The organism is Pedococcus soli (assembly GCF_054782575.1).
On record NZ_BAAGSF010000004.1, the window covers coordinates 959,653 to 1,070,801 of the forward strand.

Sequence of the window (111,149 nt, forward strand, 5' to 3'; positions counted from 1 at the left end):
GCAGCTGGCTGCGCTGGGCCGAGGAGGAGGGCGTGGACCCGGCGCGACTGGTCGGGTTCCACGGTGTCCCGGCCCGGGGGATCGCCGAGAAGCTGCTGCCCGCCGACCGCGTGGACGCCGCCGTGGACCGGATCGAGGCGATCGAGACGGCCGACACCGACGGCATCACCGTCCTGCCCGGGACGCTCGACGCGCTCGCGACCCTCACGGGTGCGGACCTGTGCGCCATCGCCACCTCGTGCACCCGGCCGCTGGCCGACGCCCGCATCGCGGCGACCGGTCTGCCGGCCCCGAGGGTGGTCGTCACGGCCAGCGACGTGCGGCAGGGGAAGCCCCACCCCGATCCGTTCCTCCTGGCCGCCCGGCTCCTCGGTGTCGACCCGCGTGACTGCCTCGTGGTCGAGGACGCCCCCGGCGGTCTGGAGGCGGCCCGGGCGGCCGGCTGCGCCACCCTGGCCGTCACCACGACCACGGCGCCCGCCGACCTCATCGCCGATGCCGTCGTCGGGACGCTGGCCGACGCGAGGTTCGCCGTGGTCGAGGGACGCGTTCGGGTGACGGGCGTCGTTACCGACGCGTAGTTTGGCCGGCATGGACGCTGACGTCATCGTGGTCGGGGCCGGACTGGCCGGGCTCGTCGCCACCGCAGAGCTCGCCGATGCCGGTCGGCGGGTCGTGGTGGTCGACCAGGAGAGTGCGGTCAACCTCGGCGGGCAGGCGTTCTGGTCGTTCGGCGGGTTGTTCTTCGTGGACAGCCCGGAGCAGCGCCGGATGGGGATCAAGGACTCCACCGACCTCGCGCTGCAGGACTGGATGGGTTCGGCGGGGTTCGACCGGCTCGAGGACCAGGACCGCTGGCCGGTGCGGTGGGCCGAGGCCTACGTCGACTTCGCCGCGGGGGAGAAGCGCTCGTGGCTGCACCAGCAGGGGATGCGGTGGTTCCCCGTGGTCGGCTGGGCCGAGCGCGGTGACGGCACCGCCACGGGCCACGGCAACTCGGTCCCGCGGTTCCACATCACGTGGGGGACCGGCCCCGGGGTCGTCGAGCCGTTCGAGCGGAGGGTACGTGAGCACGTCGCCAGCGGGCGCGTGCAGCTGCGTCCCCGCCACCGGGTCGACGAGCTGGTCACGCACGACGGCGCCGTGACGGGGGTCCGGGGCACCCTGCTCGCCGACGACGGCGCGGAGCGCGGACGCCCCACCTCGCGCGAGTCCGTGGGCGGGTTCGCCCTCTCGGCGCAGGCGGTCGTCGTCACCAGCGGGGGCATCGGCGCCAACCACGACCTCGTCCGCGCCAACTGGCCCGAACGGCTCGGCGAACCCCCGGCCCACATGCTCACGGGGGTCCCGGCCTACGTCGACGGGCGGATGCTGGCCATCACGGAGGCGGCCGGCGGGCGCCTGGTCAACCGCGACCGCATGTGGCACTACGTCGAGGGCATCGAGAACTTCGACCCCATCTGGCCGGACCACGCGATCCGCATCCTCCCCGGGCCGAGCTCGTTGTGGTTCGACGGCAACGGTGACCGGCTGCCGGCACCGCTGTTCCCCGGGTTCGACACGTTGGGGACGCTCGCGCACCTGCGGCAGACCGGGCACGACCACAGCTGGTTCATCCTCACGGCGCGGATCATCGGCAAGGAGTTCGCGCTCTCGGGCTCGGAGCAGAACCCCGACCTCACGGGGAAGTCGGTGAAGGACGTCCTCGGCAGGGCGCGCGCCGACATGCCCGCACCCGTTCGGGCGTTCCTCGACCGGGGTGCCGACTTCGTCACTGCCGACACGATCGGCGAGCTCGTCGCCAGGATGAACGCCCTCACCCCCCACGCCCCCCTCGACGCCGCTCACATCGAGCGCCAGGTCGTCGCCCGCGACCGCCAGGTCGACAACGACTTCAGCAAGGACGCGCAGCTCACCGCCATCCACGGAGCGCGGAACTACCGTGGGGACAAGCTGATCCGCACCGCCGCCCCGCACAGGATCCTCGACCCGAAGGCCGGCCCGCTCATCGCGGTCCGCCTCAACATCCTCACCCGCAAGACCCTGGGCGGCCTCGAGACCGACCTCTCGGCGCGGGTCCTGTCCGCGTCGGGTGAGCCCGTGCCGGGGCTGTATGCCGCCGGCGAGGTCGCCGGGTTCGGTGGCGGGGGGATGCACGGTTACCGGGCGCTCGAGGGCACCTTCCTGGGTGGATGCATCTTCTCGGGCCGCGTCGCCGGTCGCGCCGCGGCGGCCGCCGTCAGCTGACCCCGTCGCCGTCGCCCCACCCCGCGGGTCGACGTGAGCCCTCCGGGGAACCGGGCGCCCACATCGACCCGGTCGAACGGATGGGCTTGAGCCGGAACCGGGGGCGCAGGCACGGTGCCCCGCGCTAGCCTCCCGGCGACACAGGGTGAGGGGGCTGGGCGTGGGAGTGCTGTTGCGGGTGCTGGGGCTGCAGGCCCTGGCCGTTCTGGTCGGGACCATGCCCGCGCGCACGGCGCGGGTCCTCACGCTGGTGATGCTCGTCGGGGCCAACCTGTTCCCGCTCGTGGCCCTGCTCACGGGCGCCTGGGGAGCCGGTGACGTGCTGGTCACCTACTGGCTGGAGAACGTGGCCGTGGGGATCTGGCAGGTCGTCAAGCTCCTGACGGCCCAGGGGACCGACGTGGTCGCCGGGTCCGGTGCCGGCCAGGCGCTGACCGACCCGCGCACGATCACGGCCCACGTCAACGGCCGCCCGGTCCAGCTGGCCGGGAGCGTCGCCCGGGTCTTCGTGGCCGGGTTCTTCGTCCTGCACTACGGCCTGTTCACGGTCGTGCACGGCGTCTTCACGTTCGTGCTGGCCCACCGCAGCGGCATCAGTGGCAGCATCCGCAGCTTCACCCTCGTCTTCCTCGTGCTGTTCCTGAGCCACGGTCTGTCGACCGCGATCCACTGGTTCGCCCGGGGTGAGCGCAGGGCGAACGGGCTGATGGCGACCATGAAGCAGCCCTATGGCCGGGTCTTCGTGCTGCACCTCGCCGTCATCGGCAGCTTCTTCCTGGTCATGGGCCCGCTCTCCACCGATGGGTCGGTGTCCCTGGTCCCGGGCAGCCCGCTCGACACCGCGGCCGCGGGACCATCCGTGCTGTCGGGCGTCCTGCTCATCGCCCTCAAGACCGCGCTCGATGCCGGGCTGCACCTGCGCGCGCACCGGCAGGACCCCGTCTCCGCGCCCGCTCCCGTGGCGGCGATGACGCCGCCGTCGGCCACCTGAGGCAGACTCCACCGCATGACCGACGACGTGGCCGGAGCCGCAGGCCCGCCACAGCGGTTGCTCGACGACCGGGACTTCCGTCGGTACTGGCTGGCGCGCATCGTCTCCCTCAGCGGGTCGCTCATCACGGTCGTCGTCATGCCGGTGCTCGTCTACCGGCTCACGGGTTCGGCTGCCCTGACCGCCCTCACGGCGACGCTGGATGCGTTGCCCTACCTGCTGATCGGTTTGTTCGCCGGCGCCCTCAGCGACCGCTGGAACCGTCAGCGCGTCATGGTCGCCGCCGACCTCGCCAACGTCGTGGTGATCGGCTCGGTCCCGGTGGCGCACTTCCTCGACGTCCTCACCGTCCCGCACGTGCTCGTGGCGGGGTTCGTGGCGCAGTGCCTCTTCACGTTCTTCGACGGTGCCAACTTCGGTGCCCTGCCGGTCCTGGTCGGTCGCGAGCGGGTGGGCGACGCGAACGCCGCGATTTGGGGGATCGGTGGCGTCCTCGACCTGGCTGTCCCGGCCGGCGTGGGGCTGGCGCTGGCGGTGGTCCACCCGTCGACGCTCCTCGTCGTCGACGCCATCACGTTCGCCGTCTCGGCCCTGCTGGTGCGATCCATCCGGCGGGCCCTGTCCTCGGCACGCGAGCACCTCGACCCGTTGCGGCCCGCCGTGGTCCTGCGCGACGTGCGCGAGGGGGTGCGGTTCCTCTGGCACCACGAGGGCGTGCGGTCGCAGACCGTCGTCGGCATGCTCCAGTCGATCGGCGGCGCCGGGTTCGTCGCGCTGTTCGTGCCGTGGGCCGACCAGGTGCTCCACATCGGCACCTCGGGGTGGCGGTTCGGCCTCGTCTTCGCCGTGTGGGGGCTCGGCGGCATCCTCGCCTCTGCCCTCGTCCCGCCGCTCCTGAGGCGGCACCGGGTCGCGCGGGTGACGCTCGGCGCCATACCGGTGTCGGCGGTGGCGGGGATCGCGACCGCGCTCGCCCCGAACTGGGTGCTGGCCTGCGTCGGGATGGTGGTCTGGGGAGTCGCCTACCAGCTGGTGCTCATCACCTCGATGACCTACCGCATGCAGGTGACCCCCGAGCACCTCCTCGGCCGCGTCAACACCGCCGGCCGGATGCTGTCGTGGGGTGTGGGGTGGACCATCGGGTCGATCGCCGGTGGTGCGCTGGCGGCTGCGACGGCCGTGCAGCCGGCGATGGTGACGCTCGTGTCCGTGGGGGTGCTGGCGGCGGGGTTCGCGTGGCTGTCGCCGTTGCGTCAGATCGCCGCGGGCTCGCGCGTCGTCGACGGCACGCCGACCTGAGCGAGCAGCCGGGTCACCAGCGCGACGAGGGCCAGGCCCACCGCGACGATGGCGAGGGTGAGGCCTGACATCGCCAGCCAGTTGGACTGGAAGGCCTGTGGCACCAGGCGACTCGGCACGGCGACGACGCCGATGAAGGCGCCCCACAGCCCGGCGTAGGTCCCGATCATGTTGCCCGCGTGCGCACGGATGTTGCCGCGGCGTGCGTTCCACAGGCCCAGCGACAGGGTGACGATCGTGAACGCGCTCAAGCCGTGGATCCACGAGAAGCTGCCGGGCCGCAGCTGCTGGATCCAGAACGAGCTGAATGCCGTGAAGTACATGCAGGACAGCCACGTCCACCCCAGGACCCGGTGCGGACGGTCGCCCCTGCGGCGCCGGACCAGCTGGGCGGCGCCGACCACCAGGGCGAACGTGGCGGCGACCGCGTGGACGGCGATCAGGGCGTTCCACGAGTGCTCCGTCGGCATGTCCAGCCCTCCCCTTGGATAGTGACGCTATCCACGGTATGGCGTGGACGTGCCCAGCACAAGCCCATGGGTCAGTCGGCGGTCGCCGCTTTGCTGGGTGGCGGGGGAGGCGAACCGCGAACCGCGAACCCCCCGGCCGGGCGCCGGCTAGAGGTACTGGCCGGTCGGACCGTCGCCACCGGGCAGGCCGGGGAGGTCGGGGTGACCTCCGTCGGGGTGCGGTTGCTGGCCGGGCGGCAGGGCGCGACGCATCTGGGCGAGCTGCTGCTGGGCCGCCATCTGCTGGGCGAACAAGGCGGTCTGGATCCCGTGGAACAACCCCTCGAGCCACCCCACCAGCTGGGCCTGGGCGATCCGCAGCTCGGCATCGGTGGGGGCGTGGCCCTCCTCGAACGGCAGCGCGATCCGCTCCAGCTCGTCGATCAGCTCCGGGGCGAGGCCGTCCTCGAGCTCCTTGATGGAGCGGCGGTGGATCTCGGCGAGCCGGACGCGGCCCGCCTCGTCGAGCGGCGCGTTGCGCACCTCCTCGAGGAGCTGCTTGATCATCGAGCCGATCCGCATGACCTTGGCGGGCTGCTCGACGAGGTCGGCGGGGTTGGTCGGGCCGTCCTCGTCACCCTCGTGCGGGTGCACGCCCATCCCGTCCTGGGTCACGACGACGACGCGTTGCTGGTCGCCACCCTGGGTGGTGGGGTCGCCGGAGCCGGTCGACGGGTCGTCTGGGGTGGTGGGGGTCAGTGGGCTCATGCCTCCCATCCTGCCCCAGGAGCGACTGTGGTCCACCGTGGGTGCGAGCCCCCCGACCCGGCACCCACGGTGGACCGGTCTCAGTCGGCGCGCCGGCTCATCGTCGGCGCCCGGCGGATCGCGGCGGCCGACAGCAGGGCCGCCAGCAGGGGGACACCGACCACCACGACGACCAGCGGGAGCCACGGGACGACGATGATCGGGGGCCCCTTGATCTCCGTCCCGGTGAGCGGGTCCCAGCTCTGGCTCGTCAACGGGTAGGTCAACGCGATGCCCGGGACGAGGCCGACGGCGATGCCGACCACGGCGCCGGTGAACGCCACCACCCCCGCCTGGGCGGCGGCCAACCGGCGACGGGTCCGCCGGGTGGCGCCGATCGCGGCGAACGTCCCGAGGTCGGCCCGCTGCTCGGCCAGCGACAGGGCCGTGGAGATGAGCGTGACGATGAGCAGCAGCAGGGCGAACCCACCGAACAGCGCCGCCATCACGACGCGGTCGTCGCGCTGGAAACCGCGCTCGACGTACGCCTCGCCCTCGTCCCCGACCGCCTCGGCGAGGGCCGTCTGGTCGGCCCGGCTGATCGCGCCGTCGGGATCACGCAGCATGAGCGACTGGCTGACGCTGGGCCACTTCCGCTGCGCCACGGTCTCGGAGCTCACGAGCGCGGCCACGGAGAACCCCGAGAAGGGCAGTGCCGCACGAGCTGCCGGGAGGGAGGTGGTGGTCGTCGCCGCGAGCGTCTGGACGCCGGTGTTGTTGTCGACCGTCGACGTCCCGGTGGCCACCGTGACCTTGCCGTCCCGGATGAGCGAACCGTCGGTGAGCACCATGCCGCCGCTGCGGAGCACCTCGCGCTCGGACGCGCCGAGGAAGTCGGCCGTCGCGATCGCCGACACGGGGAGGGCGCCGATCTGCGCCATCGACATGCTGCCGACCTGGTTGCAGGTCTTCGGGTCGGGCAACGGGTTGCCCGAGCTGTCGAACTGCGCCCCGTTGAGGGCCTCGGTCGGGGTGCAGCCCGCAGGGACGACCACGACGAACGGCATGGGGTCCCCGTCCTTGACGACGCCCGACCAAGCCACCACCTGCAGCGGCGTCGCCTCGAGGTGGGGCGTGACGCGGTGCACGATCGCCGTGGCCTCGGTCGCGATGGCGTCGCTGGAGACCGTCGTCGGGCCGGACGTCATCTCGGCGGGGTAGTAGGAGAAGATCCCCTCCCCGGCGGTGGTCCGCGGGACGTACTGCCGGCGCTGCTGCTCGGTGTCGCTGGCCAGTCCGATGCTGAACATCGTCAGGGCGATCGTGCCGGCCACGATGGCGGCGACGGTGGGGACCGAGCGGGTGCGGTGCCGGGCGGCGTCCCGCGTCGCCATACGGGGTGCGACCGGGAGCCGTGACGCCGCTCGCCCGGCAGCCACGAGCAGGAGCGGCACGAGGAGCAGGGCGCCGAGCACCAGGGCGAGCCCCGTCGAGATGATCGGGATCTCCCGCTGCTCGGTGCGGACCGCCCACAGCAGCCCGACCCCACCGGCGACCGCGACCACGAGCCCGACGACGGGCAGCACCCGGTTGAGCCGGGGTGAGACGCTCTGCCCCCGCATGACACCGACGATGTCGAGGCGCCCGAGGCGTGCCGCAGGGATCATCGCGGCGACGAGCGCGCTGAGGACCGAGCAGGCCACGATGAAGGCGACGGCGAGGACCGGGAGGTCGAAGTACCGGTGCGACGTCCACGGTCGCTGGTGCACCCAGACCAGCAGCGCGACCCGCATCACGACCGCGGCGAGGGCGGCCGCGGCCACCGCGCTCGCCGCCCCGAGGACGAGGGCCTGGGCGAGGACCTTGCGGCGCAGCTGGCGGGTCTCCGCACCGTTGCTCGCGGCGAGCGCGAGCGTGCGCCGCTGCCGGGAGGCGCTGACCGCGAACGCCGGGGCGACCAGCAGCGTCGTCACGACGAACAGCATCAGGGCGCCCACGGCCACGAGCTGGCGAAGCTGCTGGGCGGCGAAGTCGTTCTGCTGGCGCAGCTCGGCGGGCAGCTGGGCCGCGGTGGGCGGGTGGCGCATCACGTCGGCGCTGGCGACCCTCAGGCCGTAGCCGTTGAGGGTCTTCACCTCGTCGTAGGTGACGGGGGTGTCGCGCACGACGAGCCACTGCCAGCTGTACAGGGAGTCCTGGGCGATGGGTTCGTTGGTGACGACGTCCGGCATGCTGCCGTAGCCGTCGAACGCGCTCGCGGTGCCGACGACGGTGACCTGGTGCTCCTTGCCCTGGCTCGTCAGCGTCACCTCGCCGGAGGACGGCATGCCCCTGCTGATGCCGTAGGGGGTGGCGACCACCTCGGCCGCGCTGGTCGCCCAGCGGCCGGTGAGCAGCCGGGCCTTCTCGCCCCACGGGCGCGAGGTGTCGAGCACCATGACGTTGGCGGCGCGGGACCGGTCCCCGATCGGGTGGCGGACCGTGGTGGTGCCGATCCGCTCGATGGTGCCGCCGGTGAGTCGCTGCACCGCGGCGAGGTTCGCGGCGGCCCCCGAGCTCTGCTCGGGGTCGAAGCCGGGGATGGCCTTGGCCGACCGGGACGCCTCGCCGAAGCTCATGGCCGAGTCGGGGTCGGCGCCCTGGGCGAGGGACTGCCCCTCCGGGCCGCTGACGAGGGCCTGCGCCGTGCCCAGGGTCAGCGGGATCTTGTCGGCGCCGGAGACCGTCTCCGAGGCGGCGAGGGTCGCGAGGCCGACGAGCAGGCCGGTCGGCAGTGCCACCATGACGAAGACGAGGACGCTGCGGCCCTTGTAGCGGCGTGCGTCGCGCCAGGCCATGCGCAGGGCCACGCGCCACGAGGCGCGCCAGCGGGCCAGCCGGGAGCCGGACGGGCCCGAGTCGGTGCGCCGTTCCGAGGCGGAGGCCTCGGACCGGGGTGCAGAGGGTTCGGTGAGGGTGGTCATCGTCGCGCCTCAGACGGCCGGGTCGAGCAGGGCCTCGGCCGTCTGTGCCGAGCCGGTGCTGTCGACGACGACCCCGTCGCGCAGGAACACGACGCGGTCGGCCCAGGCGGCGTGCCGCGCCTCGTGGGTGACGAGCAACCCGGCGGCGCCGGCGTCGCAGCGCTCGCGCAGGACGCGGAGCACCCCCTCACCGGTGTGCGAGTCGAGGGCGCCGGTGGGCTCGTCGGCGAGCACCAGCCGACGGTCGCCGACCAGCGCACGCGAGATGGCCACGCGCTGCTGCTGCCCGCCGGACATCTTGTCGGGGTACCGGTCGGCGAGCTCGTCGACGCCCACCAGCTCGAGGGCGTGCCTGGCCAGGCGACGGGCCTTCCCGACCCGGAACCCGTCCAGCTCGAGGGGCAGGGCGACGTTCTCGATCGCGGTCAGGGACGGGATGAGGTTGAAGTCCTGGAAGACGAATCCCACGCGACGGCGCCGCAGCTTCGCGAGCGCATCGCCCTTGAGGGTGCCGATGCTCTGCCCCTCGATGAGCACCTGCCCGCTCGTCGCGGCATCGAGGCCACCGGCGAGGTTGAGCAGCGTGGACTTGCCGGAGCCGCTGGGCCCCATGACGGCCACGAGCTCGCCCGCGTGCACGTCGAGGCTGACCCCGGCGAGCGCCCGGACGGCGGTGGAGTCGGTGCCGTGGACGCGGGTGACGTTGTCCAGGCGGAGGATCGGGTCGTTCCCTGCGGTGGTGTTCACTGTGCCCCCCTGAGCGTGGTGGAGATGGTGTCGTGCACGGCCGGCGGTGCACCGGCGTCGCCGGTCCCCTCCCCGTCGGTCGTCGGTATGGCGCGAGCCTTGCGGCGTGGGCGGCTCGCCTCGCGGATGAGCCGGGCCTCGACGTGGTCCAGCCAGCGGACCTCGGCCTCCCCGGCGTAGATGAGGTTCTCGAGGACCAGGAGCCAGGCGAGGTCGACGCTGCCGTTGTCCTCGTCGGACTCGAGGTGGGTGGTGGCCCGCTGCTTGAGCCGGGTGAGGTCCTGCAGGTGCCGCAGGGTCGCCGTGCGCTGCGTCTGGACGACGCGGTCGACGTCGACGCCGTCCACCGTGACGGCCAGGGCGAGCTTGATGACGAGCTCGTCCCGCGGGGTGGTCTCCCGGTCCACCGGCGACACCCACCACTGGGCGACCTCGGCCCGACCGGTCCGGGTCAGCCGGTAGCTGATCCGGCCGTCCTCGTCGGCGCCCGCGGCCTCGACCAGGCCGTCGCGCTCCAGCCGGGCGAGGGTCGTGTAGACCTGCCCGACGTTGAGCGGCCAGGTCCCCCCGGTCCTGGCCTCGAACTCCGACCGGAGCTGGGCACCGTACATCGGCTCCTGTGCGAGCAGGGCCAACAGCCCCTGGCGAACCGACACCGGCGCCCCTCCCCTCGATCCCCTCCGGGTCGCCCCGGTTCCTGTCCCCTACATACCCGGTATTGCTACTGGTGGGAGTAGGTATACCGAGTATCAGGCCACGCCGTCAAGCATCAGGCGTGGACGACGCCTGCGGTCGAGCCGGACACCTCGCTCGAGGGCTGGGCAGTGCCGAGCGGGAGGTGGTGGGGCGCTGCCGGGCGACGGAGCAGGCGCTGGCTGGCGAGGGAGAGGAGCAGCGCACCCGCCGCTGCGGACACGGTCACGGCGAACGCCGCCGTGTGTCCGTGGTCGTCGGCGAGGCGACCTGCGAGCGCCGACCCGACGGCATACCCGAGGCCGGTCGCCGCGGCGAGCAGGGTCATCGCCGTGCCGACCTTGGCCGCGGGAGCGCTGCGCTCGCCCATGGTGAAGTTGCTGATCATGTAGGGCGCCACGACGAAGCCGAGGACCAGCACCACGAGGACCAGGGAGCGGAGCGAGTCGACCGCGAGGAGCGGCAGCGAGAGGACGAGCAGGCCCCCGGCAGCGACGAGCATGCGCAGGGGGAAGCCGAACCGTTCGGGCACCCCGGCGATCGCCAGCCCGGCGGCGACGCTGCCGACGCCCAGCACCGCGTGGACGAGGCCGGCGATCCCGGCGTGCCCGACAGAGGTGGCCAGGACGCTCGTCCCCGTCTGCACCGAGCCGAAGAACGCCCCTATCAGCCCCTGGGCGAGCATGAGAACCACCAGCGTGGCGCTCAGGACCCGGACCCGCGGCTGGCCGGTGCGACGCGGCGCACGGGCGAGCTCGGCGGTCGGGTGCACGGCGAACGCGCACCCGAAGACCACGAGCAGGACGGCCGCGACGACCAGGCCGGCGCCGGGGTCGGCGACGAGCACGAGCAGGCCCAGCAGGGTCGGCCCGAGGACGAAGGTGGCCTCGTCGGCGGCGCCCTCGTAGGAGAAGGCCGCCTCGACCAGGCGCGGCTGCCTGGCCCCGCTGTTCCGGGTGATGGGGCGCCACCGCACCCGGGCGAGCGGGCCGATCTGGGGCAGGAACGCACCGCTGAGGCCGGCCGTCGCCGCGAGGACGCCGCCCGTGGCGTCGCGGTGGGCCAGCACGACGAGGGCGAGCAGCCCGAGTCCGCCGAGCACGGACTGCACCAGCACGACCGGCCGCTGGCCGATGCGGTCGGACAGGACGGCGGCGACGGGTGAGCAGAGGGCGTTGGCCACGGCCAGCGCGCCGGCGGCGAGGCCCCCCGCGGCATACGAACCGGTCGTGCCGGACACGAGCAGGAGGGCGCCCATCTGGCTCATGGCCAGGGGAAGTCGTCCGACGAACGCGATGACGACGTAGAGGGGTCCGGCGAGGCGGAGCAGGTGGCGGTAGGAGGCGATCGGTGACACGGGGTTCTCGTCCTGGTTCTCTGGCCGCCGGTGCCGGGGCACGGCGGACGGGCGTGCGCCGAACCCACCTCCGAGGCGCACAGGAACCCTGAACATTCCGGGCGACTACCGCAGGCGGACCTCAGGTCGACCGCACCGGACAGGCCAAGTCTACCGGCGAGCGGGACCTGCCCGGGACGTCAGCCGCCGAGCAGCACCGCGGCGAGGGCGACGGCTCCCGGGAGTGCCTGTACGAGCAGGATCCGGCGGCTCGCGGTGGCTGCGCCGTAGAGCCCGGCGACGACGACGCAGACGAGGAAGAACACGCGGAAGGTGAACCGGTGGTCGGCCGGTCCGACGAGCCCCCAGAGGAGGCCGGCGGCGAGGAACCCGTTGTAGAGCCCCTGGTTGGCGGCGAGCGCCCTGGTGGACTCGGCGAACTCCTGGGTCAGCCCGAAGGCGGCCCGTCCCCGCGGGGTCGTCCACAGCACCATCTCGAGGACGACGATGTAGACGTGGATGGCCGCCACGAGGGCGACGAGGACGACGGCGACGGTGCTCACCCCCGCAGCGTGGCAGGTCCGCCCGCCCGCTGTCAGGAGGACACCGTCAGGACGGCGCTGTCCGGACGGCACCATCAGGAGGCACCGTCAGGAGGCACCGTCAGGAGGCCACCGTCAGGGGGTGAGGAGGATCTTGCCGATGTGGCCGCTCTCCTCGAGCTCGCGGTGGGCGGACGGCGCGTCGGCGAGGGCGTGCCGCGAGTGGATGACGGGACGGACCCGGCCGGACTCGATGAGCGGCCAGACGTGCTCACGGACCGCCGCGACGATGGTGGCCTTCTCGTCAGCAGGACGGGCCCGCAACGAGGTCGCGATGACGGCGGCGCGCTTGCGCAGCATCAGGCCGAGGTCGAGCTCCGCCTTCGTGCCACCCTGGAGCCCGATCACGACGAGGCGACCGTTGGTGGCGAGGGCCTCGACGTTGCGGGCGAGGTACTTGGCCCCCATGTTGTCGAGGATGACGTCGGCGCCGGCGCCACCGGTGGCCGCGCGCACCTCCTCGACGAAGTCCTGCTCGCGGTAGTTGACAAGGACCTCGGCGCCGAGCTCGCGGCAGGCTTCCAGCTTCGCGGCCGAACCGGCCGTGACGATGACCCTGGCACCGACCTCCCGGGCCAGCTGGATTGCCATGGTGCCGATGCCGGAGGACCCCCCGTGGACGAGCAGGGTCTGCCCGGGCAGCAGGTTGGCGGTCATGAAGACGTTGCTCCACACCGTGTTGACGACCTCGGGCAGTGCCGCGGCGTCCTCGAGGGAGACGCCTGCCGGCACCGGGAGCAGCTGGCCGGACGGGACGCACACCAGCTCGGCGTACCCACCCCCGGACAGCAGGGCGCACACCTCGTCACCGACGGCCCAGCCCGTGACGTCCTCACCGACGGCGTCGACCGTGCCGCTGACCTCCAGGCCGGGGTAGGCGGAGGCGCCGGGCGGCGGGTCGTAGTGGCCCATCCGCTGCATCACGTCGGCGCGGTTCACGCCGGCGGCCGCGACCCGGACGCGCACCTCGCCGGCAGCGGGCTGGGGGTCGGGGACCTCGGCGAGGACGAGGGCGTCCGCGTCGCCGGGAGTGGGGAGGGTGATGGCCTTCATGGCTCGAGCCTAGGCCGGACGACGGCGGCTGCCCGGTCGAGGTCCTCGGGGGTGTCGACGTCGAGCGCGCTGGGGTCCTCCAGCGGCACCGCGACCGACCGCAGTCCGTCGAGCAGGCGCATCAGGGGGGTGCCCGCCGCGGGCGTGGGGACCGCTGCCCGCAGGGCCGAGGTCCGGTATGCCGCGAGCAACGGTTGCAGCCGCCCGTCGCCGTCACGACCGACCACCGCCTCGAGCTCCGGTTCGGCCCCGAGGGCTGCGGCGAGTCCGGGGGCCGGCCCCGCGGCATACGGCATGTCGCCACCCAGCACGACGACGAGGTCGGTGGCGACGTGGGGGAGGGCGGCGGCGAGCCCGGCGACGGGGCCGCCACCGGGCGGCGTCTCGCGGCACCAGGCGACGACCCTGTGGGTGGATCTGGCGCTGCCCACGCAGATGACCCGCCAGTCGGGAGGCAGCCCGTCCAGGACGTGGTCGAGCACGGTCGTCCCGCCGAGGACGGCCTGGGTCTTGTCGCCACCGAAGCGTGCGCCGGCGCCACCGCAGAGGACGACGGCGGTCAGCGGGGTGGGGGCGGCAGTGGGGTCGGTCACCGGCTCATTGTGGGTCCACCGGCCGGTGCGCGGCTCGTCCACCGCCCGGTGGACGCGCTCGGGGTGCCCCTGCGGCCAGACTGGTCGCATGGAGAACAGCCGGGGGAACCGCAACCAGACCTACCTCAACATCGCCTGGGCACTGACGCTCGTGCTCGTCATCTGGGCGATCGTCGTGGGGAACACCGACGTCCCGTCGTGGACGGTCGCGATCCCGGCCGTCGTCACCGGCTTCTGGTGGGCGTTCGGCCCGGGCGTCGTCGGGGGCGAGGTGCCCGAGGGCCGCAACCGGGAACGCAACCGCGGCCGCTAGCGGGTCCCGGGCGACTGCCGGGGACCACCGTCCGAGCAGGCTGGGGGCGGCCGGGGGCGGCTGGAGAAGACTGGGGCCGTGGCCAGGGCCGGCGCGTCGGTCAGCCTGCGGCGTTGGGCTTGCGGGCCGGGCAGACGTTCGTCGCCACGTACTCGAAGTGCCACCACTCGTTGTCGTAGGCCCGGCAGACGCCGTACTCCGCGCCGTGCTCCTCGAGCCAGGCTGCGACGTTCTCGGGCCGCACGTCCACGGCATACCCCTTGACGTGGGCCGAGGCCAGGGGTGGCAGGACCCACTTGGTCGCCTCGGCGCGTGAGCCGTACTTCGTGACCGCACGGTCGAAGAGCACCTGCTGGTAGCGCTCGCTGCGCCACGCCGACTTGATCTGGGGCGACAGCCCGGCTGCCCGCGCCCCGGCGAACGCCGACGTGAAGGCCTTGGCGGCGGCGGGCTGCATGTTCGTGGTGCCGGGGACCGGTGCCGACAGGGCGATGCTCTTGGTGGGGGCGGGGATCCGGTCCGTGACCACCGGGGCGAATCCCTCTGCAGAGACGTCCTGCGCCGTGGTGGCGGGGGCCGGTGCGGTGGCCCGGGGCGGAGCCGACGTCGCGCCGGACGCGTGGACCGGAGCGGGGGTGTCGCCACGGGTGACCGCGTACGCGGCGGCGCCGGAGACGGCCACCAGCGTGAGGAGGACGACGACGGTCCGACGCAGCCGGGCGCGACGACGCTCGGACATGGGTCTGCTCCCCGCCACCGAACTCACCCCCTCGTCAGCTCCACTATCCCTCGGGCCGAGTGTGCCAGCAGGAGAGCCGAACTCAGCGGACCCCGCCGATCCGTGCCGTCAGCGTCGCGGCCACCCGGCCCACCGCGGCCACGAGGCGCGCGCGCTCCTCCGCGTCGACCTCGTCCCGCGGGAAGGTCAGGGCGACCCCCGCCACGGGGTGGCCGGTGTGGTCGAGCACGGCCCTCGCGACCGAGGACAGGCCGGCGCTGACGGAGTCGTCCTCGACGGCGTACCCGCGGGTGCGGACGGTGGTGAGCTCACGCCGCAGCTCGCTCACCGTCGTGGGCCCGTGGCCGTCGCGCTGGACGAGGGCGTCACGGTGCGGGAAGAGCGCGCGGACCTGCGCGGCGGGCAGCTCGGCCAGCATGGCGAGGCCGCTCGCGGTGAGCGGTGCGGGGAGCCGCACCCCCACGTCCGTGACGAGCAGGGGGCGTCCTGGTGCACGCTCCTCGATGACGTAGAGGACGTCACGGCCGTGCAGCACGGCGAGGTGCGCGTTGTGGGTGGTGGTGTCGACGAGCCGGCCGAGCAGGGGACGGGCGATGCGCTGCAACGGCGCCTGTCGCTGGTAGGCGGACCCGAGCTCGAACGCCGCGACGCCCAGCCCGTACCGGCGCTCCTCCTCGAGGTGCGTGACGAAGCCGTGGTCCCGCAGCACCGCGAGCAGGTGGTAGGTGGTGGACCTGGGCAGTCCGAGCTCACGGGCGATCGCCCCGGCGGGGAGCGGTTCGGTATGGCGCGCCAGCAGGGTGAGGAGCTCGAGGGTGTGCCGGGCGGCGGGGGCGTTGGCCACGCGTCACGCGCCCCAGCGGTACCGGCGTTCGGGGCGACCGGCGGAGCCGTACCGCAAGGAGACCTCGGCCTGGCCGATGCTGCAGAAGTACTCGAGGTAGCGGCGCGCGCTGACCCGGCTCACGCCGACGAGCTCGGCCGCCTCGGTCGCGGACAGGTTGCCGTCAGCGTCGCGCAGGGCCTCCTCGACGAGCGTCGCCGTCTGCGGGCTCATCCCCTTGGGCAGCGCTGCGGCGGGTGCGCTCCCGCCGCGGGACAGCACCCGGTCGATGTCCTCCTGGCCGCGCACCTGGGCGGCGGCGAGCGCATCACGCTGCGCCGCATACCTTTCCAGTCGTTCCCGGAGGTCCTCGAAGCCGAAGGGCTTGAGCACGTAGTCGACCACGCCCTGGCGCAGGGCGCCCCGGACGGAGTCGGCCTCCTTCGCCGCGGTGATGACCATGACGTCGCAGTCGTGCCCGGCGCTGCGCAGCTCGGCGAGCACGTCGAGGCCGAAGGTGTCGGGCAGGTAGAGGTCGAGCAGCACGAGGTCGGGCGTGAGCCGGGCCGCCGCGGCGACGGCATCCGCGCCGGTGTGGCAGGTACCCACGACCTCGAATCCCTCGACGCGGGAGACGAATCCGGTGTGGACGCGGGCCACCATGAAGTCGTCGTCGACGACCAGGACCCGGATCACCGGTGCGCCTCTGCGCGGGTGTCCTCGTGGTCCTCGGCCGGGTTGCCGGTTCCCGCTGGGGCGACCGGGGTGATGCCGAGGTGGGCGACGAACATCGCACCGCCGCCCTCGCTCGTCCCGAGCTGCACCTCACCGCCACGACGCTGGCAGACGAGCCGGGTCAGGGCGAGGCCGATGCCGCGGTCGCCCGACGTGGCTGCCTTGGTGGTGAAGCCGTTGGCGAAGACCTCCTGTGCGACCTCGGGCGGGATGCCGGGGCCGGAGTCGCTCACGACGACCTGGACGCTCGAGGCATCCTGTCGGATCTCGACCTCCACCCACTGGCCCGGGCCTCCGCCGCTCACGGCGTCGATGGCGTTGTCGACGAGGTTGCCGACCACCGTCGCGACGTCCGCGGAGTCGTCGGCCTCGAGCCGGTCGAGCGAGGTCTCCTCGGACACCCGGAGGTCGGCCCGCCGCTCGGACGCCAGGGACGCCTTGGCCATGAGGAGCGCGGAGACGGCGGGGTCGCGGACGCGGCTGTTGACGAGCAGGTCGAGGGACTGGCGGCGTTCGGTCACGGCGTCGACGTAGCGCACGACCTCGTCGTACTCGCCGAGCTGGATCAGCCCGCTGATGGTGTGCAGCTGGTTGGCGAACTCGTGGGTCTGCGCCCGCAGCAGCTGGGTGGTGCTGCGGAACGACCCCAGCTCGCGCTCGAGGTCGGCCAGGGCGGTCCGGTCCCGCAACGTCGTCACCGTCCCAAGGTGCCGGCCGTCGCGGGTGACGCGCATGCGGTTCATGACCAGCACGCGGCCGCGCCGGATCACGACCTCGTCGCGCGGGTCCTCGTCGCCGCCGTCCCCGCCGCCGTCCCCGCTGCGGTCGCCGTCGGGGCCGGTGCCCGTGAGGACGTCGAGGAGGCGCCCCTCGACGCGCAGGTCCCGCAGGCTCATCCCCGCCGCGTGCTCGGGCAGGTCGAGGAGGCGCCGGGCCACGTCGTTGACCAAGGTGATCCGGTCGTGCGGGTCGAGCGCCAGCACACCCTCGGCGATCCCGTACAGGAGCGCCTCACGGTGCTCGGCCAGGCCGGTGATCTCGTGCGGTTCGAGGCCGAGCGTCTGTCGTTTGATGCGGCGGGCGAGCAGCCACGACCCGGCCACGCCGAGGAGCAGGGCGATGCCGAGGTAGGTGAGCAGGTAGGACGAGGCGCCGCGCAGGCGTTCCCAGATCGACGGGAAGTCCTCGGCGATCATCACGGTGCCGAGGTGCTCCCCGTAGTGGCCCTCGGCCACGCTGAGGACCGGCACCTGGCTGACGAGCATGCGGTCGCCGTCGATGTCCATGGTCCCGGACCAGCTCGCCCCGACACCGACAGAACGGGCTCCGAGCGGCAGCGGCCGGGTCTCGAGCGACGGGTCGGTGGAGACCCGCACCTTCTCGTCCTCGTCGGCGATGGTCACGGCCGTGACCCGGGACTGGGTGACCGTCTGGAGGGCGAGCGTGGCCAGGCCGGTGCGCTGCTCGGGGAGGCTGAGGTTGAACAGGACGAGAGGGTTGGTGGCCAGCTGCTCGGCGAGGGCCGACACCCGGCGCCCCTCCACGCGGTTGAACGTCGCCTGGGACTGGGCCAGGGACACCGCGCCGACACTGACCAGGACGACCGCGATGATGCCCAGCTGGAGGAAGAGCAGCTGCCCGGCCAACGTCCGTCGGCGCAGTGCACGCATGACCACTATGAACTCAACCTTCTCTGGTGACACAAGGGCGACGTAGGACGTACCGGACGAGCACGATCATCCCGCTCGACCCCTTCCACGCGAAAGAGGCCTCAACGATGAGAGCTCGATACACCGGTCTGGTTGCCGCGGCAGCCATGGCCTCCACCCTGCTCGTCTCCGCCTGCGGCGCCACCGCCAAGCAGGGCGACGACACCGCAGCCGGCGCCACCGGTGCGGCCGACGGCAAGCCGGCCAGCGGCCTACAGCTCATGGTCCCGAACTCCCCCGGCGGCGGTTACGACACCACGGCCCGCACGGCGGCCAAGGTCCTGGAGTCCGACAAGATCACCAACTCGGTGCAGGTGTTCAACCTCCCGGGTGCCGGTGGCACGGTGGGCCTGCAGCGCGTGGTCAACGAGAAGGGCAACGGCAAGCTGGCCATGCAGATGGGCCTGGGTGTCGTGGGCGCGGCCTACACGCAGAAGTCGAAGGCGACCCTGAACGACACCACGCCGATCGCCAAGCTGATCGAGGAGGCCGGCGCCATCGTCGTGCCGAAGGACTCGCCCTACAAGGACATCAACCAGCTGGTGGCCGCCTGGAAGGCCGACCCCAAGAAGCTCGCCGTGGGTGGCGGCTCCTCGCCGGGCGGTCCCGACCACCTGCTCCCGATGCAGCTGGCGAAGGCGGTCGGCATCGACCCCAAGTCCGTCAGCTACGTGTCCTACGACGGTGGCGGCGAGCTCCTGCCCGCCCTGCTGGGCAACAAGATCGCCTTCGGTGCCAGTGGTTTCGGTGAGTTCCTCGACCAGGTCGAGGCCGGAGAGGTGCGGGTGCTCGCGGTGACCAGCGAGCAGCCGATCGACGCCCTCAAGGACGTCAAGACGCTCAAGGACCAGGGCATCGACCTCGTCTTCACGAACTGGCGCGGCATCGTGGCGCCCCCCGGCATCTCCGACGCCGACAAGCAGGTCTGGATCAACGCCCTGACGAAGATGCACGGCTCGAAGGCCTGGAAGGACGAGGAGGCCAAGCGCGGCTGGACCGACGCGTTCGAGACCGGCGACGAGTTCGGCACCTTCCTCAAGGAGCAGGACACCCAGGTCGCCGACATCCTCAAGGAACTGGGCCTCGCATGAGCCAGCAGCACCCCGAGACGACGGTCGACACCAGCGCTGCCGGCGCTGTCGACGGCACGGGACACGGGACGAAGGACCGCGCGCAGTACGGACTGTGCGCCGGCCTCGGCCTGCTCGGTGCCTACGTCCTGTTCGACGCCAGCCGCATCGGCGCCGTGGCGAGCAGCAACGACCCGGTGGGCCCCAAGCCCATGCCGATCCTGCTCGGGGTGCTGCTGATCATCGTCGCCGTCCTGTATGCCGTGGACGTCGCCCGCGGGGGCGCCGGTGAGGCGGAGGAGGGTGAGGACATCGACCTGGAGACCAGCGTCGACTGGCGCACCATCGGCCTGCTCATCGGCGCCTTCGCGGTCAACGCCGTGCTCATCGAGCCGCTGGGCTGGGTGATCAGCGGGGCCCTGCTCTTCTGGGGCTCCGCGTTCGCGCTCGGCAACCGCCACCACGTCCGCGGTCTCGCGGCCGGGGTGGCGCTCTCGCTCATCACCTTCTACGCCTTCGCGATCGGCCTCGGCGTCAACCTGCCCGCGGGCATCCTGCAGGGAATCCTCTGATGGACAACATCAACAGCCTCATCGGGGGCTTCGGCGACGTCCTGTCGCCGATGAACCTCCTCATCGCCCTGCTCGGCGTCACCGTCGGCACGGCCGTCGGCGTGCTGCCCGGCATCGGACCGGCCATGACGGTCGCGCTCCTCCTGCCGATCACCTACGGCCTCGAGCCGGTCCAGGGACTGATCCTGTTCGCGGGCATCTTCTACGGCGGCATGTACGGCGGGTCGACCACCTCGATCCTGCTCAACACCCCGGGAGAGTCCTCGTCGGTCGTCACCGCCATCGAGGGCAACAAGATGGCCAAGGCGGGCCGGGCCGCCCAGGCGCTCGCCACCTCGGCCATCGGCTCCTTCGTCGCCGGCACCATCGGCACGCTCGGCATCGTCTTCCTCATGCCGCAGGTCGTGAAGTTCGCGATCAGCCTCGGCGCGCCGGAGTACCTCGCGATCATCCTGCTCACCTTCACCGGTGTGACCGCGGTGCTCGGCGCCTCACGGATCCGTGGGATGGCGGCTCTGCTCGTCGGCCTGACGATCGGCGTCGTCGGCATCGACTTCGTCACCGGACAGCAGCGCCTCACCGGTGGCCTGCCGCAGCTGGCGGACGGCATCGACGTGGTCGTGGTGGCCGTCGGCATCTTCGCGGTCGGCGAGGCCCTGTGGGTCGCCGCCCACCTGCGCCGCAAGGCCGGCTCGGTCATCCCCGTCGGGCGTCCCTGGATGGGCCGCGACGACTGGCGCCGCTCTTGGAAGCCGTGGCTGCGCGGCACCGCTCTCGGCTTCCCGTTCGGCGCACTCCCCGCGGGTGGTGCGGAGATCCCGACCCTGCTCTCCTACACCGCGGAGAAGAAGCTCACCAAGCACCCGGAGGAGTTCGGGCACGGGGCCATCGAGGGCGTCGCCGGACCCGAGGCAGCCAACAACGCCTCCGCCGCGGGCACGCTCGTGCCGATGCTCGCGCTGGGCCTGCCGACCAACGCCACCGCGGCGATCATGCTCGCGGCGCTGCAGGGCTGGGGCATCGAGCCCGGACCGCTGCTCCTCACCAAGGAGCCGGCCCTCGTCTGGGCCCTCATCGCCAGCCTCTTCGTCGGCAACCTCATGCTGCTGCTGCTCAACCTGCCGCTGGCACCGGCGTGGGCGAAGCTGCTCCAGATCCCTCGTCCCTACCTCTACGCCGGCATCCTCTTCTTCGCCTCCATGGGTGCGTATGCCGTCAACTCCCAGCCGTTCGACCTGTGGCTGCTGCTCGTGCTGGGCCTGATCGGGTTCGCGATGCGGCGCTTCGGTCTCCCGGTCCTGCCGCTCATCGTCGGCGTCATCCTGGGGCCGCTCGTCGAGCGCCAGGGGCGTCGCGCCCTGCAGCTCACGGGTGGCGACCTCTCCGGTCTCATCGGTGGTCCGGTCGCGTGGTTCTGCTACGCGCTCATCGTCATCGCGATCGCCTGGCCGTTGGTCAGCCTGGTCCGCGGTCGCCGTGGCCGTCGAGGCCCCGGAGGCGGCGACGCCGGGGGCGACGGGCCCGAACCGCTCACCAATGCCCGCGCCGGACACAGCTTCAACTCCTCGGAGGCCTGACATGACTGTTCTCGTGGGCTTCGTGCCCAACGCCCTCGGCGAGGCGGCGCTCACCGCGTCCGTCGCCGAGGCCCGTCGCCGCGGCGAGCGGCTGCTCGTCGTCAACATGTCCCGCGACGACGTCCTGGTGGACGCCCGCCGCGCCGGCCAGGACCAGCTCGACCGGGTCCGCCGTGACCTCGACGAGCTGGACCTCGAGTTCGAGGTGCGCCAGATCGCCGAGGGTGGCGACGCGGCCGAGGTGCTGCTCGACGTGTCGGAGCAGGAGGAGGTGTCGGTCATCGTCATCGGCCTGCGCCACCGCACCCCGGTCGGCAAGCTGCTCCTGGGCTCGGCGGCACAGCGGATCCTGCTCGACGCGCACTGCCCCGTCCTCGCGGTCAAGGCAGGCTGAGCCCGTGAGCGACCAGACGACCGACCAGACCGGCATTGCGACGGCCGACCTCTACGACGAGCACGGCGAGGCCCTCCAGTCCTGCTCGGTGCAGCTGCGCCACTACGGCGGCCGGACCGTGTTCCACGGCACCATCAGCACGATCCGGTGCCACCGCGACAACGCGCTGGTCAAGGCGACGCTGAACGAGCCCGGTGAGGGCAAGGTGCTGGTGGTCGACGGGGGTGCGTCGCTGGAGTCGGCCCTCATGGGTGACCTCATCGCCGCGGCCGCAGTGGCCAACGGCTGGGCCGGGGTCGTCATCCACGGCGCCGTCCGTGACGTGGTGGCCCTCCGTGGGCTGCCGATGGGGACACTGGCCCTCGGCTCGAACCCCCGCAAGAGCGCCAAGGACGGTGTCGGGGAGCGCGACGTGGTCGTGAGCTTCGGTGGTGTCGACTTCGTGCCGGGTCAGACCCTGTGGGCCGACGAGGACGGCATCCTCGCCACGAGGGCCTGACCGGACGGGTCCCGACTCCGGACCTCCGCGGCGACGGTGGTGCGAGCCGGGTGCGGGCGCCCACCCCTCATGGGCGCCCGACCCCCTCGGACGGGGCGGGGTGCGAACCCCTCCCCGCCTCACGGACGGACCTGCGGCCACGAGGGCCAGTCCTCCGCGAGTCGTGAGTCGGCCACCTCGCCGACGGCGGTCACCGGGACCTGTCGCACGCTCCAGCCGGCTCCGCGGTCGGTGCTCACGTGCAGCGTGCCGTGCGTCCACGTGCTCGCGGCCAGGGGCGGGTCGGAGCCCTCCCAGCCGACCGGCACGACGTAGTAGGCGAGGGTGTCTGCCGTGCTCACGTCGCACATGACCACCCGGACCGGCTCCCTGGTGGCCAGGACGTGCCGGCCTCGGGACCCGTCCGGTTCGACCCAGCGCGCCTCGTAGCTGAAGTCCACGCCGTTGGGGTCGGTGAACGTGTCGGCATACCCCCACAGGACCGAGCCGCGGTCGGCGGACCAGTGCTGGTTGTCCACGTCCAGCGGCGCCACCGTCCGCCTCGCCAGGTCCACGACGCAGAGCAGGCCCCCGAGGCAGCGCGTCGTCGTGAGGCCGGGACGGGGACGGACGAAGGCGTGGGAGCGCAGGTCCGTGAGGTCGACGGGATCCGGCAGGCGCGGGTCGAGGACCTGCGCCCGCCCGTCGGCGCCCTCGAGGTAGAACCGCCCGTCGGACAGGAAGTCCAGCCGCACGTAGCCGTTCGAGGGCAGGACCCACGTCCGCGTGAGGTCGTGGGTGACGACCTGCACGGCACTCCCGCACCGCCCGCTGGTGGCCGGGCTGGTGCCGTTGCACCGGGTCCACAGCTCGGCCGTCACGGACGGTTCGCCGGGTGCCTCGGTCTCGAGGACCAGCGAGCCGCGGGGGTTGCGGAAGATGTCCGCGACCTGCTGGTCGTGGACGCTCGGGGCGGCGGGCAGCGTGGTGGGACGTCCCGGTCCGAAGGTCGAGAGGGCCACGGCGACGGCGACGACCAGCGACAGCACTCCCACGAAGGAGCGCCGCGCCCGCCGGCGACGTGCGGCGACTTCCACCAGGTCGTCGAAAACCGGGGGTTCGAGGCGCTGCTCGAGCTGGAGGGTCAGGCTCCGGATGTCAGGCATGCTCGTGCTCCTCCACCTCGGTGAGCAGCAGCGACAGCTGCTCCCTGGCCCGGGACAGCCGTGACTTCACGGTGCCCTCGGGGATGTCGAGCTCCCTGGCGACCTGCAGGACGGAGCGGTCCGCGACGTAGTGCAGGACGGCGACGGTGCGCAGGTCCGGGGCGAGGGTGGCCAGGGCGGCGACGAGGGCGACATGGTCGGGACCGAGCTCCAGGGCCATGGCGGGGCCGGGCACCTGTCCGCCCCGTCGTTGCACGATCGCCAGGTGGCGCCAGCGGTTGCGCAGCTGGTTGAGGGCCACCGTCCGCAGCCACGCCTCCGGGTTGTCCAGCCTGGCGAAGCGCCGTCCGAGGCCGATGGCCCGGACGAACGCCTCCTGGACCGCGTCCTCCGCCTCGGCCTGGTCGCCGCTCAGGGCGAGCATCTGCACGACGAGGCGGCGGTACGACGCGGCATACACGCGTCGGACGGCGTCCTGACTGTCCATCGCCCACCTCGGCTCTGCTCCTGATGCTGACACCTGGACGACACCTGGGCGACCCCTTTGGTTCGCGTGACCCGCGGCGCCCCCCGTTCGGTCGGTCGTGGCACCAGGCAGCTACGTCTCGCATCCGAGACGGTATGCCGCCCGCAGGACTCCTGTGGGGGCCCTGCCTCCGCTGTGATGGGGGGATGACCACCACTGCACCCCTCTCCGGCGCCGAGTCCTCCGTCGCCACGGTCACCGTCGGGATCGACGCGCTGTCCTTCGAGGACGTCGTCGCCGTCGCCCGCCACGACGCCCCGGTCGAGCTCTCGCCCCAGTCGCTGGAGGAGGTCCGTCGGACCCGTGCCGTGATCGAGGCCCTGGCCGACGACACCCAGGCGCACTACGGTGTCTCGACCGGCTTCGGCGCGCTGGCCACCCGGCACATCCCGGTCGAGCTCCGTGCCCAGCTCCAGCGCTCCCTGGTCCGCTCGCACGCCGCCGGCTCCGGTGCCGAGGTCGAGCGCGAGGTCGTGCGGGCCCTGATGCTGCTGCGCATCTCGACGCTGGCCACCGGACGCACCGGCATCCGCGAGGAGACGCTGACGACCTACGTCGCGATGCTCAACGCCGGCATCACCCCGGTGGTCCACGAGTACGGCTCGCTCGGCTGCTCCGGCGACCTCGCTCCGCTGTCCCACTGCGCGCTCGCCCTCATGGGGGAGGGCGTGGTCCGCGACGCGGACGGCGAGAAGATGCCCACGGCGGAAGCCTTCGCCGCGGCCGGGATCACCCCGGTCGAGCTGCGCGAGAAGGAGGGGCTGGCCCTCATCAACGGCACCGACGGCATGCTCGGGATGCTCGTCCTCGCGATCACCGACCTGCGGATGCTGCTCAAGGTCGCCGACGTCACCGCTGCGATGAGCGTCGAGGGCCAGCTCGGCACCGACGACGTCTTCGCCGCCGACCTGCACGCCCTGCGCCCCCAGCGCGGCCAGGCGCTGTCGGCCTCGAACCTGCGCAAGGTCATGCAGGACAGCGGGATCCGCGACAGCCACCGCGACCCCGAGGCCTGCACCCGGGTCCAGGACGCCTACTCCCTGCGCTGCTCGCCACAGGTCGCCGGCGGCGTCCGCGACACCGTCGAGCACGCCGCCACGGTGGCCGGGTTCGAGCTGGCGTCGGCCGTCGACAACCCGGTCGTCACCCCTGACGGCAGGGTCGAGTCCAACGGCAACTTCCACGGGGCACCGGTCGCCTACGTGCTCGACTTCCTCGCCATCGTCGCGGCCGACCTCGCCTCCATCTCCGAGCGACGGACCGACCGCTTCCTCGACGTCTCGCGCAACCATGGGCTGCACGCGTTCCTCGCCGACGACCCCGGCGTCGACAGCGGCTACATGATCGCGCAGTACACCCAGGCCGCGATCGTCTCGGAGATGAAGAGGCTGGCCGCCCCCGCCTCGGTCGACTCGATCCCCAGCAGCGCCATGCAGGAGGACCACGTGTCGATGGGCTGGTCCGCGGCCCGCAAGCTGCGTCGCTCGGTCGACGGCCTCACCCGCGTCCTGGCCGTCGAGCTGCTCACCGCGGCGCGGGCCCTCGACCTGCGGGCCCCGCTGACGCCGGCTCCAGCCACGGCTGCCGTCGTCGCCGCCCTGCGTGCGGCCGGCGCCCCTGCCCCGGGCACCGACCGGTTCCTCGCCCCCGAGATCGAGACCGCGTTCCAGCTCGTCGCCAGCGGCGAGGCCCTGGCCGCGGCCGAGGCCGTCACCGGCCCGCTCAGCTGACCCCACGCCATACCCCGCCTGCCCCACCAGCCCGCCCCACCAGCCCGCCCCACCAGCCCCGAACTGCACCGAAGGAGAACGACATGGAAGGCGCTCGTCCCGTCCGCTCACCGCGCGGCACCCAGCTGACCCACGCCACCCACTGGGGCGCCGAGGCGCCGTTGCGGATGCTCATGAACAACCTCGACCCCGAGAACGCCGAGCGTCCCGACGACCTGGTCGTCTACGGCGGCACCGGCCGTGCGGCCCGTGACTGGAAGTCGTTCGACGCGATGGTCCGGACCCTGTCGACGCTCAAGCAGGACGAGACCATGCTCGTGCAGAGCGGCCGTCCCGTCGGGGTCATGCAGACCCACGAGTGGGCGCCGCGCGTCCTCATCGCCAACTCCAACCTCGTCGGCGACTGGGCCACCTGGCCCGAGTTCCGCCGGCTCGAGCACCTCGGGCTGACGATGTACGGCCAGATGACGGCCGGGTCGTGGATCTACATCGGCACCCAGGGCATCGTCCAGGGGACGTACGAGACGTTCGGGGCGATCGCCGAGAAGCGTTTCGGGGGAACGCTCGCCGGCACGCTGACGCTGACCGCCGGGTGCGGCGGCATGGGCGGCGCCCAGCCACTGGCCGTCACGATGAACGAGGGCGCCTGCCTCATCGTCGACGTCGACGAGTCCCGGCTGCGCCGCCGGGTCGAGCACCGCTACCTCGACGAGGTCGCCGACTCGCTCGACGAGGCGATCGACAAGGCCGTCGCCGCCAAGAACGAGCGTCGCGCCTGGTCCGTCGGCGTCGTGGGCAACGCCGCGGAGGTGTTCCCCGAGCTGCTGCGCCGCGGGGTGCCGATCGACATCGTCACCGACCAGACCTCGGCGCACGACCCGTTGTCCTACCTGCCCGAGGGCATCGAGCTCGGCGACTGGCACGAGTACGCGGACAAGAAGCCCGAGGAGTTCACCGACCGCGCCCGCGAGTCGATGGCCAGGCACGTGCAGGCGATGGTCGAGTTCCAGGACGCCGGCGCCGAGGTCTTCGACTACGGCAACAGCATCCGCGACGAGGCCCGGCAGGGCGGCTACGACCGCGCGTTCGAGTTCCCCGGGTTCGTCCCGGCCTACATCCGCCCGCTGTTCTGCGAGGGGAAGGGCCCGTTCCGCTGGGCCGCGCTCTCGGGCGACCCCAAGGACATCGCGGCGACCGACAAGGCCGTCCTCGACCTGTTCCCCGACAACGAGCGGCTGCACAAGTGGATCCGCGGCGCCCAGGACCGGATCGCGTTCCAGGGCCTGCCCGCCCGCATCTGCTGGCTCGGCCAGGGCGAGCGCGACAAGGCCGGGCTCGCGTTCAACGAGCTCGTCCGCACCGGTGAGGTCAGCGCGCCTCTGGTCATCGGCCGCGACCACCTCGACACGGGTTCGGTGGCCAGCCCCTACCGCGAGACCGAGTCCATGCTCGACGGCTCCGACGCGATCGCCGACTGGCCCCTGCTCAACGCCCTCGTCAACACCTCCTCGGGTGCGAGCTGGGTCTCGATCCACCACGGTGGTGGCGTCGGCATCGGTCGTTCGCTGCACGCCGGCCAGGTCTCGCTCGCCGACGGCACCGAGCTGGCCGCGCAGAAGCTCGCCCGCGTGCTGACGAACGACCCCGCCATGGGCGTCATCCGGCACGTCGACGCCGGGTACGACATCGCCGAGCGCACCGCTGCCGAGCAGGGCGTCCGCATCCCCATGCGCGAGGGCTGACCAGCCCGTCCACGACCTACGTCAGGCGACGTATGCCGCGTGGTGACCACGCGGCATACGCTCGCTGGACGGGGGTGAGGGCACTGGGACGACAGGCACGGTTCGAGGCGGTCCGCCGGCCTGCCCCGGCACCGGTGGTCGCGGCCCTCGTCGGGGCCGTCCTCGCGCTCGGCGCCTGCACGGGCTCGACGTCGAAGGCCGCCGGTGCGGTGACGTCCGGGCCGAGCGTGGCGGTGGCCGGCAAGGGCAGCTCGACCTATGGCACCTCGACGGTCGAACCCCCGACCCCCTCTGCGCCGGTGCCCACGGTGGGCGACCCGGCGACGACCTTCACGTTCGCCGTCATCCCCGACACCCAGCCCGAGGTCAAGGCCGACGACCCGCGGACGGACACCCGGATCGCGTGGCTCGTGCAGCACCGCGACCAGCTCAACCTCCAGTGGGTCCTGCACAGCGGCGACGTCCAGGACTGGGACACCCCGGACCACCAGCAGTGGGTCAGCATGAGCACACGGTTCAAGGCGCTGGGGGCTGCCGGGATCCCGTTCATCGCCTCGCCCGGCAACCACGACACCGCGGCGGTCTGCGAGGGCGGTTCGGCCTGCCCCGGTGCCGACACCGCCGCGACCGTCCGCGACACGACCCTGTGGAACCAGTACTACCCGCCGAGCTATTTCGGCTTCACCGGACTGGCCGAGCCGGGGAAGTCGGACAACGGCTACCGCACGTTCCGCGCGGGCGGGGTGGACTGGCTCGTGCTCAGCCTCGAGCTCTGGCCGCGACCCGAGATCGTGCAGTGGGCCACGGGGGTCGTGGCCGCGCACCCGAAGGACAACGTCATCGTGCTGACCCACATGTTCCTCGAGGGCGACGGGTCGATCTCGCAGACCAACGGCGGGTACGGCGCGACCAGTCCCCAGCAGCTCTGGGACGCGCTCAAGCCGTACCCGAACGTCGTCATGACCTTCTCGGGCCACACCGGCCAGGTCGTGAGCGAGACGACCCCGGCCGCCGACGGCCACCCGGTCGCGATGTTCCTGCAGGCCATGCACGCCCCCGACACCAACCCGGTGCGCCTCGTCACGGTCGACACCGCCACCGGGACGGTCACGACGCAGGTGCGGGCCAGCTACGACCGGTCCAGGCCACCGGGGCAGCGCGACGTCGAGGAGGTCTACCCCTACTCGCGCACCCTCAGCGGTATGCGGTTCGTCCGCCCCTGAGGGGGCACCGGGACCGGATCGGTCAGCCGGCTGGCTCGGTGACGTCGGCCACCTGCGCGCCCAGGGCCTCGACGATGTCGTCCGCCTGCGCGGTGGCCGCCACCCCGTGGGCCCCCGCACCGATCGACACGAGCCGGCCGGCCACCGTCGCGTCGGCGACGACCGGCCAGGCGGTGGTCGAGCCGAACGGCGTGATGGTGCCGCGCTCGTAGCCGGTGACGTCCTTGGCCGTGGCGGCATCGGGCATCGACATCCGGTTGACACCGAGCAGCGCCCGCAGCTTGGGCCACGAGATCTCGCGCCCGCCCGGCACGAGCACGAAGAGGTAGTCGTCCTCGGCCCGGCGCACGACCAGCGTCTTGATGATGTCGTGCGGTTCGACGCCGCGGGCGGCAGCGGCCTCCTCGAGGGACCCGACCCGCCCGTGCCTGGTCAGGGTGTGCTCGATCCCGCTGTCGGCCAGCGCCTGGGCCGCGCGCTGGGCACCGTCGTCACTCATGGAGCCAGCCTAGGTCTCCTGCCGCCGGGGCGGGGGTGCCATGCTGGGGCGGTGAACGAGCGCAACGTCCTCGGTGGCGACCTGGAGCCCTGCGGCACCGAGCCCATGACCGGCTTCTTCCGGGACGGGTGCTGTCGCACCGGCGCCGAGGACCTCGGCAGCCACACCATCTGCGCGGTGGCGACCGCGGAGTTCCTCGAGCACCAGCGCGGTATCGGCAACGACCTGTCCAACCCGATGCCCGAGTACGGCTTCCCCGGCCTGGTGCCGGGGGACCGCTGGTGCGTCACGGCCCTGAACTGGGCCCGGGCCTTCAGCGACGGTGTGGGTGCTCCCGTGGTCCTCGCCTCCACCCACGAGTCGGTGCTGACCCTGGTGCCGCTCGGGGTGCTGCAGCAGCACGCGGTCGACGTGCCCTCCGACATCAGCTCGCTCGAGCCGTAGAAGTCTCCCATCCGAGACACATTGCCGGTGTCGCCCCGGTCGGCGCCGGCCCGTGGGGTGTGGAATGGTCAGGTCGTCGGTCCGAGGCCGACCAGCCAGCCGAGCACCGGAGTCGAGAGGGCAGCGTGAGCTTCGAGTCGATGTGGGCCGACCTGCAGCCCGTCGGGCGCAGTGCGGCCTCCGGTGGCTACCGCCGCTTCGCCTGGACGCGCGAGGACCACGACCTTCGCGAGTGGTTCGCCGCGGAGGCGACCCGCCGTGGACTCGACCTCACCGAGGACCGGATGGGCAACCAGTGGGCCTGGTGGGGCGACCCCGACCAGGCGGTCCGCGACGGCGACAAGGGTGTCGTCACCGGCTCCCACCTCGACAGCGTTCCCGACGGCGGTGCCTTCGACGGTCCACTCGGTGTGGTGAGCGCCTTTGCCGCCGTGGATGCGTTGCAGGGCAACGGGTTCGCCCCGCGCCGCCCCATCGGCATCGTCAACTTCGTCGACGAGGAGGGTGCGCGCTTCGGTGTCGCGTGCGCCGGCTCCCGCGTCATCACCGGGGCCATGACGGCCCGCCGGGCCCGTGGCCTCACCGACGCCGACGGCACCTCGATGGCCGACGCGCTCGCCGCCGCCGGGCGCGACCCGCACCAGATCGGCCGCGACGACGAGACGGTCGGCAGGATCGGGGCGTTCGTCGAGCTGCACGTCGAGCAGGGGCGAGGGCTCATCGACCTCGGCCAGCCGGTGGCCGTCGGCACGGACATCTGGCCGCACGGCCGCTGGCGGCTCGACTTCCCCGGCGAGGCCAACCACGCCGGGACCACGCGCCTCGAGGACCGCCAGGACGCGATGCTGGGGTTCGCCGGGGCCGTCCTCGCCGCCCGCGAGGCCGCGATCAACCACGGGTGCGTGGCGACGGTGGGCAAGGTCGCCGTCGTCCCGGGCGGCGTCAACGCCGTTCCCAGTGCGGTCACCGGCTGGCTCGACGCGCGCGGCGCCAAGCCCCGCGCCGTCCGCCGTGCGGTCGCCGACGTGCAGGGCATGGTCGAGCAGGCCGGCGGCCACGTGACGGAGGAGTCCTGGACGCCGTCGACGCCGTTCGACCCGTCCCTCTCGGCGCGGATCGCGACCAGGCTCGGCGGCATACCGGCGCTCGGCACCGGTGCCGGGCACGATGCCGGCATCCTCGCGAACGCCGGGGTGCCCACGGCGATGCTCTTCGTCCGCAACCCCACGGGCATCTCCCACTCGCCCGCGGAGCACGCCGAGACCTCCGACTGCCTCGAGGGCGTCGCCGCCCTCACCGCCGTCCTCGAGGACCTCGCCGGGGAGGCCGGATGACGACCTACTGGGCCGAGCACGCCTGGCTCCCCACGGGACTGGCGACCGACGTGCGGTTCGAGGTGGTGGAGGGGCGGTTCGTCGCCGTCCACCGCAAGGCGCGCCCCGCCCCGGGGGACGAGCGGCTCCACGGCGTCGTCCTCCCCGGGCTGGCGAACGCGCACAGCCACGCGTTCCACCGCGCGCTGCGCGGCCGCACGCACGTCGACGGCGGCAACTTCTGGACGTGGCGCGACCAGATGTATGCCGTGACGCGGCACCTCACGCCGGACACGTACTTCGCCCTCGCCAGGGCGGTCTTCGCCGAGATGGCGCTGGCCGGCATCACGGCTGTCGGCGAGTTCCACTACCTGCACCACGCACCGGGCGGCAAGCGGTACGACGACCCCAACGCCATGGGTCACGCCCTGGTCTCCGCCGCCCAGGAGGTGGGGATCAGGCTCACGTTGCTCGACACCTGCTACCTCGCCGGGGGGCTGACGGGTGACGGGCACCTGCCCCTCGACGACGTCCAGGTGCGCTTCTCCGACGGTGACGTCGACGCGTGGGCCGCCCGGGTCGCGGCCCTCGAGCCGGGCCTGACCACCCGCATCGGGGCGGCGGTGCACTCGGTGCGAGCCATCCCGCGCGACCAGCTCGAACCCATGGCGCAGGTGACCCGGGGACGCATCGTGCACGCGCACGTCAGCGAGCAGCCGGCCGAGAACCTCGCCACCCAGATGTTCTACGGCGCCACCCCCACCGCGCTGCTCGCCGAGGCGGGTCTGGTCAACGAACGCTTCTCCGCGGTCCACGCGACCCACCTCACCGACGAGGACGTTCGCCTCCTCGGCGACGGGCGGGCGACGGCCTGCTTCTGCCCGACGACCGAGCGCGACCTCGCCGACGGGATCGGCCCCGCCCGCACGCTCGCGGACCACGGGGTGCGGTTGTCCCTCGGGTCCGACCAGCACGCGGTGATCGACCCGTTCGAGGAGCTCCGCGGCCTGGAGATGCACGAGCGGCTCACGAGCAACGAGCGTGGCCGGTTCACCGGGGACGAGCTCCTGCGAGCCGCCGGCGTCGACGGGTACCGCAGCCTCGGCTGGAACGACATCGGCGACATCGCCGAGGGGCAGGTCGCCGACTTCGTCCTCGTGCGCACCGACACCGTCAACACGGTGGGATCCAAGGCGGCCCAGATCCTCTACAGCGCAACGCGATCCGACGTCGACCTCGTCGTCGTGGGGGGCCGCGCCGTCGTGCGCGACGGCGCCCACGAGCTCGGGGACGTCGCAGGCCTCCTCTCGAAGGCGCTCGCCGACGTCAGGGAGCACCGGTGAGCAGCACCGTCGTCACCGGGATCGGTGAGCTCCTCACGTGCGACGGGATGGACGGGCCGGTCGGCGGTCGCCTGGGGCTGCGGCACGGAGCGGCCGTGGTCGTGGAGGACGGACTGGTCGCGTGGCTCGGCACTGCGACCGACGCCCCGGCCGCGGACCACCGGGTCGACGTCGGTGGGCGCGCGGTCATCCCGGGGTTCGTCGACTCGCACGCGCACCTCGTCTTCGCCGGGGACCGCGGCGAGGAGTTCGCAGCGCGGATGGCGGGGACGCCCTACGACGGCGGTGGCATCGGTGTCTCCGTCCGGGCGACCCGGGCCGCCACCGATGACGAGCTGAGGGCCCTGGTGGCCGCCCGGTTCGCCGAGATGCGGGCCCAGGGAACGACCACCGTCGAGGTCAAGAGCGGCTACGGCCTCACGGTGGAGGACGAGGTCCGCGCCCTGCGCATCGCCTCGGAGTTCACGACCGAGACGACGTTCCTGGGGGCGCACGTGGTGCCCGCCGAGTACGCCGCCGACCGCGCGGCATACCTCGAGCTCGTCACCGGGCCGATGCTCACGGCGGCGGCACCGCACGCGCGGTGGGTCGACGTGTTCTGCGAGCCGCACTCGGCCCACGCCTTCACCGCGGAGGAGGCGCGCGCCGTCCTGCTCGCCGGGCGGGAGGCCGGGCTGGGGCTGCGCGTCCACGGCAACCAGCTGGGTCCGGGCCCGGGTGTCCAGCTCGCCGTCGAGCTCGGCGCCGCCAGCGTCGACCACTGCACCCACCTGTCCGACGACGACGTCACCGCCCTCGCCGACGCGGCGGGCACCACGGTGGCGACGCTCCTGCCCGGCGTGGAGTTCTCGACCCGGTCGCCCTACCCGGACGCCGCCGGCCTGCTGCGTGCCGGTGTCGACATCGCCCTCGCCACGGACTGCAACCCGGGCACCTGCTACTCGTCGTCGATGCCGTTCGTCATCGCCCTGGCCGTCCGAGAGATGGGCCTCACCCCCGGTGAGGCCGTGTATGCCGCGACCGCCGGCTCGGCGAAGTCGTTGCGCCGCAGCGACATCGGACGGATCGTCGTTGGTGGGAGGGCCGACATCACCGTGCTCGACGCCCCCTCGCACGTGCACCTGTCCTACCGCGCCGGCGTGCCCATCGCGCGGGTGCTGGACCTCTCCGGCGCGTCCACGGGGGTGGCGGGATGAGCGGGCCCGAGCCCGCCCCCGAGCTCGTCGAGGTCGCGCACGCCTGCTTCGACTTCGCCCGGCACGGCGACACCCCGCGCCTGCTCGCCTACGTCGCGGCCGGGGTGCCGGTCGACCTCACGGACGCGAGCGGCAACACGCTCCTGATGCTCGCCGCCTACCACGGTCACGCCGATGCCGTGCTCGGCCTCGCGGCGGCCGGCGCCGACGTCGACCGGACCAACGACCGCGGTCAGACGCCGCTGGCCGGGGCGGTCTTCAAGGGTGAGGACGAGGTGGTGCAGGCCCTGCTGGAGCACGGCGCCGATCCCGACCTCGGGACGCCGAGCGCCAGGGCCACGGCGGCGATGTTCGGTCGCGAGGACCTTCTCGCGCAGTGACCGCCAGCCGACCTCGGGAGGCCAACCGCTCCAGGTCGCCAGCCGGTCCCGGTCGCCAGCCGGTCTACGACGCCAGTCGGTCACGTCGACGGGCGGCAGGGGCGACGCCGTCGGCACCGTTGACCTCGGCCCACACGGCGTCGAGCGACAGGCCGAGGACGTCCGCGATCGCCGCGATGGTCGGGAACGCCGGTGTGGCGACGCGTCCCGACTCGATCTTGCGCAGCGTCTCCGGCGAGAGGTGGGCGTCGAGAGCCGTCTCGAGCATCGGGCGGTCTCCTCGGGCCCGACGCAGCAGGGCGCCGAGACGCTGCCCGCGTTCGACCTCGGCGGGGGTGAGTGGCAACCTGACCATGGTCGGATACTAATACCGGGATACCCTTACCGGGATAGTTATTGGATGTTCCGGAAAGGCCGCGCATGATCGAGATCCTCAGCCCCACCCAGCTCGTCCGGGCCAGGGAACCCGGTGCCCTCGTCGCGGACATCCTGCAGACCCTGAGGTCGCGCAGCGCGGTCGGGACCAACCTGCTCGACATCGACCGGTGGGCCAAGGCGATGATCCTCGAGGCCGGCGCGGTGTCCTGCTACGTCGACTACGCACCGTCCTTCGGACGCGGTCCCTTCGGCCACCACATCTGCACCTCGGTGAACGACGCGGTGCTGCACGGCCTCCCGCGCGACCTCGTGCTGGCGGACGGCGACCTCGTCTCGCTCGACCTCGCCGTGTCGCTGGGCGGGATCGTCGCGGACTCGGCGATCAGCTTCGTCGTCGGTGACTCCCAGCCGGCCGAGAGCCTGGCGCTCATCGACGCGACCGAGCGGGCCCTCGCGGCCGGGATCGCCGTCGCCGGCCCGGGCGCCCGGATCGGGGACCTCTCCCACGCGATCGGCTCGAGCCTCCGGGCGTCCGGCTACTCGGTCAACACGCAGTTCGGCGGCCACGGGGTGGGTTCGACGATGCACCAGGACCCGCACGTCGCGAACGCCGGTCGGCCCGGACGTGGCTACACCCTGCGCCCCGGGCTGCTGCTGGCACTCGAGCCGTGGGTGATGGCCGACACCGACGAGCTGGTCACGGATGCCGACGGGTGGACGCTGAAGAGCGCCACCGGCTGCCGGACCGCGCACAGCGAGCACACCATCGCGATCACCGAGCACGGCGCCGAGATCCTCACGCTGCCGCGGGTGGCCAACTGAGGGACGTCTGACGCGGCGCTGGTCGTGTCGCCGGTCGCGGGGTCCGGACGCCTGTCAGGCCTCGCCGTCCTGCATGGCCTGGGGGAGGTGGCCGGCCGACTTCTCGTAGTACTGGGCGGCCTTGCGGGTCATCGCGACCTTGGCGGCGCCGGCCGCCAGCCCGGTGAGGGCGGCGAACGCGACCGCGTCCTTCCACGGCGTGCGCGGGTCGCGGGGGTCCAGCGTCGAGTCCTTGCCGGCCTTCTTCCAGATGGTCGTCACCAGCTTGTTCGCGACGATCCCGGCCAGCACCGCGGATCCCGTTCCCATGATTCTCCACACCATCGGGCCCATGTCGTCCTCCAGTCGTCGTGCAGGTCGCAGATCTCTGCGCTGTCGTCCTGTCCAGCCTTGCACAGGGTGGAGTAGCCTGCAGACGTCACGACAGGGGAGCGCGCAAGCGCTGAGAGTGCGGCCCACCGCAGACCCTCACACCTGATCCGGTTCGCACCGGCGTAGGGAGTCGAGTTCTCACGCACCTGTCGGCCGTCGTGCCTCTTCGGTGCGCTGGTCGGCAGGGGCAACCCCCTCGGAATCCAACGGATCCTCGGGAGGCACGACCATGAGCACCACCAACACCCCCGCCGGCTCGCCCGGCACCAGCACCACCAGCACGGCCACCACCAGCACGCCCGACGCCAGCACCGGCTCCACTGGCACCGGCGCCACGACCCCCGCCCGCCGCGGCAGTATCCGTGCGAGCGGCTCCCTGTTCGGGTGGCGCACGGTCGACCTGCTGACCGTCGCCTTCCTCGGCGCCGCGTTCGGCATCGCCTACTGGGGCTGGGGCCTCGCCTACGGCGGCCCGGCCGACCTCCTCGGCAAGGCCTTCCCACCCCTGCAGGGCGTCACCGCCGCTCCGTGGCTGATGGCCGGGGTCGTCGGTGGCCTCGTGATCCGGCGTCCCGGCGCAGCCCTCCTGTGCGAGGTCATCGCCGCGCTGGTCTCGATGCTCCCCGGCACCCAGTGGGGTGCGTCCACCCTGGTCTCCGGCATCCTCCAGGGCGCGGGCGCCGAGATCGCCTTCCTGCTCCTCGGGTACGGCGCCTTCGGCCTCGGTGCGGCGGCTCTCGCCGGTGCCCTCAGCGCGCCCCTCGAGGCGGTCTACGAGTGGCAGGTCTACTGGACCGACTGGGGCATGGACTACAAGCTCCTCTACGGCGCCATCCTCACTGTGTCGGGAGCCGTCATCGCCGGCGGCCTCGGCTGGCTGCTGACCCGGGCGCTGGCCAAGGCCGGTGCCCTCGGCGCCTTCCCGGTCGGTCAGGAAGTCAGGGAGACCCGCGCTGTCTGACCTCGCCGGCCGCGTGCTGACCCCCGGTGACGTCCCCGTCGCCGGGGGCGCAGCCGGACGCGTCGAGGTCCGCGACCTCACGTGGCGCCCGTACGGCCGCCGCGAACCCGTGCTGCGCGGGATCGACCTCGTCGTCCCTGCGGGTCAACGCCTGCTGCTCGTCGGCCCCAGCGGGTCGGGCAAGTCCACCCTCCTGCGTGCCCTCGCGGGCGTGCTCGAGGTAGCCGACTCCGGTGAGCTCAGCGGTTCGGTCCTGCTCGACGGGACCGAACCGGGTGCCCGGGCCGGTGCCGTCGGCCTGGTGCTCCAGGAGCCCGGGGCGGGCGTGGTCTCGGCGACCATCGGGCGTGACGTCGCCTTCGGCCTGGAGAACACGGGTGTGCCGCGCGCGGACATGCCGGACCGCGTCGCCTCCGCGCTGGCGGCCGTGCACCTGACGATGCCGCAGGACACCCCCACGCACGCGCTCTCGGGTGGGGAGCAGCAACGCCTCGCGCTCGCCGGCGCGCTGGCCCTGGAACCCGGGCTGCTGCTCCTCGACGAACCGACCGCGATGCTCGACCCGGTCAACGCGGCCTCCGTCCGGGAGGTCGTCGACGAGGTGACGCGGTCCAGGGGCCTGACCACGGTCGTGGTCGAGCACCGGCTCGGGCCGTGGGTCGACTTCGCCGACCGGCTCGTCGTCCTGGACTCGGCGGGCAGGGTCGTCGCCGACGGCCCACCGGGCCGGGTCCTGGCCGACGAGGGCGAGGCCCTTGCCGCCCAAGGGATCTGGGTGCCCGGCGTCGCCGATCCCGATCCCATCCCGGTCCCCCCGGGGACGTTCGGGCCGGGCCGGCTCGGAGCGCACGTGGTGGCCCTCGACGCGGTCGACCTGCGGGTGGAGCGTTCGGTGCGTCGTCTGGACGGGTCGACCCGCACCAGCGTCGCCGTCGACGCCCAGTGGCTGCAGGTGAGAGCGGGTGAGTCACACGCCCTCATCGGCCCCTCGGGCGCGGGCAAGTCCACGCTCGTGCTCGCGCTCGCCGGGCTCGTGGACCGGCAGGGTGGTCAGGTGCGGGTCCACCCCGAGCTGGCGGTCGAGGGAGGTCGTGACCCTCGCGACTGGTCCACGAAGGACGTCGCCCGGACCCTCGCGTGGGTGCCGCAGTGGGCCAGCTCGACGCTGGTCGCCTCCACGGTCCTCGACGAGGTGATGACGACCTCCCGTGCCCTCGGCCTCGTGGAGTCCGAGGCCCTGGCCCGGTGCCGTGCCCTCCTCGGAGTGCTCGGGCTCGGGCACCTGGAGCAGGCCGATCCCCGTCACCTCTCCGGCGGCGAGCAGCGACGCCTCGCGATGGTGTCGGCCGTGGCCCACCAGCCCGCGGTCCTGCTCGCGGACGAGGCCACGGTCGGCCAGGACCGCAGGACGTGGGCGGCGGTCGTCGGCATCCTCGAGGCGTTGCGGGACGCCGACTCGGCCGTGGTCGTGACGACCCACGACGACGGGGTCGTCGACCGGGCGGACCGGGTCACCACCGTCAGCCGTCCCGCGCAGCCACCGAGCCCGCCCACGCCGCGACGGCCGCTGGTGGCGCGAGCCGGCCCCCTGGCCCTGCTCGCGGGGTCGCTGCTCGCCATACCGGCCGGGGTCGTGTCGCCGCACTGGCGCACGAGCCTTGCGGTCCTGGCCACCCAGCTGGTCCTCACCGGCCTCGCCCTGGCCGCCCCGGGGCGCGGGCCCCGGCCCAGGGGCCGGGCTGCCGGTGTCGCCGTGCGGATGGTGCCCGGCCTGGTCGGGGCGGTCTCCGTCGCGTGGTCGACGTGGCTGCTCGGCACCCGCGACCTCGACGTCGTCGCGACGGCCGGCCTGCGCGTCCTCGTCATCGTGCTGCCGTCCGCGGTGCTGATCCGGTACGTCGACGCCGACGCCCTCGGTGACCACCTCGCCCAGCAGCTGCGGCTCCCCGCACGTCCGGTCGTCGCGCTGGCTGCCGCCCTCCAGCGCGTGCACACGTTCGGCGACACCTGGGCCGAGATCGCGCGCGCTCGCAGGGTGCGGGGGATCGCCGCGACGGCACGGTCCCCGCGGTCGGTCCTGGACGAGGTCTGGGCGCTGACCCTGGGCATGCTCGTGCGCTCGCTCCAGGCGGCGGCGGTGCTCGCCGTGGCGATGGACGCCCGCGGGTTCGCCACGGCGTCGCGGCGTACGTGGGCGCACGCCGCACCCTGGGGGCTCGCGGACAGCCTCGTGCTGGTGCTCTCGCTCGCCCCGGTCGCCGTCGCGCTGCTGGCGGTCTAGCGCTGCCCGGGCGCGTCCGGTGCCGTCAGCGCTTCTCGCAGGCGATGCCGTCCTTGTCGCGGTCGCTCTTGGTGTTGAGCTTGTAGGTCGCCGCGCTGACGGTGAAGCTGGTGACCGGCTTGGTCGACCCGCTGACCTTGTCCTTGGCGCCGGGCCTGCCGACACCGTGCTTGTAGACCTTGTTCAGCTCGGTGCAGTTCTTGTAGGCCTTCGGCTTGGGGGCGGCCTCGGCCGAGACCGACGTCGCGATGACGAAGCCGCTGGAGAGCAGGGTGGAGGCGACGAGGGTGGCGAGGGCGGAACGGGAGCGCATGCGCGCACTCTCGCAGCCGGCCGGGTACGAAGCAGGCCTTTTCGCCACCTTCCGACCCTCCCCGCGGACAACCTCGGCCGGACGGCTGACCATCCCGTGGGACTTGCCGTGACCTGCCCGACGGCCGTGGAGGTGGGCCTCTAGCCTTGACCGGTGGACTGGACCGACTACGACGCTGCCCTCTTCGACCTCGACGGGGTGCTGACCCCGACCGCCGAGGTGCACATGCGGGCGTGGGACGTCATGTTCAACGACTACCTCCGCAGCCGGGACGAGGGCCGCGACGAGGACCCGCAGCCCTACACCGAGCAGGACTACTTCGACTTCGTGGACGGCAAGCCGCGCTACGACGGCGTGCGCTCCTTCCTCGCCTCGCGCGGCATCAGCCTTCCGGACGGCACCCCTGACGACGCCCCCGAGCTCGAGACCGTGTGCGGCCTCGGCAACCGCAAGAACGCCGCCTTCTCCGCGGTGCTCCGTGACGAGGGCGTCACCCCCTACCCGGCCTCGGTCGCCCTCCTGGACCACCTGCGCGAGCGCGGCACCGCCGTCGCCGTCGTCTCCTCGTCCCGCAACGCCCCGGCCGTCCTCGCCGCCGCCGGCCTCGCCGACCGCTTCGAGGTCGTCGTCGACGGCCAGGTCGCTGCGGCCGCCGGCCTCCCGGGCAAGCCGGCCCCCGACACCTACCTGTATGCCGCGGAGCAGCTCGGCGTGAGCAAGGAGCGTTCCGTCGTGCTCGAGGACGCCCTCTCGGGGGTCCAGTCCGGACGGGCCGGGGACTTCGGGCTCGTCGTCGGGGTCGACCGCGGTGCCGGCGCCCAGCCCCTGCTCGACGGTGGCGCCGACGTGGTCGTTTCCGAGCTCGACGAGCTGATCGCTCGATGAGCGACTCCGGCACCGGCCACGGCGGCGCCCCGACGACCACCCCCGTCGACCCGGTCGACCGCACCCGCTTCCCGGTCGACGAGTGGGCCTGGACCGAGACGGCCTTCTCCAACGAGGACCTCGGCGTCACCGAGACGGTGTTCGCCGTCGCCAACGGCTACCTCGGCATGCGCGGCAACGTCGAGGAGGGTCGCGAGACCCACGCCCACGGCACCTTCATCAACGGGTTCCACGAGACCTGGAAGATCCGGCACGCGGAGGAGGCCTTCGGCTTCGCCCAGACCGGCCAGACCATCGTCAACGTCCCGGACGTCAAGACGATCAAGCTCTACGTCGACGACGAGCCGCTGCTCCTCTCGGTCGCGGACCTCGAGCACTACGAGCGGTCGCTCGACTTCGCCGACGGGGTGCTGCGCCGGTCGCTCGTCTGGTGCACGCCCTCGGGCAAGCGGGTCAAGGTCGAGTCGCGACGCATGGTGTCGTTCGAGCAGCGGCACCTCGCGGTGATGACGTTCGAGGTGACCCTCCTCGACGGGGACGCCCCGATCGCGATCTCCTCGCAGGTGCTCAACCGCCAGGACGGCCAGGACGAGTACTTCGTGAAGTCGGCGGCCATGGGTGCCGGGTTCGACCCCCGCAAGGCCGCCAAGTTCACCGAGCGGGTCCTGCTGCCGCAGAGCCACTGGTGCAGCGAGCGCCGGGCCATCCTGGGCTACCGCTGCGCCAGCTCGGGCATGACGGTCGCCGTCGCCGTGGACCACGAGATCCGCACCGACAACGTCTTCGAGGAGCTGGCGCACGCCGAGGAGGACCTGGCCAAGAAGGTCTACCGGGTCACCGCCAAGGAAGGCGTGCCGATCACGATCACCAAGGTCTCGGCATACCACTCCTCGCGCGGGGTGCCCGTGCGCGAGCTGGTCGACCGCGGCCGGCGCACCCTCGACCGCGCGCGGGAGGCCGGTGTCGAGGAGCTGTTCGCCGAGCAGCGGCGCTGGATGGACCGGTTCTGGGCGGACTCGGACGTCGTGGTCGACGGACACCCCGACGTGCAGCAGGCGATCCGGTGGAACCTGTTCCAGCTCGCGCAGGCCTCGGGTCGCGTGGAGCAGGCCGGCATCCCGGCCAAGGGCGTCACGGGCTCGGGGTACGAGGGCCACTACTTCTGGGACACCGAGACGTACGTGCTGCCGTTCCTCAGCTACACCTCGCCGTGGATGGCTCGCGGTGCGCTGCGGTTCCGCTACCAGATGCTCCCGGCCGCACGGCGTCGTGCGCGCGAGCTGTCGCAGTCCGGTGCGGCCTTCCCGTGGCGCACCATCAACGGCGAGGAGGCCTCGGCCTACTACGCCGCGGGCACCGCGCAGTTCCACATCAACGCCGACATCGCCTACGCCCTCTCGAAGTACGTCAGCGCCAGCGGTGACGAGGACTTCATGATGCGCGAGGGGATCGACGTCCTGGTCGAGACCGCGCGGATGTGGGCCGACCTCGGGTTCTGGTTGGGGCGCAAGGAGCCTCGCTTCCACATCCACGGGGTGACCGGTCCGGACGAGTACACGACGGTCGTCAACAACAACCTCTTCACCAACGTCATGGCGCGTGACAACCTGCGCCAGGCCGCCCGGTGGTCGGACATCCTGCGCGAACGGCGACCGAACGACTTCGCCCGCATGATGGCGCGGCTCGAGGTGGACGACGCCGAGATCGAGGAGTGGCGGCACTGTGCCGAGGGGATGCACATCCCCTACGACGAGGCGATGGGCGTGCACCCCCAGGACCAGCACTTCCTCGAGCGAGAGGTGTGGGACCTCGCGGCGACGCCACCGGACAAGCGACCCCTGCTGCTGCACTACCACCCGCTGGTGATCTACCGGTTCCAGGTCCTCAAGCAGGCCGACGTCGTCGCCGCGCTCTTCCTGCAGGGCGACCTGTTCACCGTGGAGGAGAAGCGCGCCGACTTCGAGTACTACGACCCGATCACGACGGGCGACTCGACGCTCTCGGCGGTCGTGCAGTCGATCATCGCCGCGGAGGTGGGCTACCAGGACCTCGCCCTGCGGTACTTCCACTCCGGGCTCTACGTCGACCTCGCGGACCTGCACCGCAACGCCGCCGACGGCGTCCACATCGCCTCCTGCGGCGGTGTCTGGAACGCCACCGTCTACGGGTTCGGCGGCATGCGCGACCACAACGGCACGCTGACCTTCGACCCGCGCCTGCCGGCGAGCTGGCCGCGGCTGGAGTTCCGGCTGCGCGTGCGCGGCAACCGGGTGCGGGTGGAGATCCTTCCGGACCAGATCGCGTTCACCCTCGTGGAGGGCGACGGGCTCGAGTTCGTCGTGCGCGGCGAGCGGGTCCGGGTCGACCCGGGTGAACCCACCGTCGTCGCGCTCGAGGACCAGGGCCCCGTGATCACGCGGGAGCTCGGCAGCATGCCGGTCGTGGGCCGCGGCGACGAGCACGAGATGGTCTACACCGCCGGCGTCCCCGACCCGCGCAGCCGCAAGCGCACCGACGACAACAAGCCCGGCTGACCCGGCCGCCGGACGTCCGACCCCGACCCCGCTTCGTCGTGTCGGGGGGCCTGCCGGGGGTGTGCCGCCAGCGCACCACCACGCGAACCCGTGGCCGACGCGGTGCCGGCCCCCGGCGGCATACGGGCGGGAACAAAGTCTGCACGCACGAAGTTGAGCCTGATGAACTCAAGTTTGGGTGCTCGGATTTGCACCCACCGGGACGTCGTCCTAACTTGAGTGGAGGCAACTCAACCCGGTACCCATTCCCCAGCACCACAGGAGCATCCCCATGGCACGTGCGGTCGGCATCGACCTCGGAACCACCAACTCGGCTGTCGCCGTCCTCGAGGGCGGCGAGCCGACCATCATCGCGAACGCGGAGGGCGGTCGCACGACCCCGTCCGTCGTCGCGTTCTCCAAGGGCGGTGAGGTCCTGGTCGGCGAGATCGCCAAGCGCCAGGCCGTCACCAACGTCGACCGCACCATCCGGTCGGTCAAGCGCCACATCGGCACGGACTGGAAGTCCCCCGAGATCGACGGCAAGACGTACACCGCCCAGGAGATCAGCGCCCGCATCCTGCAGAAGCTCAAGCGCGACGCCGAGTCCTACCTCGGGGAAGACGTGACCGACGCCGTCATCACCGTCCCCGCGTACTTCGACGACCACGAGCGCCAGGCCACCAAGGAGGCCGGTGAGATCGCGGGCCTCAACGTCCTGCGCATCATCAACGAGCCCACCGCCGCGGCCCTCGCGTACGGCCTCGACAAGGGCAAGGAGGACGAGCTCATCCTCGTCTTCGACCTCGGTGGCGGCACCTTCGACGTGTCCCTCCTCGAGGTCGGCAAGGACCCGGAGGACGGCTTCTCCACCATCCAGGTCCGCTCCACCAGCGGTGACAACAAGCTCGGTGGCGACGACTGGGACGAGCGCATCGTGTCCCACCTGCTCACCACCGTGAAGAACACCTCCGGTGTCGACCTGTCCAAGGACAAGATCGCCATGCAGCGTCTGCGCGACGCGGCGGAGCAGGCCAAGAAGGAGCTCTCGTCCTCGACGAGCACCAACATCTCCCTTCAGTACCTCTCGATGTCGGAGAACGGCCCGATCCACCTCGAGGAGACCATGAGCCGCGCCCAGTTCGAGCAGCTCACCAAGGACCTCCTCGACCGGACCAAGCAGCCGTTCCAGAACGTCATCAAGGACGCCGGCATCTCCCTGTCCGAGATCGACCACGTGGTCCTCGTCGGTGGCTCGACCCGCATGCCCGCCGTGAGCACCCTCGTCAAGGAGCTCACCGGTGGCAAGGAGCCCAACAAGGGCGTCAACCCGGACGAGGTCGTCGCCGTCGGTGCGTCCCTGCAGGCCGGTGTCCTCAAGGGTGAGCGCAAGGACGTCCTCCTCATCGACGTCACGCCGCTGAGCCTGGGCATCGAGACCAAGGGTGGCCTGTTCACCAAGCTCATCGAGCGCAACACCGCGATCCCGACCAAGCGCTCCGAGGTGTTCTCCACCGCCGAGGACAACCAGCCGAGCGTCCTCATCCAGGTGTTCCAGGGTGAGCGCGAGATCGCCCAGCACAACAAGCAGCTCGGCACCTTCGAGCTCAGTGGCATCGCGCCGGCCCCCCGTGGTGTGCCCCAGGTCGAGGTGACGTTCGACATCGACGCCAACGGCATCGTCAACGTCTCCGCCAAGGACCGTGGCACCGGTGCGGAGCAGAAGATCACCATCTCCGGTGGGTCTGCCCTCGCCAAGGAGGACATCGAGCGGATGATCAAGGAGGCGGAGGCCCACGCGGACGAGGACAAGAAGCGCCGCGAAGAGACCGAGGCCCGCAACACCGCCGAGCAGCTCGTCTACTCGACGGAGAAGTTCCTCACCGACAGCGCCGACAAGATCCCGGCCGACGGCCGTGGCGACGTCGACGCCGCCCTCGCGGACCTCAAGGAGGCCCTCAAGGCCGACTCGGGTGCCACCCCCGAGGACATCTCGGCGAAGTCGTCGAAGCTCTCCGAGGAGTCCCAGAAGCTGGGCACGGCGATGTATGCCGCCGCGGCCGAGTCCGACCAGGCCGGCACCGCCGGTGACGGTGCGGGCTCCGGCGACGGCGCCCCGGCCGGCGACGCCTCGTCCGACGACGACGTCGTGGACGCCGAGGTCGTCGAGGACGACGAGGAGAAGAAGTGACGGAGCGCAGCTCCTGGCCCCAGGGCACCGAGGAGGAGGTGGGCGCCGGCCAGCAGGCCGGGCCCACCGCCCCCGAGGCGTCCCCGCTCGAGGGTGACGTGGTGCAGGAGTCGGGCGCCCAGGCCTCCGACGCCTCGGACGACCAGCCCGAGGGCGCCGCAGAAGGCCACCCCGACACCGCCCTCGCGGCGGAGCGGCTGGTCGACCTGCAGCGCCTCCAGGCGGAGTACGTCAACTACAAGCGTCGCGTCGACCGCGACCGTGCGGTCGTGCAGGAGCGCGCCGCCCGGTCCGTCATCGAGGCGCTGCTGCCGGTCCTCGACGACATCCACGCGGCCCGCGAGCACGGCGACCTCGAGGGCGGCCCGTTCTCCTCGATCGCGGACAAGCTCGAGACCACCCTGGGCAAGTTCGGGCTCGAGCGGTACGGCGCCGTGGGCGAGGAGTTCGACCCCTCCCTGCACGAGGCGCTGATGCACACGGCCTGGCCGCAGGACGGTTCGGTCGCCTCGACCGGGTCGACCACCGTGGTCCAGGTGCTCCAGCCCGGCTACCGCGCCGGCGAGCAGGTCCTGCGCGCGGCGCGTGTCGCCGTGGCGGACCCCGAGTGACCGAGGCCAGACTGCACGACACGGCGCGGGAGCCCGGGACGACACCTGTCCCCGGGCTTCCGCCCACCGCCACCGACTGCTGAGAGGAGGACCCGGACATGGCCAGCCAGGACTGGTTCGAGAAGGACTTCTACGCCATCCTCGGCGTCCCCCAGGATGCTGACGACGCGGCGATCAAGAAGGCCTACCGCAAGCTCGCCCGCAAGCACCACCCCGACCAGAACCCCGGGGACGCGGCCGCGGAGCAGCGGTTCAAGGACATCGGCGAGGCCAACTCGGTGCTGTCCGACCCCGAGAAGCGCCGGGAGTACGACGCCGTGCGCCAGATGGCCCGCGGCGGGGCCCGCTTCACCGCGGGTGGCCCCGGTGGGGCTGCCGGTGGCGGCGGGTTCGACGACGTGTTCTCGTCGATGTTCGGCGGTGGTGGGGGCGGCCAGCGCGTCCGCTACTCCACCGGCGGTGGCGGGGGCCAGCCCAACCTCGAGGACCTCTTCGGCATGTTCGGGGGCGGTGGCGCTGCCGGCCAGACGTATGGCGGCAGTGCCGGTTTCCGGGCACCGACCGGGCCGCGCAAGGGCGGCGACCTGACGGCCCGCACCAGCCTGTCCTTCCGTGACGCCGTCGCGGGTTCCACCGTCACCCTGGGCGTCACCGGCGGGGGCCAGATCACCACGCGGATCCCGGCCGGCGTCAAGGACGGCCAGAAGATCCGGCTGCGCGGCAAGGGCCAGCCCGGCGACCGCGGGGCCGACAACGGCGACCTCATCCTGACCATCTCGGTGGAGAAGCACCCGGTCTTCAGCAGGGACGGCGACAACCTCACGCTGGACCTGCCGGTGACGTTCGCCGAGGCCGCCCTGGGTGCGACCGTCTCGGTGCCGACCCTCACCGGCGACCCGGTCAAGGTCCGCATCGCGCCGGGCACCCCGAGCGGTCGGGTGCTGCGGGTCAAGGGCCGCGGGGTCCAGGTCAAGGGCACGCCCGGTGACCTGATGGCCCGCGTCGTCGTCGTGGTGCCGCAACGGCTCTCCGACGAGGCCCGTGAGGCGGTGGAGACCCTGCGGTCGCAGGACGAGGGGCACGACCCGCGCGCCGAGCTCTTCGAGAACGCGGGACGGTGACCCGTCGTGGTTCCCGTGGTCCCGGGCTCCGGCTTCTCGCCTGACGACGACGCGCCCGTCTTCGTCATCTCGGTGGCGGCCACCCTCGCGGGGATGCACGCGCAGACCCTGCGGCAGTACGACCGGCTCGGCATCGTCAGCCCGTCGCGCACCCGCGGTGGCGGCCGCCGCTACTCCGGGCGTGACGTGGCGCTGCTGCGTGAGGTGCAGCGGCTCTCCCAGGAGGAGGGCATCAGCCTCGCGGGCATCCAGCGCATCCTCGAGCTCGAGCACCAGGTCGAGATGCTGCGTTCCCGGGTCCGGGAGCTCACCGACGAGGTGGCTGGGTTGCGGGTCGCGACCCGCGGCACGTTCGGCTCGCGGGTGTTCGCCGTCGGGCCGACCGGCGACGTGATCGCGGTCCGGGCGGGGGAGCGCCCCCGCAGCGGCCGTTCCCAGGCCCTCGTGGTCTGGCGACCCAGCCACCGCAGCTGAGCGGACGGACCGCGTTGCAAACGTGCTGGGCGCGTCGTGGCGGCGGCGCATCACGGCGGTGGGGGCACGCGGCATACTCGGGCCTGTGAGCGAGCACCTGTTGGTCTTCCCCGACCGTGACACCGCCGACGAGGTCGCCGCCGAGCTGACCGAAGAGGGGTTCAGCGGGGTGCGGGTCGTCCGGGAGGCGCTGGCCGGCGAGGACGACTCCGAGGCCCACGAGTGGGCCGTGCACGTCGTGGAGGAGATGGTCGCCGACGAGTCGGGGCCGGTCGAGGGTGGGCTGCGCGACCGGTTCCAGGCGCTGGCCGACGACCGTGGCGGCTGGTACGACCCCGAGCCGACGCCGCGCGTGCTGTAGTCCACATGGCCGGCGCAGGAAGGCGGGACGAAGGGCCTGTGCAGCACAAGGTTGAGCGGAATAGACTCAACTTTGGAGCGGTTGTCTCCGAAGAACAGTCAGACCGAACCACCAGGAGCACCCAGGCATGGATCTGAAGCCCACCGCCAAGGTCGCCGAGGCCCTCGCGCTCGCCCAGCGTGCGGCGCAGTCCGCCGGCCACCCCGAGATCACCCCCGACCACCTCACCAGCGCCCTGGTCCAGCTCGAGACCGCGCAGGCCGACGTCCTCCTCCAGGCCGCCGGCACCGGGGCCGGTCACGTGCTGGGTCAGGCCGACGCCCGTCTGCGCACCCTGCCCACGACGACCGGTGCCACCCAGCCGCCGACCTTCGGTCGCGAGGCGGTCGCCGTCCTCCAGCAGGCCGACACCCTCATGCGCGCCAAGGGCGACACCTACCTCGCCGGCGACATCCTCCTGCTGGCGCTCGCCGAGACCGGTCACCTCGCCGCGATCGAGAAGCGCGGGGCGAAGGACATGGAGGCGAAGATCGACGCCCTGCGGGCTGGCCGCAAGGTCAGCAGCGAGACGCCCGTCGAGGGCGGGGAGGCGCTGGAGAAGTACGGCGCCGACCTCACCCAGGCGGCCCGGGACGGCAAGCTCGACCCGGTCATCGGTCGCGACTCGGAGATCCGCCGGGTCGTGCAGGTGCTGTCGCGGCGGACGAAGAACAACCCGGTCCTCATCGGTGAGCCCGGTGTCGGCAAGACCGCCGTCGTCGAGGGGCTGGCCCAGCGCATCGTCGACGGCGACGTGCCGGAGTCGTTGCGCGACAAGCGGTTGATCAGCCTCGACCTGGCGGCGATGGTGGCCGGCGCGAAGTACCGGGGTGAGTTCGAGGAGCGGCTCAAGGCCGTCCTCGAGGAGATCAAGGCGAGCGACGGACAGGTCGTGACGTTCATCGACGAGCTGCACACGGTCGTCGGTGCCGGAGCCTCGGGCGAGGGCGCCATGGACGCCGGCAACATGCTCAAGCCGCTGCTGGCCCGTGGTGAGCTCCGGCTGGTCGGGGCGACGACGCTCGACGAGTACCGCCAGCACATCGAGAAGGACCCGGCCCTCGAGCGCCGGTTCCAGCAGGTCTTCGTGGGCGAGCCGAGCGTCGAGGACACCATCGCGATCCTGCGCGGGCTCAAGGAGCGGTACGAGGCGCACCACAAGGTGGAGATCGAGGACGCCGCGCTCGTCGCGGCGGCCAGCCTGTCCGACCGCTACATCAGCGGACGCCAGCTCCCCGACAAGGCCATCGACCTCGTCGACGAGGCGGCTTCCCGGCTGCGCATGGAGATCGACTCTTCTCCGGTCGAGATCGACCAGTTGCGTCGTGCCGTCGACCGCCTGCGGATGGAGGAGCTGCACCTCACCCGCGAGACCGACGACGCCTCGGTCGAGCGCCTCGAGAGGCTGCGCAAGGACCTCGCCGACAAGAGCGAGGAGCTCGCGGCGCTCAACGCCCGCTGGGAGTCGGAGAAGTCCGGGCTCAACCGGGTCGGTGACCTCAAGTCCCAGATCGACGAGGCCCGCAGCCAGGCCGAGCGCCTGCAGCGCGAGGGTGACTACGAGGGTGCGTCCAAGCTGCTCTACGGCGACATCCCCGCCCTCGAGAAGGCCCTCGTCACCGCGCAGGAGGCCGAGGGCAGCCGCGCACTCGCCCTGCGCGAGGGTGGCGGCCAGCCCGAGGAGCTCATGGTCAAGGAGCGCGTCGGCGCCGACGACATCGCCGAGGTCATCTCGGCGTGGACCGGCATCCCGGCCGGGCGGCTCCTCCAGGGCGAGACCGAGAAGCTGCTCTCGATGGAGTCGATCATCGGTTCACGGCTGATCGGTCAGGGGGCGGCGGTCGAGGCGGTCAGCGACGCGGTCCGCCGGTCGCGGGCGGGCCTGTCGGATCCCCACCGCCCCACCGGCTCGTTCCTGTTCCTCGGACCCACCGGCGTCGGCAAGACCGAGCTCGCCAAGAGCCTGGCCGACTTCCTCTTCGACGACGAGCGGGCCATGGTCCGCATCGACATGAGCGAGTACTCCGAACGCCACTCCGTCGCCCGGCTCATCGGCGCGCCTCCCGGGTACGTCGGGTACGAGGAGGGCGGTCAGCTCACCGAGGCGGTCCGCCGTCGCCCCTACTCCGTCGTCCTCCTCGACGAGGTGGAGAAGGCGCACCCCGAGACCTTCGACATCCTGCTGCAGGTCCTCGACGACGGGCGGCTCACCGACGGCCAGGGCCGGACTGTCGACTTCCGCAACGTCATCCTCGTCATGACCAGCAACCTCGGCAGCCAGTTCCTCGTCGACCCCACGATGGAGGAGTCGGCCAAGCGTGAGGCCGTCATGGGAGTGGTGCGGGCCAGCTTCAAGCCCGAGTTCCTCAACCGGTTGGACGAGGTCGTCATCTTCGACCCCCTCAGCTCGGAGGAGCTCACCCACATCGTCGAGCTGCAGGTGCGTGAGCTGGCGAGTCGGCTCGTCGACCGCCGGATCAGCCTCGAGGTGACGCCTGCCGCTCGCGAGTGGCTGGCGATCACCGGTTACGACCCGGCCTACGGCGCCCGTCCGCTGCGCCGGCTGGTGCAGAAGGAGATCGGCGACCGGCTCGCGAAGGCAGTGTTGTCCGGGCAGGTCCGTGACGGCGAGGCCGTGGTCATCGACCGCGACCCCGAGACCGACCACCTCATCGTGCGCGGCCAGGACTGAGCCCGCAGACTGTGCCCATGAGCGAGGACGACCGGGGCAACCCGGGGGAGCGCGGTCTCGACCGACGCCCCGACGGGGTGGACGACGCGACCGTCGAGGCGGTCGGCAAGCTGAGCGAGGCGTTCGAGACCATCGAGGAGGTGCGTGGCCGGCTCTACGGCCTGCACCGCCTCACCGGGTCGGCCGACCTCGCCCTCGGCGAGGCGTGCGAGCTGCTGCGCAAGGCGGGCCACGGCGACCTCGCCGACCGCCTCGAGACCGAGCTCGTCGGCCGCAACTTCATCCAGGGGCGCTGGACGTTCCAGCTCGTCGAGGAGTTCGACGACGGCTACTACGCCGACTTCCAGCGGCTCGAGAAGGTCGTCCGCGACGAGCTCATGGACGGCCGCCGGCACGTCTTCGAGGCGGAGATGAAGAGCGACCGCCGCACCGACGGGCGAGCCGGCCACGCCGCCACCCCCGGCTGAGCGAGCGGCACACGATCAGGGGTATGGCGCGTGGTCACCACGCGCCATACCCCTGCCTGGTGGGGTGGGATCAGCGGATCGGACGCACCACGTAGGGCATGACACCGGACTCGTTCCTGGAGAAGGAGCGGATGCGGATGTCCGGGCCGCTCACCCGGTTGGCCTCGGCGATCTTGCCGTCACCGATGTAGAGGGCGACGTGGTGGATGCCGGAGGCCGTCTTGCTCGAGTTGGACCAGAACACCATGTCGCCGGCCTTGAGCTGGGAGATGGCGACGCGCGGGCCGGCGGAGTACTGGCTGCGGGAGGTGCTCGACAGGGTCAGGCCGGCGCCCTTGTGGAACACGTACTCCATGAAGCCGGAGCAGTCGAAGCCCACCGTGTTGCGGTCGTCGATCCCGCTGGGGCTGCAGCAGATCCCGCGGGTCGGGCCGTTCGCGTTGCCGCCACCCCAGGAGTACGGGTACTTGCCGAGCATCCCCTTGGCTGCGGCGATGGTGGCCTTGACCTTCGCCGACTGACCGGTCGCCGGGGGCGGTGTCGTCGTGCCGGCGCAGAGCGGGGCGACGAGGCCGTCGGAGCCGGTCTTGACGAAGGCGTCACTGACGTAGCCACCGGCCTTGAGCTTGTCCCAGACCTTGCTGGTGCCGTAGGTGCCGGAGACCTTCTCGCCGTAGGTCTGGCAGGTGATGGTGATCTTCGCGCCGTCGGCCCGGGTGCCGACGACGCCAGAAGCGGTGGTGGGTGCGGAGCGGACCTTGAGTGCGGCGCCGCTGGTGTTGACCGTGCCGGTCGCGCTGCCCGCGGCCTGGGCCGCGACGGTCCCGACCAGCGGGACGCCGACCAGGATGACGGAGGCTGCGGCGGTGGCCAGTCGGCGACGCCGGGTGCTGAGAAGCTGCATGTGGTTCCCCCTCGGGTGTCGGCCGACGCGGTGCCGGCTCGACCGGAACGCTAGGAGCGGCGGGTCGCCCTGACCATGGGGAGCAGTCCCCGCCAAAGTCGCCTCCCCTGGTTCCCCGGGCGCCCGCTCCCGGCGCGCGGACCCACCGAACGGGCGGGGTCTGCGCGTCCCGTCCGGCTGGCGCTGTCGTGGCGGTTACCGTTGCCCTGTGCGCCACACCCCTGCCCTCGCCGCCGCCGGACTCGTCTCGATCCTGGCGCTCACCGCGTGCTCCGGGGGTGCGGACAAGGCAGCGGCCGAGCAGCCGCCGGCCCAGCAGCTGGCGGCCGCCCGCGCGGTGCTGGAGAAGAGTCCCGCCGTGACCTTCACCCTCGAGTCGGCGGGGCTCCCCGGCAAGGCGGTCGGCGTCTCCGGAGCCAAGGGCACGGGCCTGTTCACCCCGCCGTCGTTCCAGGGCACGCTCAACGCCTCGATCAAGGGCGTCACCGGGACGGTCGAGGTGGTCGCGGTCGAGAAGGACGTCTACATGAAGTTCTTCACCCCGACCTTCAACAAGATCGATCCCGCGACCTACGGCGCCCCGAACCCCGCGCAGCTGTTCAACAAGGACACCGGCATCACCGCGCTCATCACGAAGACGCAGACCCCGGCGAAGGCGTCGACGGTTCGTGACGGGGCCGACGTCCTCAACACCTTCACCGGAAAGCTCCCCGGCGATGCCGTGGCCGACCTGCTGGTCATCGGCGACCGCAAGGGCACGTTCGACGTGACCTACGGCGTGACCCAGACCGGCAAGGAGCTGCGCAGCGTGGTCATCAAGGGCCCGTTCTACGCCGGCGCCACCTCGACCTACACGCTGCACCTCACGAGCCTGGCCAAGGCCGTTGCGATCACCCGCCCCTAGGGCGCTGCTGGCCACCGCCTCGGTGGCCGTGGCGCTCGCCGCGGCCGACACCTATGTCGTCGTGCTGGCCCTGACCGACATGATGACCGGCGTCGGCCTGGGCATCGACGCTTTGCAGAAGGCGACCCCGATCATCTCGGGCTTCCTCCTCGGCTACATCGCGGTGCTGCCCCTCATCGGCCGCCTTGCCGACCTGGCTTCGAGGCAACGGATCCTGTTGGCCTGCTTGGCGATCTTCGTCGTGGGTTCGGCCGTGACGGCCCTCGCCGTCGAGCTCCCGGTGCTCGTGTCCGGCCGGGTCCTCCAGGGCATCGGCGGTGGAGGCCTCGTGCCTGCCACCCTGGCCCTCGTGGCCGACCTCTGGCCGGCCGACAAGCGGGGTATGCCGCTGGGTGTCGTCGGTGCCGTGCAGGAGCTGGGGAGCGTCCTGGGTCCGGTGCTCGGCGCGGTCGTCCTCGCCGTCTCGGACTGGCGGATGATCTTCTGGCTCAACGTGATCGCCGGGGTCCTCCTCGCCCTTGCCGTCGTCGTCGCTGGTGGCGAGAGGCCGGCCCGGCCACGCGCCATACCGCTCGTCCTGGGGTTGCTCGCGCTCGTGGTGACAGGAGTCGCGCTGGCCGCGCCCGCGCGGCTGGTGACCGACGTGTCGCTGGGGGTGCCGTTCGTGCCGTTCGGTGGCTCGACGTCCCGGCTGGCCACCCCGATCGGGGTCGTCGCGCTGGTCCTCGTCCTCGCCTGGCTGGCGGTCAGCGCGCGAGGCTGGTGGGCCGTCGTCGGCCGCGCGGACGTACCCGGCGCGCTGCTCCTGGGCATCGCGCTGGGCAGCGTGGTGCTGACGTTCGCCGCGAGCGACCCCGAGCGTGAGGTCGTCGGCCCGCTGGGGTTCGCGCTGCTCCCCCTGGGGGCGCTGGCCTTCGGGCTCTACCTGTGGCGGCACCGCCGCGCTGCAGAACCCCTCATCGCCCGCGGGGTCGTCCGCGGTCGGGCCCGGTTCTCGCTGCTGGTCAGTGCGTTCGTGGGGGCGTCGCTGGTGTCCGTCGTCGTCGACGTCCCGGTGCTGGCGCGGCTCACGTTCACGGACTCGCAGACCGAGGCGGCGCTGGTGCTCGTGCGGTTCCTCGTCGCCGTGCCCGTCGGTGCCCTGCTCGGTGGCTGGTCGCTGCGTCGACTCGGTGACGGTGTCGTCAGCGGGCTGGGGCTGGCGCTGTCGGCCGTGGGGCTGCTCGTCATGAGCCGGTGGGGCGACGGGTCGCTCGACGCGTTCTCCGCCACCGTCGTCCTGGCCCTCGTCGGCCTCGGCATCGGACTGGCCCTCGCGCCGGTGAACAACGCCGCCCTCGCTGCGGCCCCGGACGACGCCCACGGGGTCGCCTCGGCCCTGGTCGTCGTCTCGCGGATGGTCGGCATGGTCGTCGGGCTCGCGCTGCTCACCGCGATCGGGCTCCACCGGTACTACGACACCGTGGCCGCCCTGCCCGACCAGACGGACACCAAGGCCCTGGTCGCCGCCGGGGTCGTCCAGGTGCAGACCGTCTTCACCGGTGCTGCCGTCGCGGCGGTGCTGGGGGCGTTGGCCTCCCTCGGCCTGGGTCTGCGACGGAACCACCAGCCCCTGGGCGGCATCCCACCCCTGTGAAGACCTCCCGCGCCGCGCATGCCTCCCGTGTCGCCCTGACGGCCGTCCTGGTCGGCGCACTGGCGGTGGGCTGCGGCGGCCGGACCTGCGACACCGCGGATGCCTCCAACCTGCTGAGGGTCACGGTCGCCGGATTCCCACGGGCGCTCGACTCGGCGAGTGCCGGACCGGACCTCGTCACGGTGCAGGTGTGCCTCGCGACGACCTGCACCAGTGCGCAGTTCGACGGCGGCCGCGGGAACTCGGTGGGGATGGAGCTGCCGTTCACCTCGACGGAGCCGGTCGACCTCAGCATCTTGGTCAGCGGCACGACCGGTGTGCTGCTGTCGCCGACGACCGTTCGAGTCACCCCGGGCTCGTTCTCACCCAACGGGCCCGGGTGCGACCCCACCGTCTACCGGGCCGAGCTCACCGTCACCCCTGCGGAGCCGAGCCGCCCCTGACGTCCCGCCCGCGCAAAGCGGGTGTCGTTCGGCAAACCCAGCACAAATAAGACCCGGGTCGCCGAAGGACACCCGCTTTGCGGACTCAGGCGGGGGTCAGGCGGGGTGGGGTCAGGCGGGGTGGGGTCAGGATGGGTGGGGCAGGACGCGCGTGAACGCGTCGACGACCTCGTCGGTCGCCTCGTAGGCGAGCATGTGGCCGAGCCCGGGCAGCACGTGCAGCTCGGCGTGCGGCACCAGCTCGGCGATGCGCTCGGACTGACGCGGTGGAGTCAGCCGGTCGCGCTCGCCGACCAGCACCACGGTCGGTATGCCGTCGAAGTGCGCCAGCGCGTGCGCCTCGTCGTGCTCCTGCAGGGCCCGGTAGAACCGGCCCATCGTCGGCAGGGTGGTGGCGGCGACCTGGTCGCGGGTGAGCGCGACGTGCTCGTCCTCCGCCGCCGGCCCGAACAGCAGCCGTCGCTGGCCGTCGAGCGTCACGAACCGTCCGGCCCGGATCCGGGGCAGCCGCGCGATCAGCCCCATGACCCGCCGCTGCCGGATCGGCACCGGGCGGTCGAACGTCTCCGCCATCGTCGACACCAGCACGGTGCCCCGCACCCGCGTGGTGAACGCAGCCGGGTGCAGCCCGGCGTACGCCATCACGGTCATGCCGCCCATGGAGTGGCCCCCGAGGACGAGGGGGCCGTCGGGAGCCACGACCGCGAGCACCGCGGCGAGGTCGTCACCGAGGACCCGCACCGACGTCGGTCCGGTCAGGGCGCCGGACCGGCCGTGCCCGCGCTGGTCCCAGGTCACCACGCGCAGTCCCCGGGCGGTCAGGCGCTCGACGACCGGCAGCCAGGAGGCGTGGGTGAGGGTCCAGCCGTGGGCGAGCACGACGGTCGGGAGGTCAACCGGTGGTGCGGCGTCGAGGTGAGCGGGCGCGGCGGCATACACCTGGACGCGCAGGCGGACCCCGTCGGGCGCGGCAACGGTCAGGATCGAGGGGTTGGGCACGTCAGTCGGCCAGCTCGACGACGACCGGCGCGTGGTCGGAGGCGCCCTTGCCCTTGCGCTCCCCACGGTCGATCGCCGCGCCCAGCACGCGGTCGGCGAACGGCTGCGTCCCGAGGATGAAGTCGATCCGCATGCCGCGACGCTTCTGGAAGGCCAGGCGGGTGTAGTCCCAGTAGGTGAAGGTGCCCGGCTCCGAGGTGTGGGGGCGGACCACGTCGACGAACCCGGCGTCCAGGATCGCCTGGAAGGCGGCCCGTTCGCCGGGGGAGACGTGGCTCTTGTCGAGGTAGTACTCCATCGACCAGACGTCCTCGTCCTGCGGCGCGATGTTCCAGTCGCCCATGATCGCGGCGGTCTCCCCGGCCTCGGCGGACCGGACGGCGTCCTCGCGGAGCGCTGCCAGCCACGCCAGCTTGTAGACCATGTGCGGGTCCTCGAGCTGGCGGCCGTTGGGGACGTAGACGGAGGTGACCTTGACCCCGCCGCAGGTCGCGGTCAGCGCGCGGGCCTCAACGACGGCCGGGTCGCCCCAGGCCGGGGCGTCGGCGAACGACGGCACGGCGTCGGTGAGGCCGACGCGGGAGACGATGGCCACGCCGTTCCAGTGGTTGAGGCCGTGGTGGGCGACCTCGTAACCGAGCGCCTGCAGCCGGTCGAACGGGAACTGCGCGTCTGTCGCCTTGGTCTCCTGGATCGCCAGGACGTCGACGTCGCTGCGCTCCAGCCACGCCTCGACCCGGTCGATCCGGGACCGGATGGAGTTCACGTTCCACGTCGCAATTCGCACGATGCCAACCTTATGGGGCGCACCTAGAGTGGGCCCCATGAGCACCGCCCTCGTCACCGGCGCCACCGCCGGCATCGGACTGTCCTTCGCCCACCAGCTCGCCGAGCGCGGGCACGACGTCGTGCTCGTCGCCCGTGACCGGGTCCGGTTGGAGAACCTGTCCGACGACCTGCGCGCGAAGTACAAGGTCGGCACCGAGATCCTCGTCGCAGACCTGTCCGACCGGGCCGACACCGGCAAGGTCGCCGAACGTCTGGCCGACGCCGCCCGGCCCGTGGACCTGCTCGTCAACAACGCGGGCTACTCGCTCAAGAAGCGGTTCCTGGACAACGACATCAGCCAGGAGGAGGCCCTGTTCGACGTGCTCTGCCGAGCCGTGCTCGTCCTCTCCCACGCCGCGGCCCGGGCCATGCGCGAGCGCGGCAACGGTGCCATCGTCAACGTCTCCTCCGTGGCCAGCTTCATCACCTCCGGCACCTACTCGGCCGAGAAGTCCTTCGTCACGGTCTTCACCGAGGGCCTGTCCGGCGAGCTCGCCGGCTCCGGGGTGACGGCGACCGCGCTGTGCCCCGGTTTCACGCACACGGAGTTCCACGACCGGGCCGGCGTCAACATGTCGGGCGTCCCGAAGTTCATGTGGCTCGACGCCGACCGCCTGGTCCGTGACTGCCTCGACGACGTGGCCAAGGGCAAGGTCGTGTCGGTCCCCGGACCGCAGTACAAGGCGATCGTCGCCGGCCTGCGCCTGGTGCCCCGTGCCCTGGTGCGCTCGCGGGCCAGGACGGTGCACCGCCCGAAGGACGGGTCCAAGGGCAGTCGCTGAGTTCTCGCTAGGCTGCTGAGCCGTGACCGACTCCTCCGCCGCCCGTGCCCGCCTCCTCGAGCTCGTCAAGGACAAGGCCATCGTCCACGGCCGCGTGACGCTGTCCTCCGGCAAGGAGGCCGACTACTACGTCGACCTGCGCCGCATCACCCTCGACGGCGAGGGGTCCCCGCTGGTCGGGATCGTCATGCGTGACCTCATCAGCGACCTCGACTACGACGCCGTCGGCGGGCTGACGCTGGGCGCCGACCCCGTGGCCACCGCGATCCTGCACGCCAGCGCGGCCGCGGGCGACCGCAAGGACGCGTTCGTGGTCCGCAAGGCAGGCAAGGCCCACGGCCTCCAGCAGCGCATCGAGGGTCCGTCCATCGAGGGCCGCCGCGTCGTCATCGTCGAGGACACCTCGACCACCGGGGCCTCACCCCTCGATGCAGCGAACGCCGCGCGTGAGGCCGGCGCCACGGTCGTCGCGGTCGCCACCATCGCCGACCGTGCCACCGGCGCGGCCCAGGTCTTCGCCGATGCCGGCTTCGAGTACCGCCACGTCTACGGCCTCGAGGAGCTCGGCCTCGCCTAGGATCGGGCGCAGCGCCAGTCGCCGCGCCTGAACAAGGGGAGTTCCATGATCAAAGCGATCGTCTTCGCCGTCGTCGTCGTCCTGCTGGTCCTGTGGGGCGTCAGCATCTACAACGGCCTGATCAAGCTGCGCAACCTCGTGCAGGAGGCCTGGCGCCAGATCGACGTCGAGCTGACGCGGCGCCACGACCTCATCGGCAACCTCGTCGAGACGGTCAAGGGTTACGCGGCCCACGAGCGCGGCACCCTCGAGGACGTCATGAAGGCCCGGTCCGCCGCGATGGCGGGCGGCCAGTCGCCGGCGCAGCAGGCGCAGAGCGAGGGGCTGCTGAGCCAGGCGCTCGGCCGCCTCATCGCCGTGGCCGAGGCCTACCCCGACCTCAAGGCCAACCAGAACTTCCTCGCCCTCCAGCAGGAGCTGACCTCGACCGAGGACCGCATCGCCTCCGCCCGGCGCTACTACAACGCCAACGTCCGCGAGCTCAACACCAAGGTCGAGACCATCCCCTCCAACATCATCGCCGGCCTCGCCCAGGTGAAGCGCGCGGAGTACTTCGAGGCCGAGGGCGAGCAGCGCGACCCGGTGAAGGTCGACTTCGGCCAGCGCGACGCGACGATCCCCCCGCCGAGCGGGTATGCCGCCGGGACCGAGGCCGGCGTCCCTGCGGCCCCGCCCGTGGCCGCCCCGGAGAGCGCCCCGCCGACGACCCCTCCGCCCGCGCAGCCCCCCACCCAGTCCTGACGTTCCGGCACAACGCCGGTTGCGCGGCATACCGCGGGTTGTCGTCCCGAGGTCTGCCCCGCAACCGGCGTTGTGCGTGAGCGCACGGAGGGCGGGCGGAGTGCAGGGTGGGGGTCCACCGGTCGGTGGACGGCGATTCCACCGGCTGATGCTGCCGCGATGCGGTCCGGCCGCGGGAGGGTGGTCCCATGGACGCACCGATCACCGTCACCGGACTGCGCAAGAGCTATGGAACCCGTGAGGCCGTCGACGGCCTCGACCTGACGATCGAGGCGGGCGAGGTGTTCGCGCTCCTCGGGCCGAACGGCGCCGGCAAGACCACCACGGTCGAGGTGCTCGAGGGGTTCCGGCGCCGGGACGGCGGTGAGGTGAAGGTCCTCGGCGTGGACCCGGAGGCGGCCGACCTCGCCTGGCGCAACCGCATCGGCATCGTCCTGCAGTCCTCCACCGGGCTGGACCTGATCACCCCGCGAGAAGCCATCACCAGCACGGCGAAGGTGTACCGCAGCCCGCGGGACGTCGACGAGGTCATCGCCGCGGTGGGCCTCGAGGACAAGGCCGACGACCGGATCGGCAAGCTCAGCGGCGGCCAGCGGCGTCGGCTCGACGTGGGGCTCGGCATCGTCGGTCGCCCTGAGCTGCTGTTCCTCGACGAACCCACGACGGGGTTCGACCCGCAGGCCCGCCGCGACTTCTGGGACCTCATCCGGTCGCTCGCCGACGGCGGCACGACCATCCTGCTCACGACCCACTACCTCGACGAGGCCGAGCAGCTCGCCGACCGGGTCGGCGTGATCGCCGCCGGCCGGATGCTCGCCCTCGACACCCCGGCCAACCTCGGCGGCCGCGCCTCCTCGGAGGCCACGGTCTCCTGGGAGGAGGGCGGCACCCGACACAGCGAGAGGACCAGCATGCCCACGCAGTTCGTCACCGCACTCTCCGCACGGCTCGGCGGGGAGGTGCCCAAGCTGACCGTCACTCGGCCGTCCCTGGAGGACAAGTACCTGTCGCTCATCGCCCCGCACCTCGGTGCCGACGCCGCGGTCGAGCCCGTGGGGGTGTCGGCATGAACGCCGCAGCCATCGGCTGGGACCGGACGGTCCTCGAGCTGAAGATGTACTTCCGCGAGAAGGAGGCGGTCTTCTTCTCCTTCGTCTTCCCGATCCTCATGCTGTCGATGTTCGCGACGATCTTCGGCGACCAGTTCGGCAAGGAGGACCAGTCCGGCGTCAACGCCGCTCGGTTCTTCCTCCCCGGGATGGTGGCCGCCGGCGTGATGCTGACGAGCTTCCAGTCAATGGCGCTCAGTGTCGCCGTGGAGCGCGACGACGGCACGCTCAAGCGCCTGCGCTCGACGCCGATGCCTCCCGTCGCCTACTTCCTGGGCAAGGTCGGCCTGGTCGCCTTCACCTCGCTGGCTCAGTTCGCCCTGCTCATCGCCATCGCGAAGATCGGTTTCGGGGTGCAGCTGCCGAGCAGCGCGAGCAACTGGGTGACGTTCATCTGGGTGTTCCTGCTGGGCGTCGCGACAGGCACGGTGCTCGGGATCGCCTACTCCTCCATCGCCTCCTCGTCCCGCTCCGTCGGCGCGGTCGTCATCGCGCCGACGCTGATCCTGCAGTTCATCTCGGGCGTCTACTTCGCCTTCACCGACCTGCCCGACTGGCTCAAGCAGGTCGCCTCGGTCTTCCCGCTCAAGTGGATCGCGCAGGGCATGCGCTCGGTGTTCTTCCCCGACGACTGGCAGACCCAGGAGATGGCGGGCGTGTGGGAGCACGGCCGCACCGCCCTCGTCCTCGGCGTCTGGCTCGTGGCCGGCCTGCTGGTGTGCGCGCGGACCTTCCGCTGGACCAAGCGCGGCACGACATGATGGGCAGATGAGCACCGACCAGCCTGTCGACTGCCGTCCCCTGCCGGGGACGTCGTCCGGCGAGCTCGACGAGATGTGGCGGCGCCAGCTGGTCTGGTGGCACGTGTTCTTCGCCGTCCTGCTGGCGACGACCGCGGGCGTCCTCGTGGCCGCCGAGGCCGACCACCTCGGGTGGTCGCTCCTGGGCGTCGGTGTGATCGCTGTGGCCTACCTCGTGTGGGGTCGGCGCGGCATCGGCGAGCAGCAGCCGCCCGCGGGGATCCTCTACGTGACGGTCTCCTGGGTCGCCCTCATCGCGCTCATGGCCGTGGACGGGTCGGGTACGGCGTGGATCCTCACCTTCGGGCTGTTCCCACAGACCTGGGCGATGCTGCGTCGCAACCAGGCTGCCGCCGTCGTGGTCGTGGCCGTCCTGGCGATCGGCGGGGTCCGGCTCTGGCAGGGGCCTCGGACCGGGGACGACCTGGTCGGCATCGCGATCAGCACCGCCATCACGCTCTCGTTGTCCCTCGTCATGGGCCTGTTCATCCACAAGATCATCGGGGAGGCCGACTCGCGCGCGTTCACCATCGACGAGCTGCGTCGCACCCAGGCCCAGCTCGCGGCTGCCGAACGTGCGCAAGGCGTTGCAGGAGAACGGGAACGCATCTCCCGCGAGATCCACGACACCCTCGCCCAGGGGTTCACGTCGGTCGTCACCCTGGCCCGCGCCACGGAGGCTGCGCTCGACCGCGGCGACCTCGACGTGGTGCGGGAGCGGGTGCGACTGATCGAGCAGACGGCGGCCGACAACCTCTCCGAGGCGCGTCTCATCGTCGCCGAGATGACCCCGGGCCACCTCCAGTCACGCACGCTGTCCGAGGCGCTCGGGCGCCTCGTCGACGCCGTCGCGGCCGAGTCCGGCATGACGGGGAACCTCGTGGTCCAGGGCGAGCCGACCGTCCTGCCGGCCAACTCCGAGGTGGTCCTGCTGCGCACGGCCCAGGAGGGTCTCGCCAACGTCCGCCGCCACGCGCGGGCCCGCACCTTCGAGGTGCGCCTCACGTATGCCGCCGACGCCCCCGTGTCCCTCGAGGTCGCCGACGACGGGGTCGGGTTCGCCCCCGACACCCCGGACCGCGGCTACGGGCTGGACGGTGCGACGGCCCGGGCCGACGAGGTCGGTGGCCGGTTCGAGGTGCAGAGCACCCCGGGTGCGGGTACCCGGCTGCGGATGGAGGTGCCGCGGTGACCTCGGTGACCCCGAGCCCGGTGCCCGCTGCGACGCTGCGGCTGCTGGTCGTCGACGACCACCCGGTCGTGCGGATGGGACTCGTGGCGATGCTGTCGGAGCACGAGGACTTCGAGGTCGTGGGGGAGGCGGCCGACGGTGCCGAGGCGGTCCTGCTCGCCGAGCGACTGACGCCCGACGTCGTCCTCATGGACCTGCGGATGCCCGTCCTCGACGGGGCTGCCGCCACTGCCCGGCTGCGGTCGCGTGCCGATGGACCGGCGGTGCTGGTGCTCACGACCTACGACACCGACGCCGACATCGTCCGTGCGGTCGAGGCGGGGGCGAACGGCTACCTGCTCAAGGACTCGCCCCGCGAGGTCCTCGCCGACGCGATCCGGCGGGCGGCCCGCGGCGAGACGGTGCTGGCGCCGCCGGTCGTGGCGAGGCTCGCCAGCCGGATGAGGGCACCGGCGGGTCCGTCCCTGACCGACCGCGAGACCGACGTGCTGCGGTGCGTCGCCAGGGGTCTGTCCAACGCCGCGGTCGGCCGGGAGCTGCACATCGGCGAGGCGACGGTGAAGACCCACCTGCTCCGGGCCTTCGAGAAGCTCGGTGTGGCCGACCGCACCGCGGCGGTGACCGCGGCGCTGCGGGCGGGCATCATCGAGCTCTAGTCCGAGCCCTCGGTCGGGAGCAGGAGCCAGTACGCGTTCCTGGCGCGAGCGCCTTCCGGGTGGTTGCGTGAGGTTCGGCCGCGATACCGGTCGAGCACCCCGGTCATCTCCTCGCGCAGGGCGACGGACTCCTCTGCGGTGAGCCAGAGCCGGCCCCGGCTGAGGGTGGTCCAGTCGTCCGCGTCGTCGTCGGCCAGGCTGTCCGCAGCCCGCTCGAGACCCGCCTGGAGCTCAACCACCCAGGGCAGGAGGAACGCCTGGCTGGCTGCGGTGCCGGCTGCCCGGTGGGTGCGGGGCGCGATGGAGAAGTGGTCCGCCGTGGCACGCCAGGGCCGCTCCCGGCCGTCGGCCGAGGTGTCACGCTCGACGATGCCCCACTGCTCGAGGGCCCGGAGGTGGTAGCTCATCGCGGACGGCGTGATCCCGCACAGCCGCGCGGCCTCCGTGGCGGTGAGGACCTCCCCGTTGAACAGCTCCTCGATGACGCGCTGGCGCGCGGGGTGGGCCAGCGCGCGCAGGGCGTGGGGGTCGTCGATGGTGAGCGTCGTGCGCTGGCGTGGCCGCGGCATACGGGAAGGGTAGTTGACCGACGCAGATGTGAAGGGCTACCTTCACAAATATGAAAGACACGCTTCACACATCGTGGCCCCGGGACGTGCGCCTCGCCGTCCCGGCCGGCGCGGTCTCGGTGGCCGGCGACGCGATGGCGATAGTGGCGCTCACCCTGCGCATCCACTCCACCGGCGACGGCCCGTATGCCGTGGCGGTGCTGCTCGCGTGCTTCTCCCTTCCCGTCGTGCTCACCATGGGAGTGGCGGGGTCACTGTCCGACCGGGCCGACCCGCGGCTCGTGCTGGGCGTGGGAGGGGCGGTCCAGGTCCTCGCCGCGGCCGGCCTGGCGACGTGGCACTCGGTGCCGGCGACGCTCGCGCTCGTCCTGCTGCTCCAGACGGGGTTCGCCTTCACCAACCCGGTGTGGTCGTCGGTGCTCACCCGGGCGGTGGGGGACGAGCGCGTCGGCGGCCTCGTCTCCACCCAGCACGCGCTGGCCGCGATCGCCGCACCCGTCGGCGCCGCGCTCGGTGGGGTCCTCGTCCAGCTGCACGGCGACCCGGTCGTGTTCGTCCTCGACGCCCTCACCTACCTGGTGCTCGTCGCGGTGGGGGTGTCGTTGCGGATGCGGTCCGAAATCTCGCCCGGGATCGGCGTCGGCGCGCGGGCCGGGCGGGTGGCGCGCGTCCTGGGTGGGGTGTTCCCCCGGGCCGGTCTGGACGTCATCCGGGGTGAGCTCGTGGTCTGGGTCCTCGTCCGGGCGCTGCTGCCGTTCGTCGTGACCCTCGAGGGGATGAACACCGTGGAGGTGTTCCTGCTCCGCGACGTCCTCGGCGCCAGTGAGGCGCAGTTCGGGCTCGCGCAGGCGGTCACCGGGGCCGGCGCGGTGGTCGGGGCCGGCCTCGCGGGCCTCATGGCGAGCGACACGGCCCGGCTCCGGGCGGTGGTGGCGTGCGTGGCAGCCATGTCGTCGGCGCAGGTCGGTCAGGGCCTTGCCCCGGGGCTCGGGGTCTTCCTCGGGTTCGCGGTGGTGCTGGGGCTCACGAACGCGACGAGCAACGCGGCCATCATCGCGGTGCTGGTGCGACGGGTGCCGGCCTGCGACCGGGGCAAGGCGATGGCCGTCGTCAACGACCTGGCCCGCTCCTGCACGATGCTGGCGCTCGCCCTCGGAGGCGTCGCGGCGACGGTGCTGGGGCCGCGTCCGTCGTTCGTCGTCGCGGGGACCCTGGGGATCGCGGTCGCGGGCTGGGCGTGGTGGTCGCTGCAGAGGGTCGGAGCCCTCAGCGGCGCTCGTCCCTGAGGTCGCCCAGCGCCTCGCCGGTCTCCTCGACCACGGCCTCGGCGGCGGTGTCGCCACGACGGGCGCGCACGACCTCGATGACCATGGGGATGACGGACACCGCCACGATGGCGAGGATCGCGAGCTCGAGGTGGTCCTTGAGGGCGGGGAACGCGTTGCCCAGGAAGTAGCCGAGCAGGGTGATGACCCAGACCCACAGCACCGCGCCGACGCCGCTCCACACGAAGAAGTGACGACGCTCCATCCGGCTCACGCCGGCCACCACCGTGATGAAGGTGCGGACGATCGGCACGAAGCGTCCGATGACGAGGGCCTTGGCGCCGTGCTTCTCGAAGAAGGCGTGGCTGTCGTCGAAGTACTTCTTCTTGAGGATGCGGCCGTCACGCTCGTACAGCGGCCGGCCCACCGCGCGCCCGATCTCGTACCCCACGACGTTGCCGGCGAATGCGGCGACGCTCAGGAGCACCAGGGCGACGACGAGGTTCATGCTGAAGTCACCGGTGCTGATGAACAGGCCGATCGCGAAGAGCAGCGAGTCCCCGGGGAGGATCGGGAAGAGCAGCCCGCACTCCACGAAGACGATGGCGACGCTCACCCAGAAGAACTGCGATCCGAAGTGGTCGAGGAGCCACTGGGGGTCCATCCAGTTGGTGCTGAGTGAGTGCATGGCCCCAAGGGTACGGGTCGAGGGGGCCTGCTTCCTGAGCGCCGGCTGAGGCCCGGTCAGTCGGCTGGCCAGGCCCGCTTCACCCGGGTCCAGTCACGCACCTGGGCGAACGGGTCGGGTCGGGCCCGCGAGCGCTCCGGGGGCGGGCCGGTGACGGGCGCGTGGTGGTCGAGGACCGTGGTCAGGACGGCCTCGCCCCGGGTGAGGTGCGGCAGGCGCTGCGCCAGGCCGTGCACCTCCCCGGCCGGGACGTCACCGCTGAGCACCGCTGCGGCGCCCAGCGAGCGGTCCGGCACGCGGGTGGTGTGGGGCACCGCCCGGTGGTGGGGCAGCTCGGCCAGCACCACGCCCACCAGGTCCTGGGGCACCTCGAGCTCGAACCGGTGGACGGGGACGCAGACGACCGTGCCGGCCCGTGCCAGCGCCTCGGCGAGCACGAGCCGGGCCAGGCTCCGGAAGTCGGCAGCCGTGCTCGACATCTTCTTGTCGAAGCCCGCGTGCATCGCGCTCTGCCGCGGGTAGTAGCCCGAGTGCGTCACGACGACCCGGCAGTCCGGCACCGCCCAGCCGTGCACCGCCTCCCCGAGGGTGAGCCCGGCCCCCTCCCGCACCGCCGCGAAGAAGGCCGGCGGCATCGACCCCAGCTCCACCTCGAGGTCGAGCTCGATGCCGTGGCCGACCTCGGCCGGTTCGACCCGCAGCCCCACGGTGGCGAGGAACGGGTTGGGGCTGACGTCGATGAGCTGGTGCGCGGCGGCCACCGCCCGGACCCGCTCGACGCAGATCGGGGTCGTGGGTCGGAACGTCGCCGCGACGCCGTGGTCCTCCTCGAGGAACGTCGCGATGACCTCCTTCTGCACCTCGCCGTAGAGCGAGAGCGCCACCTCGCCGCGACCGTCGTCGAGCCGCAGGTCGATGAGCGGGTCCTGCTCCGCCAGCTCGGTGAGGGCGGTGAACAACAGCCCCCGCTGTCGCGGGTCGACGGGGTCGACCACGGTCTCCAGGCTGGGCCGCCCCAGCTCGACGTCGCGGGTCCCCTGCCCGTGCGGACCGAACCGGTCGCCGACGCGGGTCGTGGTGGGGCCGCGGAGCACGGCGATCCGCCCGGCCTGCACTTGCCGGGCGCGCTGCAGCCCGTCAGGTCCGAACACCTCGACGCCGGTCACCCTCTCGGGCTCGCGGCCCGCCAGTGCCAGCCGGTCGCGCACCCGGAGCGTGCCGCGCCTCAGGCGCACGTAGGTCAGGCGAGTCCCCGAGGGGGACCGGTCGAGCTTGAACACGGTGCCGGACGGCGCCTCGAGGGCGTCGTCCGCGGGCGCGAGCGCTGGGCCGTTCTCCTCGGCGACGAGGTCCGTGAGCGCGTCGAGCAGGGCCGGGACACCCGCCCCCGTGATGGCCGACCCGAAGACGACCGGCTGGACGCGGGCCGCCCGCGTCCCCTCCCGCAGGTCGGCCTGTTCGCCGTCGGACGCGGCGAACGACAGGTATGCCGCGTGCGGGCTGCCGGGGGCGTCCGCGGCACCGAGCGGGACCGCCCCCGCCGTGAGCCGTTCGCCCACCTGGGCCAGGACGCGGTCCGGGTCGGCGCCGGCGCGGTCGAGCTTGTTGACGAACAGCAGGGTCGGCAGCCCCAGCCGCTGCAGCGCGCGCATCAGCACGAGGGTCTGCGCCTGGACCCCCTCGACGGCGGAGACGACGAGCACGGCGGCGTCGAGCACCGCCAGCGACCGCTCGACCTCGGCGACGAAGTCCGAGTGCCCCGGGGTGTCGACGAGGTTGACGAGGGTGTCGTGCCACTCGAAGGACGCGACGGCGGAGCGGATCGTGATCCCACGGCGGCGCTCGAGCTCGAGGGAGTCGGTGCGGGTGTCGCCGGCATCGACGCTGCCCGGTCGGTCGAGCACCCCTGCCTCGTGCAGGATCCGTTCGGTCAGGCTGGTCTTGCCGGCGTCAACATGCGCCACGACCCCGACGGTCAACGTACGCAACTGCCTTCACATCCATTCGGTAGGTGGGTACCTGGCGGGACGTGGAAGCAGCTCGCATGGGTTTCTCCGGTCTGGTGTCGGTGGTGCGTACCCACTCATGGCAGCAGACCCACCCCGCAGGCGACAACGGGTTTTCGGGCTGACCCGGAGTGACCCGGGAGTGACCCCGGAGCGACCCGGGCTGACCCGGGAGTGACCCCGGGGCGGCGCCGGGCGCGCCTAGGGTGGGACCCGTGAGCGAGCAGACCCCCGACGTCGAGGTGCCGGACGTCGAGGTGGGGGTCGGTCCCTGGGCCGGCGAGTGGCCCGTCGGTGACCACTGGGACCCCGACCTGCTGCGCGAGGGGGACCGGCGCAACGTCGTCGACGCCTACCGCTACTGGCGGCACGAGGCGATCGTCGCCGACCTCGACACCCACCGCCACGACTTCCACGTGGCCGTCGAGAACTGGGGCCACGACTTCAACATCGGCTCGGTCATCAGGACCGCGAACGCCTTCAACGCCAAGGCCTTCCACATCGTCGGCAAGCGCCGCTGGAACCGTCGCGGCGCGATGGTGACCGACCGCTACCAGCACGAGCACCACCACCCGACCGTCGACGACCTCATCGCCTGGGCCGTCACCGCGGGGCGGGACGAGCAGGGGCGTCCGCGCGCCATACCGCTGATCGGGATCGACAACCTGCCGGGCTCGGTGCCGCTGGAGACCCACGACCTGCCGCGCGAGTGCGTCCTGGTGTTCGGGCAGGAGGGGCCGGGCCTCTCGGCGGAGGTTAGGGAGGCGTGCGAGGTCGTGCTGCACATCGAGCAGTTCGGCTCCACCCGCTCGATCAACGCCGGGGCAGCGGCAGCCGTGGCGATGCATGCCTGGGTCCGGAGACATGTTTTCGGGCAGGCTGTCGATTAGCGAAGAGCTCGTGCGTCATCAGGGTGGAAGCACCCCACCGATGAGAGGACCAGCCATGACCGAGTACCTCGTGCTCCTGCCGAGCCCCGAGGCCAGGTACGCGACAGCGACCGACCAGGAGAAGCAGGACCTGCACGCCGCCCACACGGAGTTCGTCCAGCTCCTCGCCGAGCGCGGGCACAAGATGACCGGCGGCGCCCAGCTCACGCCGTCCCCGATGGCCAGGGTCGTGCGCGGCACCTCGCTCGACGACGTGACCCTGACCGACGGTCCCTTCGCCGAGAGCGCCGAGCAGGTCGCCGGCTACTACCTGGTCGAGTCGGACGACGTGGAGGACCTGGCCCGTGTCTGCGGCCGACTCCTCGCGACGCCGTTCCACCCGGCCGTCGAGATCCGCCCGACCGTGGGCATGTGAGGAGAGCGCCGTGACCGAGTACGTCGTGTTGATCGTGGGGGACGCCGAGCGCTGGTGGACCACCATGAGCGTCGAGCAGCGCACCGCCGGGTATGCCGAGTACAACCGCTTCGGTGAGGAGCTCGCCAAGCGGGGGCACAAGATCACCGGCGGGGCCGAGCTGCACTCCTCGAAGGAGGCGCGCAGCATCCCGGCCGGCGGCGGCAGCCCCACCGACGGGCCGTTCGCCGAGGTGACCGAGCAGGTCGGCGGTTTCTACCAGGTGGAGACCGAGGACCTCGACGACCTCGTGGACTGCTGCCAGATCATCGCCGCGCTCGGCGACGGCATCGAGGTCCGACGGGTGGTCAAGCCCGAGGACCGTCCGTCGTGAGGTACGTCGTCCTCATCGCCTACGCGCCGGGGCGGTGGGAGGCGGCCGGGGCCGAGGAGCGGCAGGAGTTCTTCGAGGCCCACCACGCGTTCGAGCGGTTCGTCGACGAGCGGGGCCGACGGCTCGAGAGCGCAGCCCTGTGCGACGCCGACCTGGCGACGACGATCCGGCACGGTGAGGACGGCACGCCGGTCGTCACCGACGGCCCGTTCGTCGAGCTCACGGAGCAGGTCGGCGGCTACTACGACGTCGAGCTCCCCGACCTCGACACCGCCATCGCGGCCGCGAAGCTGCTGCCGAGGTCGTACACCGTCGAGGTGCGCCCGACCGTGCAGGTCGAGGGGTACCAGAGCCTGTGACGTCCCTCCCTCCGCACGACCCGGCCGACCTGCTCGCCCGGGTCGTGCGCGAGGAGTGGGGGCGCCTGGTGTCCCTGCTCCTCGCGCGGTTCCGTCGCCTCGACCTCGTCGAGGACGCGCTCGGCGACGCCGTGGAGGCCGCCGCACGGCGCTGGCCGCAGGACGGGGTGCCCGACAACCCGGTCGGCTGGCTGCACACCACGGCACGGCGCCGGATCCTGGACCGCCTCCGCGGCGAGGCGATGGCCCAGCGCAAGGTGCCGCTGCTCGTGGTGGCGTCCGAGGAGGGAGGGGTGGTGAGGGCGGACCCGGGTGACCTCGTCGAGGACGACCTGCTGCGGCTGGTCCTCATGTGCAGCCACCCTGCTCTCGACCCCGCGGCCGCCAGCGCCCTGACCCTGCGGCTCGTGCTCGGTGTCGGGACGCCCGACGTGGCGCGGCTCTTCCTCGTGCCGGAACCGACGATGGCGGCCCGGATCACGCGGGCCAAGAAGAAGATCGTCGCCGCCGGCATCCCCTTCTCCGTGCCCTCGGCCGCCGAGCTGCCCGAGCGCCTCGACGTCCTGGCCCAGACCGCGTACCTCGCGTTCACCGCCGGGTACGCCCCGGGAAGCGGCCCGGACGCGGTCCGCACCGAGCTCGCCGGCGAGGCCATCCGCCTCGTGCGCGTGGTGCTCGGCCTGCGCCCCGGTGAACCGGTGCTCACCGCGCTGCTCGCCCTCATGCTGCTCCAGCACTCGCGACGGGACGCGCGCGTCGACGCCACCGGGGCGATCGTGCTGCTGCCCGACCAGGACCGCAGCCGGTGGCACCGCGACGAGGTCCACGAGGCGCTGGCGCTCCTCGACTCGGCCGTCCTCACCGGACCGGTCACCGTCCAGACCGCCGGGTATGCCGTGCAGGCCCGGATCGCGGCCGAGCACGCGACGGCCCCAGATGCCCGCTCCACCCGCTGGGACCGGGTCGTCGCCCACTACGACACGCTGCTCGCCCTCGCGCCGACCCCCAGCGCCCAGCTCGCGCGGGCGGTCGCCGTGGCCGAGTCCGACGGTCCCCTGGCCGGGCTCGCCCAGCTGGACGGTCTCGACGACCAGCTCCCGCACAGCCACCGGCTCCCCGCCGTGCGCGCCGAGCTGCTCAGCCGCGCCGGCGACGACGAAGGCGCCCACGCGGCATACGCGCTCGCGATCTCGCGCTGCGCGAACGACGCGGAGCGGGCGCTGCTCACGGCCCGCCTCGAGGCCCTGGACGCCGCGCCCGGCTGAGACACGGGTGTCGCCGGCGGCGACCGACGTGGAAGGATCGGTGGCGACGCAAGGCCTTGCTGCCCTCGCCGTGCCCGTCGCCGTGCCAACGAAGGAGAGACCATGCCCATCGCCACCCCCGAGGTGTATGCCGACATGCTGGACCGCGCGAAGGCAGGCTCCTTCGCGTACCCCGCCATCAACGTGTCGTCCTCGCAGACGCTCAACGCCGCGATCCGCGGGTTCGCCGAGGCCGGCAGCGACGGCATCGTCCAGGTCTCGACCGGTGGCGCGGAGTACCTCTCCGGCCCGACGGTCAAGGACATGGTCGCCGGCTCGCTGGCGCTGGCCGCGTACGCGCACGAGGTCGCGAAGAACTACGACGTCAACATCGCGCTCCACACCGACCACTGCCCCAAGGACAAGCTCGACGGGTTCGTGCGCCCACTGCTGGCCGCCTCGGCCGAGCGGGTCAAGGCCGGCGGCACCCCGTGGTTCCAGTCGCACATGTGGGACGGCTCGGCCGTGCCGCTCGACGAGAACCTCTCGATCGCACGTGAGCTGCTCGACGCCTGCAAGTCCGCCCACGTCATCCTCGAGATCGAGGTCGGCGTCGTCGGTGGCGAGGAGGACGGGGTCGCCAACGAGATCAACGACAAGCTGTACTCCACGCCGGAGGACGCCATCGCCACGGCCAAGGCCCTCGGCACCGGTGAGAACGGCTACTTCATGACGGCCCTGACCTTCGGCAACGTCCACGGCGTTTACAAGCCGGGCAACGTCAAGCTCAAGCCCGAGGTCCTCAAGGCCGCGCAGGACGCCGTGCACCGGGAGTTCGGCACCGCCGACGAGAAGCCGTTCCACCTCGTCTTCCACGGTGGGTCCGGCTCGACCGCCGAGGAGATCGCGGCCGCGGTCGACTACGGCGTCGTGAAGATGAACATCGACACCGACACGCAGTACGCCTTCACCCGTCCCGTGGCCGGCTACATGCTGACCAACTACGAGGGTGTCCTCAAGATCGACGGGGAGGTCGGCAACAAGAAGCAGTACGACCCGCGTGCCTGGGGCAAGGAGGCCGAGGCCGGGATGGCTGCCCGGGTCGTCGAGGCCTGCCAGCACCTGCGATCGGCCGGCACCCACGCATGAGCGACAACCTGCTCGGCATCCCCGAGACCCGGCTGCCCGTCGACCCCGCAGCACGCCTGCTGGACGACGGCGTGGCTGCCGACCAGGTGGCCGCGGCGCACCCCACGTCGTCGCTCGCCTGGGCGACGCTCGCCGAGGACGCCCTCGCCGATGGCCGCACCGTCGAGGGTTACGCCTACGCCCGCACCGGCTACCACCGGGCCCTGGACTCGTTGCGCAAGAATGGTTGGCGCGGGCAGGGCCCGGTGCCGTGGGAGCACGAGCCCAACCGCGGGTTCCTGCGTGCGCTCGCCGCGCTGGCCAAGGCCGCCGGAGCCATCGGCGAGACCGACGAGCAGCACCGGTGCACCGAGTTCCTGCGCGACTCCTCGACCACCGGGGCGCGCGAGCTCGGCCTCTAGGTCACCGACCTGCCCGCAGTGGGCGGGTCGTCGAGGGCGTGGGCGCACGGCGCCCACGCCCTCAGTGCTGGAAGACCACCTCGGTGACCGCGTGCGGCTGCCCCAGGGAGGCAAGGTCGTTGCGGAGTCGAACCTGCATCGTGTACTCGTCGCCCTGCCAGGTGCAGTAGCTCGAGCCGGCCGCCCCCTCGCAGCGGACGAACCTCGGCATGGTGTCGACCCGGCTGGCGAAGGCCGCCTTGACCGACGCCGGGGTCCCGAGCTGGTCGGCCCGGGTGCGGTCGTCGTCGACCCAGGCCTTGACGAACGCCGTGCCGTAGTCCTGCGCCGATCGAGGGATGGCGGGGGCGTCCTTGGCTGCCGGCGGCGTGGTGGGCGACGGGTCGATGTGCGGGGTGCGAGTGGGGGAGCCGGCGGTGACGGTGACGGTGACCGTCGTGGGGCTCGGTCCAGCGGTCGAGCTGGTGGACGAGGGGCTCGAGGTGGTGGACGAGGGGTTCGAGGTGGCCGACGAGCCGGACGCCCCACCCGGGCTGCCGCAGGCAGCGAGCACCCCCACGACGAGCAGTCCCGCGGTGGCGGTCAGGGCGGTGGTCGTGCGCTGGCTGGTCATCGGTCTCCCCTGTCGTGCGGTCCGGGCGCGTGCCCCCTCACCCTCGTCGACGCCATACGGGGCCGTGGGGTTGGGTGCCCCGTGGTCGTGACGGGTGCGTGCTGCCCGGTCGTGACGCATCGGTGGACCGGCGGAGGGGCCCCCAGCGAAGCCCCACGCAGTGAAGCCGGGGGGTGGGATCCATCGGATCCCACCCCCCGGCGTCGCCCCCCTGCGGACTGGTCCGGAGACCGGCCCTGCGTACCGCCCGTCTGGTCGTCCCCTGCCGATTCGACGAGCTGGCGGACTCATTGTGCCCTGCCGTACCGGCGGGCAGGTGGCACTATGGTGTCAATGGCCAGATGATGACGAAATGTCGGGGGAGGGGCCTGTGACCAGCAAGGACGTACCCGCGCACGAGCTCGAAGCCCTGTTCGCGGACCCGCTCGAGCGCATGCACCGCATCCTCGAACGCGGGGAGCGCAACCTCGAGGTGCGTCGGGCCGAGCTGGCCGAGGTGCGCTACGCGTTGTTCGAGCTCGCCGCCCACCCCGCGACCTCGGCCGCCAGGGGGCAGGTGGTCCTCGAGGCGCTCCCCGCGCACCTCGCGCCACCACTGCTGCGCCACCTCATCGACGCCACCACGACCATCGCCCGCAACTGTGCCCTGAGCATCGACATCGGTTCGGGCACCGACGCCGACAACATCCGCAACACCCAGTCCCTCATCAGCAGCGGTGCCTTCCGCCAGCAGACCATCTACCCGATGGACATCCTCGACAGCGAGGCCGGTCGGGCGTGGGTGCGGTCGTGGGCCGATGCCGGGGAGGAGCAACGGGTCAGCCTCGTGCCGCCCAGCGAGTTCGCCATCTTCGACGACCAGGCGCTGGTCGCGGTCGCGGAGTGGGCCAACCCCGCGGCCGACTACGTCCTCATCCGGGACCCCATGGTCATCGCGGCGTTCACCGCCCTGTTCGACCGCTCGTTCGCGCGGGCCCTGCCGATCGCGCCCGAGGGGCCGGGCAACGACGACGACGCCGAGCTGGTCCGCCTGCTCGAGCTGGGTCTGAAGGACGAGTCCATCGCGCGCTACCTCGGGTGCAGCCTGCGCACCGTCCGGCGGCGGATGGCGCAGCTGATGGACCAGTACGGCGTGCAGACGCGGTTCCAGCTCGGCGTCGCCGCTGCGCGGGCCGGACTCGTCGCCCTCGACCGCTCCACGGACCGGTAGCCCTCACCTCCTTCATCCTCTCGCGAGCGGCGTCGACCCGGGCCGGTCGGGACCTCAGGCGTCGGGACGTCGGCGTCGGGACCTCGGCGTCGGGACCTCAGCCGGGCCGCGTCACCCCGTAGTAGCGCAACTTGCGGTACAGCGTTGCGCGGCTCATGCCGAGCCGGGTGGCGGCGTCCCCGACCGACGCGGGGTGACCGGCCATGACGCGCACGATCTCGTCGCGCTCCACCGTCTCCATCCGCGTCAGCCGGTGCCCGCCGGGAGCGGAGAAGACGGGCGGGAGGTGGCGGACGTCGATGGTCTCCGCCCTCGTCGCGGCGTCGTGGACGACCGCGACGAGCTCGTCGACGTTGCCGGGCCAGTCGTGGGCGAGCAGCGCCTGCTCGGCGGCGGCGGTGAAGTCGACCTCGCGCATCCGGGCCTGGTGCGCGGCCCACCTGGCGAGGAGCAGGAGGTCCTCGCCCCGTTCACGCAGGGGCAGGACCGGGACGACGGTGTCGACCAAGGGGCCGAGTGGCGCCGGAACGGCGTCGAGGTCGACGGCGGTCACCGCCCACGTCAACGGGTGCACACCCTCCGGAGACCTCTGCTGCAGGGCGGCCACCGCCCGCTGCCGCAGCTCGTGGGCCGCCCACGCGGGGAGGCGGTCGACGTTCTCGACGACGACCGCGGTGTCGGGCTTGGCGAGCTCTGGGGTCCAGAGGCTCAACCAGGCCTCGACGTCCTCGGGGGCCGGGACGTCGGCGCTGAGGATGCGGATCCGTGGGTGGGCCCGGCGCAGGGCCTGACCCAGCAGCGTCGCCCGCCCGGACCCGGGCTCGCCCACCGCGGCCACGACCCGGCCGGAGCGCAGTGCCGCGCAGGCGGCGTCGAGCGCATCCACCCACGGCGCCGACATCGCCCGCACGGTCCCGGCCGCGGGCTCGAGCCGTGCCCGCTGGACCCGGAAGACGCCGCCTCGGGTCGCGGGTCGTGGCGTGCGCCCGCTCGACCGGGCGAGCATGAGCGCACTGGTGGTGCTGGCGGCCGACTCCGCCAGGGCGAGCAGCAGGCCCGCGGAGGAGCGCGACCACGTCGTGATGTTGACGCAGCCCTCGAGCTGGCCGCCGACGGGGTCGATCACGGGCACGGCAGCACAGGTGTAGGTGCACAGGCTCGCGCTGTAGTGCTCCTCGGCGCGGACCAGGGTGGGCGAACGGTCGGCGAGCGCGAGGCCGAGGCCGTTGGTGCCGGCCTCCCGCTCCGAGAAGGCGAACCCCGGTGCGAGGTGCACCCTGTCGAGCGCCCGCAGCAGGCTGGTGTCACCCGAGAAGCGGTTGAGCACCAGGCCGTCGGCGTCGGTCAGCATCAGGCTGAGCGGCTCGTCGGCGAGGGTCTGGTACAGGTTGGTGAGGACCTCGTGACCGCACTCGCTGAACAGCGAGTCGGTCACGGGTGACCCGGCCCACACAGGCTCGACCTCCTCGAGGGACACGCCGTACTCCGCGCTGCGGCGCCACGACGCGAGCAGGCGCTTGGACGGCGCGGCGACCGCGCCCACGCCCGGGGGCGCGGTCGCGCGCTGCGGCAGGGCCGCGTCGTCCTCGGCGGTCACCCTCGACCTCCTCTCGCTGGTCCGACGGTAGCTCCGCCACGCCCGGATGACGAGGGTCGCCGTCTCAATGTGAGACGAGCGGGTCGTCTCACATTGAGACGCCGACCCCCTCCCGGCCGGATCGATGCCTGCCTAACTTCGGGAGCACCCGGGACGACGACGTCAGGGGAACGGTCCGCGACGACGAGGTCGCGGGAAGGAGAAGTCCATGTACACCAAGGACGGCGAGAGCTACTTCATCGTCGACGCGCACATCGCCCTGTGGGACGCGCGTCCGGAGAACCTGCGCAACGAGCACGGCAAGCAGTTCATCGACTGCTTCTACGACTACCACCGAAACCTGTCCCCCGAGGGCGAGGTGTGGAGCTACGAGGACTACCTCTACCAGGGCGGCCAGCGCCTCATGAAGGACCTCTTCGAGGACGGGTACGTCGACCACGCGATCTTCCAGCCGGCAGCGCTGACCGAGTTCTACAACACCGGCTTCGGTCAGACGAAGGAGGCGTACGAGCTCGCCGCCGCCAACCCGACCAGGCTCACGTACAACCACAACTTCGACCCGCGCAACGGCGAGCAGGGGCTGGACCAGCTGCGCGCCGACCACGAGGCGATGAAGTTCACCGGAGTGAAGCTGTACACGGCCGAGTGGCACGGTGAGTCCCGGGGTTGGAAGCTCACCGACCCTTGGGCCTACCGGTACCTCGAGGAGTGCCGCAAGCTCGGTGTCACCAACATCCACGTGCACAAGGGCCCCACGATCCGCCCGCTCGACCGGGACGCCTTCGACGTGGCGGACATCGACGCCGTGGCAACGGACTTCACCGACCTCAACTTCATCGTCGAGCACGTCGGCCTCCCCCGCCTGGAGGACTTCTGCTGGATCGCGACGCAGGAGCCGAACGTCTACGGCGGCCTGGCCGTCGCGATGCCCTTCATGCACACCCGCCCGCGCTACTTCGCACAGATCCTCGGCGAGCTCCTCTACTGGATCGGCGAGGACCGGATCTTCTTCTCCAGCGACTACGCGATCTGGACCCCGAAGTGGCTCGTGGAGCAGTTCGTCGACTTCCAGATCCCTGCGGACCTGACGGAGTACGCCCCGCTCACGACCGCGCAGAAGAAGAAGATCCTCGGTCTCAACGCGGCGAAGATGTACGGCATCGAGGTGCCCGCGGAGCTGCGCCTCCCGGAGGCCGACACCACCGAGACCGGCCCGCGCGACCCGGCCGCGGCCGACCTGGCGACGGTCTGAGCGATGACCGTCCTCACCGACCGGCCGACGGTGTCGAGGGCTGTCGTCCGCCGCGCCCTCGACACCGTCATCGACCCCGAGCTCGACGAACCGGTCACCGACCTCGGTTTCGTCCGCTCGGTCGACATCGACGGCGACGACGTCACGGTCCACCTGCGGCTGCCCACGTCGTTCTGCTCGCCGAACTTCGCCTACCTCATGGCCTCCGACGCCAAGGACGCCCTCAGCGCACTCGACGGTGTCGGCGTGGTGGTCGTCGAGCTCGACGACCACCACGACTCGGCCCTCATCAACGCCGGGCTGGCCGCCGATGCCGGGTACGTCGGCACCTTCGGCCACGAGGCGGAGAGCAGCCTCGACGAGCTGCGGATGACCTTCCGTCGCAAGGCCCACACGGCCGCCGCGGAGCGGGTGCTGACCGAGCTCCTGCGCTCGAAACCCACCCTGCCCGAGAGCATGGTGGGTTCGGTCCGGCTGCGACACCTGGGTCCGGGTCGCACGACCGAGGCGCTGCTGCGCCGGCGGGAGGCCCTCGGCCTGCCCGACGACCCCGACGCGCTGGTGCTCGTCGACCACGAGGGTCGCGGGTACTCGCCGGACGAGGTGCCGATGGCACTGCGCCGGGCACGGTCGACCCGGATCTCGATCGACGGCAATGCGCACTTCTGCCGGGGTCTGCTGCGGACCCGCTACGAGGGGTCGGGTGCGGACCAGGCGCCTCGCCCCGACGGTGCGGAGCCGGCAGACCACCACCACCTGATCCCCGTGACCGTGAAGGAGATTCCCCGATGAGCACCATGCGAGCCGTCCAGGTCGTCGCTTACCACGAGAAGCTCGAGATGACCGAGGTCCCCGTGCCCGAGGCGCAGGGTCCGTGGGACGTCGTCGTCCGGATCGGCGGAGCCGGAGTGTGTCGTACCGACCTGCACATCCTCGAGGGTCAGTGGGCCGAGAAGTCCCAGGTGACCCTGCCCTACACGATCGGCCACGAGAACGCCGGGTGGGTGCACGCGGTGGGCTCGGCCGTGACGAACGTCAAGGAGGGCGACAAGGTCATCCTCCATCCCCTCATCACCTGCGGCCTCTGCCGCGCCTGCCGCTCCGGCGACGACGTCCACTGCGAGAACAACGCCTTCCCCGGCATCAGCACCAACGGGGGGTATGCCGAGTACCTGCTCACGTCCGCCCGTTCCGTCGTCCGCATCGACGACTCCCTCGAGCCCGCCGACGTGGCCGCACTCGCGGACGCCGGGCTCACGGCGTACCACGCCGCTGCCAAGGCGGCCCGCCGCCTGACCCCGCGCGACACGTGCGTGGTCATCGGCGCAGGAGGCCTGGGGCACATCGGCATCCAGGTCCTCCGGGCCCTCTCGCCCGCCCGTCTCGTCGTCGTCGACCGCAACCAGGCGGCGTTGGACCTGGCGACCACGATCGGGGCTCACGAGGGAGTGCTCGCCGACGGCGGCCAGGTGGACGCGGTGCTCGGGCTGACCGGTGGCTTCGGCGCCGAGGTGGTCGTCGACTTCGTCGGGGAGAACGGATCGACCTCCGAGGGCATCGCCATGACCCGACAGGCCGGCGACTACCACGTCGTCGGCTACGGCGAGAACGTCGACGTCCCCACCATCGATCTCGTTTCCACCGAGAAGAACGTCGTCGGCAACCTCGTCGGGTCCTACAACGACCTCCAGGACCTGATGGCCCTGGCGGCGACCGGGGCGGTCACGCTGCACACCCAGAAGTACGCGCTCGACGACTTCCAGCAGGCGGTCACCGACCTCGACAACGGCGACGTCCGCGGGCGCGCCATCCTCGTGCCGTGACCCGGCCGGAGCCCCACCCACCACTCGGACAAAGGAGTCCGTCATGAAGAACTACCTCGGCGTCGCCGTGTCGATCGGCGTCCTCGCAGCAGTCTGGACCCAGGTCAGCGTCAGTCTCGACCTCGTGACCTGGGTCGGGTTCCTCGCCTGGGCCTGCTACTTCGCCGCCGGCACGGGGCGCGTGGGCTTCACCCGCGGCCTCGCGGCAAACCTGTCCGGGCTGGCGTACGGCTGGCTGGTCGCCGCGTTCATCGGTGTGGCGTCGTTCCCCGGCGCCCTCGCCATCGCCGTGGGCGTCGTGGCCGCCCTCATGTGCCTGCAGGCAGGATGGTCGACGCTCTCGTTCATCCCCGGGGCGTTCGTCGGCGCCGCCGCCTACTTCGGCACGGCCTTCTCCTTCTGGCCCACGGCGATCGCCCTCGTGGTGGGTGCCCTGCTCGGCTGGGCGTCCGGGGTGCTCGGTACCCGGCTGCAGGTGGCCGTGGACGGACGCACGCGGACGACCGAGCCCCCGGTCGCCCCGGCCCAGGCCGCGGCCTAGGTCAGTCCAACCCCTACCCAAGGAGCGAACCCGATGATTCTCATCACCGTGAAGTTCCCGATCCGCGAGGACAAGCTCGACGAGTGGGGCGAGCTGTCGTCCTTCTACGCGAAGGCCGTCAACGAGGAGCCCGGGTGCGTGTTCTTCGAGTTCTCCAAGAGCCTCACGGAGCCGCAGACGTACGTCTGCATCGAGGGTTTCCGTGACTCGGACGCCGGCCGGGAGCACATGGGCCAGGAGCACGTCGCGCGGTTCATGACCGAGATGCCGGACATCGTCTCGGCCCAGCCGCAGATCATCTACGTCGACGCGGACGAGGTGACCGGCTTCGGTCCGATGGGGGAGATCTCGCCCCGCGGGTCCTGACGGTGCCCATCGGCCCCGCCGCAGCCGGCGCGGCGGGGCCGACGCCACGGCTGCGTGGTCGCCGGTGCCCGGCCTCCCCACGGACCGGTAGCCTTCACCGGTACGGGCCCCGCGCTGTACGCGAGGGGCTCGCTGCATGACCGCAGGACAACCGTAGTGATGGAAGAGGTGCTGGTATGCCGGCAATCGTGCTCGTGGGCGCGCAGTGGGGCGACGAGGGCAAGGGCAAGGCGACCGACCTCCTGGGCAGCGACGTCGACTACGTCGTGAAGTTCAATGGTGGCAACAACGCCGGTCACACGATCGTCATCGAGAAGGACGGCAAGCGCGAGAAGTACGCGTTGCACCTGCTGCCCTCCGGAATCCTCACGCCGACCTGCACCCCCGTCATCGGCAACGGCGTGGTGGTCGACCTCGCAGTCCTGTTCGAAGAGCTCGACGGGCTCGAGGCCCGCGGCGTCGACACCTCGCGCCTGCTCGTCAGTGCGAGCGCGCACATCATCGCGCCGTACAACCGGGTCCTCGACAAGGTCACCGAGCGCTTCCTCGGCTCGCGCAAGATCGGCACGACCGGTCGCGGCATCGGCCCCACCTACGCCGACAAGATGTCCCGCAACGGGATCCGCGTCCAAGACCTCTTCGACGAGAAGATCCTGCGCCAGAAGGTCGAGGCCGCCCTGGCCTTCAAGAACCAGATCCTCGCCAAGATCTACAACCGTCGCGCCGTCGAGGTCGACGAGGTGATGGACGAGCTCCTCGGGTATGCCGAGCGGTTGCGTCCCATGGTCGCCGACACCTCCCTGGTCCTCGAGAAGGCGCTCAACGAGGGCAAGACGGTGCTGCTCGAGGCCGGCCAGGCGACCCTGCTCGACGTCGACCACGGCACCTACCCGTTCGTCACGTCGTCCAACGCGACCGCCGGTGGCGCCTGCACCGGTTCCGGCATCCCGCCGACCCGCGTCGACCGGGTCATCGCGATCCTCAAGGCGTACTCGACCCGTGTCGGCGAGGGGCCCTTTCCCACAGAGCTGTTCGACGCCAACGGCGAGTTCCTGCGCAAGACGGGGGCCGAGTTCGGGACGACCACCGGCCGCCCGCGTCGCTGCGGCTGGGTCGACACCGTGGTCGGCCGCTACTCCACCCGGATCAACGGCACCACCGACTTCGTCATCACCAAGCTCGACGTGCTCACGGGTCTCGACACCGTGCCGGTCTGCGTCGCCTACGACGTCGACGGGGTGCGGCACGACGAGATGCCGGTCAACCAGACCGACTTCCACCACGCGAAGCCGATCTACGAGGAGCTGCCGGGCTGGTGGGAGGACATCACCGAGTGCCGCAGGTTCGAGGACCTGCCGGCGAACGCGCAGGCCTACGTGCTGCGCCTCGAGGAGCTCATCGGCGCCCGCGTCTCCGCGATCGGTGTCGGCCCCGGCCGCGACGAGATCATCAGCCGCCACTCCCTGCTCGGCGACTGACCCTCGGCCCTGCGCCTCACTCAGCACAGGTTGCTGCCCGAGCCGTAGGCAGCAGCGTGACCCCGCTGCAGCAACCTCTGCTAGCAGAGGTTGCTGCAGGACAGGCGGGCTCGACCTGTCAGGCGGGTCGCAGGACGGTCATGCGGTGCGCGGCTCGGGTCAGCGCGACGTAGAGGACCCGCACGCCACCGGGTGACTCGGCCGTGATCTCGTCCGGGTCGACGACGACCGTGGCGTCGTATTCGAGGCCCTTGGTGGACATCGGGTCGATGACGACCACGCGGTCGCCGAGCTCGCCGACGGCGGCCAGCGCCGAGTGGTGGCGTTCCGGGGTGATCACGGCGATCGAGCCCTCGACCTCGCCGAGCAGCACCTCGACGGCCTCGGTGGCCACCGCCGCCCAGTCGCCGTCGCCGACCGTGAGGTCGAGGGGGTGCGCGCCGGTCTCACGGACGGCCTGCGGGATGTCGGCGTCGGGGACCTGCGCCTTCACGACCGAAGCCGCGTAGTCGAAGATCTCGCGAGCGTTGCGGTAGTTGGTGTCCATGTGGAACAGCCGTCGCTCCTGCGTGCCGAACGCCTCCTCCCGGGCGCGCCCCGACTCGGCGGCGTCGGGCCACGAGGCCTGCGCGGCGTCGCCGACCACGGTCCACGACGAGTAGCGGCCGCGGCGGCCGAGCATGCGCCACTGCATGGGGGAGAGGTCCTGCGCCTCGTCGACGAGGACGTGGGCGTACTCGCCGGGGCCCTCGACCCGTCCCTGCAGCAGCCGTTCGCGCGGGTCGGTGACGGCGATCCGGGACCAGGCGTTGGCCGAGCCCGCTCCCGACTGCCGGGTGGCCCGCACCTCCGCGACGCCGAACTGCGAGACGTCGTCGAGCTCCTCGATCTCGTAGAAGCCGCGCTCCTCGACCGCGGCTTCCTGGACCGACCCCATGCGGGCGGCCAGGTCGTCGACGAGGGCTGCGTCGGCCACGGACCAGGTCCCGGTCCGCAGGGCCTCCCGCATGGAGGCTGCGAACGCCTCGCACTCGTGAGTGGTCAGCACACCGCGCCCGTGGCGGGTGGCCAGCTCGGGGTCGGCGAGCCAGAGCAGGACCTCGCGCGGGTCGACCTGGGGCCACCAGCGCTCGAGGAAGGCGTCCACCTCGAGGTGGTCCTCGAAGTGGTCCATGAACTCGCCCCGGTCGCCCTCACGGACGCTGTTCCAGGCGGCCTCGGCCAGCTGCGCGCGGACGGCCTTGGCCGCCAGGTTGCGCTGGTGGCTGCGCAGGACCTGGGCGCGGATGCGGTCGAGGGCAGGGGTGTCGATGCGGACGGCGTTGCCGCCCACGAACGCCCGGAACTGTGTCGGCGCACCGGGAGGGCTGTCGGCGGCGGCCCTCGACAGGAGGCGTCGCACGCGCAGGGACCCCTTGACCGCCGCGACCTGGGGGCTGTCGAGGCGCACCGCGGTGACCCCGTCCACGACGTCGCCGAGGGAGCGCAGCGTCACCGACTCCTCGCCGAGCGAGGGGAGCACGCGCTCGATGTAGGCGGTGTAGGCCGACGACGGCCCGACGACGAGGATCCCGCCGTTCTCGAAGCGGCGCCGGTCGGAGTAGAGCAGGTAGGCGGCCCGGTGCAGGGCGACGACCGTCTTGCCGGTACCGGGTCCGCCGGTGATCTCGGTGATGCCGCGGGCGGAGGCGCGGATGGCCTCGTCCTGGTGGCGCTGGATCGTGGCGACGATGTCGCGCATCTGGGCGCCGCGGCTGCGGGTCAGCGCCGCGAGCAGGGCGCCGTCGCCGACCACGACGAGGTCGTCCGGTGCCTCGGCCACCATGAGGTCGTCTTCGACGCCGACGACGTCAGGGCCCTTGCAGCGCAGCACCCGGCGGCGCAGGACGTCCATCGGCTCCACGGGGGTGGCGCGGTAGAAGGCCGCCGCTGCCGGCGCGCGCCAGTCGACGACCAGCGGCTCGTAGTCGTCGTCGCGGACGCCGAGCCGGCCGATGTAGCGGGTCTCGCGGTCGCTGTCGGCGCCTTCCTTGGACAGGGCGTGGTCGAGGTCGAGCCGGCCGAACACCAGGCCCTCGAACTGCGTGTCGAGGGTCGAGCGGCGTCGGGCGGCGTTGAACACCAGGGCGTCGCGCTCGAACAGCCCGGTCAGCTCCTCGTCCCGGACGTCGCCCGTGCGGTCGGTGCGCCCCCGCGCGAGCCCGTCGGTCTCGACCAGGCCCGCCCGGAGCTTGGCCTTCGCGAGCTCGGCGTAGACGACGTCGACGTGCGCCTGCTCGACGGCGATCTCGCGCGCCACCTCGGCGGTGGTCGCCTTGTTGGAGGTGGAGGACTGGTGATCCGGAGCGGTCACGGTGGTGACTTTCTTGTCGAACGGCCTGCTCGTCCCGCAGAGAACGCACGAGTCTAGCCCCGCGTCCCCGGGCGTCTTCGCGCCATCCCACGCCGGGCCTCAGATCAGGCCCCGCCTCCCTGCCTGGACGCCGGCCTGGAACCGGGTCCCGGCGCCGAGCTGGTCCATGAGCGCGCGCACCCGCCGCTCCACGGTGCGTTGGGAGACGCCGGTCTGGCGGGCGATCGTCGCATCGGGCGCGCCGGCCGCGAGCAGCGACAGGATGAGCTGGTCGCGTTGCTCGGCGGCGCTGCCCGTCCCCGCGCGCTGCAACGGCGAACCGAGCGTCCACAGGTGGTCGAACAGCGAGATCAGCGCCAGGACCATCGCCCGCGCCCGCACGAGCGCCGACCCGAACCCCGTCGGGTCGAACGAGCTGACGTCCACGATGGCGGCCGACTCGTCGACGATCACGCAGGAGAACGGGACGCTGGTCGTGAGGCGGAAGCGTTCCCCGCCGCGCTCCCGGGCCTCGAGGATGGTGAGAGCGTCGGGGATCTCCAGGATGCGGGAGTCGTACACCGAGGCCATGTCGAGGACGATCCCGCCGGCGCCCCTGCTCGGCTCCTCGTGGCTGTGCATCGGGCTGTCGAAGATGGCGTCCGTCCGTGGCGACGGTGCGCGGAAGACACGGACGATCTCCGTCCCTGCCGCCACGGCCTCGGCCGTCACCGCCGCCATCTCGTCCAGCGAGGCGAGGATGCGTATGGTGCCCGCGTCGGGGGTCGTCGTCGCGGCCCGGGCCTGGAAGAAGACCTGCGCGAGCTCGTGCGCCGCCGACCGTGTCTCCCGCGCGCGCCGCTCGTAGCTGAGGGCCAGGGTCGGCAGGGAGATGTCGGGCGGGATGACCTCGATGACACCACCGGCCTGGAGCCGCACGAGGCCGCGCTCCTGCAGCACCTCCAACGAGTGGTCGACGAGGGGCGCCTTCATCCCCTGCGCCACGAGCAGGGACCGGGTCGGCTCCGGGTGCTGCAGCGCAGCGAGGTAGACCCGCGTCACCACGCCGCCACCGTCGCTGTCGTGGTTGCCGAGTCCCAGGGCGTCGACGGCGTCGCTCACGAGGTCCTGCCCATGCGCTGCTCCTCGGTCCGAGGTGAGTGGCCGCGACCCATGGTGCTGTGTTGGCGAGATCCCGTCAATGGCGCAAGTCCGCCACGTCGAGGCTTTACGTGCGGACCCGTCATGGTCCAATCTGGTCGGAGTCGATTCGTCGACCCACGTGCCCGGTCGCAGGTTCCCCCGCCAGGCGACCGCACGTCGGCTGCGCGGCGTCCCCGGGAGAATGTCCCCCCTGCCTCCCCGGGACGCCGCGCACTCATCTCCCGCCCGGTTCTCTACGCTGGGCGCGTGAAGGTTCTCGTCGTCGGGTCCGGTGCTCGTGAGCACGCCATCGTCAAGGCGCTCGGCGCGGACCCGGACGTCGACGCCGTGGTGGTGGCTCCCGGCAACCCCGGCATGGACGCCGTGGCCCTGTGCGAGCCGCTCCCCGCAGGCCTGCTCGACGGCGACGGTGTGGTCGAGCTGGCGCGCCGGCACTCGGTCGGCCTCGTGGTCATCGGCCCGGAGGCCCCGCTCGTCGCCGGAGTGGCCGACGTGGTGCGCGCGGCCGGATTCCCCGTCTTCGGCCCATCCGCGGAGGCAGCCCGCCTCGAGGGCAGCAAGGCCTTTGCGAAGGAGGTCATGGCTGCCGCCGAGGTGCCGACGGCCCTCGCCCGCGTGTGCGCGACCGAGGACGAGGTGGCCGACGCGCTCGACGCCATGGGCGCGCCATACGTGGTCAAGGACGACGGCCTCGCCGCGGGCAAGGGCGTCGTCGTCACGGACGACCGTGACGCCGCCCTCGAGCACGCCCGGGGCTGCCTCGCCAAGGAGGACGGGCGGGTGGTCGTCGAGGAGTTCCTCGACGGGCCGGAGGTGTCGTTGTTCGTCCTCTGCGACGGGGAGACGGTCGTGCCGTTGGCTCCGGCGCAGGACTTCAAGCGGGTCTTCGACGAGGACCGCGGCCCCAACACCGGCGGCATGGGTGCCTACTCCCCGCTGGGCTGGGCGCCGGCCTCGATGGTCGACGAGCTCGTCACCCGCGTCGCCCAGCCGACCGTCGACGAGATGCGCCGCCGCGGGACGCCGTTCTCCGGGGTGCTGTTCATCGGGCTGGCGCTGACGAGCCGTGGTCCTCGGGTGATCGAGTTCAACGCGCGGTTCGGCGACCCGGAGACCCAGGTGGTGCTGGCGCGGCTGCAGACCCCCCTGGGTGGGCTGCTCCTGGCAGCGGCCACCGGACGGCTGGCCGAGGTCGGCGCGCTGCACTGGTCGCCGCAGCACGCGGTGACGGTCGTCGTCGCCTCGCACAACTACCCCGGCACCCCGCGTACGGGAGACCCCGTGACCGGGATCGAGGCCGCCACCGAGGTGCCGACCGTCTACGTCCTGCACGCCGGTACCGGCCGCGCCGACGACGGCACGCTGGTCTCGGCGGGCGGCCGCGTGCTGTCGGTCGTGGCCCTCGGGGAGAGCCTCAGCCAGGCCCGGGAACGGGTCTACGAGGGGGTGGCCTCGATCGAGCTCGACGGGTCCCACCACCGCACCGACATCGCCCTGGCGGCCGAGCGCGACGAGCTCCACGTCGGCTGACGACCCCGCCGACTGAGCGGCACGGTCTACCCGGCTCGGCGGGCGGCGGCCCACCCCAGGGCCCCGATCGCTGCACTGCCCACCATCACGGCGGCGAAGAGCCACCCGGGCAGTGCCGGGGCCTGCCAGGCGATCAGCGCGCCGGCGCCGGCCAGCGCCACGGCCTGGGCCACCGACGCGGTCAGGCTCGACGCAGCGGTGATCCGGCCCTGGTCGGACACGGGTGCGAGAAGGAGCAGCTGGGTCGACAGCGTCGGCGACACGATCCCCATGCCGAGCCCGGCGACCCCCCACAGCACGAGTCCGGGTGCGACCGGGAGCAGCCCGAGGCTGCTCAGGGCGGGTCCGGCGATCCCGACGGTGATGAGGGCGAACCCGACCTGCAGCCGCCGCACGGCCCCCACCCGTCGCTGCACCGCGTCGAGCCCGTGCAGCTGCGAACCCGCCGCCCAGCACAGCCCCGTCACCGTGAGGCTCACGCCCGCGGCGGCCGGCCCGAGGTGGTGGATGGTCGTGAGCATGAGGGGCAGCAGGCTCCCCGCGGTCCCGAACGCCGCGGCGACGAGCCCACGCAACGCCACGAGGGCCGGTATGCCGTGGACGAGCCGCAGCGTGCCGGCCGGCAGCACGGCGCGCACCGCCGGGACGGTGCAGGCGAGTCCGGCGGCCACCAGGCTGAGGCCGAGGACTCGGGCGGTGCTGCTGCCACCGAAGAGGGACCCCCCAGCGGTCAGGGCGCCGAGCCCCACCGCGGCGAGGGCCGCTGCCCGCACGGCTCGGTGCTCCTGTCCCGTCCACGGCGTGGCAGGACCGGTGGCCGCCGAGGAGGCGCGCATCGACGGTCGGAGCAGGAGGGCGGCCGGCACCATGAGGGCGATGCCGACGGCGAAGACGGATCGCCACGACCAGGTCTGCGCCAGGAGCCCGGCCACCGGCGGCCCGAGCAGGGAGGGAAGCACCCAGGCCGCTGCGAACGCGGCGAAGACCTTGGCCCGCAAGGCCTCTGGCAGTGCCCGCGCGAGCAGGACCGTGAGCGACACGTCCATGAACGCCTCACTGATGCCGGAGCCGAACCGCCCCACGGTGAACAGCGCCATACCGGGGGCGACGGCCATGAGGACCTGGGAGGCGACGAAGACCGCCATCCCGGCCAGCAGGGGGCGGACGGGTCCGCGGTGGTCGGCCCAGGCGCCGGCGACAACGGTGGCGAGGACGAACGACACGAGCGGCGCGGCGCTGGCCGCACCGAACAGCCACAGCCCGTCGAGGTCGCGGGCGACGGTGGGCAGCACCGTCGTCGTCGCGCGGTTCTCGAACGCCCCGAGCGTCACGAGCGCCACCGCCCCGATGGCGAAGGGGAGGTGCGCTCGGGTGAACAGGCTCGGGGGCCGGTCGGTGGGTCGGCTCTGCGCCGTGTCGGTGGACATGCCCGCCATCCTCAAAGATGAAGTGGACTTCAAGTCAAGGCGGAGCGTCGTCACAGGTGTGCCAAGGTGACCCAACCGATCGTGGGGTTCGACGCGTTCTGATGGGTGACGTGTCCGGTGTGGTGAGGGGGAGGTGCCCGTGCGGGCGGTGCTCGAGGACGAGTTCAGGGAGTTCGCCGCGGCGGCGATCCCGCGGCTGCGGCGGGTTGCGATGGCGCTCTCTCGCGACCCGCACCGCGCCGACGACCTCGTGCAGACCACGCTGGAGAAGATGTACGGCGCGTGGGTTCGGGTGCACGGTGTGGAGGACCTGCACGCATACGCCCGGACCGTGCTGGTGCGGTCCCTGATCTCCGAGCAGCGGCGGCACTGGTGGACGCGGGAGCGGTCGACGGCGGACGCCGGCGAGCACCAGGTGGCTCCTGCGGAGGGCGTCGACGACCGGCTGGACCTGCGAGCCGCCCTCGGTTCCCTGCCGCCGCGCCAGCGGATGGCGGTGGTGCTCCGGCACCTCGAGGACCTGCCCGTGGCCGAGGTGGCGGTGCTGATGGCCTGCTCCGAGGGCACCGTCAAGAGCACGACGAGCGACGGCCTGCGCGCACTGCGTGCGGTGCTGACCCCGGTGACGAACGAAGGGAAGCTGTGATGACCACGGACATGATGGACCGCGCCCCTGAGGGGCTGCGGGCGCTCTACACCGAGGACCTCGGCCCGGCCCCCTTCACGGTCGACGACATCGTGGCGGGCGGACGGCGTCGCAGCCGGCACCGGACGATCGGCACGGTGGCGGGGGCGGTGGCCGCCGTGGCCGTGATCGGTGTCGGCGCCACGACCGTCCTCGGAGGTGCGTCGACGGCCGACCGGCAGCCTGTCGAGCCGGCCAGGACGACGACCACGACGCCTGCCGTGACCTATCCCGGGTGTGCCAGCAAGCCGTCCACCTGTGCGGTGGTGGTACAGCAGTGGTCGCGGGAGGTCACCGGGTCGACGGCGCAGGTCAGGATCCTGTCGGACGAGAGCTTCGAGACGGGGACCCTCGTCCTGGCGCAACGGGTCAGCTCGACCGCGGGCGAGCAGGACGTCGACCTCAAGGTCGTGCTCTCGCCGAGCACCACCGCGCCCGACAGCGAGGCCGCGATCAACCTGATCCGCAACGCGACGGCCCTACCGGGCATCCCGGTCGTCGCCAGCCGCCGGGACATCCCCGGCCCCGGTACCGTCACCGAGCGGTTCAGCGTGGACCGTGGCGACTTCGCCCGAGCCCTGTCCGTCCAGGTGGACGTCGCCAACCACGGCAGCCCCGATGGCGCGTACTCACGGTCGTCCAGGACGGTGCAGTCGCCCGACTGGTGGTCGGCTGACACGGTCGCCGACCTCGTGACCCGCATCCACGGATCGGCGGCGATGGCTGCGAAGGCCAAGGGCCTGGTCTCGTCCCGCGGCCTCCCGCACGTGGGCTGCGCGAGCGAACCCGGCTGCCTGGGTGAGGTGCAGCAGTGGTCGCGCGAGGTGACCGGCTCGGCGGGTGCGGTCGAGCAGGCGGAGGCCTCGGCATACCAGGAGGGCACCCAGGTGCTGGAGCAGCTGGTGAGCACCGAGCGCGGCAAGCGCGACGTGCACCTGTCGGTCGTCGTGGCTCCGACGACGACGGAGGCGAGGGGGATGGTCCCGGCGGCACCGGAGAAGGTGACCCTGCCCGGGATCCCCGGCGAGGTCGAGCGGGTGACGCAGAACGGCGGGGGCAACTTCGTCCAGAGCTACGACTTCCCGGCGGCGAGGTTCGGCCGGGCGGTGCACGTGACGGTCAACGTCGCCAACCAGGGCCCGGCCGGTGGGGCGTTCTCGGAGTCGGCGGACGACGTCCCGGCCCCCTCCTGGTGGACCGAGGAGAGCATCGCCGACCTCGTCTCACGGCTCTACGGCACCGACAGGATCCGCGACGCGGCGGCGAGCGCGCCGTCCACCGGGACCACCACACGCTGAACGGCTGTCGGCTGGGAGGATGTCGGCCATGACGTCCTCCCAGCCGCTCACGGTGCCCGGCTACGCCCACGTCTACTCGGGCAAGGTCCGCGACCTCTACGCCCCGCTCGACGAGTCGGGGACGCCGCGGAACGACCAGCTGCTCCTCGTCGCCAGCGACCGCATGTCCGCCTACGACTTCGTCCTCGACACCCCGATCCCCGACAAGGGTGCCGTCCTGACGCAGCTGTCGCTCTGGTGGTTCGAGCGGCTGCAGGACCTCGTGCCCAACCACGTGGTGTCGGCCGACGTGCCCGATGCCGTCGCCGGGCGGGCGGTGCTGGTCAAGCGGCTCGCGATGCTCCCGGTCGAGTGCGTCGCCCGCGCCTATCTGACCGGTGGCGGACTCACCGAGTACCGCGCCGACGGCCACGTCTCCGGGGTGGCGCTGCCCGAGGGCCTGGTCGATGGCTCGCGCCTGCCCGAGCCCGTCTTCACCCCGTCCACCAAGGCGCCGATGGGGGAGCACGACCAGCCGATGCCGTATGCCGCCGTGGAGGCCGAGATCGGCGCCCCCCTCGCGTCGCGGGTGCGGGACCTCACGACCGCGATCCTCGCCCGCGGCAACGAGATCGCCGCCGAGCGCGGCATCCTCATCGCCGACACCAAGGTCGAGTTCGGGCTCGACGGTGACGAGGTCGTCCTCGCGGACGAGGTGCTGACGCCGGACTCGTCCCGGTTCTGGCCGGCCGAGCTCTGGGAGCCGGGCCACCCGCAGCCGTCGTACGACAAGCAGTACGTCCGCGACTGGTTGACCTCGTCCGCCAGCGGCTGGGACAAGGCGTCGGGCGAGGCTCCGCCCGACCTGCCCGAGGACGTCGTGGCGCAGACGCGGGCGAAGTACGTCGAGGCCTACGAGCGCCTGACCGGCCGCACCTTCTCCTGACCGCCGCGCGGGCGTAGCCTCACCGACGTGGAGGACCTGGAGGGCCACCCGGCCCTCGCCGCGGCGTCGGCCGCTGCGCGCGCCCACCTCGACGGGCTGCGGGAACGCCGGGTCGGGGCGCCTCCGGACGTCACGGCGCAGAGCCTGAGGGCGGCGCTCGGCGGACCTGTGCCGGTCCGCGGCTCCGAACCGGCGGAGGTCGTCGAGCGCCTCGCCGCCGCCGTCGGCCCGGGACTGGTCGCCTCCAGCGGGCCCCGCTACTTCGGGTACGTCGTGGGCGGCACCCTCGAGGCCGCGATGGCCGCTGACTGGCTCGCGGTCGCCTGGGACCAGGTGGCCGGCCTCGAGGTGATGTCGCCGGCTGCGGCCGCCGTCGAGGAGGTCACCGGCGGCTGGCTGCTCGACCTGCTCGGCCTTCCGGCGCAGGCGTCCTTCGGGTTCCCGACCGGCGCCCAGATGGCGAACTTCACGGCGCTCGCGACAGCCCGGCACGCGGTGCTCGAGCGGGCGGGATGGGACGTCGAGGCCGACGGTCTCCAGGGCGCACCCCGGATCCAGGTCGTCGTCGGCGGCCAGGTGCACGCGACCGTGCCTCAGGCCCTGCGCTTCGCCGGCCTGGGCAGCCGGCCCGATGTCGCCGCCAGCGACGAGCAGGGTCGGATGCGACCCGCGGCCCTCGCGCAGGTCCTCCGGCGGGACGAGGGACCGGTCATCGTGTGCGCACAGGCCGGCAACGTCAACACCGGTGCCTTCGACCCGTTCGGGGAGCTGGCAGACCTCTGCGCGCAGGCAGGTGCGTGGTTGCACGTGGACGGAGCGTTCGGGCTGTGGGCAGGGGCGAGCGAACGGCTGCGACCGCTGGTCGACGGCGTGGAGCGCGCCGACTCCTGGGCCACGGACTGCCACAAGTGGCTCAACGTCCCCTACGACTCCGCCTTCGTCGCCACCCGCGATCCCGTCGCCCACATCGCCGCCATGTCGTGGGAGGCGCCGTACGTCGTCCCCGGGGCGGGCCGCGACCCTTACAGGTATGTCGTCGAGTCCTCCCGTCGCGCAAGGGGATTCGCGATCTGGGCCGCCCTCTCCCAGCTCGGCCGGGACGGCGTCGCCGACCTCGTGGACCGCTCCTGCGCCCACGCGCGCCGCTTCGCCTCGGCCCTGGTGGCCGCCGACCCACGGGTCGCGGTCCTCAACGACGTGGTGCTCAACCAGGTACTGGTGCGGTTCGACGACTCCGACGACGTCACCCGTGCGGTCCTCGCTGGGGTCCAGGTCGGCGGCGAGGCGTGGATCGGTGGCAGCACCTGGAACGGTGACGCGGTCATGCGGATCTCGGTGTCCGGCTGGATGACGACCTCGCAGGACGTCGACCGCTCCGTCGAGGCGGTCCTGGCTGCCCTCGCCGCAGCGCGCACCTGACGCCGGCTGGCCCCGGCGAGGCCTCCGCGCAGCCGACGCCGCCCGCGCAGCCGACCCCGCTCCGTTGGACTAGCCGCGCGTGGGGGTCAGGAGGGCGAGGGGCATGGTCCGCGACGTCTTCAGCTCGTACTTGCCGAACGGTGGACAGCGGACGAGGACCACGTCCCGCCAGGCAGCATCCCGCTCGTCCCCGGTCAGCTCCCGGACCGTGACGGCCTCGGTGGCCCGGCCCCGCTGCACCTCTGCGCGACCGGCGGCCCGCAGGTTGCGGAACCACTGCGGGTCCTGCGGCATCCCGCCCGCCGACCCCACGACGAGGTAGCCACCCTCGTGCTCGAAGTACCCGACGGGGGTGGTGTGCGGCTTCCCCGTCTTGCGGCCGGGGACGGTGAGCAGCAGGACCGGGACACCGCCGGAGCCCTTGCCCCCCACCTTGCCGCCCGACACCCGGTAGACACCGACGCCCCCCTTGTTGACGGTCCGCATCACGGTCTTCATCACGGTGTTCATGGCGCCTCCCGGGCTCTCCCCACGGACGCTCCTCCGGGCGCCACGACGTGTCAACCACCTGCCCGGCCGTGCGGCGACGTCCGGGAGGTGACCACGCGGCATACCTGCTCCGTGGCCCGGATAGACTGCGGTCGCTTCCATCCCCCGCGCTAGTCCCGTGCTGAACCCAGGAGACACCCGAATGGGCCACGTCGTCATTGACGTCATGCTGAAGCCAGAGATCCTCGACCCCCAGGGTCAGGCCGTGAACGGGGCGCTCCCCCGGCTCGGCTTCGAGCAGTTCACGGATGTGAGGCAGGGCAAGCGCTTCGTCCTCACCGTGGACGGCGAGGTCACCGACGAGGTGCTCGCGGCGGCGCGGGAGGCAGCGGAGAAGCTGCTCTCCAACCCCGTCATCGAGGACGTCGTGTCCGTCCGCGCGAGCGACGGCGAGACCACGGACCCCGGCCAGTGAAGGTCGGGGTCGTCACGTTTCCGGGCTCCCTCGACGACCGTGACGCCGCCCGCGCGGTGCGCGCCGTCGGCGCCGAGGCCGTCAGCCTCTGGCACGGCGACGCCGACCTCAAGGGCGTCGACGCGGTGGTCCTCCCCGGCGGTTTCTCGTACGGCGACTACCTGCGCTGCGGTGCCATCGCCCGTTTCGCGCCGGTCATGGACGCCCTCATCCCGGCAGCCCAGGGAGGGCTGCCCGTGCTCGGCATCTGCAACGGCTTCCAGGTGCTCTGCGAGAGCCACCTGCTCCCCGGTGCGCTGATCCGCAACGACCACCGCAAGTTCAACTGCGTCGACCAGCGGCTCGTCGTCGAGAACGCCTCGACCACCTGGACCTCCGACTTCGAGGCCGGGCAGGAGATCACGATCGTCCTCAAGAACGGCGAGGGCGGGTTCGTCGCCGACGAGCGAACCCTCGACGAGCTCGAGGGCAAGGGCCGCGTGGTCTTCCGGTATGCCGGTGACAACCCGAACGGCTCGTACCGCGGCATCGCGGGCATCAGCAACGAGCGCGGCAACATCGTGGGCCTCATGCCCCATCCCGAGCACTGCGTGGAGGAGGGCTACGGCCCCTCGACCGATGGGCTCCCCTTCTTCACTTCTGTTCTGCGACAGGTGGTTTCAGCATGACGGCCCAGGTCGACCGTCCGACGCTCGACACGGTCTCCCACGCGGCGACGACCCCCGACACCGAGCAGCCGTGGAGCGAGCTCGGGCTCAAGCCCGACGAGTACGCCGAGATCCGCGAGATCGTCGGCCGCCGCCCCACCAGCGCCGAGCTCGCGATGTACTCCGTCATGTGGAGCGAGCACTGCTCGTACAAGTCGTCCAAGGTGCACTTCTCCCTCTGGGGCGAGAACACCACCGACGAGATGCGCGAGAAGCTCCTCGTCGGCATCGGTGAGAACGCCGGGGTCGTCGACATCGGCGACGGCTGGGCGGTCACCTTCAAGGTCGAGTCGCACAACCACCCGTCCTACGTCGAGCCGTACCAGGGCGCCGCCACCGGCGTCGGCGGCATCATCCGCGACATCATGTCGATGGGTGCCCGGCCGATCGCGGTCATGGACCCGCTGCGCTTCGGCAACCTGCACCACCCCGACACCCAGCGCGTGCTCCCGGGCGTCGTCGCCGGTGTCGGTGGCTACGGCAACTGCATCGGCCTGCCCAACATCGGAGGCGAGGTCGTCTTCGACGACTGCTACCAGGGCAACCCGCTCGTCAACGCCCTGTGCGTCGGTGCCATGCGCATCGAGGACATCCACCTCGCCAAGGCCTCGGGCGTCGGCAACAAGGTGATCCTGTTCGGCGCCAGGACCGGTGGCGACGGCATCGGCGGCGTGTCGGTCCTCGCCTCGGAGACCTTCGACGAGGGTGGTCCCACCAAGCGTCCTGCGGTCCAGGTCGGCGACCCGTTCGCCGAGAAGGTGCTCATCGAGTGCTGTCTGGACCTGTATGCCGCGCACGTCGTGGACGGCATCCAGGACCTCGGCGGTGCGGGGCTGTCCTGCGCCACCAGCGAGCTCGCCTCCAACGGTGACGGGGGCATGCAGATCGAGCTCGACCGCGTGCCGCTGCGCGACGCCTCCCTGCGACCTGAGGAGATCCTCATGTCGGAGAGCCAGGAGCGCATGATGGCCGTCGTCGAGCCGGGCAAGCTCGACGAGTTCATGGCGATCACCGACCGGTGGGACGTCGAGGCGACCGTGCTCGGGGAGGTCACCGACGGCGACCACCTCGTCATCACCTGGCACGGCGAGGTCATCGTGGACGTGCCGCCGCGGTCGGTCGCCCACGAGGGCCCGACCTACCACCGGCCCCTGGCCCGTCCGGACTACCTCGACCAGCTCCAGGCGAACGGCACCGGCACGCTGGCCCGTCCCGTCGACGGCGAGGGCCTGAAGTCCGACCTGCTCACCCTGCTCGGGTCGCCGAATCTGTGCGACAAGTCGTGGATCACCGACCAGTACGACCGCTACGTCCTCGGCAACACCGCGCTCGCGATGCCCGACGACGCAGGGGTGGTGCGCGTCGACGAGGAGACCGGCCGCGGTGTGGCCATCTCGACCGACTGCAACAGCCGGTTCGCCAAGCTCGACCCCTACACCGGGGCCCAGCTCGCGCTCGCCGAGTCCTACCGCAACGTCGCGACCGCCGGCGCCGTCCCGCTCGCCGTCACCGACTGCCTCAACTTCGGTTCCCCGGAGGACCCGGGCGTCATGTGGCAGTTCCGTGAGTCGGTCAAGGGCATCGCCGAGGGCTGCAAGACCCTCGGCATCCCGGTGACCGGCGGCAACGTCAGCTTCTACAACCAGACCGGTGACACGGCCATCCACCCCACGCCCGTCATCGGTGTCCTCGGGGTCATGGACGACGTCTCCCGCCGCACCCCGTCGGGCTGGAAGGCCCCCGGCCAGGTGATCTACCTGCTCGGCTCGACCCGTGACGAGCTCGCAGGCGGCGAGTGGGCGCACGTGGTCCACGGCCACCTCGGCGGGCTGCCGCCGAAGGTCGACCTCGGGGCCGAGCAGCTGCTCGGCGACATCCTCGTCAACGCGAGCCGGGACGGTCTCGTCGACGCCGCGCACGACCTCTCCGACGGTGGCCTCGCCATCGCCCTGGCCGAGGCGACCATGCGGTACGGCGTCGGCGCGCGGATCTGGCTCGACGAGGTCTGCGAGCGCGACGGCATCGACGCGTTCACCGCGTTGTTCAGCGAGTCGACCGCCCGTGTCGTCGTCAGCGTGCCGCGCTCGGAGGAGGTGCGGTTCACCGACATGTGCACCGCCCGCGGCCAGGTCCACGCGCGCATCGGTGTGGTCGACGACGAGACCGACGGGCTGGACGTGCAAGGTCACTTCACGGTGGGTCTGTCCGCCATGACGCAGGCCCACACGCGTACGCTGCGAGAGGTCTTCGCCGGCTGATTCGTCCGGTTTCCGGGTCGACGACGATGTCGACGGGTCCCACTGAGGAGTGTCGTGAGTTCAGGGCAGGACCTCGCCAGGCGCGAGGCGATCGAGGAGTACGAGGTCGTCGGACGCCCGGCGGAACCCGACCTCCAGCGCCTCGTCGAGCTGGCCGCCGCCGTGTGTGACGTCCCGACGGCCGTCATCAACATCATCGACGACCGTCAGCAGCACCAGATCGCAGCGATCGGGCTGTCTGCTGCGGTCTGCTCCCGCGAGGACTCGATGTGCGCCCGGGTCCTGCACGACCCCCAGCTCGTGGCGGTGCCCGACGCGAGCCTCGACGAGCGCTTCGCGGACAACCCGTTCGTCACGGGCGTCATCGCCAACGTCCGCTTCTACGCCTCCAGCCCGCTCGTCACGCCGGCGGGCGTGCCGATCGGCACCCTGTGCGTCTTCGACGACGTGCCTCGCCGGTTGTCCGTGGCAGCGGGCAAGGCCCTAGGGGTGCTGGCCGAGCAGGTGGTCGACGTCCTGGAGCTGCGCCGCCTCACCCGTGAGCTGGCGCGCTCCAACGAGCAGCTGACGCAGTTCGCCGGGCAGGTCAGCCACGACCTGCGGAACCCGCTCGCGGCGCTGACCGGTTTCCTCGAGCTGGCCGCCGACAGCCCGGAGCTCGCCGACGCCCCTGACGCGGCCGAGCTGCTGGCGCGGGCCGAGTCGTCCGCAGCGCGGATGACCGCGATGATCGGCGACCTGCTCGACTTCGCCCGCATCGGTGGCGGTGGGCGCAAGGGCCTCGTCGACCTCCAGGGCGAGGCCGACGCCGTGCTCGAGGACCTGTCCGCCCAGATCGCCGACGCCGGGGCCGACGTCCGCGTGGAGGGCCTGCCCAAGGTGTCCGGCGACGCCACGCTGCTTCGCGCCCTGCTCCAGAACCTCGTCGCCAACGCCGTGAAGTTCAGTGCCGCAGCCGGTACCGGGCAGCCCGTGGTCCGCGTCGGCGCCGAGCACATCACCGGCGGCTGGCGGGTGACCGTGGACGACAACGGTCCCGGGGTGCCCGAGCAGGACCGCGACCGCGTCTTCGAGCTGCTCGCCCGGGGGGACGACAAGCAGGACGTCGAAGGACTGGGCATCGGCCTGAGCACGTGCCGCCGCATCGTGCAGTCGCACGGCGGCCGCATCGGCATCGTCGACTCCGAGCTCGGCGGCGCCAGCGTCTGGGTGTCCTTCCCGGACCGGCCGCAGTCACAGGGCAGCGGGTAGGACGAGAACGGCCACGGGGACCGGGGACCGAGGGGGCGACCGGCCGGCAGCTGACGAGAGGGGGACGTGGGTGTGGGAATCCCTGGGGGGAGCGAGATGAGCACGGTCCAGGACCTCGCACGCCGCGAGGCGATCGAGGAGTACGACGTCGTCGGCGCTCCGGCCGAACCGGATCTCGAACGGCTCGTCGAGCTGGCGGCAGCGATGTGCGACGTCCCCACCGCGGTCATCAACATCATCGACGACCGCCACCAGCACCAGATCGCAGCGGTGGGCCTGCTCGCTGCGGTGTGCTCGCGTGAGGAGTCGATGTGCGCCCAGGTCCTCAGCGACCCGGTGCAGGTGGCCGTCCCGGACGCCCGGGTCGACGAACGCTTCAAGGCCAACCCGTTCGTCACCGGTGAGATCGCCAACGTCCGCTTCTACGCCTCGAGCCCGCTCGTCACGCCGGCCGGGGTGCCGATCGGGACCCTGTGCGTCTTCGACGACGTCCCGCGCAACCTGTCCGTCGCAGGTGGGCGCGCGCTCGGAGCCCTGGCCGACCAGGCCGTCGACCTCCTCGAGCTGCGGCTCGTGTCCCGTGAGCTGGCGCGCTCCAACGACCACCTGCTCAAGTTCGCCGGACAGGTCTGCCACGACCTTCGCAACCCGCTCGCCGCCCTCACGTGGTTCATCGAGCTCGCGGCGGGCAGTCCCGAGCTGATCGACTCCCCGAACGCTGCCCAGCTGCTGGCCCGGGCCGAGTCCTCGGCGGCAGGGATGGGCGCCATGATCGCCGAGCTGCTGGACGTGGCCCGGTCCTCTGGTGCCGACGCCGGGCCGGCGGACGGCCGCAGACCGGACCGACGCTGACCCGACACAGCGAGCGGCCCGGTCACGCTTCCCCCTGCGTGGCCGGACCGTTCGTCCCCTGTGGTGTCCCCTGTCGTGAACCATAGGCCTGCCCACCGACAGGCGTACATGGGTAGAAGTACCCATTCCCTGGAGCCGCTGCCGGCACGTCGCGAGCGACCCGCGCCGGCCGGTCGCGTCGGACCGCCGCGTCCGACCGCCCCCTGCTCGCTGCCTACGATGGAGGTATGCCGCCGCGCCGCCGAGTCCCTGTCGCCGCCGGACGCTCGGCGGTGCAACGCTGGCAGGCAGAGGGTGCGGACCTCGCCCGCGCGGACCTGGCCACCGCCGTGCGCTACGCGCTCGAGGAGCTCGCGACGGTCGCGCCCGGTCGCAGCGTCGAGGTGCGCGTGCCACCGTTCGGCGCGGTCCAGTGCGTGTCCGGCACGACCCACACGCGAGGCACCCCGCCCAACGTGGTCGAGACCGACGCGCAGACGTGGCTGCAGGTGGCCACCGGCTCCCTGAGCTGGGACGGGGCCTGGGAGGCGGGCAGCCTGCGGGTCAGCGGCCACCGGGCCGACCTCACGGCATACCTCCCCCTGGTCTGACCCCACCACCTGCCCGACCTGCCCACGTCCCGGACCTCGGGGCAGCACGCGCGGGCAGCGTGCGGGCGCGGATCACTCGCCGGGCAGGCGGAACCCGATCTGCTCGCGCACGGCGTCCATCGCGTCCATGACGCGCAGCGTCTCGGCCCACGGCAGGAGCGGCGACTCGAGCAGCCGGGCGTCGACGCAGGCAGCCACCTCGACGATCTCGTGGTGCAGGCCGTGCTCGCGGTCGCTGGGTTCGAGGACGTCGAGCACCTCGTCGTGGGGCGACAGCAGGGTCATGGTCGACTGGCCGTAGAAGGCGCCGGTGAACTCCAGACGCGCCCGGGTCCCGGAGATGGACGCGGTCGTGGGGGTGCTCGAGACCATGCTGGCGCTGAGCAGCCCGAGGGCCCCGGCGGCGTTCTGCACCGTGACCACCTCCTGGGCGTCCACGCCCTCGGTGGTGAGGACCCCGGTCGCGGACAGCGAGTCGAACTCGCCGAGCACCATGGAGGCGAACGAGATCGGGTAGACGCAGAGGTCGAGGAGGGCACCGCCGGCGAGGGCCGGGTCGCTGAGCCGCTGGGGTCCGTCGGGATAGAGCTTCTGCCCGTGGTCGGCCGCGACCAGCTGCACCTCACCGAGCAGCCCCTGCTCGAGGACCTGGCGGACGACGTCCATGTGGGGGAGGAACCGGGTCCACATCGCCTCCATGGCGAACAGCCCGGCGCGCTCCGCCGTGTCGAACACGGCGCGTGCCTCGGCACCGGTGCGCGTGAACGCCTTCTCGACCAGGACGGGCTTGCCCGCCTCCAGGGCGAGCTGGGCGTGGGCCAGGTGCTCGGAGTGCGGCGACGCGACGTACACGGCGTCGACGTGCGGGTCCGCGACGAGCTCCTCGTAGGAGCCGTAGGCGACCTCGACGCCGAACTCCCGCTGGTACTCCTCCGCCCGGTCGAGGCTGCGCGAGGCCACCGCCCGGAGCTCCTGGCCCGTCCGTGCGCGCAGTGCCCGCCCGAACGTGCGGGCGATGCCGCCCGGGGCGATCACCCCCCAGCGCAGCACCGGTGCGGAGCGGGGGTCGGGGACGCGCGGGGTGGGCAGCCTGAGGGCGGAGGTCATGGACTCCATCCTGCCGCGTCGACCCCGGTATGGCGCGGGGCAGCCGCCCGTCGGCCCGTGCGCCTCAGCGCACGCGCCAGCCCTCGACGCGGGGTGGCTCGGGGGAGGCCTCGGCGTCCTCGTCGGTGAACGGCTGCGCCGACCCGAGGGTCCTGGCCAGCGACGGACCGTGCAGCAAGGTGGCCGAGAAGGCCGTCATGGCGACCCTGCGGGCCAGGGCCGTCAGGGGCAGGGGCTGGGCGCTCGCGACGAGGACGGTGTTGCCGAAGCGTCGACCCTTGCGGACCTCGGAGGTCGCGATCGCCGCCGTGTGCGGCAGGACGGTGGCGATCGTGGCGTGCAGGCGGGCGAGGTGGCGACGACTGGGCTCGTCGGCGGTGTTCATCGCGAGGAGACCGCCCGCCCCGAGCACGCGGGCGACGTCGGTGAACCACTCGGTCGAGGTGAGCTCGGCAGGGACGCGGCCGGCGGCATACGCGTCGACAGCCACCAGCTCCGCACTGCCGTCGGCGAGCTGGCGCAGCCCGCTGCGACCGTCCACCGGGCGCACCCGGATCCGGTGACCACGCGGCAGCGGCAGCGTCTGGCGCACGGCGCTGGTCACGTCCTGCGCGGGCTCGAGGACGATCTGCGGCGACCCGGGTCGGGTGTGGGCGACGTAGCGGGGGAGGGTCAGGCCGGCCCCACCCACATGGGTGGCGGCCACGGGTCCGTCCGGCAGCACGTCGACCACGGCCGCGAGGAACTGGACGTACTCGAAGACGAGGAGGCGGGGGTCGCCGAGCTGGACGTAGGACTGCGGGTGCCCGTCGATCATGACGACCGTGCCGCCGGTGCCGTCGTCGACGAACTCGACCGGCGAGGTGCCGGCCTCGTCGGCGGGGTCGGCGCGGCTGTCGGGCGTGCGCCTCGACCCACGGTCGCGGCCCATCGTCAGGGGCGCAGCAGCGACTTGATCGCGCGGCGCTCGTCCATCGCGGCATACGCCTCGGCGACCTCGCTGAGCGGCAGCTCGAGGTCGAACACGGCACCCGGGTTGATCGTGCCGGCGAGGACGTCGTCGCGCAGCTGCGGCAGGTACTGGCGCGCGGGGGCGATGCCTCCCGCGATCCCGACGTTGCGCACGAACATGTCGCGCACCGGGTACTCGATGCCGTGCGGCACACCGACGTACCCGACCGTGGCGCCGGGCCGCGCGACGGCGATGGCCGTGTGCATGGACTCGTTGGTGCCGACGCACTCGAGCACGGCGTCCGCACCGACGCCGTCGGTGAGCTCCTTGACCGCGGCGACGGCCTCGTCGCCGCGCACCTCGACCACGTCGGTGGCCCCGAAGTCGCGGGCGACCGCCTGGCGCGAGGCGTGCCGTGAGAGCGCGATGATGCGCTCGGCCCCCATGCGGGCGGCAGCGAGGACCCCGCTGAGACCGACCGCCCCGTCGCCCACGACGACGACGGTGTCGCCCTCGGAGACCTTGGCGGCGACGCCCGCGTGCCAGCCCGTGCCCATGACGTCGGAGAGGGTGAGCAGCGACGGGACGAGCGAGTCGTCGGGGACCTCACGGGTGGACACGAGCGTGCCGTCGGCCAGCGGGACGCGGACGTACTCGCCCTGACCGCCGTCGGCCAGCACACCGTCCCGGTCGTTGCCGCCCCAGAACCCGCCGTGCGAGCACCGCGACTGGATGCCGACCCGGCAGTGCGGACAGGTGTTGTCGGAGTACATGAACGGTGCGATGACGAAGTCGCCCGGGCGCAGGCTGCGCACCTCGGCGCCGACCTCCTCGACGATGCCGACGAACTCGTGCCCGATGCGGGTCGGCTCGGTCACGTCGTTGATGCCGCGGTACGGCCACAGGTCGCTGCCGCAGACGCACGAGGCGGTGACGCGAACGAGGGCGTCGGTGGGGGCGACGAGGACGGGGTCGGGGACCTCGTCGAGACGGATGTCGCCGGGCGCGTGGAGGATCGTGGCCTTCATGGACCCAGCCTCCCACGCGCGCGGGGGAGGCCGGCAGCGGCATACAGTCGCGGGATGCGCCTTGGCATCACGATCCTTCCCGAGCACCGCTGGTCCGTCGCCGAGCCGTTGTGGCGCCGGGCCGAGGAGTACGGCTTCGACCACGCCTGGACCTACGACCACCTCGTGTGGGCCGGCCTGCCGGACTCCCCGTGGTTCGGGGCGCTGCCGACCCTGACCGCAGCCGCCACGGTGACCTCGACGATGCGGCTCGGCACCTTCGTCAGCTCACCGAACTACCGGCACCCGTACACGTTCCTGCGCGACCTGCTGGCCGTCGACGACATCTCAGGGGGTCGGCTGATCTGCGGCCTCGGCACCGGTGGCGACCTCGACTCGCGGATCCTCGGCGAGGAACGGCCCCTCAAGGAGCGGGTGCAGAGGTTCCACGAGTTCGTGGAGGTGCTCGACAGGCTGTCCCGCGAGGACCACGTGTCGCACGACGGTGCTCACTTCACGACGGTCGACGCGCGCACCCTGCCGGGTTTCGTGCAACGACCACGGGTGCCGTTCCTCGTCGCGGCGAACGGACCGCGGTCGCTGCGGCTCGCGGCCCGGCTCGGGCAGGGCTGGGTCACCTACGGCCGGGGTGGCGACACCCTGGAGGAGTGGTGGTCGGGGGTGGCCGCGCTGAGCGAGCTGCTCGACGAGGCCGAGTCGACCGCTGGGCGTGAGCGACCGATCGACCGCTACCTGTCGCTCGACGGCTCGCCGAGGTTCTCGCTCGAGAGCCCCGAGCTCTTCGAGGAGCTGGTGGGTCGGGCCGCGGAGCTCGGCTTCACGGACGTGGTGACGCACTGGCCCCGGACGAGCGCGCCCTACGCGGGGTCCGAGGCCGTACTGGAGCAGGTGGCCGGGCGTCTCGACGCCCTGCGCCGACTCAGCTGAAGGCGAAGAGCGCCAGGGGCGCGGTCGTCGGCGACTTCGAGCCACCCGCCGGCTCGAGGGTGATCCCGGCAGCCAGGGCGCTCCTGGCGTCGCCGTCGAGCATGACGGCCACGGTCGGTGCGCTGCCGTGCGGCATGACTCCGGCGCTGACCATGCCCTGGTTGGGCTGGTTGAACCAGACCTGGAAGTCCTTGCCGTCGGGGGCCGCCGGCATGTTGTCGGCGATGATCACGGCCTTGCCCAGCGACGGGCTGCGGACGATGGTCACCTTGGCGCCGTCGACGGTCTGCACCACGCGCTGCGCGTCCTTGGCCTCGAGGACCTGCTCGGAGGCGGAGATCTGCTGGTTCCCCGTGCCGTTGTCCCACGGGCTCCACGCGATGCCACCGGCGACCAGCGCCACTGCGGCGGCTGCGCCGACGAGCCACTCGGCGACGGGGCGGCGACGACGCATCGGCACGACGTTGGACGGCAGGGCAACCGGACCGGCACCGGGTGCCGGCTCGGTCTCGCCGTCGTCGGTGACGACCGGGATGCGGGCGACAGGGGTGCCGGTCGGGCCGGCGGTGCTGGTGGTCAGGGACTGCTGGGCGTCCCCGGGCTGCTCGAGCGGGGGGAGCGGGCGCACCGTGCGGATGCCGGCCAGGACCGCGTCACGCAGGCCGGCCGGGGGAGCAACCTCGCTGACGAGCGACAGGCTGGCAGCAGCGGCGCGAAGGCTCGTCACCTCGTCCATGCACTCGGGGCACTCGGAGAGGTGGAGCTCGAACGCTGCGCGCTCATGCTCGTCGATGGCATCGACGGCATAGGCACCGACCAGGCTGTGGACGTCGGCACTCATTGCTGCACCCCCAGGGTGTCTCTCAGACGGATGAGTCCGTCACGTATTCGGGTCTTCGCCGTTCCCAGGGGAACGCCGAGGAGGGATGCGACCTCGGTATGGGTGTAGCCACCGAAGTAGGCGAGCTCGACCGCCTTGCGCTGGGTCTCCGTCAAGGAGTCCATCGCGTTGCGCACGCGTTGGGCGTCCAGCCGACGTTCCACCGTCTCGACCGTCTGGTCGAAGGACCGCTCCTGGTTCCGGGAACCGTAGCTGTCCTCGCGGTTGGTGGACGCCTGCGCGGACCGCACCCGGTCGACCGCCTTGCGGTGGGCGATGGTGAGCATCCAGCTCACCGGGGTCCCACGCTCGGGGTCGAACCGGGCGCTGGTGCGCCAGATGTCGAGCAAGGCTTCCTGGGCGACCTCTTCGGACTGCGCCGGATCCCGTACGACGCGCAGCACCAACCCGTAGATCCGGGAGGACACCGCGTCATACAGCTTGGCGAACGCGGACTCGTCCCCGAGGGAACACATCCGCAGCAGTTCGCTGAGGTCCGGTGCCACGGCAGGACCTCCCCAAGTCGGGTTGGGACCTGAGGAAGTCGCTGCCATGGACACCATCATCGCTGATCCGGGCTTACTTGGGGAGCAGGACGCCGTCGATGATGTAGACGGTGGCGTTGGCGGTCTGCACGTTGCCGCAGACCACGTTGGCCGTACCGACCTTGAAGGACTCGCCGGAACCCTCGACGGTGATGGTGCCGCCACCCAGGGTCTTGTGCTCGCCGGCCAGGGTCTCCGGGGTCAGGCGACCCTCGACGACGTGGTTGGTGAGGACCTTGGTGAGCAGACCCTTCGGGTCCTTCATCGCGGCGTCCATCGTGGCCTTCGGGACGGCCTTGAACGCGTCGTTGCTCGGGGCGAAGACGGTGATGTCCTTGGCCGAGTTCAGGGTCTCGCCCAGGCCGGCCTCGCCGACGGCGGTGACCAGGGTGGACAGCGCGGGGTTGTTGCTCGCGGCGGTGGCGACCGGGTCGGTGGCCATGCCGGAGAACGAGCCCTTGCCGCTCGTGGGAACGGCGGCGCAACCGGAGCCGAACGGCTTGGCGGCCATGTCGTCGGTGGTGCTGGAGGACGAGGAGCTCGAGCTGCTCGACATCGGGGACGAGGAGGAGGACGTGGAGGCCGCGTCGGAACCGGAGTTCCCACAGGCGGCGAGGCTCAGGGGAAGGGCGAGGCCGAGGACGGCGATGGTGCTGCGGCGTGCGAGTCGCATGATGTGGCTCCTTGTTTCAGTGACGTTCTGACATCTGGCATTCGGCCCTGCTCGGGAGGCGGATTGGACTCTGGTGAAAGTTTTTTCGAGTCCTTGCCCCGGCGGTCCCTCGAAACCGTTGCGGGACAACGCCAAAGCCCCTGCCGAGCCAGAGCGGCTCAGCAGGGGCCTCGGTGCCGCATCACTTCAAAGTGTTGCGGCTGTTGATGATTCGTCAGGAGACGAGCACGACGATCGAGTGGTAGCCGGACGCTCCACCGGGGAACGGGTCGGCCTTCTCCTGGGTCTGGACCGTGCCGGTGCCGTCGGTGGCGCGCACCGTCAGGTCGTGGCGACCGCTCTTGGCATCCCACTCCCAGAACCACTGGCGCCAGTAGTCCGTGCCGCCGTCCGGTCCGAGCGTGGCCTTCTGCCACGGGCCGTCGTCCACGCGGACCTCGACCTTCTCGATGCCGCGGCCCTGGGCCCACGCGACCCCGCCGACAGCCATCTTCCCGGGCTTGTAGGTCGCGAGGCCTCGGGGCGTGTCGATGCGAGCCTGCGTCTTGACCTTCCCGTCGATGAGCCAGTCGCGCTCGGTCCAGTAGGCCTTGTCCTTGGCGTACGTCGTCGCGGTGAGCTTGGTGACCCACTTGGTGGCGCCGACGAACCCGTAGAGGCCCGGCGTGACCATCCGCGCGGGGAACCCGTGCTTGGGCGGGAGCGGCTCGCCGTTCATCGCCACGGCGATGATGGCGTCGCGGTCGTCGGTGAGGGCCTCGATCGGGGTCGAGATCGTCATGCCGTCGGTCGACTCGCTCAGGATCTGGTCGACGTTCGCCTTCACCCCGGCGCGCTCGAGGAGGTCCTTGATGCGGACGCCCTGCCACAGGGTCGAGGAGATGTAGGGGCCGCCGACCTCGTTGCTGACGCAGTTGAGGGTGATGTACTTCTCGATCATCGGCATCTTGAGCAGCTCGTCGAAGGTGATCGAGTAGGGCTTGTCCACGTCCCCGCCGATCTCGAGCTTCCAGCTCTTCACGTCGATGCGCGGGATGACCAGGGCCGTGTCGACGCGGTAGAAGTCCTTGATCGGGGTGCTGAAGGCGCTGATGCCCTTGACCTTGGTCTCCAGCCCGGCCGGCAGGGCCGGCGCGGTGTTCTGCGGGGCGGGAAGGGACACCGAGGACGGCAGCGTGGGCGGGACGGCCAGCTTCTGGCCGAGCGTGCCGACGGCGGCTGCACCGACCGTGGCGCCGGCCGCACCGATGAGGAAGTTGCGTCGCCCGGTCGTCGAGGCGACCCCCGGGGCCTGCGCGGAGTGGTCGAGCGGGGACTCGTGAGCGGCCACCTCGGTGGCGCCGGTGTTCAGCAGGCGCAGGAGCCCGAACAGGACCCCGACGCCGACGACCGCCGCGGCGAACGCGGGCAGGATGTCGACCGGCGAGGCGGTGGGTCGCAGCATCGCGGCCAGTCCCGCCAGGCCGGCGAGCAGCACGACGAGGACGCCGGCAGCACTCGGCCGCTTGCGGGCCAGCAGGCCGATGCCGAGGGCCGCGAGGGCCGTGACCAGGGCGACGCTGGAGAGCAGGACGGGCTTGTCGTTGGTGCCGAAGTGCTGGATCGCCCATTCCTTGACCGGGGTCGGGGTGGCGTCGATGACCGTCGAACCCACGGACAGCACCGGCGAGGCCGCCGGGTTGACCAGGGCTGCGACGAGGTGACCCACGGCCATACCGGTGAGGGCCGCGAGCAGGCCGCTGACGGCATACCTGAGGCGTTGGCTCTTCGAAGTGGGTTCCATGACCTCCATTCGTACCCGCCGGGGGCAACGGATGGGTAGGGGTGGCGTCGATCAGGGCCAGGCGAGGCCTCGGGGAGGGGGAGGTAGCGTGGACCCGTGCCTCCCACCCGTCGCTACCCGAACTTCGTCGCCTTCATCTCCACCGGGGCGATCCTCGGTTTCATCGTCGGTTCGGTGTTCGCCTACTACGGCGGCAGCAACACCACGGAGTTCGGGCGCTCCTACAGCGAGTCGTCGTCGGTGCTGTTCCTCGGGGTCCTCGGCGCCTGCGTGTTCGGGCTCCTCGCCGCGGTGGTGGCCGTGCTTCTGGAACGCCGCGACTGACGCCGTTCCCCCTGTGGGACACTGACCCACGTGGCACGTGGCGACGGACAGCTGACGCACGACCTCCTTCCGAACGAGAAGGGCCCGCAGGACGCCTGCGGGGTCTTTGGCGTCTGGGCTCCCGGGGAGGAGGTCGCCAAGCTCACCTACTACGGCCTCTACGCCCTGCAGCACCGCGGGCAGGAGTCGGCCGGCATCGCAACCTCCGACGGGCGCAGCATCCTCGTCTACAAGGACATGGGCCTGGTGTCCCAGGTGTTCGACGAGCGGTCGCTCGCCTCCCTGCGCGGACACCTCGCCGTCGGCCACTGCCGCTACTCCACGACCGGCGGCTCCACGTGGGAGAACGCCCAGCCCACCCTCGGCGGCCACGCCGAGTCGACGGTGGCCCTGGCCCACAACGGCAACCTCATCAACTCCGCCGAGCTGCGCGAGCTGGTCGCTTCCCGCGCCGAGGAGGGGTTCGCCCACGGCGGCGGCGAGCTGGTCCGGGGCAACACGACCGACACCGCCCTGGTCACCGCCCTGCTCGCCGACGACCCCGACCGTTCGCTCGAGGCGGCGGCGATGGACATCCTGCCCAAGCTGCAGGGCGCCTTCTGCTTCGTGTTCATGGACGAGCACACCCTGTATGCCGCGCGCGACCCGCAGGGGATCCGTCCCCTGGTCCTGGGCCGCCTGGACCGTGGCTGGGTCGTCGCCTCCGAGACCGCCGCCCTCGACATCGTCGGCGCCTCCCTCATCCGTGAGGTCGAGCCCGGTGAGCTCATCGCCATCGACGAGGACGGCCTGCGCTCACAGCGGTTCGCCGAGACCGCGCGCAAGGGCTGCGTCTTCGAGTACGTCTACCTCGCCCGCCCCGACACGACGATCAACGGGCGCGGCGTCCACGAGTCCCGCGTCGAGATGGGTCGCACCTTGGCTCGTGAGCACCCCGTCGAGGCCGACCTGGTGATGCCGACGCCGGAGTCGGGAACGCCTGCGGCCATCGGCTACGCCCAGGAGTCGGGCATCCCCTACGGCCAGGGCCTGGTGAAGAACTCCTACGTGGGGCGCACCTTCATCGCCCCGTCGCAGACGATCCGCCAGCTCGGCATCCGGCTCAAGCTCAACCCGCTGCGCGAGGTCATCAAGGGCAAGCGCCTCGTCGTCGTCGACGACTCGATCGTCCGCGGCAACACCCAGCGGGCCCTCGTGCGGATGCTGCGTGAGGCCGGGGCGGCCGAGGTGCACGTGCGGATCTCGAGCCCGCCGGTGCGCTGGCCCTGCTTCTACGGCATTGACTTCGCCACTCGGGCGGAGCTCATCGCGACCGGCATCGGCGTCGAGGAGGTCTGCACCTCGATCGGCGCCGACTCCCTCGGCTACATCAGCGAGGAAGGCATGATCGCGGCGACCGAGCAGCCGGCCGACCAGCTGTGCACCGCGTGCTTCTCCGGCAAGTACCCGCTCGAGCTCCCCGACTCCAGCCGGCTGGGCAAGAACCTGTTCGAGACCCTGCCCCTCGACGTCGACGGGGTGACCCTCGGTGTGGGCGGCGGCGCCGCGGACGCCCTCACCCGCCCCTAGGACTCCCCCGGTTCGAGGTATTCGCCTACCGGGATCTGGTGGCTGAATACCTCGAACGAGGCAGGTGGCGGGCGCTCAGCCGAGCGTGGGCGGTGACCACCTGGTCCATGAAGCGCCGTTCCTCGAGTCGCAGCCCGACGAGGTTCATGCGCAGGACGGTGTGATCGGTCAGGGCGAGCTCGTTCTGGCGGAGGTGGTCGTCAGTCACGGACAAGCCCATCTGGTGGCCGGCGCCGTCGATCTCCACGGCGAGACCGATGTCCTCCCACGCCACGTCGAGGTACACCCGTCCGCGCACGCCGTGGCGCAGGACCTGGCGGCTCGGCTCCGGCAGGCCACGGTTCCGGCAGAGTCGGGCGAAGTCGAGCTCCCCGAGCGACTCTGCGCCGAGGGCGATGTCGCGTGCCAGCATCGGGATGAGCCGCCTGCGCGTGCGCCCGCGGGTCGTGTGGGCTGCCTCGAGCAGCTGGGCACCGGTGCAGAGGCGCTGTTGCACGGGCATCACCAGGAGGAGCGCCGCCTGGCGGTCGCTGATGGCCCATCGGGCAGCTCGCACCGCGGCCAGCGCCGGGCGAGTTCTCGGCACCCCCGGCGTCATCACCTCGTCCTCGACTCTCCGGGCCAGCTTGTGCACGCGCACGCCTACGACAGGGTGGACTGCCGCGGTGTGCTTGACCGACACATGGACCATCGCGTCCTCGAACCCGGTGAGGCCGGCCGCCTGCAGGGCGCTCACCCCGTCGAGGGCAGCGATCCCGACGCCCACCTCCCACACCGCCCGTCGTCGCCAGCCGCCGGGACCCAGCGGGCCGGTGTGCAGGGCGACGGTCTGCCTGCCGTGCAGGCGCCAGCGTCCGGCTGACACCTCCCGACGGATCATGCGGTCGTCGATGCCGATCCCTGCCAGCAGGTCTCGGGACAGGACGCCATCGACGGCGTCGGGCAGCTGGGCGGCAGCACTCCTCCGCCAGCCGGTCGTCCGTGGGGTCAGCACGTCTGCCGTGGTCATGCGACGACGCTGTCCCGTGAAGCCCGTGCGGAGTGGTCCTGCACCGACGAGCTGTGGAGGCCACGGCACCGCCTGACCCCCCTGTGGACGGGCGCCCTCCATCCGTTCGAGGTATTCGGCTACCGCATCCCGGTAGGCGAATACCTCGAACGGGGGGGAGTGGCGCGGGGGCTAGGCTGGCCGCGTGAGCGAACCGATCACCTATGCCTCCGCCGGCGTCGACGTCGAGGCCGGTGACAAGGCCGTCGAGCTGATGAAGGCCTCGGTCCGTCGGGCCACCCGTCCCGAGGTGCTGGGCGGCCTGGGCGGGTTCGCGGGCATGTTCGACGCCAGCGCGATCGCGCGGATGACCCGCCCGGTCCTCGCCACGAGCACCGACGGCGTGGGCACCAAGGTCGCCATCGCCCAGGCGCTGGACCGCCACGACACCATCGGGTTCGACCTGGTCGGCATGGTCGTCGACGACATCGTGGTCTGTGGCGCGGAGCCGCTGTTCATGACCGACTACATCGCCACGGGACGCGTGGTCCCCGAGCGCATCGCAGCCATCGTCTCCGGCATCGCCGCAGCGTGCGAGCAGGCCCATGTCGCCCTCGTGGGCGGCGAGACCGCGGAGCACCCCGGACTGCTCGAGCCCGACGAGTACGACGTGGCAGGTGCCGCGACCGGGGTCGTCGAGCATGCCGACGTGCTGGGTCCCGACCGGGTGCGTCCCGGCGACGTCGTGCTGGCCCTCGGCTCGAGCGGGCTGCACTCCAACGGGTACTCGTTGGTGCGCAAGGTGATCGGGGCGGCCGGTTGGCAGCTCGACCGTCACGTCGAGGAGTTCGGGCAGTCGCTGGGGGAGGAGCTGCTCACCCCGACCCGCGTCTACTCCGCCGACCTGCTCGACCTCATCCGCACGGACGGCGTGGACGTGCACGCCCTCTCGCACGTGACCGGTGGTGGGCTCGCCGCGAACCTCGCGCGCGTCCTGCCCCGCGACGTCTTCGCCAGGCTGGACCGCTCCACCTGGACCCCGCCCGCCGTCTTCTCGACCGTCGGCAGTCTCGGTGGCGTCCCCCGCGCCGACCTCGAACGCACCCTCAACATGGGGGTCGGTTTCGTCGCCATGCTCCCGGCCGACCAGGTCGACGCGGCGACCCGGGAGCTCGCCGCGCGCGGCATACCGGCGTGGGCCATCGGTGAGGTGAGCGACCTCGAGGGAGCTGCGATCGCCGACGGCGTCGAGGTCGTCCACGGGGCCAAGGGCGTCGACGGTGGTTCGGTGCAGGTCGTCGGGGACCACCCCTCGGCCTGACCGGCCTGACCGGCCTGACCGGCCTGACCGGCCTGACCGGCCTGACCGGCCTGGTCGGCCTGGCCGACGCGACGGGGTGACCTCGGGCGATCCCGGGGCGAAACCCCTATACCGTGCTCTGGACTCCACCACCTGACGCAGGGCTGGGCCGCGTTCTGGTGGAGTGCGACCGCCGACGGCCTGCCTAGCCTCGAAGCGTGAGCCTCATGCACTTCCTGCGCAAGCAGCCCGAGGAGCCGGCGCCGGTCGAGCGCCACGAGCTGCGCCAGTACCGCTACCTGCTGCGGACGGCCCCACCCGAAGCCCTCGACGCCCTGCACCTCGACGCCCTGCTGGTCCTCGACCCGGCGGTCCGCGCGATCATCCTGCGGACGGCGCAGGAACGCCTCCAGACCGGGCGCGACCTCACCGTGGACGACATCCACCGCCTCGCCCGCCTCATGACCGTCGCGGAGATCCGCACCCCCGGGGTGCTGGTGTCGGGTCTGGTCGACATCGCGCACGAACGCCTCGCCCGTGCCGTGCTCCGGCAGGCAGCGCAGACCGACCTCCTCGACGGGTACGACACCTGGGACGGTGTGGACCCCGACCTCGCCACCAGCGCACGGCGCCTGTCGCCGCCGCCGGAGGAGCTCCGTCGGGGTGCCTGACCCCGACCTCGCGAATGCCTGGCGCCCGGGACGACCACGGTCCTACCCTCGATCATGACGATCTTCGGTCGGGCCAAGGTGTCCGTGCAGCCGGCCGCCCACGCGGAGGACCCGGTCGAGCGGCAGTACCGGTACCTGTTGCGCACCGCCCCCACCGATGCCCTGGAGGAGGCGCACGTCGAGGCCCTCGAGGCGGTCACCGAGCAGGTGCGGGACGCTGTGCTCCGCACGGTCCAGGACGCCCTGGTCGCCGGGCAGCGGCTCACGACGGGTGACCGTCGCGCGATCGCGCGGCTGGTGACGGCCGGTGAGCGACGGGCGCCCGGGATGTTCCTCGCCGCCTGCCCGGCCGGTCCGCGGCGCCGGCTGGCAGAGGCCGTCGTGGCGTCCGAGGCCGTGTTCGGCCTGTTCACCGGGTATGCCGCGTGGGACGGCTCCGATCCGGAGCCCGCCGACCTCGGGGTGGACCACGGAGGAGCGCACCCGGTGGACCGGGGCGACCCTGCCGCCGAGGCCAAGGCGTTCGCCTACGGACACGCCGCGGCCGTCAGCACGTGGGGCACCAGCGGCGGCTAGCCGCAGGTCGCGAGGACCTCGTCCGTGGTCGCGAGGTGGACGAGCGGACCGTAGAGGGCCATGACGTCCAGCGCCTTGGTGTGGTTCTCGTCGGTCGAGCCCGCGCAGGCGTCGGTCACCACGGTGACCGACGCGCCGGCGTCCGCCGCGGCCAGGACGGTCGAGATCACGCAGCAGTCCGTCGCGACCCCGGCGACCACGAGGCGGGGGTGCTCGCCCACGGCGGGACGCAGCACCTCCCACTTGCCGAACGTCGGTGCCGTCACGACGCGCGCGGGCAGGTCGGCCACCTCGTCGGTCAGCGCGTACAGCGGGTCGTCATCACCGACGAGCGCCCACGGGAAGTCCTCGTAGTACGGCTTCCACGCACCGTCCGGGGCCGCCGGTGCCACGAACCGGGTGAGGACCGTGCGGTCCGGGTATGCCGCGGCGAGCCGGCGC

112 protein-coding genes and 1 riboswitch (2 of these 113 only partly in view) are annotated in these 111,149 nt (G+C 72.1%); of the genes, 72 read left to right on the forward strand and 40 right to left on the reverse strand.

The annotated features are described in order from the left end of the window. From ACYVKF_RS10570 to ACYVKF_RS10585, 4 genes are all read left to right on the forward strand, one after another. Positions 1 to 581 carry the 3' portion of an HAD-IA family hydrolase gene (locus tag ACYVKF_RS10570; RefSeq protein ID WP_056916215.1) on the forward strand. Its footprint begins 97 nt before the window's first position, so only the last 581 of its 678 coding nucleotides appear in the window; its start codon lies beyond the left edge, outside the window; its stop codon occupies positions 579 to 581. Positions 582 to 591: 10 nt separating this feature from the next. Beyond that, complete coding sequence (locus tag ACYVKF_RS10575; protein WP_056919561.1) at positions 592 to 2,247, forward strand: FAD-binding dehydrogenase; 1,656 nt, start codon at positions 592 to 594, stop codon at positions 2,245 to 2,247. Positions 2,248 to 2,407: 160 nt separating this feature from the next. Beyond that, positions 2,408 to 3,238 carry a DUF6498-containing protein gene (locus tag ACYVKF_RS10580; RefSeq protein WP_460966396.1) on the forward strand — a complete coding sequence of 277 codons (831 nt, stop codon included), beginning with the start codon at positions 2,408 to 2,410 and terminating at the stop codon, positions 3,236 to 3,238. A gap of 15 nt (positions 3,239 to 3,253) precedes the next feature. Then, positions 3,254 to 4,537 carry an MFS transporter gene (locus ACYVKF_RS10585; RefSeq protein WP_056919388.1) on the forward strand — a complete coding sequence of 428 codons (1,284 nt, stop codon included), beginning with the start codon at positions 3,254 to 3,256 and terminating at the stop codon, positions 4,535 to 4,537. On the opposite strand, the gene ACYVKF_RS10590 is transcribed toward ACYVKF_RS10585, so the two are convergent. From ACYVKF_RS10590 to mobA, 9 genes are all read right to left on the reverse strand, one after another. Further along, positions 4,492 to 5,007 carry a DUF2306 domain-containing protein gene (locus ACYVKF_RS10590; RefSeq protein ID WP_056916218.1) on the reverse strand — a complete coding sequence of 172 codons (516 nt, stop codon included), beginning with the start codon at positions 5,005 to 5,007 and terminating at the stop codon, positions 4,492 to 4,494. The two genes, ACYVKF_RS10585 and ACYVKF_RS10590, sit on opposite strands and share 46 nt — an antisense overlap. A gap of 147 nt (positions 5,008 to 5,154) precedes the next feature. Then, positions 5,155 to 5,763 carry a bacterial proteasome activator family protein gene (locus ACYVKF_RS10595; RefSeq protein ID WP_082553219.1) on the reverse strand — a complete coding sequence of 203 codons (609 nt, stop codon included), beginning with the start codon at positions 5,761 to 5,763 and terminating at the stop codon, positions 5,155 to 5,157. 71 nt (positions 5,764 to 5,834) lie between these two features. Next, positions 5,835 to 8,696 (reverse strand): FtsX-like permease family protein, encoded by a 2,862-nt coding sequence (locus ACYVKF_RS10600; protein ID WP_460966397.1) that lies wholly within the window; start codon positions 8,694 to 8,696, stop codon positions 5,835 to 5,837. A gap of 9 nt (positions 8,697 to 8,705) precedes the next feature. After that, complete coding sequence (locus tag ACYVKF_RS10605) at positions 8,706 to 9,443, reverse strand: ABC transporter ATP-binding protein (protein ID WP_056916220.1); 738 nt, start codon at positions 9,441 to 9,443, stop codon at positions 8,706 to 8,708. Beyond that, positions 9,440 to 10,099: a PadR family transcriptional regulator gene (locus tag ACYVKF_RS10610; protein ID WP_082580778.1), complete on the reverse strand. Its 660-nt coding sequence runs from the start codon at positions 10,097 to 10,099 to the stop codon at positions 9,440 to 9,442. The genes ACYVKF_RS10605 and ACYVKF_RS10610 overlap by 4 nt, the downstream gene beginning before the upstream one ends. Before the next feature lie 113 nt (positions 10,100 to 10,212). Beyond that, entirely contained in the window at positions 10,213 to 11,493 is a 1,281-nt protein-coding gene (locus ACYVKF_RS10615; RefSeq protein ID WP_460966398.1) for an MFS transporter, read from the reverse strand. Between the two features lie 179 nt (positions 11,494 to 11,672). Next, on the reverse strand, positions 11,673 to 12,035 hold the full coding sequence (locus ACYVKF_RS10620) for a DUF1304 domain-containing protein (protein ID WP_460966399.1): 363 nt from the start codon (positions 12,033 to 12,035) through the stop codon (positions 11,673 to 11,675). Between the two features lie 114 nt (positions 12,036 to 12,149). After that, positions 12,150 to 13,127 (reverse strand): NAD(P)H-quinone oxidoreductase, encoded by a 978-nt coding sequence (locus ACYVKF_RS10625; RefSeq protein WP_056916221.1) that lies wholly within the window; start codon positions 13,125 to 13,127, stop codon positions 12,150 to 12,152. Then, a complete protein-coding gene (gene mobA, locus ACYVKF_RS10630) occupies positions 13,124 to 13,720 on the reverse strand; it encodes a molybdenum cofactor guanylyltransferase (RefSeq protein ID WP_460966400.1) in 597 nt (198 codons plus the stop codon). Before mobA ends, ACYVKF_RS10625 begins: the two co-directional genes overlap by 4 nt. Before the next feature lie 88 nt (positions 13,721 to 13,808). Between mobA and ACYVKF_RS10635 the strand changes: the two genes are divergently transcribed. Next, positions 13,809 to 14,033, forward strand: a complete 225-nt coding sequence (locus tag ACYVKF_RS10635; protein ID WP_460966401.1) for a hypothetical protein — start codon at positions 13,809 to 13,811, stop codon at positions 14,031 to 14,033. A gap of 100 nt (positions 14,034 to 14,133) precedes the next feature. On the opposite strand, the gene ACYVKF_RS10640 is transcribed toward ACYVKF_RS10635, so the two are convergent. The 4 genes from ACYVKF_RS10640 to ACYVKF_RS10655 form a co-directional block, all read right to left on the reverse strand. Next, positions 14,134 to 14,772, reverse strand: a complete 639-nt coding sequence (locus tag ACYVKF_RS10640) for a D-alanyl-D-alanine carboxypeptidase family protein (protein ID WP_056916224.1) — start codon at positions 14,770 to 14,772, stop codon at positions 14,134 to 14,136. Between the two features lie 82 nt (positions 14,773 to 14,854). Next, complete coding sequence (locus ACYVKF_RS10645; protein WP_056916225.1) at positions 14,855 to 15,616, reverse strand: IclR family transcriptional regulator; 762 nt, start codon at positions 15,614 to 15,616, stop codon at positions 14,855 to 14,857. Between the two features lie 3 nt (positions 15,617 to 15,619). Next, the gene (locus ACYVKF_RS10650) at positions 15,620 to 16,291 is read right to left on the reverse strand and encodes a response regulator (RefSeq protein WP_056919381.1); all 672 of its coding nucleotides are present in this window, start codon (positions 16,289 to 16,291) and stop codon (positions 15,620 to 15,622) included. After that, a complete protein-coding gene (locus tag ACYVKF_RS10655) occupies positions 16,288 to 18,000 on the reverse strand; it encodes a sensor histidine kinase (RefSeq protein ID WP_460966402.1) in 1,713 nt (570 codons plus the stop codon). Before ACYVKF_RS10655 ends, ACYVKF_RS10650 begins: the two co-directional genes overlap by 4 nt. A gap of 107 nt (positions 18,001 to 18,107) precedes the next feature. Between ACYVKF_RS10655 and ACYVKF_RS10660 the strand changes: the two genes are divergently transcribed. From ACYVKF_RS10660 to rraA, 5 genes are read left to right on the forward strand one after another with little or no spacing between them, the layout of a single operon-like run. Beyond that, the gene (locus ACYVKF_RS10660) at positions 18,108 to 19,130 is read left to right on the forward strand and encodes a Bug family tripartite tricarboxylate transporter substrate binding protein (RefSeq protein WP_056916227.1); all 1,023 of its coding nucleotides are present in this window, start codon (positions 18,108 to 18,110) and stop codon (positions 19,128 to 19,130) included. Continuing rightward, complete coding sequence (locus ACYVKF_RS10665) at positions 19,127 to 19,681, forward strand: tripartite tricarboxylate transporter TctB family protein (protein WP_082553217.1); 555 nt, start codon at positions 19,127 to 19,129, stop codon at positions 19,679 to 19,681. Before ACYVKF_RS10660 ends, ACYVKF_RS10665 begins: the two co-directional genes overlap by 4 nt. Further along, the gene (locus ACYVKF_RS10670) at positions 19,681 to 21,258 is read left to right on the forward strand and encodes a tripartite tricarboxylate transporter permease (protein ID WP_056916228.1); all 1,578 of its coding nucleotides are present in this window, start codon (positions 19,681 to 19,683) and stop codon (positions 21,256 to 21,258) included. The genes ACYVKF_RS10665 and ACYVKF_RS10670 overlap by 1 nt, the downstream gene beginning before the upstream one ends. 1 nt (position 21,259) lies before the next feature. Continuing rightward, entirely contained in the window at positions 21,260 to 21,652 is a 393-nt protein-coding gene (locus ACYVKF_RS10675) for a universal stress protein (RefSeq protein ID WP_056916229.1), read from the forward strand. A gap of 4 nt (positions 21,653 to 21,656) precedes the next feature. Further along, entirely contained in the window at positions 21,657 to 22,151 is a 495-nt protein-coding gene (gene rraA / locus ACYVKF_RS10680) for a ribonuclease E activity regulator RraA (protein WP_157581455.1), read from the forward strand. A 119-nt stretch (positions 22,152 to 22,270) separates the two neighbouring features. Here rraA and ACYVKF_RS10685 read toward each other — a convergent pair whose 3' ends face one another. Continuing rightward, the gene (locus ACYVKF_RS10685) at positions 22,271 to 23,296 is read right to left on the reverse strand and encodes a hypothetical protein (RefSeq protein ID WP_460966403.1); all 1,026 of its coding nucleotides are present in this window, start codon (positions 23,294 to 23,296) and stop codon (positions 22,271 to 22,273) included. Then, the gene (locus ACYVKF_RS10690) at positions 23,289 to 23,783 is read right to left on the reverse strand and encodes an RNA polymerase sigma factor (protein WP_460966404.1); all 495 of its coding nucleotides are present in this window, start codon (positions 23,781 to 23,783) and stop codon (positions 23,289 to 23,291) included. Before ACYVKF_RS10690 ends, ACYVKF_RS10685 begins: the two co-directional genes overlap by 8 nt. Positions 23,784 to 23,968: 185 nt before the next feature. Between ACYVKF_RS10690 and hutH the strand changes: the two genes are divergently transcribed. From hutH to ACYVKF_RS10705, 3 genes are all read left to right on the forward strand, one after another. Further along, the gene (gene hutH, locus ACYVKF_RS10695) at positions 23,969 to 25,552 is read left to right on the forward strand and encodes a histidine ammonia-lyase (RefSeq protein ID WP_460966405.1); all 1,584 of its coding nucleotides are present in this window, start codon (positions 23,969 to 23,971) and stop codon (positions 25,550 to 25,552) included. Positions 25,553 to 25,635: 83 nt separating this feature from the next. Then, entirely contained in the window at positions 25,636 to 27,294 is a 1,659-nt protein-coding gene (gene hutU / locus ACYVKF_RS10700) for a urocanate hydratase (protein WP_056916233.1), read from the forward strand. A gap of 74 nt (positions 27,295 to 27,368) precedes the next feature. Continuing rightward, positions 27,369 to 28,517 carry a metallophosphoesterase gene (locus ACYVKF_RS10705; protein WP_460966406.1) on the forward strand — a complete coding sequence of 383 codons (1,149 nt, stop codon included), beginning with the start codon at positions 27,369 to 27,371 and terminating at the stop codon, positions 28,515 to 28,517. Between the two features lie 22 nt (positions 28,518 to 28,539). Here ACYVKF_RS10705 and ACYVKF_RS10710 read toward each other — a convergent pair whose 3' ends face one another. Continuing rightward, on the reverse strand, positions 28,540 to 29,016 hold the full coding sequence (locus tag ACYVKF_RS10710; protein ID WP_056919375.1) for an aminoacyl-tRNA deacylase: 477 nt from the start codon (positions 29,014 to 29,016) through the stop codon (positions 28,540 to 28,542). A 51-nt stretch (positions 29,017 to 29,067) separates the two neighbouring features. Here ACYVKF_RS10710 and ACYVKF_RS10715 point away from each other — a divergent pair, with 51 nt between their 5' ends. From ACYVKF_RS10715 to ACYVKF_RS10735, 5 genes are all read left to right on the forward strand, one after another. Next, complete coding sequence (locus ACYVKF_RS10715) at positions 29,068 to 29,460, forward strand: DUF2237 family protein (RefSeq protein WP_460966407.1); 393 nt, start codon at positions 29,068 to 29,070, stop codon at positions 29,458 to 29,460. Between the two features lie 140 nt (positions 29,461 to 29,600). Next, positions 29,601 to 30,794: an allantoate amidohydrolase gene (locus ACYVKF_RS10720; protein ID WP_056919557.1), complete on the forward strand. Its 1,194-nt coding sequence runs from the start codon at positions 29,601 to 29,603 to the stop codon at positions 30,792 to 30,794. After that, complete coding sequence (locus tag ACYVKF_RS10725; RefSeq protein WP_056916237.1) at positions 30,791 to 32,116, forward strand: formimidoylglutamate deiminase; 1,326 nt, start codon at positions 30,791 to 30,793, stop codon at positions 32,114 to 32,116. Before ACYVKF_RS10720 ends, ACYVKF_RS10725 begins: the two co-directional genes overlap by 4 nt. Beyond that, complete coding sequence (hutI, locus tag ACYVKF_RS10730) at positions 32,113 to 33,312, forward strand: imidazolonepropionase (RefSeq protein ID WP_460966408.1); 1,200 nt, start codon at positions 32,113 to 32,115, stop codon at positions 33,310 to 33,312. The genes ACYVKF_RS10725 and hutI overlap by 4 nt, the downstream gene beginning before the upstream one ends. After that, entirely contained in the window at positions 33,309 to 33,692 is a 384-nt protein-coding gene (locus tag ACYVKF_RS10735; protein WP_056916238.1) for an ankyrin repeat domain-containing protein, read from the forward strand. The genes hutI and ACYVKF_RS10735 overlap by 4 nt, the downstream gene beginning before the upstream one ends. A 64-nt stretch (positions 33,693 to 33,756) precedes the next feature. Here ACYVKF_RS10735 and ACYVKF_RS10740 read toward each other — a convergent pair whose 3' ends face one another. Next, positions 33,757 to 34,047 carry a helix-turn-helix domain-containing protein gene (locus ACYVKF_RS10740; protein ID WP_056916239.1) on the reverse strand — a complete coding sequence of 97 codons (291 nt, stop codon included), beginning with the start codon at positions 34,045 to 34,047 and terminating at the stop codon, positions 33,757 to 33,759. A 65-nt stretch (positions 34,048 to 34,112) separates the two neighbouring features. Between ACYVKF_RS10740 and map the strand changes: the two genes are divergently transcribed. After that, positions 34,113 to 34,892, forward strand: coding sequence for a type I methionyl aminopeptidase (gene map, locus ACYVKF_RS10745; protein WP_460966409.1), 780 nt, complete (start codon positions 34,113 to 34,115; stop codon positions 34,890 to 34,892). Between the two features lie 54 nt (positions 34,893 to 34,946). On the opposite strand, the gene ACYVKF_RS10750 is transcribed toward map, so the two are convergent. Continuing rightward, positions 34,947 to 35,201 (reverse strand): DUF4235 domain-containing protein, encoded by a 255-nt coding sequence (locus tag ACYVKF_RS10750; protein ID WP_235529201.1) that lies wholly within the window; start codon positions 35,199 to 35,201, stop codon positions 34,947 to 34,949. A 106-nt stretch (positions 35,202 to 35,307) separates the two neighbouring features. Next, positions 35,308 to 35,410, forward strand: a riboswitch (TPP riboswitch). A gap of 83 nt (positions 35,411 to 35,493) precedes the next feature. On the opposite strand from ACYVKF_RS10750, the gene ACYVKF_RS10755 reads away from it, so the two are divergent. Together ACYVKF_RS10755 and ACYVKF_RS10760 are read left to right on the forward strand one after the other, a co-directional pair. Beyond that, positions 35,494 to 36,225 carry an ECF transporter S component gene (locus ACYVKF_RS10755; RefSeq protein WP_460966410.1) on the forward strand — a complete coding sequence of 244 codons (732 nt, stop codon included), beginning with the start codon at positions 35,494 to 35,496 and terminating at the stop codon, positions 36,223 to 36,225. Between the two features lie 13 nt (positions 36,226 to 36,238). After that, positions 36,239 to 38,506, forward strand: a complete 2,268-nt coding sequence (locus ACYVKF_RS10760; RefSeq protein ID WP_460966411.1) for an ATP-binding cassette domain-containing protein — start codon at positions 36,239 to 36,241, stop codon at positions 38,504 to 38,506. A 25-nt stretch (positions 38,507 to 38,531) separates the two neighbouring features. Here ACYVKF_RS10760 and ACYVKF_RS10765 read toward each other — a convergent pair whose 3' ends face one another. Beyond that, on the reverse strand, positions 38,532 to 38,819 hold the full coding sequence (locus tag ACYVKF_RS10765) for an excalibur calcium-binding domain-containing protein (RefSeq protein WP_056916242.1): 288 nt from the start codon (positions 38,817 to 38,819) through the stop codon (positions 38,532 to 38,534). A 153-nt stretch (positions 38,820 to 38,972) separates the two neighbouring features. Between ACYVKF_RS10765 and ACYVKF_RS10770 the strand changes: the two genes are divergently transcribed. The 9 genes from ACYVKF_RS10770 to ACYVKF_RS10810 all read left to right on the forward strand — a co-directional run bounded on the left by ACYVKF_RS10770 (position 38,973) and on the right by ACYVKF_RS10810 (position 50,173). After that, positions 38,973 to 39,704, forward strand: coding sequence for an HAD family hydrolase (locus tag ACYVKF_RS10770; protein WP_460966412.1), 732 nt, complete (start codon positions 38,973 to 38,975; stop codon positions 39,702 to 39,704). Then, a complete protein-coding gene (locus ACYVKF_RS10775; RefSeq protein WP_460966413.1) occupies positions 39,701 to 42,238 on the forward strand; it encodes a glycoside hydrolase family 65 protein in 2,538 nt (845 codons plus the stop codon). Before ACYVKF_RS10770 ends, ACYVKF_RS10775 begins: the two co-directional genes overlap by 4 nt. 271 nt (positions 42,239 to 42,509) lie before the next feature. Continuing rightward, positions 42,510 to 44,408 (forward strand): molecular chaperone DnaK, encoded by a 1,899-nt coding sequence (gene dnaK / locus ACYVKF_RS10780; protein ID WP_056919371.1) that lies wholly within the window; start codon positions 42,510 to 42,512, stop codon positions 44,406 to 44,408. Beyond that, the gene (grpE, locus tag ACYVKF_RS10785; RefSeq protein ID WP_056919370.1) at positions 44,405 to 45,019 is read left to right on the forward strand and encodes a nucleotide exchange factor GrpE; all 615 of its coding nucleotides are present in this window, start codon (positions 44,405 to 44,407) and stop codon (positions 45,017 to 45,019) included. The genes dnaK and grpE overlap by 4 nt, the downstream gene beginning before the upstream one ends. Before the next feature lie 98 nt (positions 45,020 to 45,117). Next, positions 45,118 to 46,140: a DnaJ C-terminal domain-containing protein gene (locus tag ACYVKF_RS10790; RefSeq protein WP_460966414.1), complete on the forward strand. Its 1,023-nt coding sequence runs from the start codon at positions 45,118 to 45,120 to the stop codon at positions 46,138 to 46,140. Positions 46,141 to 46,146: 6 nt separating this feature from the next. Then, positions 46,147 to 46,614, forward strand: coding sequence for a heat shock protein transcriptional repressor HspR (locus ACYVKF_RS10795; protein ID WP_460966415.1), 468 nt, complete (start codon positions 46,147 to 46,149; stop codon positions 46,612 to 46,614). Between the two features lie 85 nt (positions 46,615 to 46,699). Further along, complete coding sequence (locus ACYVKF_RS10800; RefSeq protein ID WP_056916248.1) at positions 46,700 to 46,975, forward strand: ribonuclease E inhibitor RraB; 276 nt, start codon at positions 46,700 to 46,702, stop codon at positions 46,973 to 46,975. A 127-nt stretch (positions 46,976 to 47,102) separates the two neighbouring features. Beyond that, the gene (gene clpB / locus ACYVKF_RS10805) at positions 47,103 to 49,706 is read left to right on the forward strand and encodes an ATP-dependent chaperone ClpB (RefSeq protein WP_056916249.1); all 2,604 of its coding nucleotides are present in this window, start codon (positions 47,103 to 47,105) and stop codon (positions 49,704 to 49,706) included. A 17-nt stretch (positions 49,707 to 49,723) separates the two neighbouring features. Continuing rightward, a complete protein-coding gene (locus ACYVKF_RS10810; RefSeq protein WP_460966416.1) occupies positions 49,724 to 50,173 on the forward strand; it encodes a hypothetical protein in 450 nt (149 codons plus the stop codon). 70 nt (positions 50,174 to 50,243) lie between these two features. Here ACYVKF_RS10810 and ACYVKF_RS10815 read toward each other — a convergent pair whose 3' ends face one another. After that, the gene (locus tag ACYVKF_RS10815; protein WP_460966417.1) at positions 50,244 to 51,077 is read right to left on the reverse strand and encodes a C40 family peptidase; all 834 of its coding nucleotides are present in this window, start codon (positions 51,075 to 51,077) and stop codon (positions 50,244 to 50,246) included. A gap of 208 nt (positions 51,078 to 51,285) precedes the next feature. On the opposite strand from ACYVKF_RS10815, the gene ACYVKF_RS10820 reads away from it, so the two are divergent. From ACYVKF_RS10820 to ACYVKF_RS10830, 3 genes are read left to right on the forward strand one after another with little or no spacing between them, the layout of a single operon-like run. Further along, on the forward strand, positions 51,286 to 51,981 hold the full coding sequence (locus ACYVKF_RS10820) for an LppX_LprAFG lipoprotein (RefSeq protein WP_460966418.1): 696 nt from the start codon (positions 51,286 to 51,288) through the stop codon (positions 51,979 to 51,981). Next, positions 51,962 to 53,617 carry an MFS transporter gene (locus ACYVKF_RS10825; RefSeq protein WP_056919364.1) on the forward strand — a complete coding sequence of 552 codons (1,656 nt, stop codon included), beginning with the start codon at positions 51,962 to 51,964 and terminating at the stop codon, positions 53,615 to 53,617. The genes ACYVKF_RS10820 and ACYVKF_RS10825 overlap by 20 nt, the downstream gene beginning before the upstream one ends. Next, positions 53,614 to 54,060 (forward strand): hypothetical protein, encoded by a 447-nt coding sequence (locus ACYVKF_RS10830; protein WP_460966419.1) that lies wholly within the window; start codon positions 53,614 to 53,616, stop codon positions 54,058 to 54,060. Before ACYVKF_RS10825 ends, ACYVKF_RS10830 begins: the two co-directional genes overlap by 4 nt. Before the next feature lie 126 nt (positions 54,061 to 54,186). Here the strand turns inward: ACYVKF_RS10830 and ACYVKF_RS10835 are convergent, their stop codons facing one another. Together ACYVKF_RS10835 and ACYVKF_RS10840 are read right to left on the reverse strand one after the other, a co-directional pair. Then, on the reverse strand, positions 54,187 to 55,059 hold the full coding sequence (locus tag ACYVKF_RS10835) for an alpha/beta fold hydrolase (RefSeq protein WP_460966420.1): 873 nt from the start codon (positions 55,057 to 55,059) through the stop codon (positions 54,187 to 54,189). Between the two features lies 1 nt (position 55,060). Next, entirely contained in the window at positions 55,061 to 55,846 is a 786-nt protein-coding gene (locus ACYVKF_RS10840; protein WP_460966421.1) for an exodeoxyribonuclease III, read from the reverse strand. 37 nt (positions 55,847 to 55,883) lie between these two features. On the opposite strand from ACYVKF_RS10840, the gene ACYVKF_RS10845 reads away from it, so the two are divergent. The 7 genes from ACYVKF_RS10845 to ACYVKF_RS10875 all read left to right on the forward strand — a co-directional run bounded on the left by ACYVKF_RS10845 (position 55,884) and on the right by ACYVKF_RS10875 (position 61,744). Then, complete coding sequence (locus tag ACYVKF_RS10845; protein ID WP_056916257.1) at positions 55,884 to 56,669, forward strand: SDR family NAD(P)-dependent oxidoreductase; 786 nt, start codon at positions 55,884 to 55,886, stop codon at positions 56,667 to 56,669. Between the two features lie 22 nt (positions 56,670 to 56,691). Continuing rightward, positions 56,692 to 57,246: an orotate phosphoribosyltransferase gene (pyrE, locus tag ACYVKF_RS10850; RefSeq protein ID WP_460966422.1), complete on the forward strand. Its 555-nt coding sequence runs from the start codon at positions 56,692 to 56,694 to the stop codon at positions 57,244 to 57,246. A 45-nt stretch (positions 57,247 to 57,291) separates the two neighbouring features. Then, complete coding sequence (locus tag ACYVKF_RS10855; protein WP_056916259.1) at positions 57,292 to 57,987, forward strand: LemA family protein; 696 nt, start codon at positions 57,292 to 57,294, stop codon at positions 57,985 to 57,987. Positions 57,988 to 58,175: 188 nt separating this feature from the next. After that, entirely contained in the window at positions 58,176 to 59,057 is an 882-nt protein-coding gene (locus ACYVKF_RS10860) for an ABC transporter ATP-binding protein (protein WP_460966423.1), read from the forward strand. Next, a complete protein-coding gene (locus ACYVKF_RS10865; protein WP_056919360.1) occupies positions 59,054 to 59,857 on the forward strand; it encodes an ABC transporter permease in 804 nt (267 codons plus the stop codon). The genes ACYVKF_RS10860 and ACYVKF_RS10865 overlap by 4 nt, the downstream gene beginning before the upstream one ends. A 7-nt stretch (positions 59,858 to 59,864) precedes the next feature. Then, complete coding sequence (locus ACYVKF_RS10870) at positions 59,865 to 61,088, forward strand: sensor histidine kinase (protein WP_460966424.1); 1,224 nt, start codon at positions 59,865 to 59,867, stop codon at positions 61,086 to 61,088. After that, complete coding sequence (locus ACYVKF_RS10875; protein WP_082553213.1) at positions 61,085 to 61,744, forward strand: response regulator; 660 nt, start codon at positions 61,085 to 61,087, stop codon at positions 61,742 to 61,744. Before ACYVKF_RS10870 ends, ACYVKF_RS10875 begins: the two co-directional genes overlap by 4 nt. Here ACYVKF_RS10875 and ACYVKF_RS10880 read toward each other — a convergent pair. After that, positions 61,741 to 62,313, reverse strand: a complete 573-nt coding sequence (locus tag ACYVKF_RS10880) for an ArsR/SmtB family transcription factor (protein ID WP_460966425.1) — start codon at positions 62,311 to 62,313, stop codon at positions 61,741 to 61,743. The two genes, ACYVKF_RS10875 and ACYVKF_RS10880, sit on opposite strands and share 4 nt — an antisense overlap. 50 nt (positions 62,314 to 62,363) lie before the next feature. On the opposite strand from ACYVKF_RS10880, the gene ACYVKF_RS10885 reads away from it, so the two are divergent. Beyond that, positions 62,364 to 63,599 (forward strand): MFS transporter, encoded by a 1,236-nt coding sequence (locus tag ACYVKF_RS10885; protein WP_460966426.1) that lies wholly within the window; start codon positions 62,364 to 62,366, stop codon positions 63,597 to 63,599. Here the strand turns inward: ACYVKF_RS10885 and ACYVKF_RS10890 are convergent. Then, a complete protein-coding gene (locus tag ACYVKF_RS10890; RefSeq protein ID WP_056916265.1) occupies positions 63,580 to 64,266 on the reverse strand; it encodes a DedA family protein in 687 nt (228 codons plus the stop codon). The two genes, ACYVKF_RS10885 and ACYVKF_RS10890, sit on opposite strands and share 20 nt — an antisense overlap. Positions 64,267 to 64,322: 56 nt before the next feature. Continuing rightward, complete coding sequence (locus ACYVKF_RS10895) at positions 64,323 to 66,254, reverse strand: GTP-binding protein (RefSeq protein WP_460966427.1); 1,932 nt, start codon at positions 66,252 to 66,254, stop codon at positions 64,323 to 64,325. A gap of 233 nt (positions 66,255 to 66,487) precedes the next feature. Between ACYVKF_RS10895 and ACYVKF_RS10900 the strand changes: the two genes are divergently transcribed. The 7 genes from ACYVKF_RS10900 (at position 66,488) to ACYVKF_RS10930 (ending at position 71,103) form a co-directional block, all read left to right on the forward strand. Then, entirely contained in the window at positions 66,488 to 67,162 is a 675-nt protein-coding gene (locus ACYVKF_RS10900) for a TrmH family RNA methyltransferase (RefSeq protein ID WP_460966428.1), read from the forward strand. A 55-nt stretch (positions 67,163 to 67,217) separates the two neighbouring features. Continuing rightward, positions 67,218 to 67,577 (forward strand): YciI family protein, encoded by a 360-nt coding sequence (locus ACYVKF_RS10905; RefSeq protein WP_460966429.1) that lies wholly within the window; start codon positions 67,218 to 67,220, stop codon positions 67,575 to 67,577. Between the two features lie 10 nt (positions 67,578 to 67,587). Then, complete coding sequence (locus tag ACYVKF_RS10910) at positions 67,588 to 67,950, forward strand: YciI family protein (protein ID WP_460966430.1); 363 nt, start codon at positions 67,588 to 67,590, stop codon at positions 67,948 to 67,950. Further along, positions 67,947 to 68,309: a YciI family protein gene (locus ACYVKF_RS10915; RefSeq protein ID WP_460966431.1), complete on the forward strand. Its 363-nt coding sequence runs from the start codon at positions 67,947 to 67,949 to the stop codon at positions 68,307 to 68,309. Before ACYVKF_RS10910 ends, ACYVKF_RS10915 begins: the two co-directional genes overlap by 4 nt. Further along, complete coding sequence (locus ACYVKF_RS10920) at positions 68,306 to 69,574, forward strand: RNA polymerase sigma factor (protein ID WP_460966432.1); 1,269 nt, start codon at positions 68,306 to 68,308, stop codon at positions 69,572 to 69,574. Before ACYVKF_RS10915 ends, ACYVKF_RS10920 begins: the two co-directional genes overlap by 4 nt. Before the next feature lie 102 nt (positions 69,575 to 69,676). Beyond that, on the forward strand, positions 69,677 to 70,702 hold the full coding sequence (fbaA, locus tag ACYVKF_RS10925) for a class II fructose-bisphosphate aldolase (RefSeq protein ID WP_056916271.1): 1,026 nt from the start codon (positions 69,677 to 69,679) through the stop codon (positions 70,700 to 70,702). Continuing rightward, the gene (locus tag ACYVKF_RS10930) at positions 70,699 to 71,103 is read left to right on the forward strand and encodes a DUF3151 domain-containing protein (protein ID WP_056919354.1); all 405 of its coding nucleotides are present in this window, start codon (positions 70,699 to 70,701) and stop codon (positions 71,101 to 71,103) included. Before fbaA ends, ACYVKF_RS10930 begins: the two co-directional genes overlap by 4 nt. A gap of 61 nt (positions 71,104 to 71,164) precedes the next feature. Here the strand turns inward: ACYVKF_RS10930 and ACYVKF_RS10935 are convergent, their stop codons facing one another. Further along, positions 71,165 to 71,716 carry a hypothetical protein gene (locus tag ACYVKF_RS10935; protein WP_460966433.1) on the reverse strand — a complete coding sequence of 184 codons (552 nt, stop codon included), beginning with the start codon at positions 71,714 to 71,716 and terminating at the stop codon, positions 71,165 to 71,167. Positions 71,717 to 72,086: 370 nt separating this feature from the next. Between ACYVKF_RS10935 and ACYVKF_RS10940 the strand changes: the two genes are divergently transcribed. Next, positions 72,087 to 72,926 (forward strand): helix-turn-helix transcriptional regulator, encoded by an 840-nt coding sequence (locus ACYVKF_RS10940; protein WP_056916274.1) that lies wholly within the window; start codon positions 72,087 to 72,089, stop codon positions 72,924 to 72,926. Positions 72,927 to 73,023: 97 nt separating this feature from the next. On the opposite strand, the gene ACYVKF_RS10945 is transcribed toward ACYVKF_RS10940, so the two are convergent. Continuing rightward, on the reverse strand, positions 73,024 to 74,523 hold the full coding sequence (locus ACYVKF_RS10945; protein ID WP_460966434.1) for an AAA-type ATPase lid domain-containing protein: 1,500 nt from the start codon (positions 74,521 to 74,523) through the stop codon (positions 73,024 to 73,026). A gap of 208 nt (positions 74,524 to 74,731) precedes the next feature. On the opposite strand from ACYVKF_RS10945, the gene ACYVKF_RS10950 reads away from it, so the two are divergent. The 6 genes from ACYVKF_RS10950 (at position 74,732) to ACYVKF_RS10975 (ending at position 79,983) form a co-directional block, all read left to right on the forward strand. Then, entirely contained in the window at positions 74,732 to 75,775 is a 1,044-nt protein-coding gene (locus ACYVKF_RS10950) for an amidohydrolase family protein (RefSeq protein WP_460966435.1), read from the forward strand. 3 nt (positions 75,776 to 75,778) lie between these two features. Continuing rightward, on the forward strand, positions 75,779 to 76,567 hold the full coding sequence (locus tag ACYVKF_RS10955) for an iron-sulfur cluster assembly protein (protein ID WP_460966436.1): 789 nt from the start codon (positions 75,779 to 75,781) through the stop codon (positions 76,565 to 76,567). Further along, complete coding sequence (locus ACYVKF_RS10960) at positions 76,564 to 77,598, forward strand: NAD(P)-dependent alcohol dehydrogenase (RefSeq protein ID WP_200947809.1); 1,035 nt, start codon at positions 76,564 to 76,566, stop codon at positions 77,596 to 77,598. Before ACYVKF_RS10955 ends, ACYVKF_RS10960 begins: the two co-directional genes overlap by 4 nt. A 43-nt stretch (positions 77,599 to 77,641) precedes the next feature. Further along, on the forward strand, positions 77,642 to 78,139 hold the full coding sequence (locus ACYVKF_RS10965) for a DUF1097 domain-containing protein (RefSeq protein ID WP_056916276.1): 498 nt from the start codon (positions 77,642 to 77,644) through the stop codon (positions 78,137 to 78,139). 33 nt (positions 78,140 to 78,172) lie between these two features. Beyond that, positions 78,173 to 78,505, forward strand: coding sequence for a putative quinol monooxygenase (locus tag ACYVKF_RS10970; RefSeq protein ID WP_460966437.1), 333 nt, complete (start codon positions 78,173 to 78,175; stop codon positions 78,503 to 78,505). 176 nt (positions 78,506 to 78,681) lie between these two features. Continuing rightward, complete coding sequence (locus ACYVKF_RS10975) at positions 78,682 to 79,983, forward strand: adenylosuccinate synthase (protein WP_056916278.1); 1,302 nt, start codon at positions 78,682 to 78,684, stop codon at positions 79,981 to 79,983. Between the two features lie 118 nt (positions 79,984 to 80,101). On the opposite strand, the gene ACYVKF_RS10980 is transcribed toward ACYVKF_RS10975, so the two are convergent. Beyond that, the gene (locus ACYVKF_RS10980) at positions 80,102 to 82,336 is read right to left on the reverse strand and encodes a HelD family protein (protein WP_460966438.1); all 2,235 of its coding nucleotides are present in this window, start codon (positions 82,334 to 82,336) and stop codon (positions 80,102 to 80,104) included. A 99-nt stretch (positions 82,337 to 82,435) separates the two neighbouring features. Continuing rightward, the gene (locus tag ACYVKF_RS10985; RefSeq protein ID WP_056916280.1) at positions 82,436 to 83,437 is read right to left on the reverse strand and encodes a helix-turn-helix transcriptional regulator; all 1,002 of its coding nucleotides are present in this window, start codon (positions 83,435 to 83,437) and stop codon (positions 82,436 to 82,438) included. Positions 83,438 to 83,725: 288 nt separating this feature from the next. Here ACYVKF_RS10985 and purD point away from each other — a divergent pair, with 288 nt between their 5' ends. Continuing rightward, positions 83,726 to 85,009 carry a phosphoribosylamine--glycine ligase gene (gene purD, locus ACYVKF_RS10990; protein ID WP_460966439.1) on the forward strand — a complete coding sequence of 428 codons (1,284 nt, stop codon included), beginning with the start codon at positions 83,726 to 83,728 and terminating at the stop codon, positions 85,007 to 85,009. Between the two features lie 26 nt (positions 85,010 to 85,035). Here purD and ACYVKF_RS10995 read toward each other — a convergent pair whose 3' ends face one another. Then, entirely contained in the window at positions 85,036 to 86,436 is a 1,401-nt protein-coding gene (locus tag ACYVKF_RS10995; RefSeq protein ID WP_460966440.1) for an MFS transporter, read from the reverse strand. Between the two features lie 139 nt (positions 86,437 to 86,575). On the opposite strand from ACYVKF_RS10995, the gene ACYVKF_RS11000 reads away from it, so the two are divergent. From ACYVKF_RS11000 to ACYVKF_RS11015, 4 genes are read left to right on the forward strand one after another with little or no spacing between them, the layout of a single operon-like run. Then, positions 86,576 to 87,082, forward strand: coding sequence for a SigE family RNA polymerase sigma factor (locus tag ACYVKF_RS11000; RefSeq protein WP_460966441.1), 507 nt, complete (start codon positions 86,576 to 86,578; stop codon positions 87,080 to 87,082). Beyond that, on the forward strand, positions 87,082 to 88,419 hold the full coding sequence (locus ACYVKF_RS11005) for a hypothetical protein (RefSeq protein ID WP_460966442.1): 1,338 nt from the start codon (positions 87,082 to 87,084) through the stop codon (positions 88,417 to 88,419). The genes ACYVKF_RS11000 and ACYVKF_RS11005 overlap by 1 nt, the downstream gene beginning before the upstream one ends. A 19-nt stretch (positions 88,420 to 88,438) precedes the next feature. Next, complete coding sequence (locus ACYVKF_RS11010) at positions 88,439 to 89,344, forward strand: phosphoribosylaminoimidazolesuccinocarboxamide synthase (RefSeq protein WP_369818800.1); 906 nt, start codon at positions 88,439 to 88,441, stop codon at positions 89,342 to 89,344. A 27-nt stretch (positions 89,345 to 89,371) separates the two neighbouring features. Continuing rightward, complete coding sequence (locus ACYVKF_RS11015) at positions 89,372 to 90,763, forward strand: pyridoxal phosphate-dependent decarboxylase family protein (protein WP_460966443.1); 1,392 nt, start codon at positions 89,372 to 89,374, stop codon at positions 90,761 to 90,763. Positions 90,764 to 90,832: 69 nt separating this feature from the next. Here the strand turns inward: ACYVKF_RS11015 and ACYVKF_RS11020 are convergent, their stop codons facing one another. Continuing rightward, a complete protein-coding gene (locus ACYVKF_RS11020; protein WP_460966444.1) occupies positions 90,833 to 91,273 on the reverse strand; it encodes a nitroreductase family deazaflavin-dependent oxidoreductase in 441 nt (146 codons plus the stop codon). 181 nt (positions 91,274 to 91,454) lie between these two features. Between ACYVKF_RS11020 and purS the strand changes: the two genes are divergently transcribed. From purS to ACYVKF_RS11050, 6 genes are all read left to right on the forward strand, one after another. Beyond that, the gene (purS, locus tag ACYVKF_RS11025) at positions 91,455 to 91,727 is read left to right on the forward strand and encodes a phosphoribosylformylglycinamidine synthase subunit PurS (RefSeq protein WP_460966445.1); all 273 of its coding nucleotides are present in this window, start codon (positions 91,455 to 91,457) and stop codon (positions 91,725 to 91,727) included. Then, a complete protein-coding gene (gene purQ / locus ACYVKF_RS11030; RefSeq protein WP_460966446.1) occupies positions 91,724 to 92,395 on the forward strand; it encodes a phosphoribosylformylglycinamidine synthase subunit PurQ in 672 nt (223 codons plus the stop codon). The genes purS and purQ overlap by 4 nt, the downstream gene beginning before the upstream one ends. Beyond that, on the forward strand, positions 92,392 to 94,692 hold the full coding sequence (gene purL, locus ACYVKF_RS11035) for a phosphoribosylformylglycinamidine synthase subunit PurL (protein ID WP_460966447.1): 2,301 nt from the start codon (positions 92,392 to 92,394) through the stop codon (positions 94,690 to 94,692). Before purQ ends, purL begins: the two co-directional genes overlap by 4 nt. Before the next feature lie 54 nt (positions 94,693 to 94,746). Next, positions 94,747 to 95,943, forward strand: coding sequence for a sensor histidine kinase (locus ACYVKF_RS11040; protein WP_460966448.1), 1,197 nt, complete (start codon positions 94,747 to 94,749; stop codon positions 95,941 to 95,943). A 96-nt stretch (positions 95,944 to 96,039) separates the two neighbouring features. After that, positions 96,040 to 96,795, forward strand: coding sequence for a histidine kinase dimerization/phospho-acceptor domain-containing protein (locus tag ACYVKF_RS11045; RefSeq protein WP_056919343.1), 756 nt, complete (start codon positions 96,040 to 96,042; stop codon positions 96,793 to 96,795). A 227-nt stretch (positions 96,796 to 97,022) separates the two neighbouring features. Beyond that, positions 97,023 to 97,385, forward strand: a complete 363-nt coding sequence (locus tag ACYVKF_RS11050; RefSeq protein WP_056916291.1) for a sterol carrier family protein — start codon at positions 97,023 to 97,025, stop codon at positions 97,383 to 97,385. A 72-nt stretch (positions 97,386 to 97,457) separates the two neighbouring features. Here the strand turns inward: ACYVKF_RS11050 and ACYVKF_RS11055 are convergent, their stop codons facing one another. From ACYVKF_RS11055 to ACYVKF_RS11065, 3 genes are all read right to left on the reverse strand, one after another. Then, a complete protein-coding gene (locus ACYVKF_RS11055) occupies positions 97,458 to 98,492 on the reverse strand; it encodes a Gfo/Idh/MocA family protein (RefSeq protein ID WP_460966449.1) in 1,035 nt (344 codons plus the stop codon). 64 nt (positions 98,493 to 98,556) lie between these two features. Continuing rightward, positions 98,557 to 99,423, reverse strand: a complete 867-nt coding sequence (locus ACYVKF_RS11060) for a spermidine synthase (RefSeq protein WP_460966450.1) — start codon at positions 99,421 to 99,423, stop codon at positions 98,557 to 98,559. Positions 99,424 to 99,425: 2 nt separating this feature from the next. Next, positions 99,426 to 100,472, reverse strand: coding sequence for a zinc-dependent alcohol dehydrogenase family protein (locus tag ACYVKF_RS11065; protein ID WP_056919341.1), 1,047 nt, complete (start codon positions 100,470 to 100,472; stop codon positions 99,426 to 99,428). A gap of 54 nt (positions 100,473 to 100,526) precedes the next feature. Between ACYVKF_RS11065 and ACYVKF_RS11070 the strand changes: the two genes are divergently transcribed. Next, entirely contained in the window at positions 100,527 to 101,399 is an 873-nt protein-coding gene (locus tag ACYVKF_RS11070) for an LLM class flavin-dependent oxidoreductase (protein WP_056919339.1), read from the forward strand. Here ACYVKF_RS11070 and ACYVKF_RS11075 read toward each other — a convergent pair. The 4 genes from ACYVKF_RS11075 to ACYVKF_RS11090 form a co-directional block, all read right to left on the reverse strand. Beyond that, positions 101,392 to 102,240: an anti-sigma factor gene (locus ACYVKF_RS11075; RefSeq protein ID WP_460966451.1), complete on the reverse strand. Its 849-nt coding sequence runs from the start codon at positions 102,238 to 102,240 to the stop codon at positions 101,392 to 101,394. The genes ACYVKF_RS11070 and ACYVKF_RS11075 overlap by 8 nt on opposite strands. Next, positions 102,237 to 102,785 carry an ECF RNA polymerase sigma factor SigK gene (gene sigK, locus ACYVKF_RS11080; protein WP_235529196.1) on the reverse strand — a complete coding sequence of 183 codons (549 nt, stop codon included), beginning with the start codon at positions 102,783 to 102,785 and terminating at the stop codon, positions 102,237 to 102,239. The genes ACYVKF_RS11075 and sigK overlap by 4 nt, the downstream gene beginning before the upstream one ends. Before the next feature lie 73 nt (positions 102,786 to 102,858). Further along, entirely contained in the window at positions 102,859 to 103,497 is a 639-nt protein-coding gene (locus ACYVKF_RS11085; RefSeq protein ID WP_056916297.1) for a fasciclin domain-containing protein, read from the reverse strand. 214 nt (positions 103,498 to 103,711) lie between these two features. After that, positions 103,712 to 105,280, reverse strand: coding sequence for a molybdopterin-dependent oxidoreductase (locus tag ACYVKF_RS11090; RefSeq protein WP_460966452.1), 1,569 nt, complete (start codon positions 105,278 to 105,280; stop codon positions 103,712 to 103,714). Positions 105,281 to 105,376: 96 nt separating this feature from the next. On the opposite strand from ACYVKF_RS11090, the gene ACYVKF_RS11095 reads away from it, so the two are divergent. After that, positions 105,377 to 105,604 (forward strand): hypothetical protein, encoded by a 228-nt coding sequence (locus ACYVKF_RS11095; RefSeq protein ID WP_056916299.1) that lies wholly within the window; start codon positions 105,377 to 105,379, stop codon positions 105,602 to 105,604. Between the two features lie 30 nt (positions 105,605 to 105,634). Then, positions 105,635 to 107,173 (forward strand): amidophosphoribosyltransferase, encoded by a 1,539-nt coding sequence (gene purF, locus ACYVKF_RS11100; protein WP_056916300.1) that lies wholly within the window; start codon positions 105,635 to 105,637, stop codon positions 107,171 to 107,173. 25 nt (positions 107,174 to 107,198) lie between these two features. On the opposite strand, the gene ACYVKF_RS11105 is transcribed toward purF, so the two are convergent. Beyond that, positions 107,199 to 108,182: a hypothetical protein gene (locus ACYVKF_RS11105; protein ID WP_460966453.1), complete on the reverse strand. Its 984-nt coding sequence runs from the start codon at positions 108,180 to 108,182 to the stop codon at positions 107,199 to 107,201. A gap of 184 nt (positions 108,183 to 108,366) precedes the next feature. Between ACYVKF_RS11105 and purM the strand changes: the two genes are divergently transcribed. From purM to ACYVKF_RS11120, 3 genes are all read left to right on the forward strand, one after another. After that, positions 108,367 to 109,482, forward strand: a complete 1,116-nt coding sequence (gene purM, locus ACYVKF_RS11110; RefSeq protein ID WP_460966454.1) for a phosphoribosylformylglycinamidine cyclo-ligase — start codon at positions 108,367 to 108,369, stop codon at positions 109,480 to 109,482. A gap of 197 nt (positions 109,483 to 109,679) precedes the next feature. Continuing rightward, positions 109,680 to 110,132 carry a hypothetical protein gene (locus ACYVKF_RS11115; protein ID WP_460966455.1) on the forward strand — a complete coding sequence of 151 codons (453 nt, stop codon included), beginning with the start codon at positions 109,680 to 109,682 and terminating at the stop codon, positions 110,130 to 110,132. Between the two features lie 54 nt (positions 110,133 to 110,186). After that, positions 110,187 to 110,708, forward strand: coding sequence for a hypothetical protein (locus ACYVKF_RS11120; protein WP_460966456.1), 522 nt, complete (start codon positions 110,187 to 110,189; stop codon positions 110,706 to 110,708). Here ACYVKF_RS11120 and ACYVKF_RS11125 read toward each other — a convergent pair. Continuing rightward, a protein-coding gene (locus ACYVKF_RS11125) for a cysteine hydrolase family protein (RefSeq protein ID WP_056916304.1) crosses the window boundary here: on the reverse strand, positions 110,705 to 111,149 show its 3' portion. 104 nt of this gene lie beyond the right edge of the window; 445 of the gene's 549 nt are visible here — the last part of the coding sequence; its start codon lies beyond the right edge, outside the window; the stop codon is at positions 110,705 to 110,707. The genes ACYVKF_RS11120 and ACYVKF_RS11125 overlap by 4 nt on opposite strands.

Excerpts from the sequence above, each read along its gene's own strand:
- ACYVKF_RS10590 (WP_056916218.1), bottom strand. The coding sequence starts at position 5,007 with ATGCCGACGGAGCACTCGTGGAACGCCCTGATCGCCGTCCACGCGGTC.
- ACYVKF_RS10965 (WP_056916276.1), top strand. The coding sequence starts at position 77,642 with ATGAAGAACTACCTCGGCGTCGCCGTGTCGATCGGCGTCCTCGCAGCA.
- ACYVKF_RS10815 (WP_460966417.1), bottom strand. The coding sequence starts at position 51,077 with ATGCAGCTTCTCAGCACCCGGCGTCGCCGACTGGCCACCGCCGCAGCC.
- ACYVKF_RS10665 (WP_082553217.1), top strand. The coding sequence starts at position 19,127 with ATGAGCCAGCAGCACCCCGAGACGACGGTCGACACCAGCGCTGCCGGC.
- ACYVKF_RS10635 (WP_460966401.1), top strand. The coding sequence starts at position 13,809 with ATGGAGAACAGCCGGGGGAACCGCAACCAGACCTACCTCAACATCGCC.
- ACYVKF_RS10595 (WP_082553219.1), bottom strand. The coding sequence starts at position 5,763 with ATGGGAGGCATGAGCCCACTGACCCCCACCACCCCAGACGACCCGTCG.
- ACYVKF_RS11020 (WP_460966444.1), bottom strand. The coding sequence starts at position 91,273 with ATGAACACCGTGATGAAGACCGTGATGCGGACCGTCAACAAGGGGGGC.
- ACYVKF_RS11060 (WP_460966450.1), bottom strand. The coding sequence starts at position 99,423 with ATGGGCCGCGACCGTGGGTCGAGGCGCACGCCCGACAGCCGCGCCGAC.
- ACYVKF_RS10685 (WP_460966403.1), bottom strand. The coding sequence starts at position 23,296 with ATGCCTGACATCCGGAGCCTGACCCTCCAGCTCGAGCAGCGCCTCGAA.
- map (WP_460966409.1), top strand. The coding sequence starts at position 34,113 with ATGATCGAGATCCTCAGCCCCACCCAGCTCGTCCGGGCCAGGGAACCC.
- ACYVKF_RS10740 (WP_056916239.1), bottom strand. The coding sequence starts at position 34,047 with ATGGTCAGGTTGCCACTCACCCCCGCCGAGGTCGAACGCGGGCAGCGT.
- ACYVKF_RS11005 (WP_460966442.1), top strand. The coding sequence starts at position 87,082 with ATGACCACGGACATGATGGACCGCGCCCCTGAGGGGCTGCGGGCGCTC.
- ACYVKF_RS11070 (WP_056919339.1), top strand. The coding sequence starts at position 100,527 with ATGCGCCTTGGCATCACGATCCTTCCCGAGCACCGCTGGTCCGTCGCC.
- ACYVKF_RS10880 (WP_460966425.1), bottom strand. The coding sequence starts at position 62,313 with ATGCCGCGGCCACGCCAGCGCACGACGCTCACCATCGACGACCCCCAC.
- ACYVKF_RS10725 (WP_056916237.1), top strand. The coding sequence starts at position 30,791 with ATGACGACCTACTGGGCCGAGCACGCCTGGCTCCCCACGGGACTGGCG.
- ACYVKF_RS11050 (WP_056916291.1), top strand. The coding sequence starts at position 97,023 with ATGCCGCCGCGCCGCCGAGTCCCTGTCGCCGCCGGACGCTCGGCGGTG.
- fbaA (WP_056916271.1), top strand. The coding sequence starts at position 69,677 with ATGCCCATCGCCACCCCCGAGGTGTATGCCGACATGCTGGACCGCGCG.
- ACYVKF_RS10790 (WP_460966414.1), top strand. The coding sequence starts at position 45,118 with ATGGCCAGCCAGGACTGGTTCGAGAAGGACTTCTACGCCATCCTCGGC.
- ACYVKF_RS10655 (WP_460966402.1), bottom strand. The coding sequence starts at position 18,000 with ATGCGTGCACTGCGCCGACGGACGTTGGCCGGGCAGCTGCTCTTCCTC.
- ACYVKF_RS10955 (WP_460966436.1), top strand. The coding sequence starts at position 75,779 with ATGACCGTCCTCACCGACCGGCCGACGGTGTCGAGGGCTGTCGTCCGC.
- ACYVKF_RS10600 (WP_460966397.1), bottom strand. The coding sequence starts at position 8,696 with ATGACCACCCTCACCGAACCCTCTGCACCCCGGTCCGAGGCCTCCGCC.
- ACYVKF_RS10660 (WP_056916227.1), top strand. The coding sequence starts at position 18,108 with ATGAGAGCTCGATACACCGGTCTGGTTGCCGCGGCAGCCATGGCCTCC.
- ACYVKF_RS10720 (WP_056919557.1), top strand. The coding sequence starts at position 29,601 with ATGTGGGCCGACCTGCAGCCCGTCGGGCGCAGTGCGGCCTCCGGTGGC.
- ACYVKF_RS10890 (WP_056916265.1), bottom strand. The coding sequence starts at position 64,266 with ATGCACTCACTCAGCACCAACTGGATGGACCCCCAGTGGCTCCTCGAC.
- ACYVKF_RS10775 (WP_460966413.1), top strand. The coding sequence starts at position 39,701 with ATGAGCGACTCCGGCACCGGCCACGGCGGCGCCCCGACGACCACCCCC.
- hutH (WP_460966405.1), top strand. The coding sequence starts at position 23,969 with ATGACCACCACTGCACCCCTCTCCGGCGCCGAGTCCTCCGTCGCCACG.
- ACYVKF_RS10930 (WP_056919354.1), top strand. The coding sequence starts at position 70,699 with ATGAGCGACAACCTGCTCGGCATCCCCGAGACCCGGCTGCCCGTCGAC.
- ACYVKF_RS11085 (WP_056916297.1), bottom strand. The coding sequence starts at position 103,497 with ATGCGACTCGCACGCCGCAGCACCATCGCCGTCCTCGGCCTCGCCCTT.
- ACYVKF_RS10885 (WP_460966426.1), top strand. The coding sequence starts at position 62,364 with ATGAAAGACACGCTTCACACATCGTGGCCCCGGGACGTGCGCCTCGCC.
- ACYVKF_RS10710 (WP_056919375.1), bottom strand. The coding sequence starts at position 29,016 with ATGAGTGACGACGGTGCCCAGCGCGCGGCCCAGGCGCTGGCCGACAGC.
- ACYVKF_RS10810 (WP_460966416.1), top strand. The coding sequence starts at position 49,724 with ATGAGCGAGGACGACCGGGGCAACCCGGGGGAGCGCGGTCTCGACCGA.
- ACYVKF_RS10935 (WP_460966433.1), bottom strand. The coding sequence starts at position 71,716 with ATGACCAGCCAGCGCACGACCACCGCCCTGACCGCCACCGCGGGACTG.
- ACYVKF_RS10585 (WP_056919388.1), top strand. The coding sequence starts at position 3,254 with ATGACCGACGACGTGGCCGGAGCCGCAGGCCCGCCACAGCGGTTGCTC.
- ACYVKF_RS10905 (WP_460966429.1), top strand. The coding sequence starts at position 67,218 with ATGACCGAGTACCTCGTGCTCCTGCCGAGCCCCGAGGCCAGGTACGCG.
- ACYVKF_RS10960 (WP_200947809.1), top strand. The coding sequence starts at position 76,564 with ATGAGCACCATGCGAGCCGTCCAGGTCGTCGCTTACCACGAGAAGCTC.
- ACYVKF_RS10690 (WP_460966404.1), bottom strand. The coding sequence starts at position 23,783 with ATGGACAGTCAGGACGCCGTCCGACGCGTGTATGCCGCGTCGTACCGC.
- ACYVKF_RS11045 (WP_056919343.1), top strand. The coding sequence starts at position 96,040 with ATGAGCACGGTCCAGGACCTCGCACGCCGCGAGGCGATCGAGGAGTAC.
- ACYVKF_RS10950 (WP_460966435.1), top strand. The coding sequence starts at position 74,732 with ATGTACACCAAGGACGGCGAGAGCTACTTCATCGTCGACGCGCACATC.
- ACYVKF_RS11055 (WP_460966449.1), bottom strand. The coding sequence starts at position 98,492 with ATGACCTCCGCCCTCAGGCTGCCCACCCCGCGCGTCCCCGACCCCCGC.
- ACYVKF_RS10575 (WP_056919561.1), top strand. The coding sequence starts at position 592 with ATGGACGCTGACGTCATCGTGGTCGGGGCCGGACTGGCCGGGCTCGTC.
- ACYVKF_RS10640 (WP_056916224.1), bottom strand. The coding sequence starts at position 14,772 with ATGTCCGAGCGTCGTCGCGCCCGGCTGCGTCGGACCGTCGTCGTCCTC.
- ACYVKF_RS10750 (WP_235529201.1), bottom strand. The coding sequence starts at position 35,201 with ATGGGAACGGGATCCGCGGTGCTGGCCGGGATCGTCGCGAACAAGCTG.
- hutU (WP_056916233.1), top strand. The coding sequence starts at position 25,636 with ATGGAAGGCGCTCGTCCCGTCCGCTCACCGCGCGGCACCCAGCTGACC.
- clpB (WP_056916249.1), top strand. The coding sequence starts at position 47,103 with ATGGATCTGAAGCCCACCGCCAAGGTCGCCGAGGCCCTCGCGCTCGCC.
- ACYVKF_RS11105 (WP_460966453.1), bottom strand. The coding sequence starts at position 108,182 with ATGACCACGGCAGACGTGCTGACCCCACGGACGACCGGCTGGCGGAGG.
- ACYVKF_RS10860 (WP_460966423.1), top strand. The coding sequence starts at position 58,176 with ATGGACGCACCGATCACCGTCACCGGACTGCGCAAGAGCTATGGAACC.
- ACYVKF_RS11090 (WP_460966452.1), bottom strand. The coding sequence starts at position 105,280 with ATGGAACCCACTTCGAAGAGCCAACGCCTCAGGTATGCCGTCAGCGGC.
- ACYVKF_RS11010 (WP_369818800.1), top strand. The coding sequence starts at position 88,439 with ATGTCGGCCATGACGTCCTCCCAGCCGCTCACGGTGCCCGGCTACGCC.
- ACYVKF_RS10865 (WP_056919360.1), top strand. The coding sequence starts at position 59,054 with ATGAACGCCGCAGCCATCGGCTGGGACCGGACGGTCCTCGAGCTGAAG.
- ACYVKF_RS11075 (WP_460966451.1), bottom strand. The coding sequence starts at position 102,240 with ATGAGTGCCGACGTCCACAGCCTGGTCGGTGCCTATGCCGTCGATGCC.
- ACYVKF_RS10855 (WP_056916259.1), top strand. The coding sequence starts at position 57,292 with ATGATCAAAGCGATCGTCTTCGCCGTCGTCGTCGTCCTGCTGGTCCTG.
- dnaK (WP_056919371.1), top strand. The coding sequence starts at position 42,510 with ATGGCACGTGCGGTCGGCATCGACCTCGGAACCACCAACTCGGCTGTC.
- ACYVKF_RS11120 (WP_460966456.1), top strand. The coding sequence starts at position 110,187 with ATGACGATCTTCGGTCGGGCCAAGGTGTCCGTGCAGCCGGCCGCCCAC.
- ACYVKF_RS10675 (WP_056916229.1), top strand. The coding sequence starts at position 21,260 with ATGACTGTTCTCGTGGGCTTCGTGCCCAACGCCCTCGGCGAGGCGGCG.
- ACYVKF_RS10975 (WP_056916278.1), top strand. The coding sequence starts at position 78,682 with ATGCCGGCAATCGTGCTCGTGGGCGCGCAGTGGGGCGACGAGGGCAAG.
- ACYVKF_RS11065 (WP_056919341.1), bottom strand. The coding sequence starts at position 100,472 with ATGAAGGCCACGATCCTCCACGCGCCCGGCGACATCCGTCTCGACGAG.
- ACYVKF_RS10765 (WP_056916242.1), bottom strand. The coding sequence starts at position 38,819 with ATGCGCTCCCGTTCCGCCCTCGCCACCCTCGTCGCCTCCACCCTGCTC.
- ACYVKF_RS10845 (WP_056916257.1), top strand. The coding sequence starts at position 55,884 with ATGAGCACCGCCCTCGTCACCGGCGCCACCGCCGGCATCGGACTGTCC.
- ACYVKF_RS10670 (WP_056916228.1), top strand. The coding sequence starts at position 19,681 with ATGGACAACATCAACAGCCTCATCGGGGGCTTCGGCGACGTCCTGTCG.
- ACYVKF_RS10970 (WP_460966437.1), top strand. The coding sequence starts at position 78,173 with ATGATTCTCATCACCGTGAAGTTCCCGATCCGCGAGGACAAGCTCGAC.
- ACYVKF_RS10755 (WP_460966410.1), top strand. The coding sequence starts at position 35,494 with ATGAGCACCACCAACACCCCCGCCGGCTCGCCCGGCACCAGCACCACC.
- purS (WP_460966445.1), top strand. The coding sequence starts at position 91,455 with ATGGGCCACGTCGTCATTGACGTCATGCTGAAGCCAGAGATCCTCGAC.
- ACYVKF_RS10870 (WP_460966424.1), top strand. The coding sequence starts at position 59,865 with ATGAGCACCGACCAGCCTGTCGACTGCCGTCCCCTGCCGGGGACGTCG.
- ACYVKF_RS10625 (WP_056916221.1), bottom strand. The coding sequence starts at position 13,127 with ATGAAGGCCATCACCCTCCCCACTCCCGGCGACGCGGACGCCCTCGTC.
- ACYVKF_RS10995 (WP_460966440.1), bottom strand. The coding sequence starts at position 86,436 with ATGTCCACCGACACGGCGCAGAGCCGACCCACCGACCGGCCCCCGAGC.
- ACYVKF_RS10735 (WP_056916238.1), top strand. The coding sequence starts at position 33,309 with ATGAGCGGGCCCGAGCCCGCCCCCGAGCTCGTCGAGGTCGCGCACGCC.
- purL (WP_460966447.1), top strand. The coding sequence starts at position 92,392 with ATGACGGCCCAGGTCGACCGTCCGACGCTCGACACGGTCTCCCACGCG.